The organism is Streptomyces armeniacus (assembly GCF_003355155.1).
Lineage (GTDB): Bacteria > Actinomycetota > Actinomycetes > Streptomycetales > Streptomycetaceae > Streptomyces > Streptomyces armeniacus.
This window is the reverse complement of the sequence record NZ_CP031320.1, coordinates 835,554-949,551: the sequence shown is the minus strand read 5'-3', so window position 1 is coordinate 949,551 and position 113,998 is coordinate 835,554. Positions and strand designations below refer to the sequence as shown.

General features: G+C 73.3%; 103 protein-coding genes and 2 pseudogenes (2 of these 105 only partly in view). 52 read left to right on the top strand and 53 right to left on the bottom strand.

Annotated features, from left to right (window positions below; translation table 11 throughout):
- On the top strand, positions 1–189 hold the end of the coding sequence (locus DVA86_RS04065) for a glycoside hydrolase family 2 TIM barrel-domain containing protein (protein ID WP_208875861.1). It extends 2,706 nt beyond the left edge of the window; the window shows 189 of its 2,895 coding nt (coding positions 2,707–2,895); the start codon falls outside the window, past its left edge; its stop codon occupies positions 187–189.
- Positions 190–263: 74 nt separating this feature from the next.
- On the opposite strand, the gene DVA86_RS04060 is transcribed toward DVA86_RS04065, so the two are convergent.
- The 3 genes from DVA86_RS04060 to DVA86_RS04050 are packed head-to-tail and all read right to left on the bottom strand — an operon-like array spanning position 264 to position 2,228.
- Positions 264–1,076 carry an SAM-dependent methyltransferase gene (locus DVA86_RS04060; protein WP_208875860.1) on the bottom strand — a complete coding sequence of 271 codons (813 nt, stop codon included), beginning with the start codon at positions 1,074–1,076 and terminating at the stop codon, positions 264–266.
- Positions 1,077–1,118: 42 nt separating this feature from the next.
- Entirely contained in the window at positions 1,119–1,355 is a 237-nt protein-coding gene (locus DVA86_RS04055) for a DUF397 domain-containing protein (protein ID WP_208875848.1), read from the bottom strand.
- A gap of 3 nt (positions 1,356–1,358) precedes the next feature.
- Positions 1,359–2,228, bottom strand: a complete 870-nt coding sequence (locus DVA86_RS04050) for a helix-turn-helix domain-containing protein (RefSeq protein ID WP_208875847.1) — start codon at positions 2,226–2,228, stop codon at positions 1,359–1,361.
- A 137-nt stretch (positions 2,229–2,365) separates the two neighbouring features.
- On the opposite strand from DVA86_RS04050, the gene DVA86_RS04045 reads away from it, so the two are divergent.
- The 4 genes from DVA86_RS04045 to DVA86_RS04030 all read left to right on the top strand — a co-directional run bounded on the left by DVA86_RS04045 (position 2,366) and on the right by DVA86_RS04030 (position 5,486).
- Positions 2,366–2,833 (top strand): ATP-binding protein, encoded by a 468-nt coding sequence (locus tag DVA86_RS04045; protein ID WP_208875845.1) that lies wholly within the window; start codon positions 2,366–2,368, stop codon positions 2,831–2,833.
- 240 nt (positions 2,834–3,073) lie between these two features.
- Entirely contained in the window at positions 3,074–3,835 is a 762-nt protein-coding gene (locus tag DVA86_RS04040; RefSeq protein WP_245996337.1) for an ABC transporter substrate-binding protein, read from the top strand.
- Positions 3,832–4,623 (top strand): amino acid ABC transporter permease, encoded by a 792-nt coding sequence (locus tag DVA86_RS04035; protein ID WP_245996336.1) that lies wholly within the window; start codon positions 3,832–3,834, stop codon positions 4,621–4,623. Before DVA86_RS04040 ends, DVA86_RS04035 begins: the two co-directional genes overlap by 4 nt.
- An 8-nt stretch (positions 4,624–4,631) precedes the next feature.
- Positions 4,632–5,486 carry an amino acid ABC transporter ATP-binding protein gene (locus DVA86_RS04030; RefSeq protein WP_208875842.1) on the top strand — a complete coding sequence of 285 codons (855 nt, stop codon included), beginning with the start codon at positions 4,632–4,634 and terminating at the stop codon, positions 5,484–5,486.
- Between the two features lie 60 nt (positions 5,487–5,546).
- Here DVA86_RS04030 and xylA read toward each other — a convergent pair whose 3' ends face one another.
- The gene (xylA, locus tag DVA86_RS04025; protein ID WP_208875834.1) at positions 5,547–6,719 is read right to left on the bottom strand and encodes a xylose isomerase; all 1,173 of its coding nucleotides are present in this window, start codon (positions 6,717–6,719) and stop codon (positions 5,547–5,549) included.
- A gap of 81 nt (positions 6,720–6,800) precedes the next feature.
- Between xylA and xylB the strand changes: the two genes are divergently transcribed.
- On the top strand, positions 6,801–8,276 hold the full coding sequence (xylB, locus tag DVA86_RS04020; protein WP_208884369.1) for a xylulokinase: 1,476 nt from the start codon (positions 6,801–6,803) through the stop codon (positions 8,274–8,276).
- A 60-nt stretch (positions 8,277–8,336) separates the two neighbouring features.
- Positions 8,337–9,563, top strand: coding sequence for an ROK family transcriptional regulator (locus DVA86_RS04015; RefSeq protein ID WP_208875832.1), 1,227 nt, complete (start codon positions 8,337–8,339; stop codon positions 9,561–9,563).
- A gap of 288 nt (positions 9,564–9,851) precedes the next feature.
- Here DVA86_RS04015 and DVA86_RS04010 read toward each other — a convergent pair whose 3' ends face one another.
- Positions 9,852–10,940, bottom strand: coding sequence for a glycoside hydrolase family 5 protein (locus DVA86_RS04010; RefSeq protein WP_208875831.1), 1,089 nt, complete (start codon positions 10,938–10,940; stop codon positions 9,852–9,854).
- 313 nt (positions 10,941–11,253) lie between these two features.
- Between DVA86_RS04010 and DVA86_RS04005 the strand changes: the two genes are divergently transcribed.
- Together DVA86_RS04005 and DVA86_RS04000 are read left to right on the top strand one after the other, a co-directional pair.
- Positions 11,254–12,726: an acyl-CoA synthetase gene (locus tag DVA86_RS04005; protein WP_245996335.1), complete on the top strand. Its 1,473-nt coding sequence runs from the start codon at positions 11,254–11,256 to the stop codon at positions 12,724–12,726.
- Positions 12,719–14,149: a carboxyl transferase domain-containing protein gene (locus DVA86_RS04000; RefSeq protein ID WP_208875826.1), complete on the top strand. Its 1,431-nt coding sequence runs from the start codon at positions 12,719–12,721 to the stop codon at positions 14,147–14,149. The genes DVA86_RS04005 and DVA86_RS04000 overlap by 8 nt, the downstream gene beginning before the upstream one ends.
- Here DVA86_RS04000 and DVA86_RS03995 read toward each other — a convergent pair.
- From DVA86_RS03995 to DVA86_RS03985, 3 genes are all read right to left on the bottom strand, one after another.
- Positions 14,136–15,209 (bottom strand): MsnO8 family LLM class oxidoreductase, encoded by a 1,074-nt coding sequence (locus tag DVA86_RS03995; protein WP_208875825.1) that lies wholly within the window; start codon positions 15,207–15,209, stop codon positions 14,136–14,138. The genes DVA86_RS04000 and DVA86_RS03995 overlap by 14 nt on opposite strands.
- 62 nt (positions 15,210–15,271) lie before the next feature.
- Positions 15,272–15,937, bottom strand: coding sequence for a response regulator transcription factor (locus DVA86_RS03990; protein WP_208875824.1), 666 nt, complete (start codon positions 15,935–15,937; stop codon positions 15,272–15,274).
- Entirely contained in the window at positions 15,934–17,058 is a 1,125-nt protein-coding gene (locus DVA86_RS03985) for a sensor histidine kinase (protein WP_208875823.1), read from the bottom strand. Before DVA86_RS03985 ends, DVA86_RS03990 begins: the two co-directional genes overlap by 4 nt.
- A 167-nt stretch (positions 17,059–17,225) precedes the next feature.
- On the opposite strand from DVA86_RS03985, the gene DVA86_RS03980 reads away from it, so the two are divergent.
- Both DVA86_RS03980 and DVA86_RS03975 read left to right on the top strand, forming a co-directional pair.
- A complete protein-coding gene (locus DVA86_RS03980; protein ID WP_208875822.1) occupies positions 17,226–17,438 on the top strand; it encodes a hypothetical protein in 213 nt (70 codons plus the stop codon).
- A gap of 239 nt (positions 17,439–17,677) precedes the next feature.
- Complete coding sequence (locus DVA86_RS03975) at positions 17,678–18,976, top strand: extracellular solute-binding protein (RefSeq protein WP_208875821.1); 1,299 nt, start codon at positions 17,678–17,680, stop codon at positions 18,974–18,976.
- A 45-nt stretch (positions 18,977–19,021) separates the two neighbouring features.
- On the opposite strand, the gene DVA86_RS03970 is transcribed toward DVA86_RS03975, so the two are convergent.
- A complete protein-coding gene (locus DVA86_RS03970) occupies positions 19,022–20,023 on the bottom strand; it encodes an acetylxylan esterase (RefSeq protein ID WP_208875820.1) in 1,002 nt (333 codons plus the stop codon).
- Between the two features lie 44 nt (positions 20,024–20,067).
- On the opposite strand from DVA86_RS03970, the gene DVA86_RS03965 reads away from it, so the two are divergent.
- Positions 20,068–21,501: a lipase maturation factor family protein gene (locus DVA86_RS03965; protein WP_208884367.1), complete on the top strand. Its 1,434-nt coding sequence runs from the start codon at positions 20,068–20,070 to the stop codon at positions 21,499–21,501.
- Here the strand turns inward: DVA86_RS03965 and DVA86_RS03960 are convergent.
- Complete coding sequence (locus DVA86_RS03960; protein WP_208875818.1) at positions 21,470–22,657, bottom strand: mandelate racemase/muconate lactonizing enzyme family protein; 1,188 nt, start codon at positions 22,655–22,657, stop codon at positions 21,470–21,472. The two genes, DVA86_RS03965 and DVA86_RS03960, sit on opposite strands and share 32 nt — an antisense overlap.
- A 164-nt stretch (positions 22,658–22,821) precedes the next feature.
- Positions 22,822–24,036, bottom strand: a complete 1,215-nt coding sequence (locus tag DVA86_RS03955) for a M24 family metallopeptidase (RefSeq protein ID WP_208875817.1) — start codon at positions 24,034–24,036, stop codon at positions 22,822–22,824.
- 72 nt (positions 24,037–24,108) lie between these two features.
- Here DVA86_RS03955 and DVA86_RS03950 point away from each other — a divergent pair, with 72 nt between their 5' ends.
- The 4 genes from DVA86_RS03950 to DVA86_RS03935 all read left to right on the top strand — a co-directional run bounded on the left by DVA86_RS03950 (position 24,109) and on the right by DVA86_RS03935 (position 29,608).
- Complete coding sequence (locus DVA86_RS03950; protein ID WP_208875815.1) at positions 24,109–25,035, top strand: LysR family transcriptional regulator; 927 nt, start codon at positions 24,109–24,111, stop codon at positions 25,033–25,035.
- Positions 25,036–25,162: 127 nt separating this feature from the next.
- A complete protein-coding gene (locus DVA86_RS03945; RefSeq protein WP_208875814.1) occupies positions 25,163–26,503 on the top strand; it encodes a hypothetical protein in 1,341 nt (446 codons plus the stop codon).
- 456 nt (positions 26,504–26,959) lie between these two features.
- Entirely contained in the window at positions 26,960–28,438 is a 1,479-nt protein-coding gene (locus DVA86_RS03940; protein WP_208875813.1) for a peroxidase family protein, read from the top strand.
- Between the two features lie 84 nt (positions 28,439–28,522).
- Positions 28,523–29,608 (top strand): molybdopterin-dependent oxidoreductase, encoded by a 1,086-nt coding sequence (locus tag DVA86_RS03935; protein WP_208875812.1) that lies wholly within the window; start codon positions 28,523–28,525, stop codon positions 29,606–29,608.
- Positions 29,609–29,923: 315 nt separating this feature from the next.
- On the opposite strand, the gene DVA86_RS03930 is transcribed toward DVA86_RS03935, so the two are convergent.
- Genes DVA86_RS03930 through DVA86_RS03900 form a run of 7 tightly spaced genes read right to left on the bottom strand, consistent with a single transcriptional unit; the run spans position 29,924 to position 40,153 of the window.
- A complete protein-coding gene (locus DVA86_RS03930; RefSeq protein ID WP_208875810.1) occupies positions 29,924–30,787 on the bottom strand; it encodes a family 3 encapsulin nanocompartment shell protein in 864 nt (287 codons plus the stop codon).
- 42 nt (positions 30,788–30,829) lie between these two features.
- The gene (locus DVA86_RS03925) at positions 30,830–31,549 is read right to left on the bottom strand and encodes a sulfotransferase-like domain-containing protein (RefSeq protein WP_208875809.1); all 720 of its coding nucleotides are present in this window, start codon (positions 31,547–31,549) and stop codon (positions 30,830–30,832) included.
- Between the two features lie 10 nt (positions 31,550–31,559).
- Positions 31,560–32,543, bottom strand: a complete 984-nt coding sequence (locus DVA86_RS03920; RefSeq protein WP_208875808.1) for an aldo/keto reductase — start codon at positions 32,541–32,543, stop codon at positions 31,560–31,562.
- A 24-nt stretch (positions 32,544–32,567) separates the two neighbouring features.
- The gene (locus DVA86_RS03915) at positions 32,568–35,765 is read right to left on the bottom strand and encodes a non-ribosomal peptide synthetase (protein ID WP_208875806.1); all 3,198 of its coding nucleotides are present in this window, start codon (positions 35,763–35,765) and stop codon (positions 32,568–32,570) included.
- Entirely contained in the window at positions 35,672–37,033 is a 1,362-nt protein-coding gene (locus DVA86_RS03910; RefSeq protein WP_208875804.1) for an NAD(P)/FAD-dependent oxidoreductase, read from the bottom strand. Before DVA86_RS03910 ends, DVA86_RS03915 begins: the two co-directional genes overlap by 94 nt.
- 4 nt (positions 37,034–37,037) lie before the next feature.
- The gene (locus DVA86_RS03905) at positions 37,038–38,516 is read right to left on the bottom strand and encodes an MFS transporter (protein ID WP_208875803.1); all 1,479 of its coding nucleotides are present in this window, start codon (positions 38,514–38,516) and stop codon (positions 37,038–37,040) included.
- Complete coding sequence (locus DVA86_RS03900; RefSeq protein ID WP_208875802.1) at positions 38,513–40,153, bottom strand: AMP-binding protein; 1,641 nt, start codon at positions 40,151–40,153, stop codon at positions 38,513–38,515. The genes DVA86_RS03905 and DVA86_RS03900 overlap by 4 nt, the downstream gene beginning before the upstream one ends.
- A gap of 300 nt (positions 40,154–40,453) precedes the next feature.
- Between DVA86_RS03900 and DVA86_RS03895 the strand changes: the two genes are divergently transcribed.
- Both DVA86_RS03895 and DVA86_RS03890 read left to right on the top strand, forming a co-directional pair.
- Positions 40,454–41,353 carry an ATP-grasp domain-containing protein gene (locus tag DVA86_RS03895; RefSeq protein ID WP_208875800.1) on the top strand — a complete coding sequence of 300 codons (900 nt, stop codon included), beginning with the start codon at positions 40,454–40,456 and terminating at the stop codon, positions 41,351–41,353.
- A gap of 62 nt (positions 41,354–41,415) precedes the next feature.
- Positions 41,416–42,513: an aldo/keto reductase gene (locus DVA86_RS03890; RefSeq protein ID WP_208875799.1), complete on the top strand. Its 1,098-nt coding sequence runs from the start codon at positions 41,416–41,418 to the stop codon at positions 42,511–42,513.
- Here DVA86_RS03890 and DVA86_RS03885 read toward each other — a convergent pair.
- The 9 genes from DVA86_RS03885 to DVA86_RS03845 all read right to left on the bottom strand — a co-directional run bounded on the left by DVA86_RS03885 (position 42,497) and on the right by DVA86_RS03845 (position 51,433).
- Positions 42,497–43,501 (bottom strand): GNAT family N-acetyltransferase, encoded by a 1,005-nt coding sequence (locus DVA86_RS03885; protein WP_208875798.1) that lies wholly within the window; start codon positions 43,499–43,501, stop codon positions 42,497–42,499. The genes DVA86_RS03890 and DVA86_RS03885 overlap by 17 nt on opposite strands.
- A 13-nt stretch (positions 43,502–43,514) precedes the next feature.
- On the bottom strand, positions 43,515–44,399 hold the full coding sequence (locus DVA86_RS03880; protein ID WP_208875796.1) for a DUF6202 family protein: 885 nt from the start codon (positions 44,397–44,399) through the stop codon (positions 43,515–43,517).
- Between the two features lie 18 nt (positions 44,400–44,417).
- Positions 44,418–45,530, bottom strand: a complete 1,113-nt coding sequence (locus DVA86_RS03875; RefSeq protein ID WP_208875795.1) for a DUF6421 family protein — start codon at positions 45,528–45,530, stop codon at positions 44,418–44,420.
- A gap of 174 nt (positions 45,531–45,704) precedes the next feature.
- On the bottom strand, positions 45,705–46,787 hold the full coding sequence (locus DVA86_RS03870) for a hypothetical protein (RefSeq protein ID WP_208875793.1): 1,083 nt from the start codon (positions 46,785–46,787) through the stop codon (positions 45,705–45,707).
- 92 nt (positions 46,788–46,879) lie between these two features.
- On the bottom strand, positions 46,880–48,403 hold the full coding sequence (locus DVA86_RS03865) for a cytochrome P450 (RefSeq protein WP_208875791.1): 1,524 nt from the start codon (positions 48,401–48,403) through the stop codon (positions 46,880–46,882).
- A complete protein-coding gene (locus tag DVA86_RS03860) occupies positions 48,400–49,026 on the bottom strand; it encodes a GTP-binding protein (protein ID WP_208875790.1) in 627 nt (208 codons plus the stop codon). The genes DVA86_RS03865 and DVA86_RS03860 overlap by 4 nt, the downstream gene beginning before the upstream one ends.
- Positions 49,007–49,390, bottom strand: a complete 384-nt coding sequence (locus DVA86_RS03855; RefSeq protein WP_208875789.1) for a DUF742 domain-containing protein — start codon at positions 49,388–49,390, stop codon at positions 49,007–49,009. The genes DVA86_RS03860 and DVA86_RS03855 overlap by 20 nt, the downstream gene beginning before the upstream one ends.
- Entirely contained in the window at positions 49,387–49,782 is a 396-nt protein-coding gene (locus DVA86_RS03850) for a roadblock/LC7 domain-containing protein (protein ID WP_208884366.1), read from the bottom strand. The genes DVA86_RS03855 and DVA86_RS03850 overlap by 4 nt, the downstream gene beginning before the upstream one ends.
- A gap of 25 nt (positions 49,783–49,807) precedes the next feature.
- Entirely contained in the window at positions 49,808–51,433 is a 1,626-nt protein-coding gene (locus DVA86_RS03845; RefSeq protein WP_208875787.1) for a sensor histidine kinase, read from the bottom strand.
- Positions 51,434–51,850: 417 nt separating this feature from the next.
- Between DVA86_RS03845 and lanL the strand changes: the two genes are divergently transcribed.
- From lanL to DVA86_RS03830, 3 genes are read left to right on the top strand one after another with little or no spacing between them, the layout of a single operon-like run.
- A complete protein-coding gene (lanL, locus tag DVA86_RS03840) occupies positions 51,851–54,742 on the top strand; it encodes a class IV lanthionine synthetase LanL (RefSeq protein WP_208875786.1) in 2,892 nt (963 codons plus the stop codon).
- 5 nt (positions 54,743–54,747) lie between these two features.
- Entirely contained in the window at positions 54,748–54,885 is a 138-nt protein-coding gene (locus DVA86_RS03835) for a hypothetical protein (RefSeq protein WP_222623286.1), read from the top strand.
- A gap of 60 nt (positions 54,886–54,945) precedes the next feature.
- On the top strand, positions 54,946–55,473 hold the full coding sequence (locus DVA86_RS03830; RefSeq protein ID WP_208875781.1) for a GNAT family N-acetyltransferase: 528 nt from the start codon (positions 54,946–54,948) through the stop codon (positions 55,471–55,473).
- A 43-nt stretch (positions 55,474–55,516) separates the two neighbouring features.
- Here the strand turns inward: DVA86_RS03830 and DVA86_RS03825 are convergent, their stop codons facing one another.
- Positions 55,517–56,029: a MarR family winged helix-turn-helix transcriptional regulator gene (locus DVA86_RS03825; RefSeq protein WP_222623285.1), complete on the bottom strand. Its 513-nt coding sequence runs from the start codon at positions 56,027–56,029 to the stop codon at positions 55,517–55,519.
- A gap of 61 nt (positions 56,030–56,090) precedes the next feature.
- Between DVA86_RS03825 and DVA86_RS03820 the strand changes: the two genes are divergently transcribed.
- The 6 genes from DVA86_RS03820 (at position 56,091) to DVA86_RS03795 (ending at position 60,374) form a co-directional block, all read left to right on the top strand.
- Positions 56,091–56,774: a class I SAM-dependent methyltransferase gene (locus tag DVA86_RS03820; protein WP_208875780.1), complete on the top strand. Its 684-nt coding sequence runs from the start codon at positions 56,091–56,093 to the stop codon at positions 56,772–56,774.
- Positions 56,775–56,983: 209 nt separating this feature from the next.
- Positions 56,984–57,565 carry a type 2 periplasmic-binding domain-containing protein gene (locus DVA86_RS03815; protein ID WP_222623284.1) on the top strand — a complete coding sequence of 194 codons (582 nt, stop codon included), beginning with the start codon at positions 56,984–56,986 and terminating at the stop codon, positions 57,563–57,565.
- The gene (locus DVA86_RS03810) at positions 57,562–58,848 is read left to right on the top strand and encodes a DUF6421 family protein (RefSeq protein WP_245996333.1); all 1,287 of its coding nucleotides are present in this window, start codon (positions 57,562–57,564) and stop codon (positions 58,846–58,848) included. The genes DVA86_RS03815 and DVA86_RS03810 overlap by 4 nt, the downstream gene beginning before the upstream one ends.
- Positions 58,849–58,898: 50 nt before the next feature.
- Complete coding sequence (locus tag DVA86_RS03805) at positions 58,899–59,324, top strand: nuclear transport factor 2 family protein (RefSeq protein ID WP_245997536.1); 426 nt, start codon at positions 58,899–58,901, stop codon at positions 59,322–59,324.
- 31 nt (positions 59,325–59,355) lie between these two features.
- Positions 59,356–60,063, top strand: a complete 708-nt coding sequence (locus DVA86_RS03800) for an AzlC family ABC transporter permease (protein ID WP_208875772.1) — start codon at positions 59,356–59,358, stop codon at positions 60,061–60,063.
- A complete protein-coding gene (locus DVA86_RS03795; protein WP_222623283.1) occupies positions 60,060–60,374 on the top strand; it encodes an AzlD domain-containing protein in 315 nt (104 codons plus the stop codon). Before DVA86_RS03800 ends, DVA86_RS03795 begins: the two co-directional genes overlap by 4 nt.
- A gap of 29 nt (positions 60,375–60,403) precedes the next feature.
- Here the strand turns inward: DVA86_RS03795 and DVA86_RS03790 are convergent, their stop codons facing one another.
- The 4 genes from DVA86_RS03790 to DVA86_RS03775 form a co-directional block, all read right to left on the bottom strand.
- The gene (locus tag DVA86_RS03790) at positions 60,404–63,883 is read right to left on the bottom strand and encodes an AfsR/SARP family transcriptional regulator (protein WP_208875770.1); all 3,480 of its coding nucleotides are present in this window, start codon (positions 63,881–63,883) and stop codon (positions 60,404–60,406) included.
- Positions 63,884–63,973: 90 nt separating this feature from the next.
- On the bottom strand, positions 63,974–64,288 hold the full coding sequence (locus DVA86_RS03785) for a nuclear transport factor 2 family protein (protein WP_208875769.1): 315 nt from the start codon (positions 64,286–64,288) through the stop codon (positions 63,974–63,976).
- Positions 64,289–64,376: 88 nt separating this feature from the next.
- Entirely contained in the window at positions 64,377–64,787 is a 411-nt protein-coding gene (locus DVA86_RS03780; RefSeq protein WP_208875768.1) for a nuclear transport factor 2 family protein, read from the bottom strand.
- Positions 64,788–64,926: 139 nt separating this feature from the next.
- Positions 64,927–65,721: a FadR/GntR family transcriptional regulator gene (locus DVA86_RS03775; protein WP_208875767.1), complete on the bottom strand. Its 795-nt coding sequence runs from the start codon at positions 65,719–65,721 to the stop codon at positions 64,927–64,929.
- A gap of 252 nt (positions 65,722–65,973) precedes the next feature.
- On the opposite strand from DVA86_RS03775, the gene DVA86_RS03770 reads away from it, so the two are divergent.
- The 3 genes from DVA86_RS03770 (at position 65,974) to DVA86_RS03760 (ending at position 70,224) form a co-directional block, all read left to right on the top strand.
- A complete protein-coding gene (locus DVA86_RS03770) occupies positions 65,974–67,218 on the top strand; it encodes an SLC13 family permease (RefSeq protein ID WP_208875765.1) in 1,245 nt (414 codons plus the stop codon).
- A gap of 116 nt (positions 67,219–67,334) precedes the next feature.
- Positions 67,335–68,813 (top strand): AMP-binding protein, encoded by a 1,479-nt coding sequence (locus tag DVA86_RS03765; protein ID WP_208875764.1) that lies wholly within the window; start codon positions 67,335–67,337, stop codon positions 68,811–68,813.
- Positions 68,806–70,224 (top strand): carboxyl transferase domain-containing protein, encoded by a 1,419-nt coding sequence (locus DVA86_RS03760; RefSeq protein WP_208875762.1) that lies wholly within the window; start codon positions 68,806–68,808, stop codon positions 70,222–70,224. The genes DVA86_RS03765 and DVA86_RS03760 overlap by 8 nt, the downstream gene beginning before the upstream one ends.
- An 88-nt stretch (positions 70,225–70,312) precedes the next feature.
- Here DVA86_RS03760 and DVA86_RS03755 read toward each other — a convergent pair whose 3' ends face one another.
- Entirely contained in the window at positions 70,313–72,220 is a 1,908-nt protein-coding gene (locus tag DVA86_RS03755) for a sugar-binding protein (RefSeq protein WP_245996332.1), read from the bottom strand.
- 288 nt (positions 72,221–72,508) lie between these two features.
- Between DVA86_RS03755 and DVA86_RS03750 the strand changes: the two genes are divergently transcribed.
- Both DVA86_RS03750 and DVA86_RS03745 read left to right on the top strand, forming a co-directional pair.
- A complete protein-coding gene (locus DVA86_RS03750) occupies positions 72,509–73,351 on the top strand; it encodes a hypothetical protein (RefSeq protein WP_208875761.1) in 843 nt (280 codons plus the stop codon).
- An 18-nt stretch (positions 73,352–73,369) separates the two neighbouring features.
- The gene (locus tag DVA86_RS03745) at positions 73,370–74,158 is read left to right on the top strand and encodes a hypothetical protein (RefSeq protein ID WP_222623282.1); all 789 of its coding nucleotides are present in this window, start codon (positions 73,370–73,372) and stop codon (positions 74,156–74,158) included.
- Positions 74,159–74,236: 78 nt separating this feature from the next.
- On the opposite strand, the gene DVA86_RS03740 is transcribed toward DVA86_RS03745, so the two are convergent.
- Positions 74,237–75,157 (bottom strand): phytanoyl-CoA dioxygenase family protein, encoded by a 921-nt coding sequence (locus tag DVA86_RS03740; RefSeq protein WP_208875760.1) that lies wholly within the window; start codon positions 75,155–75,157, stop codon positions 74,237–74,239.
- A 139-nt stretch (positions 75,158–75,296) separates the two neighbouring features.
- Between DVA86_RS03740 and DVA86_RS03735 the strand changes: the two genes are divergently transcribed.
- Positions 75,297–76,310 (top strand): LacI family DNA-binding transcriptional regulator, encoded by a 1,014-nt coding sequence (locus DVA86_RS03735; protein WP_208875758.1) that lies wholly within the window; start codon positions 75,297–75,299, stop codon positions 76,308–76,310.
- Positions 76,311–76,411: 101 nt separating this feature from the next.
- Here the strand turns inward: DVA86_RS03735 and DVA86_RS03730 are convergent, their stop codons facing one another.
- Positions 76,412–77,119, bottom strand: coding sequence for a cation efflux transmembrane domain-containing protein (locus DVA86_RS03730; RefSeq protein WP_208875756.1), 708 nt, complete (start codon positions 77,117–77,119; stop codon positions 76,412–76,414).
- On the bottom strand, positions 77,119–77,451 hold the full coding sequence (locus DVA86_RS03725) for an ArsR/SmtB family transcription factor (protein WP_208884359.1): 333 nt from the start codon (positions 77,449–77,451) through the stop codon (positions 77,119–77,121). Before DVA86_RS03725 ends, DVA86_RS03730 begins: the two co-directional genes overlap by 1 nt.
- 237 nt (positions 77,452–77,688) lie before the next feature.
- On the opposite strand from DVA86_RS03725, the gene DVA86_RS03720 reads away from it, so the two are divergent.
- The 3 genes and pseudogenes from DVA86_RS03720 to DVA86_RS34940 form a co-directional block, all read left to right on the top strand.
- Entirely contained in the window at positions 77,689–78,537 is an 849-nt protein-coding gene (locus DVA86_RS03720; RefSeq protein ID WP_208875754.1) for a helix-turn-helix domain-containing protein, read from the top strand.
- 277 nt (positions 78,538–78,814) lie between these two features.
- Positions 78,815–79,558: an NPP1 family protein gene (locus tag DVA86_RS34945; RefSeq protein ID WP_245997535.1), complete on the top strand. Its 744-nt coding sequence runs from the start codon at positions 78,815–78,817 to the stop codon at positions 79,556–79,558.
- A gap of 14 nt (positions 79,559–79,572) precedes the next feature.
- Positions 79,573–80,274 (top strand): annotated as a pseudogene (locus DVA86_RS34940) (BTAD domain-containing putative transcriptional regulator); the annotation flags it as partial.
- Between the two features lie 76 nt (positions 80,275–80,350).
- Here DVA86_RS34940 and DVA86_RS35140 read toward each other — a convergent pair.
- Positions 80,351–80,525: pseudogene (locus DVA86_RS35140) on the bottom strand (ABC transporter); the annotation flags it as partial.
- Positions 80,526–81,153: 628 nt separating this feature from the next.
- Here DVA86_RS35140 and DVA86_RS03710 point away from each other — a divergent pair.
- Positions 81,154–82,854 (top strand): serine/threonine-protein kinase, encoded by a 1,701-nt coding sequence (locus tag DVA86_RS03710; RefSeq protein ID WP_281279265.1) that lies wholly within the window; start codon positions 81,154–81,156, stop codon positions 82,852–82,854.
- Positions 82,855–82,954: 100 nt separating this feature from the next.
- On the opposite strand, the gene DVA86_RS03705 is transcribed toward DVA86_RS03710, so the two are convergent.
- On the bottom strand, positions 82,955–83,431 hold the full coding sequence (locus DVA86_RS03705; RefSeq protein ID WP_245996331.1) for a MarR family winged helix-turn-helix transcriptional regulator: 477 nt from the start codon (positions 83,429–83,431) through the stop codon (positions 82,955–82,957).
- Positions 83,432–83,446: 15 nt separating this feature from the next.
- On the opposite strand from DVA86_RS03705, the gene DVA86_RS03700 reads away from it, so the two are divergent.
- Complete coding sequence (locus DVA86_RS03700; RefSeq protein WP_208875750.1) at positions 83,447–83,587, top strand: hypothetical protein; 141 nt, start codon at positions 83,447–83,449, stop codon at positions 83,585–83,587.
- A 57-nt stretch (positions 83,588–83,644) separates the two neighbouring features.
- Here DVA86_RS03700 and DVA86_RS03695 read toward each other — a convergent pair whose 3' ends face one another.
- Both DVA86_RS03695 and DVA86_RS03690 read right to left on the bottom strand, forming a co-directional pair.
- Positions 83,645–84,538, bottom strand: a complete 894-nt coding sequence (locus DVA86_RS03695) for an alpha/beta fold hydrolase (RefSeq protein WP_208875748.1) — start codon at positions 84,536–84,538, stop codon at positions 83,645–83,647.
- A gap of 49 nt (positions 84,539–84,587) precedes the next feature.
- Entirely contained in the window at positions 84,588–85,007 is a 420-nt protein-coding gene (locus DVA86_RS03690; protein ID WP_208875743.1) for a nuclear transport factor 2 family protein, read from the bottom strand.
- Positions 85,008–85,106: 99 nt separating this feature from the next.
- Between DVA86_RS03690 and DVA86_RS03685 the strand changes: the two genes are divergently transcribed.
- Complete coding sequence (locus DVA86_RS03685) at positions 85,107–85,685, top strand: TetR/AcrR family transcriptional regulator (protein WP_208875742.1); 579 nt, start codon at positions 85,107–85,109, stop codon at positions 85,683–85,685.
- A 21-nt stretch (positions 85,686–85,706) separates the two neighbouring features.
- Here DVA86_RS03685 and DVA86_RS03680 read toward each other — a convergent pair whose 3' ends face one another.
- The 3 genes from DVA86_RS03680 to DVA86_RS03670 form a co-directional block, all read right to left on the bottom strand.
- Entirely contained in the window at positions 85,707–86,270 is a 564-nt protein-coding gene (locus DVA86_RS03680; RefSeq protein ID WP_208875741.1) for a heme-binding beta-barrel domain-containing protein, read from the bottom strand.
- An 84-nt stretch (positions 86,271–86,354) separates the two neighbouring features.
- On the bottom strand, positions 86,355–88,961 hold the full coding sequence (locus tag DVA86_RS03675) for a SpoIIE family protein phosphatase (RefSeq protein ID WP_208884354.1): 2,607 nt from the start codon (positions 88,959–88,961) through the stop codon (positions 86,355–86,357).
- Positions 88,962–89,142: 181 nt separating this feature from the next.
- Positions 89,143–90,162, bottom strand: coding sequence for a pectate lyase family protein (locus DVA86_RS03670; RefSeq protein ID WP_208875739.1), 1,020 nt, complete (start codon positions 90,160–90,162; stop codon positions 89,143–89,145).
- Positions 90,163–90,419: 257 nt separating this feature from the next.
- Between DVA86_RS03670 and DVA86_RS03665 the strand changes: the two genes are divergently transcribed.
- Positions 90,420–91,418, top strand: a complete 999-nt coding sequence (locus tag DVA86_RS03665; protein ID WP_208875738.1) for an inorganic phosphate transporter — start codon at positions 90,420–90,422, stop codon at positions 91,416–91,418.
- 15 nt (positions 91,419–91,433) lie between these two features.
- Positions 91,434–92,054, top strand: a complete 621-nt coding sequence (locus DVA86_RS03660) for a hypothetical protein (protein WP_208875737.1) — start codon at positions 91,434–91,436, stop codon at positions 92,052–92,054.
- A gap of 225 nt (positions 92,055–92,279) precedes the next feature.
- On the opposite strand, the gene DVA86_RS03655 is transcribed toward DVA86_RS03660, so the two are convergent.
- From DVA86_RS03655 to DVA86_RS03630, 6 genes are all read right to left on the bottom strand, one after another.
- Positions 92,280–92,846, bottom strand: coding sequence for an MSMEG_1061 family FMN-dependent PPOX-type flavoprotein (locus DVA86_RS03655; RefSeq protein WP_208875736.1), 567 nt, complete (start codon positions 92,844–92,846; stop codon positions 92,280–92,282).
- Entirely contained in the window at positions 92,846–93,730 is an 885-nt protein-coding gene (locus DVA86_RS03650) for an ABC transporter ATP-binding protein (protein ID WP_208875735.1), read from the bottom strand. The genes DVA86_RS03655 and DVA86_RS03650 overlap by 1 nt, the downstream gene beginning before the upstream one ends.
- A complete protein-coding gene (locus DVA86_RS03645; RefSeq protein WP_245996329.1) occupies positions 93,727–94,800 on the bottom strand; it encodes a FecCD family ABC transporter permease in 1,074 nt (357 codons plus the stop codon). Before DVA86_RS03645 ends, DVA86_RS03650 begins: the two co-directional genes overlap by 4 nt.
- Complete coding sequence (locus DVA86_RS03640; protein ID WP_425470757.1) at positions 94,797–95,915, bottom strand: FecCD family ABC transporter permease; 1,119 nt, start codon at positions 95,913–95,915, stop codon at positions 94,797–94,799. Before DVA86_RS03640 ends, DVA86_RS03645 begins: the two co-directional genes overlap by 4 nt.
- Positions 95,912–96,964 (bottom strand): iron-siderophore ABC transporter substrate-binding protein, encoded by a 1,053-nt coding sequence (locus DVA86_RS03635; protein ID WP_208875734.1) that lies wholly within the window; start codon positions 96,962–96,964, stop codon positions 95,912–95,914. Before DVA86_RS03635 ends, DVA86_RS03640 begins: the two co-directional genes overlap by 4 nt.
- Positions 96,965–97,207: 243 nt before the next feature.
- Positions 97,208–97,978 carry a helix-turn-helix domain-containing protein gene (locus DVA86_RS03630; protein WP_208875733.1) on the bottom strand — a complete coding sequence of 257 codons (771 nt, stop codon included), beginning with the start codon at positions 97,976–97,978 and terminating at the stop codon, positions 97,208–97,210.
- A 352-nt stretch (positions 97,979–98,330) separates the two neighbouring features.
- Between DVA86_RS03630 and DVA86_RS03625 the strand changes: the two genes are divergently transcribed.
- From DVA86_RS03625 to DVA86_RS03575, 11 genes are all read left to right on the top strand, one after another.
- Positions 98,331–98,738 (top strand): VOC family protein, encoded by a 408-nt coding sequence (locus tag DVA86_RS03625; protein WP_208875732.1) that lies wholly within the window; start codon positions 98,331–98,333, stop codon positions 98,736–98,738.
- A gap of 85 nt (positions 98,739–98,823) precedes the next feature.
- On the top strand, positions 98,824–99,273 hold the full coding sequence (locus DVA86_RS03620; protein WP_222623280.1) for a helix-turn-helix transcriptional regulator: 450 nt from the start codon (positions 98,824–98,826) through the stop codon (positions 99,271–99,273).
- A 244-nt stretch (positions 99,274–99,517) separates the two neighbouring features.
- Positions 99,518–100,441, top strand: a complete 924-nt coding sequence (locus DVA86_RS03615; protein ID WP_208875730.1) for a polysaccharide lyase — start codon at positions 99,518–99,520, stop codon at positions 100,439–100,441.
- Positions 100,438–101,475, top strand: a complete 1,038-nt coding sequence (locus tag DVA86_RS03610) for an acyltransferase domain-containing protein (protein ID WP_208875729.1) — start codon at positions 100,438–100,440, stop codon at positions 101,473–101,475. Before DVA86_RS03615 ends, DVA86_RS03610 begins: the two co-directional genes overlap by 4 nt.
- Positions 101,476–101,609: 134 nt before the next feature.
- Positions 101,610–102,461 (top strand): IclR family transcriptional regulator domain-containing protein, encoded by an 852-nt coding sequence (locus DVA86_RS03605; RefSeq protein ID WP_208875728.1) that lies wholly within the window; start codon positions 101,610–101,612, stop codon positions 102,459–102,461.
- 123 nt (positions 102,462–102,584) lie between these two features.
- Positions 102,585–103,466: a dioxygenase family protein gene (locus tag DVA86_RS03600; RefSeq protein ID WP_208875727.1), complete on the top strand. Its 882-nt coding sequence runs from the start codon at positions 102,585–102,587 to the stop codon at positions 103,464–103,466.
- Positions 103,463–103,981 carry a DoxX family protein gene (locus tag DVA86_RS03595; RefSeq protein ID WP_208875725.1) on the top strand — a complete coding sequence of 173 codons (519 nt, stop codon included), beginning with the start codon at positions 103,463–103,465 and terminating at the stop codon, positions 103,979–103,981. The genes DVA86_RS03600 and DVA86_RS03595 overlap by 4 nt, the downstream gene beginning before the upstream one ends.
- Positions 103,982–104,034: 53 nt before the next feature.
- A complete protein-coding gene (locus tag DVA86_RS03590) occupies positions 104,035–105,522 on the top strand; it encodes an amidohydrolase family protein (RefSeq protein WP_208875724.1) in 1,488 nt (495 codons plus the stop codon).
- Positions 105,523–105,525: 3 nt separating this feature from the next.
- Positions 105,526–106,758 (top strand): CaiB/BaiF CoA transferase family protein, encoded by a 1,233-nt coding sequence (locus DVA86_RS03585; protein WP_208875722.1) that lies wholly within the window; start codon positions 105,526–105,528, stop codon positions 106,756–106,758.
- Complete coding sequence (locus DVA86_RS03580) at positions 106,751–107,584, top strand: citryl-CoA lyase (RefSeq protein WP_208875721.1); 834 nt, start codon at positions 106,751–106,753, stop codon at positions 107,582–107,584. The genes DVA86_RS03585 and DVA86_RS03580 overlap by 8 nt, the downstream gene beginning before the upstream one ends.
- 86 nt (positions 107,585–107,670) lie before the next feature.
- On the top strand, positions 107,671–108,552 hold the full coding sequence (locus tag DVA86_RS03575) for an MBL fold metallo-hydrolase (protein WP_208875720.1): 882 nt from the start codon (positions 107,671–107,673) through the stop codon (positions 108,550–108,552).
- A gap of 54 nt (positions 108,553–108,606) precedes the next feature.
- On the opposite strand, the gene DVA86_RS03570 is transcribed toward DVA86_RS03575, so the two are convergent.
- The 4 genes from DVA86_RS03570 to DVA86_RS03555 all read right to left on the bottom strand — a co-directional run.
- The gene (locus DVA86_RS03570) at positions 108,607–110,856 is read right to left on the bottom strand and encodes a penicillin acylase family protein (protein ID WP_208875713.1); all 2,250 of its coding nucleotides are present in this window, start codon (positions 110,854–110,856) and stop codon (positions 108,607–108,609) included.
- A gap of 174 nt (positions 110,857–111,030) precedes the next feature.
- Positions 111,031–112,464 (bottom strand): aldehyde dehydrogenase family protein, encoded by a 1,434-nt coding sequence (locus tag DVA86_RS03565; RefSeq protein ID WP_208875712.1) that lies wholly within the window; start codon positions 112,462–112,464, stop codon positions 111,031–111,033.
- The gene (locus tag DVA86_RS03560; RefSeq protein WP_208875710.1) at positions 112,461–113,600 is read right to left on the bottom strand and encodes a mandelate racemase/muconate lactonizing enzyme family protein; all 1,140 of its coding nucleotides are present in this window, start codon (positions 113,598–113,600) and stop codon (positions 112,461–112,463) included. Before DVA86_RS03560 ends, DVA86_RS03565 begins: the two co-directional genes overlap by 4 nt.
- Positions 113,597–113,998, bottom strand: the 3' portion of a protein-coding gene (locus DVA86_RS03555; RefSeq protein WP_208875709.1) for a GntR family transcriptional regulator. It continues 252 nt past the right edge of the window; 402 of the gene's 654 nt are visible here — the last part of the coding sequence; the start codon falls outside the window, past its right edge — the gene reads right to left on this strand; its stop codon occupies positions 113,597–113,599. Before DVA86_RS03555 ends, DVA86_RS03560 begins: the two co-directional genes overlap by 4 nt.

Sequence of the window (113,998 nt, the reverse complement as noted above, 5' to 3'; positions counted from 1 at the left end):
CTGGACGCCGCCGCGCACACGACCGACCTGGTGCCGGACGACACTGTGTACGTGAACCTCGACCACGGGCAGCACGGGATCGGTTCGGCGTCCTGCGGACCGGGCGTGCTGCAGCGGCACAAGCTGATGGTCGCCCCGGCCCGCTTCGGCTTCACCTTCGCCGCCTTGACAGGTGACGGCGAAGGCTGATCCGTACGGGCGGTGAACGGCCGCGGAGGTGGCGCGGTTGGCGCGGCGGCACGGGGCCGGCGCGTACAGCAGACCTAGCGCTTGACCGCGACGCCTCCGTAGCCGACGTACTGCCGCAGCTCCTCGGGACCGGGAACCGGGCCGTCCGGGCGCCACAACGGCACCTGGACCAGGCCCGGTTCGAGCAGTTCGAAGCCCTCGAAGAAGGGCAGCACCTCGGCGTGCGAGCGGAAGGTGAGGCTGGCGGTCGCCTTGTCGTAGACGCTGCCGGCCTCGCTCAGCCCGCCGTCCTCGCTCCGGAAGTCGTCGGTGACGTGGGAGAGCACCAGGCAGCTGCCCGCCGGGAGGCGTTCGGTGAGCGCCGCGACGATCCCGGCGGGGTCCTCCGCGTCCCGCACGAAGTGCAGGACGGCGAGGAGCATCAGCGCGACCGGCCGCTCGAAGTCGACGAGTTCCCGCATCGTCGGGTGGTCCATGATCGCTTTGGGATCGCGGAGGTCGGCCAGCACGAAGCCGGCGTTGCCGTCGTTGGTCAGCTTGGCGCCGGCGTACGTGGCGACGATCGGGTCGTTGTCCACGTACACGACGCGCACCCGGTCGGACACCTCGGCGGCGACCTCGTGGGTGTTGGGCGAAGTGGGAATGCCCGTGCCGATGTCGATGATCTGGTGGACGCCGCTCTCGACGACGGTCCGCACCGCACGGTGCATGAAGTCGCGGTTGCCGCGGGCGACGACCCGGATCTCGGGGGCGAGTGCGAGGACGCGGTCGGCTGCCTCGCGGTCCACCTCGTAGTTGTCCCGCCCGCCGAGGTAGTAGTCGTACATGCGCGCGGGGTGCGCCTTGGTGGTGTCGATCTGGTCTGGGCTGAATCCTGTGTCGGACACGCCGTTTCTCCGTTCCGTGCTGCCGGTCGTTGACTTCCGGTTTCAAGCGAGCAGGAAGTCGGCCTCGCCGGCTTTCGCGCCCCGTATGAAGTTCTGGATCTCGTCGTGGGGGTAGATGAGCGCCGGGCCGTCGGGGTCCTCGGACTGGCGCAGCGCCACCCGGCCGTCCTGCAGCCGGAGCGCCTCGACGCAGCTTCCCCCGTTCCCGCCGCTCCAGGGCTTGCGCCAGCCCTCGCGGCCCAGCTGCCCGGCGGGCATGCCGTTGTATATCCGATCCATCGTTCAGATCTCCTTGCGCAGAGCACTGAGGAGAGCCTCGGTCCGGTGAACGGGTGCGGCCTGGCTGCACATCCGGTCCAGAGCCTCCAGAAACGCGGACACGTCGTCGCGTTGGTCGAAGTACACGGCACCGACCAGGCTTTCCGAGCAGGCGACGTCGGGGAGCTCGTCGATCGGGAAGCGGAAGAGGTGGAAGGGGCCGTACATGGCCGGGTGGGAACCGGCACTGAACTGCATGATCTGGAGTCTCACGTGCGGCTGCCGTACGGCCTCCAGCAGACGGTCGAGCTGCTCGGCCATCACGTCCGGACTCCCTATGGTCCGGCGCAGCACGGTCTCGTCCAGCACCGCCCACAGCAGCGGCGGCTCGTCGCGGGTGAGGATGGCCTGGCGCTCCATGCGGAGCGCGACCTGCCGCTCGATCTCCTCCTCCGGCGCGTGCGCCATGCCCGCGCGCAGTACGGCGCGGGCGTAGGCGGGTGTCTGGAGGAGTCCGGGCACATAGTGCGGCTCGTATGCACGGATAAGGTGGGATTCGCTCTCGAGGCTGACAAAGGCGCTGAACCACTCGGGCAGTACGTCGCGGTAACGGTGCCACCAGCCGGGCTGGTTCGCTTCCCGGGCGAGGGAGACGAAACCGTCGATTTCCTCCTGTTGCGTCACACCGTATGTACGCAACAGCTTCTCGACATACGGAATACGAAGGCCGACTTCGGCCTTCTCCATCCTGCGGATAGTGGCGTGCGTCACATCGAGGGCCCTGCCTGCCTCTTCGTACGAGAGGCCCGATTTCTCCCTCAATTGCTGCAATCGTTTACCCAGCACCACCCGCAGGACGGTGGGGGCACCGCCACCCGCACGCGAGTCCGCCACTATCGCCCGCCTCCAACTGCCGTCATGAAAACGCAGTTTGACACGAACGCCCCGGGCAACGACAGGCGGTTCGAACGATTCTGTAATTTGCAGCCTGTTCCTTGCCATCCGCCACCGACGGACCCCATAGTGGACCGGTGGCTTCCCCCCATGAGGCACTTCCCCGCGAGTACCGCCCCGGCAGCACCGCCGTGCGGCCACTCAGGGACGCGTTTCACCTCCCGGCGATCGACACCTCCGTCGCGGAGGCCCGGCGCCGTGTGCTGGAGCGGTTGCGCGAATGGGGCGTCACCGAGGACTCGTGCGGGAACGCACAGCTGCTGGTGTCCGAGTTGTTCACAAACGCCGTGCGGCACACGGACAGTGAGAAGGTCAGCTGCGAACTGTGGGTGATCGGCGTACGGCTGCGCCTCGAGGTCACCGACGAGGGCGGCGGACGCCCGCTGAGCCCGTACGCGGTGCCCGGCGTGGACACCGACGGCGAGAGCGGCCGCGGACTGCTCCTGGTGAGCGTCCTGGCCGACGAGTGGGGCATAAGGCCCGACGAGCGCGCCCGCGGGCACGCCGTATGGGCGGAGCTGCCCTGCGACCGTACGGTGCCGTAAGGCGTACGCACCGTCCCCCTGTCCTGACCTGGCGGCCGCGTGAGGCGTTACCCGCTCGCAACATGACAGGGCAGCGACAAGGTACGGCGGCAGTGGCAGGATGCGGCGAAGCTTGCCGATCTTGTCGGAAACTCCTTGGTCCTGCCGGGCAGTCAGCCGAGGCACCCACCCTCTGGAGGCACTGTGTCAGCCCATCGGACGTCACGTCGGTCCCTCCCCGCCCTAGCCGCAGCGTCAGCAGTGCTGCTGACCGCCACCGCCTGTACCAGTACGGAGAACAACGGCGGTGACGGCTCCGAGATCTCGCTGGTCAAGTCCGGCAAACTCACCACCTGTACGCACCTCCCGTACGAGCCGTTCCAGGTCAAGAAGGGCGGCAAGATCGTCGGCTTCGACGTCGACATCGTCGATCTCGTCGCCAAGGACCTCGACGCCGAGCAGGAGATCGTGGACACGCCCTTCGAGGGCATCCAGACCGGCGAGGACCTCAACGCCAACAAGTGCGACGTGGCGGCCGCCGGGATGACGATCACCGACGTGCGGGACGAGAACCTCGACTTCAGCAAGCCCTACTTCGAGGCCACCCAGGCCCTGATCACGAAGAAGGGCAAGGGCTACAAGACGCTCGCCGACCTCAAGGGCAAGAAGCTCGGCGTGCAGCAGTCCACCACCGGCGCGGAGTACGCCAAGGAGAAGGGCAAGGGCGTCGAGCGGGTCCAGTTCGAGGACCTCGCGCTGCTGCTGACGGCCGTCAAGACCGGCCAGGTGGACGCGGGCATCAACGACAACGGCGTGCTCTACGACTACGTCAAGGGCAACCCGGACACCGAGGTCACGGCCGAGTTCGACACCGGCGAGCAGTACGGCCTCGGCGTACGGACCGGCAACGACGCGCTGCGCAAGAAGATCAACTCGGTGCTGGCCAAGGCCAAGTCGGACGGCCGCTACGACAAGATCTACAAGAAGTGGTTCGGCAAGGCGCCCGAGGGACAGGACAAGTGACGCGGCGGCTGACGCGCCGCCAGCGCGCGCGGCTGATCCGCGCCGTCCAGTACGGGGTGCTGGTCCTCGGCCTGCTCGCGCTCGTACTGGCCGCGGACTGGGGCGAGATCCGGCGCGCGTTCTTCGACGTCGAGGTGGCGAAGGCGCAGTTCCCGGAGATCGTCAAGACGGCACTGGTCAACACCGTCGTCTACACGGTGCTCGGTTTCGCGTTCGGGCTCACGCTGGGCCTGGTCCTGGCGCTGATGCGGCTGTCGCAGGTGCCGCCGTACCGCTGGCTGGCCATCGGCTACATCGAGTTCTTCCGCGGCGTTCCCGCGCTGCTGGTCTTCATCGCGCTGGGCTTCGGCGTGCCGCTGGCGTTCCAGGTGGCGATCAACCAGTACGTGACGGTGATGCTGGCACTGGGCCTCGTCGGCGCCGCGTACATGGCGGAGACGATACGGGCGGGCATCCAGGCGGTGCCCAAGGGGCAGCTGGAGGCGGCGCGTTCGCTGGGGATGTCGCAGCAGCGGGCGATGGTCTCGATCGTCATCCCGCAGGCGTTCCGCATCGTGCTCCCGCCGCTGACCAACGAACTGATCCTGCTGACCAAGGACTCGTCCCTGGTCTATCTGCTCGGCCTGTCTCTCGGCCAGTACGAGCTGGCCAAGTTCGGCAGGGACGCGCTGAACGAGCACCGCAGCCTGACGCCGATCCTGATCGCGGGGCTGCTGTATCTGGTCATCACCCTCCCGCTGGGCCATCTGGTCCGCCGGCTGGAGGCCCGTACGGCGAAGGCCAGGTGAGAGCGGGCATGTCCGAGAAACGTTCCGACGAACCCGTGGCGGACGAACCCGTCCTGCTGGGCAAGGAGTCCGCGGCGCCGGCCGGCACCCGTACAGACGCGGACGCGGGCGAGGCGATCAGGATCGAAGGGCTGCACAAGTCCTTCGGCGAGCTGGAAGTGCTCAAGGGCATCGACCTGAACGTGCGGCGCGGCGAGGTCGTGTGCGTCATCGGCCCGTCCGGGTCCGGCAAGTCGACGCTCCTGCGCTGCGTGAACCTGCTGGAGGAGCCGACCTCCGGGAAGGTCACGGTCGCCGGGACCGAGGTGACGGACCCGGACGTGGACATCGACCGGGTGCGGCGCCGCATCGGCATGGTGTTCCAGGCGTTCAACCTGTTCCCGCACCTGACCGCACTGGAGAACCTCACGATCGCCCAACGGCGGGTGCTCGGCCGCGACCGGGAGAGCGCCGAGCGGACCGCCCGGCACAACCTCGAACGGGTCGGTCTGACCGACAAGGAGACGGCGTACCCGGCGAAGCTCTCCGGCGGCCAGCAGCAGCGCGTGGCGATCGCGCGTGCGCTGTCCATGGAGCCGGAGCTGATGCTCTTCGACGAGCCGACCTCGGCGCTCGACCCGGAGCTGGTGGGCGACGTGCTCGCGGTCATGCGCAGGCTCGCGAAGGAGGGCATGACGATGCTCGTCGTCACGCACGAGATGAGCTTCGCCCGTGAGGTCGCCGACCGGGTGGTGTTCATGGACGACGGGGCGATCGTGGAGGAGGGCACCCCGGCGCGCGTCGTCGGCGACCCGCAGCACGCGCGTACGCGGGAGTTCCTGGCCCGGGTGCTCGACCCGGCGGCGGCACCGCTCTCGGAGTAGCGCCGCGGGGTGCCGGGCTCGCCTCCGGCAGGAGCGGGAGGCGAGCCGAGCAGCGAACTGTCAGCCTCGGGCGGCCAGCAGGTGGTCCATCGCCAGCTGGTCGAGGCGTTCGAAGGCCATGCCCCGGCGGGCCGCCACGTCCGGGTCGAAGTCCTCGTACGCGCTCCGGTCCGCGAGCAGCGCCGCGGGCGTCTCGCCCGCTTCGAGGGTCGGCCGCGCCAGTTCGTCGAGCCGCGAGGAACGCAGCGCCTCCTGGACCTCCGGGTCGGCGCGGAAAGCCGCCGCCCGCTCCTTGAGGATCAGGTAGTTGCGCATGCATCCGGCGGCGGAGGCCCAGACGCCTTCGGCGTCCTCGGTGCGCGGCGGCTTGAAGTCGAAGTGGCGGGGGCCCTCGTAGCCCGCGGTCTCCAGCAGGTCGACGAGCCAGAACGCCTGCCGCAGGTCGCCGGCGCCGAAGCGGAGATCCTGGTCGTACTTGATGCCGTTCTGGCCGTTCAGGTCGATGTGGAACAGCTTGCCCGCCCACAGGGCCTGGGCGATGCCGTGCTGCACGCTGAGCCCGGCCATCTGCTCGTGGCCGACCTCGGGGTTCACGCCGTACAGCTCGGGGCGCTCCAGCCGTTCGATGAAGGCCAGGGCGTGGCCGACGGTGGGCAGGAGGATGTCGCCGCGCGGCTCGTTCGGCTTGGGCTCGACGGCGAAGCGGAGGTCGTAGCCCTGCTCGGTGACGTACGCGCCGAGCAGGTCGAACGCTTCCTTCATCCGGTCGAGGGCGGCGCGTACGTCCTTCGCCGCGCCGGACTCGGAGCCTTCGCGGCCGCCCCAGCAGACGTACGTACGGGCGCCGAGCTCGGCGGCCAGGTCGATGTTGCGGAGGGTCTTGCGGAGGGCGAAGCGGCGCACGTCGCGGTCGTTCGAGGTGAAGGCGCCGTCCTTGAACACGGGGTGCGCGAAGAGGTTCGTGGTGACCATCGGCACGGCCATGCCGGCGCCGTCGAGGGCCTGCCGGAAGCGCTTGACGTGCCGCTCGCGGTCCGTGTCGGAGGCGCCGAACGGGATCAGGTCGTCGTCGTGGAACGTCACTCCGTACGCGCCCAGCTCACCGAGCCGCCGTACGGACTCGACCGGGTCGAGCACGTCCCGGGTGGCGTCCCCGAAGGGGTCGCGCCCCTGCCAGCCCACCGTCCACAGGCCGAAGCTGAACTTGTCCTCGGGCACCGGTCGGTAACTCATTCGCCGTCCTCCATTCGTCATGGCACTTAACAAACTAGTATGCGGGCAACATCCACGAGAGGGAAGAGGGGCGTGAGGGCTGTGGCCGCACCCGAGGGACCGTTCGTCGTAGGTGTGGACAGCTCCACACAGTCCACCAAGGCCCTGGTCGTCGACGCCGCCACCGGGCAGGTCGTGGCACAGGGGCAGGCCCCGCACCGGGTGACGCCCGGCCCGGGGCACGAGTCCGACCCGGAGCAGTGGTGGGAAGCGCTGGGCGCCGCCCTCGCGCAGTGCGGCGGCGCGGCCCACCAGGCCTCCGCCGTCTCGGTCGGCGGCCAGCAGCACGGCCTCGTCACGCTGGACGCGGACGGGCGCCCCGTACGGCCGGCGCTGCTGTGGAACGACGTGCGCTCCGCACCGCAGAGGGACCGGCTGGTCGAGGAGCTGGGCGGGCCCGGCGAGTGGGCGGAGCGAATCGGCAGCGTGCCGCCGCCCGCGTTCACCGTCACGAAGTGGGCGTGGCTGCGCGAGCACGAGCCGGAGGCCGCCGCCGCGACCGCCGCCGTACGGCTGCCGCACGACTACCTCACCCAGCGGCTCACCGGCGAGGGCACCACCGACCGCGGCGACGCGTCGGGCACCGGATGGTGGTCGTCCCGTACGGAGTCGTACGACGAGGGCGTCCTGGAGCACGTCGGCCTCTCCCCCGCGCTGCTCCCCCGGGTGCTCGGGCACGGGGAGGCCGCGGGCACAGTACGGCCCGGCCTGCCGCTGCCCGCGGGCGCGCTCGTGGCGACCGGCACCGGCGACAACATGGCGGCGGCGCTGGGCCTCGGGCTGCGCCCCGGGCAGCCGGTGCTCAGCCTGGGCACGTCCGGCACGGTGTACGCCGTGTCGCCGCACCGCCCGGCGGACCCGAGCGGCACGGTGTCGGGATTCGCCGACGCGCGCACCGACTGGCTGCCGCTGGCCTGCACGCTCAACTGCACGCTGGCCGTCGACCGGATCGCCACCCTGCTGGGCCTGCACCGCGAGGCGGTCGATCCGGGCGGGACGGTGACGATGCTGCCGTTCCTGGACGGCGAACGCACGCCCCAACTGCCGTACGCCTCAGGGCTGCTGCACGGGCTGCGGCACGACAGCACGGGCGGGCAGGTGCTGCAGGCGGCGTACGACGGTGCGGTGTTCGCGCTGCTGCAGGCGCTGGACAAGGTGCTCGACGACGGACCGGGGGGCGGTTCCGGTGCCGGTTCCGGCGACCGTACGGACGCGGGCGGCGCCGGGGAACAGCCGCTGCTGCTGATCGGCGGCGGCGCGAAGGGCGCCGCGTGGCGGGACACGGTGCTGCGGCTGTCCGGCCGCCCCGTACGGGTGCCGCGCGCGCAGGAGCTGGTCGCGCTGGGCGCGGCGGCGCAGGCGGCGGCGCTGCTGCTGGGCGAGGACGCGGCGGCCGTCGCCAGGCGCTGGAACACGACGGAGGGGACGGCGTACGAGGCGGTGCCGCGCGACGACGCCGCCCTGGGCCGGCTGGAGGCCACCCTGACCGGTGCGGATACGCTCTTGCGCCGCCCCTAGAGTTCACAGCCCGACCACCGTCTGTTGACCGATTGACCACCGGCCCCACGGAGAGCCCACATGGCAGCCCCCGTCCCCAACTCGCAGCAGGAGATGCGGCGGCGCAACCTTGCGCGCGTCCTGCACGCCGTATCGGAGGGCGGACCCGCCTCGCGCGCCGCCGTCGCCGCCCGCATCGGACTGACGCGGGCGGCGGTCTCCACGCTCGTGGACGAACTGCTGCGCGCGGAACTGCTGGTGGAGCTGGGCCCGGGACGGCCCGGCGGCGTGGGCCGCCCGGGCAGCGCGCTGGCGCTCACGGACCGGGGGCCGTGCGGCGTCGGCGCGGAGATCGGCGTGGACCGGCTGGCGGTGTGCGCCGTGGACCTGCGCGGCGAGGTACGGGCCCGGGCGTCCGCGCCGTTCGGGAACCGCGGCGGCGACCCGGCCGCCGCCGCGGCGCGGCTCGGCGAACTGGTGGAGCGGGTGACCGCCGAAGTGGCCCCCGAAGGGCTGCGCCCCGCCGGGCTGGCGGTCGCCGTACCGGGCCTCATCGCGCGCGGCACGGCCACCGTCGTGCGCGCGCCCAACCTCGGCTGGCGCGGCGTCGACCTCGTGCCGCTGCTGCCCGCCGGGCTGCCGCTGACCGTCGACAACGAGGCCAACTTCGGCGCCTTGGCGGAGCTCTGGCTCGGCACGGCCGACGCGCCGCGCGACTTCATCCACGTCTCCGCCGAGATCGGCATCGGCGGCGCCGTCGTCCTCGACGGCGAACTGCTGCGCGGCGCGCGGGGCTTCGCGGGCGAGCTGGGCCACGTGCCGGTGCGTCCCGAGGGGCCCCGGTGCGCCTGCGGCGGACGGGGCTGCCTGGAGCAGTACGCGGGCGAGGAGGCCGTGCTGCGCGCGGCGGGCCTCCCGTACGGGGACGACACCGGCGCCCATGTCGCCCTGCTCGCCGACCGCGCCGCCGCAGGCGACACCGCCACCCGCCGCGCGCTGCGCGACGCGGGCACGGCGCTCGGCATCGCGCTGGCCGGCGCGGTGAACCTGCTCGACCCGCGCGCGGTGGTGCTGGGTGGCGCGCTGGCGCGTCTCGGCCCGTGGCTGCTGCCGTCGCTGGAACGGGAGCTGGCGGACCGTACGGCGGCACCGGACGCGATCCCGGAGCTGATCGTCTCGGCGGCGGGCGACAAGGGACCGCTGCTGGGCGCGGCGCACTCGGTGGTGCGCGCCGTACTGGACGATCCGCTGGCGTACGGGCCCGGCCAGGGCCCGGCCGGGCTCCGGTCCGCGGCCGCGCCGGTGTGACCCGTACGGTGCCGCCCGGGGCCCGTACGGGTGCGTGCGCGGACGCCTCTGTACGGGCTGCGTGCGGCTTCGACCGCGGCCGTGCCAGGGGCAGTTGACGGGCCGTCTTGGCAGCACAGGCCGTCTTGGCAGCGCACGGGGGCGCGTTCATCATCGAAGGGACGCGTCCGCGCGCTCCGCGGCGAGAGACGCCGAGCTCCCGGAGGGGCGTGCCCGTGCAGCGTCCCTCCGGGCCACCGGGACACCGGCCCGCGCGGTCAGCGCGGACCGGTGCCTCCGGACGGAGCGTCAGCCGCGGATGCGGTCGCGGATCCAGCTGCCGGCTTCCTTGAGGTTGCCGTCGTTGCCGAAGTCGCCGGACTCGCAGGTGCCCTGCGTGAAGACGGCGCCGGAGCGCTCGTCGTCCGAGTAGTTCCAGTTGGTCCAGGAGATGCCCTTCTCGGCCATCAGGTCGAGGTAGCGCTGCGACATCCCGAAGTCGTTCGCGCCCTCGCCGGCGGAGTTCTGCGTGCCGAACTCGGTGACGAACACGGGCAGGCTGTCGGCCGCGCGCGACAGGGTGTCCAGGTACTCGTCGTCGTGCGAGGCGGCGTAGAAGTGGAAGGTGTACATGATGTTCTCGGCGTCCACCGGGTTGTCCACGATCTCCTTCTCGTCGGCGCCGTCCGACACGCCGAGCGAGGACCAGGCGCGGGTGCCGACGAGCGCGACGCCGTCCGGGTCGCGCTCCCGGATCACCGGAATGACCTCCTCGGCATAGGACTTGATGTCCGCCCAGCTGACGCCGTTGGGCTCGTTGGCGATCTCGTAGAACACGTTCGGCTGGTCCGCGTAGCGGGACGCCATGTCGGTGAAGAACCGCTTGGCGAGGTCCGTGTTGGCGTTCGGGTCGCCCGGGGTCAGCTGGTGCCAGTCGATGACGGCGTACATGCCGCGCTCGACCGCCTTGTCGACGATCTCCTGGGCGAGCTTGGTGAAGCCCTCGGGGTCCGACTCGTAGCCGCCCTCCTGGACGTACGTGGAGACGCGCAGGACGTCCGCGCTCCAGTCGTCGGCGAGGACGTCGAGCGAGCCGTCGGTGACGCAGTTCGCGTACCACTGCGTGCCGTGCGTGCTCATGCCCCTGAGCTGTACGGCCTTGCCGTCCTCGTTGCACAGCCGCTCGCCGCAGACCTCGAGCCGGCCGTTCTCGGCCACGGCCGATCCGGCCGGTGCCGCGGCACGCGCGCCCGCTCCGTCCGTACCGCCCGTGCCGCCCGGCTCCGGGCCGGCGCTGGCCTGGAACCGGCCCTGCAGGGTGAGGATGAGCGCGAGCGTGAGGGCTGCCGCGAGGGCCAGCCACGGCAGTCTCCGTCGGTGGAGTACGCGGTGCTGCATCGGTGGTGCCTCCTTTGTGGGGGAATCCGTGGGGGGAAGGGGAGCTCGAAGTGGAGGGACACGAGGGCCCGTTGGTGCGGTGGGGGTGGCGTGAAAGCTAGGGAGGTTTCACCGCCCCGTCAAGAGTGATAGGAAAGTTTCCTTACTTTCCTTGCCGAGGCACCTGCGCCCGTCCCGGCCAGCCCGCCCGTGACCGGCGCGCGCCACTCCCCCGCCGCCGCCCCGCAACCGGCGCGCAAGCCCCGGGTGAGATGCTGGCCCCGACATGGGCAGCCGCCCGGCCGCCCGAACTCCCGAGAGCGAAGGAGCACGGGTGACCCCGCTCTTCCCCGCCGTCCGCGAGGCCGCGCCACACACGGCTCTCCGCTTCGGCGAGCGCACGCTGACGTACGCCGGACTGGCCGGTGCGGCGGCCCCGTTGGCGGCGCGCATCCGTACGGCGGGCCGCGTCGCCGTCTGGGCGACGCCCAGCCTGGAGACCGCCGTCGGGGTCGTCGCGGCGCTGCTGGCGGGCGTGCCCGCCGTCCCCGTCAACCCCCGTACGGGCGGCCGGGAACTCGCGCACATCGTGGCCGACAGCGCACCGGCCACCGTTCTCGCCGCTCCCGGCGCGGAGCTGCCCGCCGAGCTGGCGGAGGTGCCCCGTACGGACGTCGACGTGACGCCGGACGCCGCCCCGGACGCACCCGGAACCGGGCCGCACAGCGTGGAACTGCCGCCCGAGCCGGGCGAGGAGACCACCGCACTGATCATCTACACCTCCGGTACCACGGGCCCGCCCAAGGGCGTCGTCCTCCCGCGCCGCGCGCTCGCGCACACGCTGGACGGCCTCGCCGACGCCTGGCAGTGGACGGACCGCGACGTCCTCGTGCACGCGCTGCCGCTGTTCCACGTACACGGGCTCGTGCTCGGCGTGCTGGGCCCGCTGCGCCGAGGCGGCTCCGTACGGCACCTCGGCCGGTTCGGCACGGAGGCCGTCGCGGCCGAACTGGCCGACGGCGGCACGATGTTCTTCGGAGTGCCGACGATGTACCACCGCATGGCGGAGGCCGTCGGCGACGACCCCGCCCTCGGCTCCGCCCTCTCCGGCGCCCGGCTGCTCGTGTCGGGTTCGGCGGCGCTGCCGGTGAGCGACCACCAGCGGCTCACGAAGGCCACCGGACAGCGCGTCATCGAGCGCTACGGCATGACCGAGACGCTGATGAACACCAGCGTGCGCGTGGACGGCGACAGCGCCACCGGCAGCGTCGGCGTACCGCTGCCCGGCGTCGGGCTCCGGCTGGTCGACGAGTCCGGCGAACCGGCCGTTCCGGCAGACGGCGAGAGCGTGGGCGAGATCCAGGTGCGCGGCGCGAACCTGTTCACCGAGTACCTCAACCGGCCGGACGCGACACAGGAGGCGTTCGCGGACGGCGGCTGGTTCCGTACGGGCGACATGGCGGCCCGGGACCCGGACGGCTCCGTGCGCATCGTCGGACGCAAGGCCACCGACCTCATCAAGAGCGGTGGTTACAAGATCGGCGCCGGTGAGATCGAGAACGTCCTGCTGGAGCACCCGCAGGTGGCCGAGGTGGCGGTCACCGGCGAGCCCGACCCTGACCTCGGCGAACGCGTCGTCGCCTGGATCGTGCCCGCCGACGCCCTGAGCCCGCCCGACGCGCAGGCGCTGGCCGACCACGTGGCGACCCAGCTCGCGCCGCACAAGCGGCCGCGGGCGGTACGGTTCCGCGACGGGCTGCCGCGCAACGACATGGGCAAGGTGCTGAAGCGGGCCCTGCATGCCTGAGCGCGCGCCGGCCCGTACGGTGCTCGCCGCGCTCACCGACGACTTCACGGAGCTGCCGGACCCCGCGGCGGGCGGGTCCGGGGCGGAAGGGCCCGCGCAGGGCGGCGCACCGGACGCCGGTGACGGGCCCCTGGGCTGGGAGGGCTACGGCGCCGCGCGTGCCCGCGCGTCCGCGCGTACCGGCGAGTCCGAGTCGGTGGTGTGCGGCACGGCGCGGGTCGGCGGCACCGAAGCGGTACTGCTGGCCTTCGAGTTCGGCTTCCTCGGCGGCTCGCTCGGCGAACGCACCGGCGACCGCGTCGAGGCCGCGCATACGGTCGCCCGCGCGCGCCGGCTGCCCGTGGTCTCCCTGATCGCGACCGGCGGCAGCCGCATGCAGGAGGGCATGCGGGCGCTCACCCAACTCCAGCGGGTGGCCCGCCAGTCCGCGCTGACGCGTGCCGCGGGGAAGCCGCAGACGGCGGTGCTGCGCGACCCGGCGACCGGCGGGGGCTGGGCCACGCTCGGCGCGGGCGCCGACGTCGTACTGGCGCTGCCGGAGGCCCAGGTGGGCTTCGCGGGCTCCCGGGTCCGGCCGCCCGGCGCCGACCCGTACGCGTACACCGCGGAGAGCCAGCTGGCGACCGGCCACATCGACCGAATCGTGCCGTACGGGCAGCTGCGCGGCGCGCTCGGGCGCTGGCTCGCGCTGCTCACCGGCGGCACAGCCGGGGCGGGTACAGGCGGCGGCACGGGCACAGGCGGCACGAACACCGGCGCAGGCGCCGTTCCCGCCGCCGAGCCGCCGCGCGCGCTGGGCGACGCGGGCCTGCCCGCGTCGGGCTGGGACGCCGTGACGCGGGCCCGGGCGCCGCACCGGCCGCGCGCCGACGCGTACCTCGACGCGCACTGCGTGCTCCGCGAGGAGCTCAGCGGTGACCGCTGCGGCGGCACGGACGACGGCATGCGGTGCGGTTTCGGACAGCTTCCGGACGGCACGTCCGTCGCGTACGCCGCCCAATGCGGCACGCCCACCCGGCCGGCCGGGTTCCGTACGGCCGCGCGCCTGATCCGGCTCGCCGGGCGGCTGGGCATCCCGGTGCTCACCCTCGTCGACACACCGGGCGCCGCGAACGGCGCGGAGGCCGAACGGGCGGGCGCCGGGGCCGCCATCGCGGAGTGCTTCGACGCGGTGGCGACCGCGTCCGTGCCGGTCACCACGCTCGTCATCGGCGAGGGCGGCTCCGGGGGCGCGCTGGCGCTGGCCGCGCCGGGCAACACCTGGGTCACGCCGGACAGTTACTTCTCGGTGATCGCGCCCGAGCTCGCCGCCGCCATCCTCAAGCGCGGCCCGGAGGACGCCCGTACGACGGCCGGCCAGCTCCGGCTGCGCCCGCAGGACCTGGTGGAACTCGGGGTGGCGCGCGGGATCATGCCGCGCTGACGCGTACGCCCCCGGTGCGGGCGCCCTCGCCCGGGCCCGTGAGGGCGAGTTGGGCGGCGAGCCGCCGGTAGGAGTCGAGGCGGTCCGCCGGGTCGTGGGTGTTCAGGGTCAGCAGGACCTCGTCCGCGCCCGTTTCCCGTACGAAACGGGCGAGCTCCCCGGCCACCTCGCCGGCGGTGCCGTACACCTGCGAGGCACGGGCCTCGTCGTAGTACGTGCGCTCCCGTCCGGTCATCTCCCGTGCGAGCACGTCGGCGGCGGGTGCCAGCGGCGTGAAGACGCCGCGGGTGCGGGACACGGCCGTCGACCACGCCTCGGGGATCTGGAGCAGTTCCGCGCGGGCGCGGGTCGCGGCGGCCGCGGCGCTGACGGAGACGATGACGTACGGGCGGCGCCCGGCGTCGTACGCCGCGGGCCCTTCCGGGGCGCGGAACGCGGCGCGGTAGCGGTCGATCGCCGCGCGCAGCCGCCCGGTGTCCCGTCCGGGCCCGCCGATCACCAGTGGCAGTCCGTGCGCGGCGGCGATGTCCGCGCCGGCGCCGGTGGCCAGCACGAAGGCGGGCACCCGCAGGCCGTCGGCGGGGAGCGCGGTCACCCGGCCGCCGCCCTCGAAGTACCCGAGCAGCTCGGTGAGTTGCCCGCTGAAGCCGTCGGCCGCGTCCTTGCCGGCGCCCAGCGCGCGGCGTACGCCGCCGGTGAAGCCGACGGAGCGGCCCAGGCCCATGTCGACGCGCCCGGGGAACAGCGACTCCAGCACGCCGAACTGCTCGGCGACGACCAGCGGCGGGTGGTTGGGCAGCATCACGCCGCCCGTGCCGACCCTGATCCGCGAGGTGGCGGAGGCCACCGCGGCGGCGAGCACGGTGGGCGCGGATCCGGCGACGCCGGGCACGCCGTGGTGCTCGGAGACCCAGAACCGGTGGTAGCCCAGCTCCTCCGCCTGCTGCGCGAACCGTACGGTCTCGCGCAGCACCGTGTCCGGCCGGTCGCCCTCGCGGACGAGGGAGCGGTCCAGGATGGAGTAGCGGGTCGGCTGCGGGTGCTGGGCCTGGTCGTTCATGTCTCCTTCAACACGCCCGCGCGCACAGGATTCCCGTACGCCCCCCGCGGGCCCCGTACGCCCTAGGGGCCGGTCTCCAGCAGGCCCGCGTCGTGGGCCAGCAGCGCGATCTGGACCCGGTTGTTCAGGCCGAGCTTGGCGAGGATGCGGGACACGTGCGTCTTGACCGTCGGCACGCTCATGTGCAGCGCGCCCGCGATCTCCGCGTTCGACTCTCCGCGCCCCACCCCGAGCGCAACTTCGCGCTCCCGCTCCCCGAGCGAGCCGAGCACGGCGGCGGCACGGGCGCGCCGGGCGTCCAGGTCCGACCCGGCGACGTGCCGGATGAGCTGCCGGGTGACGGTCGGCGACAGCGCCGGATCGCCCGCCGCCACCTTCCGTACGGCGGCCACGATTTCGGCGGGCGGCGTGTCTTTCAGCAGGAAGCCCGCCGCTCCGGCGCGGAGTGCGCGCAGCACGTGCTCGTCCGCGTCGAAGGTGGTGAGGACGATGATCTCCGGCGAGCCGGACCGCGCGCGCAGCGTCTCGGTGGCGGTGAGCCCGTCCACCGTCGGCATGCGGATGTCCATCAGCACCACGTCCGGTGCGAGCTCGTCCACGAGGGGCAGCACCTCGGAGCCGTCGGCGGCCTCCCCCGCGGTCTCGATGTCGGGAAGGCCGCCGAGCATGAGCTTCAGCCCGGCGCGTACGAGGGGGTCGTCGTCGACGAGGAGGACGCGGATGGTCATGCCCGCCACGGTAGCCAGGCCCGGAGCCTGAAGTCAGCGCCGGTACGGCCGTGTTCCAGCTCGCCGCCGACCAGCCGGGTCCGTTCGGCCAGGCCGATGAGCCCCTGCCCGCCGCCCGGGACGGCGGCGCCGTCGTCCGGGACGGCGGGCGGCGCGGACGCCGCAACGTTGCGCACCTCAACGGTGAGGCCGTCATCGGGGGCGCCGCTCACCGTCAGGGTCACCTCGGCGTCCGGTGCGTGCTTGCGCGCGTTCGTCAGCCCTTCCTGCGCGATGCGGTACGCCGTACGGCCGGTGAGCGCCGGGGCGTCCTCCGGGCGCGCGACGCGCTGGTGCAGCGTGACGCGGGCGCCCGCCGCACGGGACTCGTCCGCGAGGCGTTCCAGGTCGGCGAGCACCGGCTGGGGCCGGCCGCCGTCGCTGTCGCCGCGGAGCACGCCGATGATCTCCCGCATGTCCTCCAGCGCCTGGTGCGCGCTGTCGCGGATCACCCCGGCGGCGCGGCGCACCTCCGCCTCGGGGGCGCCCGGGTTGAACTCCAGCGCCCCCGCGTGCACGCTCAGCAGCGACAGCCGGTGGGCGAGCACGTCGTGCATCTCGCGTGCGATGTCCTCCCGCGCCTGCCGCCGCGCCTCCTCCCCGGCGCGTTCGGCGCGCTCGCGGAGCGACCGCACGAGCTCGCGGCGGGAGCGCACGTACAGGCCCCAGCCGATGGTCGCGGCCACCAGCGCGAAGTAGGTGATGGCGGAGGCGGTCGCGGGCCGGTCCAGCTCGGGGCCCTGCGCGAGGAACACCGGGAACGGGGCGAACGCGAGCACGGCGACCCATGCCGTCGTACGCGGCGGGCGGCACGTGGCCACGGTGAACAGCGCGACCAGGACCGCCCCGGTCACGAAGTGCGACATCGTCCCCGCCACCAGCAGCACGACGGTGAGCTGCACGGGCCACCGCCGCCGCAGGAACAGCGCGGCGCACGCCAGCGCGCCCGTCAGCTGGTCGACGAACAGCACGGCGGGCGACAGGCCCTCCGGGACCACCGAGTCGAACGTGAGGACGGAGAAGCCCGCCGCGCACAGGAACAGGCTGATGTCGGCGAGCCAGTCGCGGGGTGTACGGCGCACACCGACGAATCTACGTTCCGCCGGGAGCGCTCCGGGACCGCCGCGGGGCGCGGAGCGCAGGCTTGTACTTCGGAACGACAGAGCGGGGCGCTCTCCGCGACTTTGGTCGCACCGTACGGTGCCGTCGGCCGATACCGGCCCCGCCCGGCGGCTTCTAGCCTCGCGGCATGAAGAGTCTCCTCGGCGCCCTCTGCTTCGTCCTGGTCAGCCAGGGCGTCGGCGGCCTGCTGCACACGTTCACCGACGGCTCGTTCGACCTGTGGGCGCTGACCCACCGGATCGGCTTTCTGGACGGCTACGAGGTCTACGCGAGCACCGTGCTGCTCGTCCTCGGGGTGGCGGTGGGCGCCGCCGCCGAGAAGCTCCCCAAGGACGCGTGACAGGTCCGGTCCGGCGCCGGCGCGACGGCCGGACGGACGGTGCGGGACACCCGTACGGCGCCCCGTACGGCACCCCGCACAGCGCCCCGCACGGCGGTCCAACTGCGGGCGGACAGGCGGTTTCCCGCAGGTAACCCCTTGACCGGGGGATTGGTCTATGCCAACTCTGTTCTCCCACACCCCCCACGCATGGACGTTCTCAAAGGTCTCTTGGTCAGACCTCTCGAAGGGGTGCCCGCATGCTCACTCGGACCAGTCCGCGGCTCTACGCGCGAAGCGCCGCGTCCGCCCGGCGCGCTCTCGCGTTCGCCATGGCGGCTGTGCTGCTCGTCGGGGGGTGCGGAGCGCTGTCCGACTCGGGCGGTGACGGGACGACGACCGTCGACGTGTGGCTGATGAAGGGCAGTCTCACCGACGAGTTCACGAAGGACTTCGTGAACGATTACGAGTCCCGCAACCCCGGCGTGGAGGCGAGCGTCACCGTGCACGAGTGGCCGGGGATCAACAAGAAGGTGCACAAGGCGCTCCGGTCCGGCGACGGCCCGGACGTCATCGAGGTGGGCAACACGCAGGTCGCCGAGTACGTGGAGGCGGGCGGCGTACGGAACTTCACCACCGAGGTGGTCGACCTCGGCGGCGACGACTGGATCGACGGGCTCGCCGCGTCCGGCCAGGTCGACGGCTACCAGTTCGGCGTGCCCTTCTACGCCGCCAACCGCGTCGTGATCTACCGCAAGGACCTCTTCAGGCAGGCCGGGATCGAGTCGCCGCCCAGGACCCGCGAGCAGTGGCTGTCCGCCACCGAACTCCTCGACGGGCCGCCGGGTCAGCAGGGCATCTATCTGCCCGGCCAGAACTGGTACGTGCTCGCCGGCTTCATCTGGGACGAGGGCGGCGACCTCGCCGTCGAACGCAGCGGCCGCTGGGCCGGCGAGGTGGACTCGCCGGAGGCGCTGCGCGGCATGGACTTCTACTCCCGCCTCCAGTCGTACGGCGAGGCCCGCCCCGACGCCGACGAGGCCGATCCGGACGAGCTGCAGGTCTTTGCGAAGGGCGAGATCGCACAGCTGATCGCCGTGCCCGGCTCGGCGAAGCTGATCACCGACACCAACCCCGAACTCGCGGGCAAGCTCGGTTTCTTCCCGGTCCCCGGCAAGAAGGCCGGCACGCCGGGCGCCGTCTTCACCGGCGGCTCCGTGCTGATCATGCCGGAGAAGAGCGACGCGCAGGAGGAGGGCTACGAGTTCATCAAGCAGCTCGCCTCGGACGACTGGCAGCAGCGCATGGCGAGGACGATGAGCTTCGTGCCCAACAAGTCCACGCTGACCGGCGCGCTCGAGAGCGAGCCAGGTGCCGCCGCGATGGCGAAGGCCGCGGAGAACGGCCGCGCGACCCCGGCGTCACCGCACTGGGGCGACCTGGAGGCGCGGAACCCGCTGAAGGAGTACCAGACGGCCGTCCTGCGCGGCGCGGACGCGCGCAAGGCCGCCCGTACGGCCTCGGAGAAGATCACGCGGCTGCTCAGCGGCGGCCCGTAGGCCCCGGCCCGGCTGAGGCGGGTCCCGGCACCGGCTGGGCCTCGCTCAGCCGGCCGCGGCGTCCCCCGCGCCCAGCCCCGCGCCGTCGAGCCAGCGCAGCTGCTCCTCCGGCTGCGAGCCGCGGCCGCCGCCGTGGTCGCCGAACTCCCATACGGTGATGTCCTTCCGCTCCGCCGCGTAGCGGTTGTACGCGGCGAACACCGTGGAGGGCGGGCAGCTGGGGTCCATCAGGCCGACGCTGAACAGCGCGGGCGCCGCCGCCCGCGGTGCGAAGTGGACGCCGTCGAAGTAGCCGAGGGTGCGGAACACCTGCTCCGGGTCGGTCCGGTGGTGCACGCCCAGATAGTGCACGATCTCCGGGTACGGCCCCCTGGTGGCCATCTCCGCACCGCGCCGCATGTGGCTCAGGAACGGCACGTCCACCAGCGCCGCCGCCACCGCGTCCCCGGCGAGCCCGGCCACCGCGAGGGCCAGTCCGCCGCCCTGGCTGGCGCCCTGCACGACGATCCGCTCCGGGTCGACGGCCGGGTGCGCGCGGAGCGCGTCCAGCGCGCGTACGCAGTCCGCCATCAGCCGCCGGTAGTAGTGGTGCCGCGGGTCGCCGATGCCCCGGGTCATGAACCCGCCGACGTACTGCGGGCTGGGCACGGGGTCGGGGTCGGGCGTGTCGTGGCCCTGGCCGCGGCTGTCGACGATCAGGTGGGCGTAACCGGCCGCGCTCCACAGCAGGTTCTCCGTGTGCAGTCCGCGTCCGCCGCTGTAGCCGATGTACGTGATGACCGCGGGCAGCGGCTCCGTCGCCCTGCGCGGCAGCAGCAGCCACGCCGCCACCGGCTGGCCGCCCCAGCCCGGGAAGCGCACGTCGTACGCGTCCACCGTGCGCAGCGGCGAACCGGCCACCGTACGGTACTCGGCGGGCGCGGCGGACTCCCCCGCCGTACGGGCCTCGGCGAGCGTCTTCGCCCAGAAGTCGTCGAAGTCCTCCGGTGCGGCCAGGTCCGGGCGGTAGGTGCGCAGTTCTTCGAGCGGCAGGTCGAGGAGCGGCATGTGTTCCCTTTCGGTCCGGGCTCACGGTGGTACCCATGTCCCTCATGGAGTGGTTCGCTGCACCCGAGCAATGGCTGAGCCGTTTGATCATGCAACGTGCCCTGGCGGGTGTCTATGTCGTCGCGTTCGTCTCGGCAGCACTCCAGTTCCGGGCTCTGCTGGGCTCGCGGGGCATCACTCCGGTGCCGGCCTTCGTACGCCTGGTGCCGTTCCGGGCCGCGCCGAGCCTCTTCCACTGGCGCTACTCCGACCGTCTGTTCGCCGCCGTCGCCTGGTCGGGCGCGGCGCTCGCCGCCGCCGTCGCCGCGGGGGCGGCGGACGCGGTGCCGCTGTGGGCGTCCATGCTGATGTGGGCGGTGCTGTGGCTGCTGTACCTGTCGATCGTGAACGTCGGGCAGGTCTGGTACGGCTACGGCTGGGAGTCGCTGCTGCTGGAGGCGGGCTTCCTGGCCGTCTTCCTCGGGAACGCGGAGACGGCGCCGCCGGTGCTCGTGCTGGTGCTGCTGCGCTGGCTGCTCTTCCGGGTGGAGTTCGGCGCGGGACTGATCAAGTGGCGCGGCGACCGCTGCTGGCGCGAACTGACCTGCCTGTACTACCACCACGAGACGCAGCCGATGCCGGGCCCGTTCAGCCGGCACTTCCACCGGCTGCCCGCGCGCCTGCACCGCGCCGAGGTGGCGGCCAACCACGTCACCCAGCTGCTCGTGCCGTTCGCGCTGTTCCTTCCGCAGCCCGTCGCGGGCACCGCGGCGGCGTTGATGGTGGTCACGCAGCTGTGGCTCGTCGCATCCGGCAACTTTGCATGGCTCAACTGGCTGACGATCGTTCTCGCGCTCTCCGCCCTGGACACCACACCCGTCACCGCCCCGCGTACGTACGGCGGCACCCCCGTCTGGTACGCCGTGCTGGTGTGCGCCGTCACCGCCCTGGTGGCCGTGCTGAGTTACCGCCCTGTGCGCAACCTCCTCAGCCGCAGGCAGCAGATGAACCGCTCCTTCGACAGCCTCCACCTCGTCAACACCTACGGCGCCTTCGGCAGCGTCACGCGCGTCCGGCACGAGATCGTCATCGAGGGCACCGACGACACGGAGCCGCCCGGCCCGGAGACCGTCTGGCGGGAGTACGAGTTCAAGGGCAAGCCCGGCGACGTACGGCGCCGCCCGCCCCAGTTCGCGCCCTACCACCTGCGGCTGGACTGGCAGATGTGGTTCGCCGCGCTGTCCCCCGCGAGCGCGCGCGGCTGGCTCGGCCTGTTCCTCCTGCGGCTGCTGCGCAACGACGCGCCCACGCTGCGCCTGCTGCGCGGCAACCCCTTCCCGGACGAGCCGCCCGCGTACGTGCGGGCGCTGCTGTACCGCTACCGCTTCACCACCCGGGAGGAGCGCCGCGAGACCGGCGCCTGGTGGCACCGCACGCTGGTCCGCGAACTGATCCCGCCCTTCGGCGCTAGCGCTTCGGAAGGGCCGGTGCGGCCGTGAGCGCGTCCGGGTCGTGGAACGTGAACTCGGCGGCGGAGGTGCGGTACAGCTCCGCGTACCGGTCCACCTTGTCCGGGTCCAGTCCGACGCCGAGCCCGGGGCCGTCCGGGACGTCCAGGCAGCCGTCCCGGTAGTTCTCCAGCGGGCCGCCGAACGCGCCGCGCACGATGTCGTCGGTGAGCAGCGCGCCGTAACCCTGGTTGGGCAGCAGGAAGTTGGGCGTGGCGGCGACGACGTGGACGGCGGCGGCCAGGGCGACGCCGAGCTCGCCGAGGCTGTGCTTCACCACCGGCAGGCCGGCGGCGGCGCAGATGCCCGCGGAGCGCTTCAGGTTGAGCAGTCCGCCGTCCATCTGCTGATCCACGGAGACCGCGTCGGCGGCGCCGTGCCGGATGACCGCGAGCTGGTCGGAACGGGTCCAGGACGACTCGTTGGCGAGCAGCGGCGTGCCGATACGGCCGCGCAGGTACGCCATCTCGGGCAGGTTGCGGCCGGACACGGGCTGCTCCACCAGCTCGAGGCCGTACTCCTCGAGGGCGCGTACGGCGCGCAGCGCAGCCCCCGGCGACCACGCCTCGTTGGCGTCCACGCGGATGCCCATGGCGGGCCCGGCGCCGTCCCGCAGGGCGGCCACGCGCGCGACGTCGGCGGCGAGTTCGCCGGCGCCGACCTTGAGGTAGCAGACCCGGGCGCCGGCCTCGGCGGCACGGCGGCCCTCGGCCCGTACGGCGTCCGCGCCGGCGGCCGCGACGTAGTGGAAGAACTCCACCCTGTCCCGGAAGCGGCCGCCGAAGAGGTTGACGAGCGGCTGCCCGCAGGTCTTGCCGAGCAGGTCCCAGCAGGCGGTCTCCACGGCGGCGATCGCCGGGCTGCTGGAGCCGGTGTGGTGCCACGTGCCGACCACGTCGACGCGCTGGATGAGCTGCTCGATGCGGAGCGGGTCGGCGCCGACCACGAGGGGCTCCAGGGAGCGCAGCACGCTGAGCACGATGTCGGCGGACGGATAGGCGGCGGCCTCGCCGAGCCCGGTCAGTCCTTCGTCGGTCTCGACCTCGACGAGGACGGAGACCAGTCCGGCGCGGCGCCCGAACGCCCACACCTCGTCGGTGCGGTACGGGACGGCCACGGGGGTGGCGCGGAGTGCGGTGATGCGCATGGGCGGGGTCCTCCGGACGGTGAACGGGCGGATGGCTGCGGGCGGTTGGCAGCGGGCGAATTGGCAGCGGGCGGTTGGCAGCGGGCGAATGACCGTGTGCTGATGACCGTGTGCGGTCGGCGACAGGCAGCGCCGTACGGGCCGTGCGTGGGCGCGCGGTGCGGTCAGCCGGTGACGATCAGCTCGCGGGGCGCCTCCGTGAGCAGTTCGCAGCCGTCGGCGGTGACGAGCGCCGTGTCGGAGACGACGTGCCCGGCGGGCCGCTCCACCCAGGACATGAGGTGGAAGACCATGCCCGCGCGCACCTTCGTACGGCCGCCCGCGCGGATGCCGGGCACCCTGCCGCCGCCGACCCAACTGGGCGGGAAGCCGATGCCGGTCAGATAACCGCAGTGGTGGCGCCGCGGCCGGTACCCGGTGGCCGCCGCCACAGCGCCCGCCCACGCCGCGTACACCTCGCCGGTGCGCGCGCCCGGGACAAGCGCTCCGGCCGCCGCCCGCAGCCCGGCGAGCGCCGCCGCGGCCGACTCGGCGACGCCGGGCGGCAGCGGGCCGCAGCGCAGCGTGCGGCTCATCGGCGCGTGGTAGCGGTGCACGCAGCCGGACAGCTCCACGAACAGGCCCTCGCCCGCCTCCAGCCGGTGCTCCCGCCACGTGACGTGCTCCTGCGCGAGCCGCGCCGTGGAACGGATCAGCGGCGCGAACCCCGGTTCCCGGCCGCCCGCTTCGGTCATCGCGGCGTGGACGCGGGCGGCGACCGTACGCTCGCTGACACCCGTACGGGCCGCGCCCAGTGCGGCGTGCATCGCCGTACCGGACACGTGCGCCGCTCTCCGTACGAGGGCGGATTCGGCCGGCGACTTCACCGTACGGAGCCGGGCCGGGAGCGCAGAGGCGTCGGCCCAGCGCAGCGCGGGCAGCGCGGCGCGCACCCGGGCCAGTACGGCGGGCGGCAGCCACATCGACTGCTCCTCGACGCCCACCACCCCGCCGGGCGGGGTGACTTCGGCGAGCACACGCGCGACCGTACGCGCCGGGTCGCGGCCCTCGCCGTACAGCGCGTGCCGTGCGCCGGGCACCTGCGCGGCCAGGGTGTGCCGTTCCATACGGCGCGCGACGAGGACGGGCGGGCCGTCGCGGGGCAGCACCACCATCGTGAACGCGAAGTGCCCCAGGTGGTCGAGGCCGAGGAGGTAGTGGACGTTCTCCGGGCTGGCGAGGGCGAGCGCGGCGAGCCCGCGGCGGCGCATCGCGGCGCGCAGGGCGGCGGTGCGGGCGCGGTACTCGTCCGGGAGGAACGCGGGGCCGTGTGCGGCACCGTCGGAGAGGCCCCGCACGCCACCGTACGGAGGCGCCGCGAGCAGCGGATCGGCTGTCATGCGGTCAGTGTGTGGCTGCTGTCCGCGGCACGACCAGCGACGATTTCCGATGGTGGCCGTTAGCGTGGCTACATGTTCTACGAGGTGCGGCGGCTGCGGCTGCTGCGGGAGCTGGCCGCGCACGGCACCATCGCGGCCACCGCCGAGGCCTGCCACCTCACCCCGTCCGCGGTCTCCCAGCAGCTGTCGCTGCTGGAGCGCGAGGCGGGTACCCCGCTGTTCGTACGCGACGGGCGGCGGCTGGTCCTCACGGAGGCCGCGCGGGTGCTCGTGGCGCACACCGAACGTGTCCTGGCCGAGCTGGAACGGGCCCGCGCCGAGGTGGCCGCGCTGCGGACCGGCGTACGCGGCACCGTGCGGCTCAGCGGCTTCCCGAGCGCCGCCGTGGCGCTGGCCGCGCCCGCGATCGCCGCCTGCCGGGCCGCCCATCCGGAACTGCGCGTGCTGCTCGGCGAGTCCGAGCCGGCGGAGTCCGTCGCCGCGCTGCGCGCGCAGACGTGCGACGTGGCGCTCGTCTACGAGTACGACCTGCTCCCGCGGATCAGCGACTCCGGCGTGGAGCTGCGGGAGCTGCTGCGCGAACCGCTGCTGGCGGCGCTGCCGCCGAACGCGGAGGCGCCTCCCGACGGTGGCGCCGTGGCCCTGGCCGGGCTGGCGGAGCAGCCGTGGATCGCGCCGCGGAGCGACACCGCGCTCCGTACGGTCATCGAACGGGCCTGCCAGAGCGCCGGGTTCGAGCCGCGCCTTGACTACACCAGCGACGACTACACCGTGATCATGTCGCTGGTGCAGGCGGGCCTCGGCGTCTCCGTACTGCCGCGGCTGGTGGCGGAGCCGCTCGCCTCGGACGTACGGCTGCGCGAGGTCGCCGGCCTGCGCCCGACGCGCACCGTCTCGGCGGCCGTACGCGCGGGCAGCGCCGCCGAGCCGCGCATCGCCGCGCTGACGGACGCGCTGACGGCGGCGGCCGAACGGTGGCGTGCGGAGCAGTCGCTCTGAACGGCGCCACAGGACGGCACCCGCCGCGGACGGCACCTGCCGCGGAAGGCACCGCAAGATCTGACGGCTCGGTGACGTCCTCCGGCGGAAGCCCCTGACGCGCTGGTCCGCGGCCTACGGTGACCCGGTGAGAACGACCCGCAGGGACCTCTGTGCCGCCCTCGCCGCCGTCCTGCTCTTCACCGCCGCGCTGCTCGTCGGGCGCCACCTGGAGAGCACCGACGGCTCACTGCACTTGCGCTGGCCGCCGCTGTACGCGTACTGGCTGCCCCACGTCGGCCCCGGTACGCCCGCGGCGCTCACCGTCGCCGTGCTCACGGTGGCGTACGGGCCGCCGCTCGCGCGCCGGCTGCGCTGGCGCGGCCTGCTGCTGGCGGGCTGGGCCGGTTCGACGGCGTGGCTGTGGTCGCTGGCGCTGATCGACGGCTGGCACCGGGGTGTGGCGGAGCGGCTGACGACGAAGTACGAGTACCTCCAGTCGGTCGGTGACGTGCACGATGTCGGCGCCACCCTGCGGACGTTCACCGACCACATCCCGTACGGCCCGGACCACTGGCCGGCCCATGTCGCGGGCCATCCGCCGGGCGCGCTGCTGACGTTCGTGGGCCTCGACCGGATCGGGCTGGACGGCGGCGCGTGGGCCGCCGTCTGGTGCCTCACGATCGCCTCGACCGCGGCCGTGGCGGTGCTGGTGACCGTACGGGCGCTGTGCGGAGAGGAGACGGCGCGGCGTGCGGCGCCGTTCCTTGTGCTCGCGCCGGCGGCCGTGTGGCAGGGCGTCTCCGCCGACGGCTACTTCACCGGCGTCACCGCGTGGGCGGTGGCGCTGCTCGCGCTGGCGGCGACGCGGCGGGTGCGCTTCCCCAGGGTGGCGGCGCTGGGCTCCGGGCTGCTGCTGGGACTGGCCTGCTATCTGTCGTACGGGCTGCTGCTGATGGCACCGGTGTGCCTCGGCGTGCTGGCCGCCGCCCGTACGGTGCGCCCGGTGCCGTACGTGCTGCTGGGCATCGTGCCGTGGGTGGTGGCGTTCACGGCGGCCGGATTCTGGTGGTACGACGGCTACTCCACGCTCGTCGGGCGCTACTACGACGGCGCGGCCGGCGTCCGCCCGTACGGCTACTTCCTGTGGGCCAATCCGGCCGCCAACGTCGCCGTCGTCGGCGTCGCCACGGTGGCGGCGCTGCGGCACGCGGGAGTGGCGCTGCCCGGCGCCGTGCGCGGGCTGCGGCGCGCCCCGGCGCACGGGGCCGGGGCGCTGGCCCTGCTGGTGGCGGGGGCGGCGTGCGCCGTGCTGGCCGCGGACCTGTCCGGGATGAGCAAGGCGGAGACGGAACGGATCTGGCTGCCGTTCACGCTGTGGCTGCTGCCGGCGGCGGCGCTACTGCCGGAACGGAGCTGGCGGTACTGGCTGTCGGCGCAGGCCGTCGTCGCGCTGACGGTCAACCACCTGGTCGTCACGGGCTGGTGAGCGCGCCGGCCCGTTCGGGAATGGGACCGGAATGGGACCGGAATGCTCTCTGCCATTTCATCCGCGGGCACTGACCCCTTCCCATGGCTGGAAATTCCCCAGGAATTCCGGAGTCCGCTCTCGTGCCGCTCTCCGCGTCGGCCGGATTGCTAGACTCGCGAACGTCAGAAGCGCGGCTGTCGACTCGGTCCGGCCGCGCTTACGGGGGACGTGCACTGAGGGGGTATTCCCATGACCGTTCGTCACGAGTGACGGCGCGACCGGCCGTCTGACGGCACCGCATCCGCGTTCCACCGGGACGCGCCTCCGCCCGCCGCCGGAACCGGGACCTCCCCTGCCCGGCCCGGGCAACGGCGGGCTTCCGCGCGCTCCCCCGCTTCCGCATGCCTTCTTTTTCCGGCGAGCGGGGCTGAGCGGCGCCCTTTTCTTTTTCCATGATTCGTCAGGAGGGCGATCATGACTTCCCTGCACGGCTCCTCGTCCCGCGCGCTCCACTCCGCGGCGGGAAACACCGTCAGCGGCAGCTTCGGCCGGATGTTCCCGAATCTGCCCGCACGCCGCCCCACCGGCCTCGAGACGGCGAAAGAATTCGGCCTTCCCGGCGGGACAATGGACGGCGGCGCCACCACTCCGGAACAGGAGAATCCGAAACTCGCCGCAGGCTTCACCTATTTCGGCCAGTTCATCGACCACGATCTGACGCTCGACGTCATGTCGCAGCTCGGCCGCACCGACGAGCCGTCCGAGCTCACCGACTTCCGTACGCCGCGCCTGGACATGGACACCGTCTACGGCTCCGGGCCGACGGTCAGCCCGCACCTGTACGCGCCGGACTCGCACGAGACGAAGCTGACCCTGTCCCGCGACGGCGTCGACCTCGGCCGTACGTCGCAGCAGGTCGCGCTGATCGGCGATCCGCGCAACGACGAGAACATGCTGCTGGCGCAGCTCCACCTCGCGATGATCAAGTTCCACAACGAGGTCGTCGACGCGCTGCGCTCCGGGCGGATCACCGACGTGTACGGGCAGCACCTGCCGCCGAAGCCGCCGGACGAGCCGCCCACCAGCCAGCCGGGCGTGCCCCTCGACCAGCTGCTGGACGTGGAGAACTACTACAACACCGTGTTCTCCAGCGCCCAGCGGCTCGTCCGCTGGCACTACCAGTGGCTGGTGGTGCACGACTTCCTGATGCGGGTCGCCGACCCGGAGGTGGTGCGGGACGTGGAGAAGAACGGCCCGCAGTTCTTCGTGCCGGGCGACTCCCCGTTCATCCCGGTGGAGTTCGCGGCGGCGGCGTTCCGCTTCGGCCACCCGACGGTCCGTTCCGACTACCGCGTCAACGACACGTTCGTCGGGAAGATCTTCCCGGACGACCCGGAGGCGCCCGCCATGCCGCGTACGGACCTGCGCGGCGGGCCCGTCCTGCCGGAGCACGCCGTCGACTGGGCGCGCTTCTTCCCGGTCGGCGCGGGCACGGAGCCGCAGTGCGCGCGGCGGATCATCGCGAGCCTCAACACCCAGCTCCTCGACCTGCCGGTGAGCGCCGTCCCCGGGTCGAAGGAGGGCGCGCTCGCGCGGCCGGTGGCCTCACTGGTCGTGCGCAACCTGCTGCGCAGCGAGACCCTCGGGCTGCCGTCCGGCCAGGACGTCGCGCGCAAGACCGGGGAGGCGGTGCTGAGCGACCGGGAACTCGGCACCACGGGCCCCGTCTACCTCTGGTACTACGTGCTGAAGGAGGCCGAGGTCCGCTCCGGCGGTCTGCACCTCGGGCCGGTCGGCAGCCGCATGGTGGCGGAGGTGCTCATCGGGCTCCTGGACGCCGACCCGTCCTCGTACCGGTACGCGTTCCCGCAGTGGAAGCCGACGCTGTCGGACGCGTACGGCCAGTTCACCATCGGTGACCTGCTGCGCTTCGCGGGCGCCGTACGGTCCTGACAGCTGCCTCGCAAGGGCCGACGTCCGCGATTCGTAAGCACGTGAACCCTCGGATCCGGGGCCGGCGCGCGGTGGGATGGAGGCATGAAACGCCTCTCACCGCCCCGGCTCCCCGAGGTGCCGCCCCGGCTCCGCGGGGTGCTGCCGCCCCGGTTCCGCGGACGGCTGCACGACCCCCGTACGGCCACGGCCGTCGGCCGCTGGCTGGGCGCCGCGGTGCTCGTGTGCTTCGTCACCGGGGTGGTCAGCCACGTCCTGCAGGAGCCGCCGGGCGTCCTCGCGGACCGGCTGCCGACCCGGCCGGTGTGGGGCTACCGGTTCAGCCAGGGGCTGCACGTGGCCAGCGGCATCGCGGCGGTGCCGCTGCTGCTGGCCAAGCTCTGGACGGTGTATCCGCGGCTGTTCGTGACGCCGCCGGTGCGCGGGGTACGGCACGCACTGGAGCGGCTGTCGGTGGCGCTGCTGGTGTCCTCCGGACTGCTGCAGCTGTTCCTGGGGCTGCTGAACACCGCGCAGTGGTATCCGTGGCCGTTCTCCTTCCGGCAGGTGCACTGGGCGCTGGCCTGGGTGCTGATGGGTGCGCTGCTGCTGCATCTGGCGGTCAAGGCGCCGCTGATCGCCGCGCACTGGCGGGAACGCCCGCCGGACATGCGGAAGGACGGGGCGAACACGAAGGACGCGACGAACACGAAGGACGCGACGGACCCGACGGACCCGAGGGACGAGTCCGACGCGCGGGACCGGCGGTCGCTGCTCCTCGGGGTCGGCGCCGCAGTCGGCGCGGTGACGGTGGTCACCGCCGGACAGACCTTCACGCCCCTGCGCCCCCTGGACCTGCTCGCGCCGCGCCACCCGGACCACGGCACACAGGGCCTGCCGGTCAACCGCACCGCCGCGCAGGCCCGCGTCTCCGCCACTGCCGTACGCGACTGGCGGCTCGACGTGACCGGGCCGCGCCCGTACGCGCTGGCGCTTCCCGAGCTGGCCCGACTGCCGCAGCACACGGAGGAGTTGCCGATCGCGTGCGTCGAGGGGTGGAGCGCGTCGGCGCGCTGGGAAGGCGTCCGCGTACGGGACCTCCTGGACCGCGCGGGCGCGGCCCGGTCACGTCGAGCCGCCAGTCGCGTACGGCAGTGGCGGAGACGCGGGCCTGCGCGGCGGTGCGGTTGACCGGCAGGCCCTGTGTGCCGTGGTCCGGGTGGCGCGGCGCGCGCAGGTCCAGGGGGCGCAGGGGCGTGACGGTATGTCCGGCGGGGGCCACCGTCACCGAGCTGAGCGCGGCGCCGTCCGCGCAGCGCAGCCACCGCCGGTCCCGCTCCAACGGCGCCTCTCGGGCCCGGTGGCACCACCCCCCAGGTCATCGGTTCGACAGGGGGGAACAGCCATGCCAGGCCCGGAGGCCAGCGGCCCTCTTGCAGGACCGCAGAAAACATAACGGGGGGGGTCGGGCGCCGGGGTGAAGCGGCCACCCCGGCCCCGCTCACATCAGGCCGGCACCACGTGGAAGAAGTGGGTCGGAAGGTGGACCGCGACCGACTCGTGGACCGTCGCGGAGACCGCCGTGCCCGGGGTGTCGAACGTGCCCGGCGGGGGCTCGGCGACGCGGATGACCGAGTGCGCGCCGTCCAGCAGGCGGGCCGCCATCGCGAAGTCGCCGACCAGCGCGCAGCCGGGTGCCACCTGGCGGTGGCGGCAGATCATCACCTGCTCGCGGGCGAGGTCGCCCAGCAGGCTGCCCGCGCCGACCAGTTCGCGGTAGTAGTCGCGGGGGTTGACCATCATCGCGTGGCCCGTGCCGCCGGACTGCTCGATCTCGTCGAACGCGGCCAGCACCCCCTCGACGTACGAGCCGCCGGTGTACGGGAGCCGCGCCACGTCCGGGTGGCCGGTCACGTCGTGGGTCAGGGCGCGGTTCTCGGCGGTGCCGAGGCGGACCATCAGGCGGTGGTCGATGAAGGCGGCCAGGGCGTCCTCGTGGCCGGCGAGTTCAGCGGGTATCTGCACCCAGGCGGTGATGGGCCGTACGTGGTGGGCGGCCGTGCCGAAGCGGTACGCGTCCTCGCGCAGGCCGGAGGCGGGGAGGCCGGAGGAGCCGGGCGGACGGGTCTCCGACCAGCCGTGCACGGTGTCGCCCTCGGCGAGCCGCTTCTTGAACAGGTTGCGTGCGGTCAGCCGCGGCCGGTCCTTGCCCGCCTGGAAGGCGTCGGTGAGCGTGAAGTCGAAGTGCACCTCGGCCTTCTCCGGGTCCTCCCGGAAGGCCGCGGCGAAGCGTTCGCCCTGGGTGGGAACGGTTCCGGTGCCGGTTGTGGTGCCGGTTCCAGCGGCGGTGCCGGTGGCGGTGGCGGTCATGGGCGGGCTCCCCTGTCTGGCCTGACGGACCTGTCGGACGTGTCAGATGGCGTGCTCCACCAGCCGCTCGTAGTACGGCAGGTGGTGCTCGTAGATGCGGCGCAGCCGCTCGTCGTTGTGGACGGTCACCTCGTACTCGCGCTCCGGCGCGTGGAACGCCGAGCTGGCGCTGGCGTCCAGGTGCCAGGGCCGGTTCGTGCGCCACTCGGGCCGCTCCCCCGGCTGCCAGCTGAGGGCGTCCGGGAGGTACGGGAGGCCGACCCGCGCGCAGTACGTCCCGACCTGGCCGGCGGGGTCGGCGAGCAGCCGTTCCGCGGCGAGGACGAGGGGGCGTACGCCCGTGGCGCGCCAGGCGAGTTCGTACAGCGCCCACTGGTGCTCGTAGCCCGCCTCGCGGCACTCCATCCCGGGCTTCACCGCGTGGTGGGAGGCGATGGCGCGGGCGGGGTCGCGGACGATGAAGGTGTGCGTGAAGCCCGCGATCTGCTCCGGGTGCTCGAAGAGGTGCGTGTAGTGGTACTCGAGGGTGTCCTTGAAGAACACCGGCCCGGCGGTGCCGAGTTCGGCGAGGTGGGCGAGGAGCGCGCCGGGGGTGCGGACGGTGGCGGTGCCTCCGTCCGCACCCGGCACGGTGACCTCGCCGTGGTCGGTGAGCAGCACCAGCGGCTCGTGGACGACCGTGATGTCCCCGCGCTCGATCATCATCCGCAGGAAGGCGGTCGAGACCGAGCGCGGGTGCGCCCACATGGCGATGACGGTCACTGCGGCCCCGTCACATCGACCAGGCCGTGGGCCGGCGGTCCCAGCGGTGTACGCGCAGCTCGCGGAGCAGGTCCGGGTCGAGCGGCCGCCCGTCGGACACGGCGAGGTTGGCGCGTACGTGCTCGGGCCTGCGCATGCCGGGGATCACGGTGGACACGGCGGGGTGGTGGAGGATGAACCGCAGCGACGCCTCGGGCAGGGACAGCTCCTCGGGGAGCGCCTTCCGCAGGGCCTCGGCGCGGTCGACGGTGGGGCCGAGGTTCTCGGGGCCGAAGTAGACGGCGCGCCAGTCGTCTTCGGGGAAGACGGTGTCGCGGGTGAGCTTGCCGGTGAGGCCGCCCTCGTCGAAGGGGACGCGGGCGATGATGGCGATGTCGTCCTGCCGGGCCCGTTCGAACAGCTCGTCCTCGGGGGCCTGGTCGAAGATGTTGTAGATGACCTGGACGACGTCGACGAGGCCGGTGTCGAGGGCGCGCAGGCAGTTGGCGGGCTCCCAGCGGTTGACGCTGATGCCGAAGCCGTCGATGATCCCGTCGGATTTGAGGTCCTCGACGGCGCGCTGCCAGCGCGGGTCGTCGGCCCAGCGGTCCTCCCACACATGGAACTGGAGCAGGTCCATCCGTTCCACTCCGAGGTTCTCCAGGCTGCGCTGGACGTACTCCCGTATGTGGCCGGGCGGGTAGACGTCGTCGAGGGTGTCGTTCGGGCCGGGGGGCCACTCGCGGTTCAGCGGCGGCACCTTGGTGGCGACGCGGAGCCGCTTGCCGGGGTGGCGCCGGAGGAGGTCGCCGAGCATGCGTTCGCTGACGCCGCGGCCGTAGACCCAGGCGGTGTCGAAGAACGTGCAGCCCTCCTCGACGGCAAGGTCCAGGCATTCGGGGGCGGTGCCGTAGTCCCAGCCGGTGAAGCCGCCGGGTCCGCCGCCGATGCCCCACATGCCGTAGCCGATCTCGCTGACCTGCCAGCCGAGCCGGCCCATCGTTCGGTAGTGCACGTCGTCTTCCTCGTCTTTCCGGTGTCAGTTGCGGTGTGCGGGGTCGCGGGGTGGTGTGCGGGTGGTGCGCTCCGTACGGGCGGCACGGGCCGTACGGGATGTGCTGCCGGTGAGTGTCCCCCGGTACGCGGCCAGGGCCGCCGCCAGGGGTCTCTCGCGTACGCCGTGCCGCGTGTCGAGCGCCGCGCAGCAACGGCGCGTGAACAGCGCCGGATTGTCGGCCAGCAGCCGCCGCAGGTCGGGGGTGCCGCCGGGCCCGGTGGCGGGCAGCGCGGCCAGCAGGGCCTGCAGTACGGCGGCCGAGGGGTCGGTGTCGCTGTCGGCGCCGTGCCGGAGCGCGGCCAGGAAGTCGTCGCTGGGCACGCGGCGAGGGCCGCCGCCCAGGTCGACGTCCGCGAAGTCGACGCTGCCGGGCCGGAAGACGTGGTAGACGGCGCCGGTCGGCGGCTCTCCGAGCCCGGCGACGAGGCGTGCCGCCGTCTCGTCCACCGGCGTCCAGTCCGAGTGCATGGGCACGTCGGGGCGTACGCCGAGCCGTACGAACGAGGACAGCAGCAGGTGCGTCAGCGCCTTCGGGTTGGGCAGGCCGTTGTCGGCGGCGGGCATCATCTCGCCGAGACGGTAGACGGTGACGGGTGCGCCGAGCTGCCGGGCGGCGGTGAGGAGCCGTTCCGCGGCCCACTTGGAGCGGCTGTAGCCGCTGGCCGGGAGGGTCGCCGCGGCCAGGTCGGCGTCCTCGCCGAGCCGCTGCCCGGAGTGCTCCGCGTGCCGGTCGAGGACGCCGAGGGTCGAGACGTGGTGCAGGTGCTTGGGCCGTACGGACAGCGCGAAGCGCAGCACCTCGGCGGTGCCCAGGACGTTGGCGCGGCGGTGTGCGGCGTAGCCGAGGAGGAAGTTGACGAGGGCGCCGATGTGCAGGACGGCGTCGCAGGACTTGGCGTACGCCTCCCAGACGGGCCGCCGCCAGCCGAAGTCCCGTTCGCCGACGTCGCCGCTGACGGCCTCCAGGCGCTCGGCCCAGTCCTCGTGCCACAGGCCCTGCTCGCGGAGGGTCCGCAGGAGACGGTGCCGGGCGTGGGCGTCGTCGCGGGCGCGGACGAGGCAGACGACGCGCGTGGCGGTGGCGGACAGCAGACGGTGCACGGTGCGGGCGCCGACGAAGCCGGTGGCGCCGGTGACGAGCACGGTGCGGGGCATGCCGTACGCCGGAGCGCCGTGCGGGCCGTACGGCTGTGTGCCGTACGACTGGGTGCCGTACGGCGGCGGGCCGTCGTCCGCCGTACGGGCCGCCGCCGCGAGCGCCGCCAGGTCCGCGGGCAGCACCGCGTCCCGTTCCAGCAGGGCGAGCTGGTCCTCCGCGGCCGGCGCGCCGCCCCGCTCCTGCCCGGCGGCGGGCCGGTCGCGGAGCGCGGCGGCGAGCGCCTCGGGCGTACGGTGCCGGTACAGGTCGGACATGCCGACGCTGACGCCAGTGGCCCTGCCGATCCGTATGGCCGCGGCGACGGCGGCCAGCGAGTCGCCGCCGCCGGCCAGGAAGTCGTCGCCGGTGCCGAAGCCGGGCACGTCGAGGACGGCGCCCATGGCGTGGGCGATGCGTTCGGCGGGTGAGCCGTCCGCCGGAGGCCCGGTCGGTGGTCTGGCCGCGTCCGACTCCAGCTTCTCCTCGACGATGCGGTGGAGTTCGCGCAGGTCGACCTTGCCGTTGTCGGACAGCGGCAGCGTCTCGAACACGAAGCACAGCCACGGCACCTGGATGCGCGGCAGCACGGACGCCAGATGGGCGCGGAGCGCGGCGGGCGTCAGGCCGTGTTCCGCGGCTTCGGCCGCGGCGGCGAGGACGAGCCGTGTACGCCCGCCGCGCCGCAGCGTCATCGCCTTGGCCTGCATCACGCCCGCGCAGCTCTCGGCGGTGGTCTCGATCTCGGCGAGCTCTATCCGTACGCCGTCCACCTTCGCCTGCCGGTCGCGGCGGCCGGAGAAGCGGAGCAGCCCGTCCGCGTCGTACCAGCCGAGATCGCCGGTGCGGTACAACCGTTCGCCGGGGACCCCGGGCACGGGGTTGGGCACGAAGACCTCGGCGGTGCGCTCCGGGTCGCCGAGGTAGCCGGCGCCGACGCAGGCGCCGCCGACGAGGATCTCGCCGACCGAGCCCGCGGGGAGCGGGCGGAGGCCGTCGTCGGCGATGACGGCGTAGCAGTTGTCGATCGGGCGCCCCAGCGGGATGTGGTCGCCCTCGGCGCCGGTGATGCGGTGGAAGACCATGCCGATGGCGGTCTCGGAGGGGCCGTAGCCGTTGGTGATCTCCAGCCCCGGCAGCATCGCGCGGAGCCGGTGCACGGCGTGCGGGATGATCTCCTCGCCGCCGACGACGAGGTGCCGCAGCGAACGCACCTTGTCCACGGCCGAGGGCTCGGCCTCGAGCAGCGCGACGAGCATGCCGAGGATGGCGGGCACGAAGTCGGTGACAGTGACCTGATGGCGGTCGATGGCCGCCACCGTGCGTTCCAGGTCCAGGAACTCGCCCTGTTCGGGGACGATCGTGCGGCCGCCGGTGGTGAGCGGCCAGAGCAGCTGCCAGATCGCGGAGTCGAAGGTGTGCCGGCTGTTCTGCAGGACGACCTCGTCGCCGGTGGCGCCGAAGTAGCGCGACATGAACCGGAACCGGTTGGTCAGCCCACCGTGCACGTTGACCGCGCACTTGGGCGCGCCGGTGCTGCCGGAGGTGAACACGCCGTACACCGGGTCGTACGGGCCCGGGTGCAGGCCGGGCCGTACGGTGCTCGGCCCGACCGCGGCCGCCGACACGACCAGCGCCGGGCGGTCCGTGCACAGCAGCGGGTGTGTGGTGAGGACGAGCGGCGCGGCGGCCAGCACGGAGCGCAGCCGCTCCTCGGGCCAGGCCGGGTCGCAGAGGGTGAAGACCGCGCCGGCCTTCATCAGCGCGACCATGCACAGCGGGAGTTCGACGCTGTTGCCGGCCACGATGGGCACGACGGCGCCGGGTCCGACGCCGGCGGCCGTCAGCTCGGCGGCCAGCCCGTTGGCGAGGGCGTCGAACTCGGCGTACGTCAGGGTCGTCCCGGCTTCGCCGCGCTCGCCCCGGTAGGTCAGGGCGGGCCGGTCCGGGGTCAGGTCCGTCTGCTCCTCGATGAGGGCGGCCACCGGCCGGTACGGGCCGTGGTCGACTCGGCTGCCGGCGAACTGCCAGGTCGCTTCCGACATATCTCCGAACTCTCCACTGGTGTCTGGGTGGGGCAGTGAGGCGGGAGTTCCGCGGCGCCGGGCAGGGGTGTGCGCGGTGCCAACGCGGTCAGTGCGGGGGGCGGTTCGCCCCCGGTGACGAGGACGGCGAGGAGTGCGCCGGCCGCCGGTGCGGTCTGGATGCCGTAGCCGCCGAGCCCGGCGAGCCAGCTGAAGCCGGGCACGCCGGGGTCGGGGCCGATGACGGGTGTGTCGTCGGGAGGCGACGTGCGCAGCCCGGCCCAGCGGGCGCGGAGCCCGTGGAACTTCAGGGTGGTGACGGCCTCGAAGCGCTCGACGGCGAGGGCCACGTCGAGGTCGTCGGGGCGTACGTCGCCGGGCGGCACCGGGGTGGCGTCCGCCGGGGAGAGCAGCAGCGCGCCGGACTCGGGCTTGGCGTAGAAGGTGTCGGCGACATCGGTGACCATGGGCCAGCGCGCCACGTCGGCGGCGGCGTAGCCGGGCCGGTGGCCGGTGCCGGGCCCGTGCGCCTGCCCGTTCCCCGGCGGGGGTACGGCGGCGAGCACGGCCGTACGGCGGCGTGGCACCAGCCCGGCGGGGCGGGCGCCGGCGAGCCCGGCGACCTGGTCGGCCCAGGCACCGGCGGCGTTCACGACGGCCTCGGCGGTGAACTCACGGGCGGCCTCCGGCCCTTCACGGCGGGCGGGACCGGGCCCCGCCGTCGTCGCGTGCCAGCGGCCGCCGCGCCGTGCCAGCGCGACGACGCGGGCGCCGGTGACGACCGTGCCGCCGGCGGCGCGCAGGCCGCGCAGGAAGCCCTGGTGCGCGGCGTCTACGTCGATGTCGCGGGCGCCCGGTTTGTACAGCGCGCGGCGGAACGCGTCCGGGCGCAGCGCGGGGCACAGCTCCAGCGCCCGTACGGCGTCCACCTCGACGGCGGGCTCCGGCGCGTCCGCGCCGGACTCCCTTGCCTCCTCGAACCCGGCCTCGGTGCCGGGGGTTTCGAGCGCCAGCACGCCGCGCGGGGCGAGCAGCGCGACGTCGGTGAAGCCGGGGGGCGGTGCGGCGTAGAAGTCGCGGGAGGCGCGGGTGAGGGCGCGTACGGCGGTGTTGCCGAAGTACTCGCTGAACAGCGCGGACGAACGCCCGGTGGAGTGGACGCCCGGGGTCCGCTCGGCCTCCAGCAGGGTCACCCGGTGTCCGGCGCGCGCGAGGTGCCAGCCCGCCGACGCGCCGGCGATGCCGCCGCCGACGATCAGGAACTCCCCCGTTTCCCCCGTCCGGTTCATGCGCTCACCGTTTCCCGGCGGTCGGCGCGGCGACTGCCGCGGACGCCGCCGCGGCCCGTCTTCCGGGCATGGTGGCGGCCGCGATGAGCAGCGCGAGGAGCGTGACCGCGGCGGCGGCGACCAGGCCGCGCCCGATGCCGTCGGCCAGGGCGGTCTCCGCGCCGCCGGTGTGGTCCGCCGAGTGCACGGAGGACCAGACGACGGTGCCGAGGACGGCGAGCCCGGTGGCGCCGCCGATCTGGCGGGCCATGCTGAACAGGCCGGAGGCGGCGCCGGAGTCCTCGTCACGTACGTCGGCCAGCGCGGCCAGTGTCAACGGCACGCCGGTGACGCCGAGTCCGGTGTAGATCAGGACGCTCGGCACGAGCATGCCGGTGGCCCAGCCGTCCGCGTCGCCGATGCCGGCGAGCCACAGCATCCCGGCGGCGGCGACCAGCAGTCCGGCGCAGACGAGCCGCCGGGCGCCGACGGCGGCGGCGAGCGGCGCGGCGACCTTGGCGCCGACGACGAGCAGGCAGGTCAGCGGGATGTACACGAGCGCGGTGTCCAGGGCGCTGTACTCCCAGACGCGCTGCAGGAACAGCGTAAGGAAGAAGAAGATGCCGAACATGGCGGTGCTGATCAGCGCCAGCACCGCGTACGTGCCGAAGCGCGCCCGGTGGGCGAACAGCCGCAGCGGGACCAGCGGCTGGGCGCTGCGCCGTTCGACGACGACGAACGCGGGCACCAGCACCGCCGCGCCGCCGAGGCTGCCGAGGACGGTGGGCGAGGTCCAGCTGCCGTCCTCGCCGGAGCCGTTGATGAGCCCGTAGACGAGCAGCAGCGCGGCCAGGGTGCCGGTGAGGGCGCCGGCGGTGTCGAACGCGCCGCGCTTGCGCGGGGTTTCGGGCAGCACGCGGGGCGTGGCGGCGAGCAGCAGGGCGCCGAGCGGCACGTTGACGAACATCACCCAGCGCCAGGACACGTACGCCGTGATGAGCCCGCCCGCGAGCAGCCCGACGCCGCCGCCCGCGGTGGCGACCGCCGTGTACCAGCCGACGGCCCTCTCGCGCTGCGGCCCCTCCGGGAAGGTGACGGTGATCAGGGACAGCGCCGCCGGTGACGCCGCCGCGGCGCCCACGCCCTGGGCCGTACGGCAGACGACGAGCAGCCAGGACTCCTGCGCGAAGCCGCCGAGCAGCGACGCGACGGTGAACAGCAGCAGCCCGCCGAGGAATACGCGGCGCCGGCCGAGGAGGTCGCCGAGCCGGCCGCCGAGCATCAGCAGCCCGCCGAACGCGATCGAGTACGACGCGACGACCCACTCCAGGTCCGAGCCGGACAGCTCAAGGGAGCGCTGGATGCTGGGCAGCGCCACGTTCACGATGGTCGCGTCCAGCAGGAACATCAGCTGGGCTGCGGAGAGCACGGCGAGCGCCACGGAGCGCCGCCGTCTCCCGTCCCCCTGCTCCGCGGCGCCCACCGCGGGCTGCGAAGCTGTCATGTGTGCGGCGCGCCCTCGGCGTACTCGGTCTCGAGACGCTCGCGCAGCGGCTGCCGCAGCACCTTGCCCAGCGAGTTCTTGGGCAACTGCCACATGAACTGCAGCCGGTCCGGCCAGAGGACCTCCGCCATCTTCTCCTCCGCGAGGTGCCGGCGCAGCTCCTCCAGGGTGGGCGGTTCGCCCTCGGCGACGACGACGGCGCAGACGAGCTCGGCGCTGGGGACGCGCGGGTCCGGGTAGCCGACGAGGGCGACCTCCCGTACGCCGGGGTGGCGGGTCAGCACGGACTCGACGTACAGCGTGGACACCTTCATGCCGCTGGCGCGGGTGATCTGGTCGGCCGTGCGCCCGGTGATACGGATGCCGCCGCGGCCGTCGTCGCGCGCCAGGTCGCTGGTGTCGAACCAGCCGTCCTCGTCCAGGCACGCCTCGTACACGTCGCGCTGGCCGAGGTAGCCGAGGCACTGCGACGCGCCGCGCACCAGCAGGCGGCCCTCCTCGGCGCCCGGTTCGCGGTCGATGCGGATCTCCATGGACGGCTCGGCCCGGCCGTCGCTCTGCCCGGCCCAGCCCTCCGGGTCGTCGGCGCGGGTGACGGTGACGGCGCCGTTCTCGGTCATGCCCCACAGGGCGCGCACGGGGAGGTCGAAGACCTCGCGCATCTCGGTGATGAGCCGCGGCTGGATCGGCGCGGAGCCGGACACGATCTGGCCCACGCTGGAGGTGTCGCGCGGCTCCTTGCGCTGCACCTCCAGCATGTCCACGAGGTAGGCGGGCGAGGCGTACGCCCAGGTGACGCGGTGGGTGGCGATGATGTCGAGCAGCAGCTCCATGTCCTGGTTGGCGTCCTGCACGACGTCGGTGGCGTGCAGCAGCAGCGGCATGTAGCAGGCGTACGCCAGACCGGCCATGTGGGTGTGGAAGTTGGGGATGGAGATGACGTCCTCGGCGGTGAGCCGGTGCGGCTCGCTGACCGCCAGCACAGAGGCGTACAGCGTGTTCTGGCTGTGCACCACGCCCTTCATGCGGCCGGTGGTGCCGGAGGTGTAGAGCAGCAGCGCCGGGTCGTCGGGGCCGAGCGCGGCCTCCGGGTCGACGGTGTGCCGCTCCTCCCAGGGCGTGTCGACGAAGAACTCGTCGAAGTCGATCGCGCCGCTCGCGGCGGCGTCCCCGATGACCAGCCGGTGGGCGAGCGTGTCGGGGGCGGCCTCGGCGAGCCGGGCGCCGTAGTCGGTGTCGCCGATCCGGTCGACGGTCACGCAGACCTTGGCGCCGGCGGTGCGCAGCACGTACCCGAGCTCGCGCACGTCCAGTATCGGTATCACCGGGGTGACGACGGCGCCGACGCGGTGGCAGGCGAGATAGAGCGGGGTGAGCTGCCAGCGGTTGGGCAGGTAGGCGGCGACGTCGTCGCCGGGGCCGACGCCGAGCTCGACGAGGGCGGCGGCGAAACGCGTGACGAGGCGGTCCAGTTCGGCGTACGTGAGGGTCCGTACGCACTCCCGCCCCTCGTACGCGATAACCGCCGGATGGTCGCCGCGTTCCCGTACGGCGTCGGCCAGGTCGTCAAGGAATGTTGAATTCCGCCACCAGCCTCCGGCGCGGAACTCGGCGGCCCGGTCGGGCTCCGGCCTCACCAGCGTCTCCCACATACGCACTGCAGCCTCTCGTACTTGAGCACGAATCCGGGCGGCTGAGCCTAGAGGACGACGGAGGGTCGCGGTAGTGGCCGTAAATGAATTCGGGCGGCTGCGCCCGGAATCACCGAGATGGCGCGCGGAACGCCGCAGGACAGCGCGGTGATAGCGAAGTTGGCAGCTTAATGACAGCTCAACTGATAGCGCTGTCATACCCCTTGACATCCGGAGGTCCGCAGAGCCAGGCTGCGCCTCGCGTCCGGTTCGCGCCCGGCGTGCGAGAACGTCTCTGGAGGCGCCTTGAAGATCGGTCTGCTCGGGTGGGACTACTCCGGGATCGACCCGGACGGATTCAGTCTGGTGGAACACGGCCGGGAGCGCGGCCACGAAATGTCTTTCGCCACGCTCGACGAAGTCGAGTACCAGCCGGGCCCGGACGGCCCCGAGGTTCTGTTGAAAGGCGAACGGGCCGCGTCTTTCGACGCGTTCATCAACCGCTCCCGCGTCTTCGGGCCGGACGGGCAGGAACGCATGGAGCGCATGCGGATGCTCAGCGGCATCCCCGGCGTCCAGGTCTTCTCGCCCGCCGACGCCTGGCAGACGGCGAGCAGCAAGTTCCTCACGGCGCAGCGGCTGAGCCAGGCCGGGCTGCCCACTCCCCCGGTCCGCTCCGTCTCCTCGCTGCCCGAGGTGGAGGCGGCGTGCGCCGAGTGGGGCACGGTGATCATCAAGCCGTCGCACGGCTTCGGCGGCGCCGACGTGGAGCGCATCGCGGACTTCGCGGCGGAGAAGGCCGTCGCCGAGGACCTGCTGAGCCGCACCCCGCGGCTGCTGTGCCAGCCGTACTACCCGACGTCGGGCGGCGAGTACCGCATCACCGTCGCGGGCGACGCCACCCCGATCAACATCCTCAAGCTGCCCCGGCCGGGCGCCTGGCGCTGCAAGACGCTGGAGGGCGCCACGTTCGAGTGGCTCGACGCGCCCGCCGAGCTGGTGGACCTGGCCGTACGCGCCACCCGCGCCATCGGCCTGACCCTGGCGGGCCTGGACATCCTGCCGCACGCGGGCGGCTATCTGATCCTCGAGGTCAACGAGGTGCCCGGGTTCCTCAGCATCCTCGGCCGCGACCAGCACCGGCAGGTGCTGGACGGCGTGTTCGACTGGGTGGAGGAGAAGACGGAGGCCGCGCGGGCGGGCTGAGCGCGGCGGCCCCACGGCAGACCGGCACCTCGGGACGTACGGAACAGGCAGCGGGGAGAACCATGCGGTACACGGCCTTCGGTCGGCGCACCGGACTGCGCGTGTCCGAGTTCGCGCTCGGCACCTCCAACTTCGGTACGGGCACCGGCTCCAGCCCTGACGCGGCGCGGCTGCTGTGGGGCAGGCGCGGCGACGGCGCCGCGCGCGCCGAGGCCCGCAAGGTCTTCGACCGGTTCGCGGAGGCCGGCGGGAACTTCGTGGACACCGCCGACAGCGCCCAGTTCGGCGAGGCGGAACGGCTGGTGGGCGAGTTCGTCGCGGCCGACCGGGACCACTTCGTGCTGTCCACGAAGTACACGAACAGCGCCTCCACGCGGCCCGGCGTCTCCGACACCGGAAACAGCCGGAAGAACATGATCCGGTCCGTCGAGGACAGCCTGCGGCGTCTCGGCACGGACTACATCGACCTGTACTGGGCGCACTTCCCCGACGAGCTCACCCCCACCGAGGAGATCCTCACCGGCCTCGACCACCTGGTGCGCAGCGGCAAGATCCTGCACGCGGGCCTGTCCAACTTCCCCGCCTGGCGCGTCTCCCGCGCCGTCACCATGGCCGAACTGCGCGGCTGGGCACCGCTGATCGGCGTCCAAACCGAGCACAACCTCGTCAACCGCACCGCCGAACGCGAGCTGCTGCCCATGGCCGACGCCCTCGGCCTCGGTGCCGCCCTCTGGTCACCGCTCGGCGGCGGCCTGCTGACCGGCAAGTACCGCCGTACGGAGGCGGGCTGGGTGAGCGACGAGAACCGGCGGCACCCGCGGAACGACACCGACCGCATCGCCGGCATCGTGACCGCCGTCCTCGCCGTCGCCGAGGAGTACGGCGTGCCGCCCACCCGTATCGCCCTCGCCTGGCTGCGCGCCCGCGCGGCCCGCGCCTGCACCGCGTACGTGCCGATCATCGGGCCGCGCAGCGAGGCGCAGCTGGCGGACTGCCTGGCCGCGCTGGACGTGACGCTGACCGGTGAGCAGCTGGCGCGGCTGGACGCGGCGAGCGCCGTGGAGGCGGGCAGCCCGCACGAGATCACCGCACTCGTACGGGAGTCGCTGCTGGGCGGCGACGCGGACCGGGTGGTGCTGCCGGTCACGCCGGTGTCGTGAGCACGCCGCCTTCCGCGGGCCCGCCGCCGCCCGTGCCGGTGAGCGCGGGCGCCTGGACGGTGACCGACTCCAGGAACGGCGCCGCGTACGGGGCGGGGTCGACGGCCGTACGGGAGATCAGCCGGCCCGCGAGCCGTCCGGGCGCGGCGGGGTCGCCCCCGGCGTAGCCGAGGATCAGCGCCGGGTCGCTGAGCGCGTCGAGGCGCAGCACGAGGTCCGCCTCGTCACCGGGGTGCGGATCGCCGAACTCGTGCGAGGGCACGGCGCGGAAGCCCAGTCCGGCCTTGAAGCGGAGCAGTCCGGGCCGGGTGAGATGGCCCAGCAGGTTGGGCTCGTTGCCGAGCGTCGCCCGCTCGTACCCGCGCTCGCGGCCCTCCCGCATGGCGGCGAGGTAGAGCGAGCGGGCGAGGCTCGATGTGCGCCACCGCTCGCTGACCGCGGAGAAGCGGAGGACCAGCGCACCCGCCGCTGGGCACTCCAGCACGAGGGTGCCGCCGACGAGTTCGCCGTCCGGACCGCCGTTCCCGGCCCCGTGCTCGTAGGCGAAGACGCCGAAGAACTTACGCGGCCCGTGCAGCACCGCGTCCCGGTAGTCCAGCGCGAACGGCACGCCGTAGCGCATCTCCGCCACCCGCTCCTTGTAGAGCGCCAGGAAGCGGTCGAGGGCCGCGGGTGTGACCGGGTCCTCGACCACCTCGCGCAGGCCCGCCTCCGCCGCGTGGCGGCGGGCGCGCCGCACGCTCTTGCGCGCCGTGCGGTCCAGATCCGCGAGGTACGTGTCCTCGTCCGGGCCGAGTTCGGCCACCCAGGTCAGCAGCGCGGGCTTGCGTACGAAGCCGCGCGCGGCCAGTTCGTCCCAGAGCGCCGCGGGCGGGTCCGGCAGCCGTACGACGTCCACGTGCCGGTCCGTACGGAGCCACGGCTCGTCGCCGAGCTCCGCCGGACCGATGTGCGCGACGGCGAGGCCGTACCGGTCCTCGATCTCCAAAGCCCGGCCGCCGTCAGGAGGCGGCGGGAGCGGCGGCGACCGTCTCGCCGGAGGAAGCGCCCCCGGTGCGGCCGGTGCCGGTGCCGGTGCCGGTGAGGCAGTCGGCGAAGCACTCCAGCGCGGCGGACCAGTGCCGCGCGTACTCCTCGACGAGGCGTACGAACTCCGCCGCCTGCGCCTCGTCCGTGACCAGGCCCGTCATGCCGGTCTCGTCGTCGCTGACCTGCGCGGCGTGCACCGTCTCGGCCTTGATGTGCGCGTCGATCCAGGCGAATTGGTCGTTGCTGCCGAAGACCCGCTCGCCGTCCACGAGCACCTTGCCGTACATGCGGCGGAAGCCGACGGCGATGTCGAGCGCGATGGTCTCCACGACCCGCAGCTGCACGGCGGCGCCCAGCGGGTCGGCGGCCAGCCGGTCCATGTTGGCGAGGAGCGCGCGGATGGGCTCGGGCACGGCCGCTGCGGCGTCGCGGTCGGGCTCGGGCACGTGCGCGGCGAGCGGCGCGACGATGGTGTCGTCCCACCAGACGTAATGGATGCCGGCCGGTCCCGTGGGTGCGACGGCGGAGAACTCGGGGGCGGCGTTGTCGAGGTCGTCGCCGATGACCTGGTAAACGGTCTGGAAGGCGCCCAGCAGTTCGCGGTCGGCGTCGCGGGAGGCGTAGTCGCGGGCGAGGGTGCCGAGCCCGGCGAGGGTCGTGAACATGAACGACTTCGTCATCTGCCGCCACCACACGGCGACGGTGTAGCCGGCCGCGGCGGAGACCGTCTCCGCGTTCCGGGCGGCACCGAAGAATCCGTTGTCGGCGCGGCGCAGCCGTGCCCTGTCTATCTCCCGGTCGGTCCGCTCGTCCAGTTCTCTGCGGGCGGCGGCGGAGAGGGGGGTCACTGCAGTCACGGGCATTCACTCCAGAGACTAGACGCCCAGTTTCTTCTTGACGTCGGCGAAGAAGGGGAGGTACCGGTAGTCGCGGGCCACCGGGTCGAAGTCGGTGTAGGTGTTGGTGAATTCGAGGAGCCGTTTGCGTACGGCCTCGACCGGCTCCTCGTGGATACGGCGCTCGATGCGCTGGATCTCGTCCAGGAACGCGGCGAGTACAGCGGGGATTTCCGGGGTGAGTTCGATGGTTTCGCCGCGGAGCCGTATTCCCTCGTGCCGCTCCAGATATCCGAAGAGCAGCTGCGAGGCGACGGCGTCGTAATTGGGCCGGGGAATGCCCTCCACGGCGTACCGCAGGAGGCGTTCGGCGAGCACGTACTCGTAGGCCGTACGGGCCTCCTCGCGCGGCAGCCGTTCGTCGTGCAGGAGGGCGAGCATCGCAGAGACGTCGACGCGCAGTTCCTCGAGCCCGGCGAGCGGCTTGTACTTCTTCGCCGGGAGGAACTCCGGTATGGGCATGTCGCCCTGCCGGTGGTGGTATTCGTGCAGCCGCACCCACCAGGACGACGCCTGCCGGACGCGCTCGTCGGAGGCGCCTTCGATGAGCGGGAAGCTGCCCTCCGCCATGACGGCGCCGATCATCCGGCGGGTGATGCGGTTGTGGCGCTCCACGAACTTGTCGATGAAGTAGAAGATGAGGTCGTCGGGCCGCTGGATGCCGTCGATGTGGTTCTCGGGGAAGAGCGCCACGACGACGCGGGAGCCGAAGCCCGCGGAATGGCCGGTGAGGGTGACGGGCATGGTGGGGCTGGCGTAGCGCTCCACGAGGTGGGCGTCGGCGGGCAGTTCCTCGTAGGCCAGGTAGTCCAGCGAGAGCTTCGGGAAGTAGCTCGCGTCGAAGAGGGAGAAGATGTGGCCGTCGCGGCGGCCGTTGATGTGCGCCTTCACGGCGTCGAGCCGCTTGCCCGGCTCGTACGAGCGGATGTCCTCCAGGAACGTTTCGGCGATGGGCTGCCGGCGCAGCGCGGTGGTGCCCTCGATCTGCCGCGCCAGCTCCCGCAGGGTCTCGGGGTCGCGGAACGAGGAGCGGTCGCCCAGTGTCTGCCGTACCGCGTCGACCTCGGCGAACACCGATCTCATGTCGTCCATGCAGGATGCCTCCGGTCGGGTTCGAGCTGACCGGTACAGGAGCCTAAACCCGGGTCGCACGGGTGAACAGAGGCCGGAAGCGACTATCCGTGAATATGCCACCGATATGCGAACGCCCCGCGGGGCGCGGCCCGTTCGGCCGCGGTGTCCGCGCGCCGGGCAGGCGCGGAAGGCTCAGTCCCCGGCGGAGCCCGCCAGTTCGGCCAGCAGCGCCAGCGCCTCCGCCGCCGCCGTCACGCTGTGGCGGCCCAGCCCGCACGCGGTGGCCACCGCCTCGGCCTGCCGTCCGGTGTACCGCTCCACCAGCTCCAGGGCCGTACGCGACGCCTCCGGGGCGTTCTCGTCCGCCACGCCCGCGATCAGCCGCCAGCCGGAGTCGAGCCGGGCCAGCGGCGCGTAGTGGCGCTCCTCCCCCGGCGGCGGCTGCGCCCCGTACGCGAAGGGGATGTGCACCGGCGGCAGCGCCCCGCCCTGCCGCCGCAGGCGTCCGGCGAGGGCGTTGAGGAACAGCACGGCGGGCCGGGTGCTGCTCGGCGCGATGAGTTCGGTGCGGCCCAGGCCGCCATAGCAGAGGTGGAGTACGGCGGCACCGGGCGGGATCATCGCGAGCGCGCCGGCGACCTGCCGGGCGAGCGCACGCGCGGTGGCCGGGCGCAAGGCGCGCGGCACGAGGTTCAGCGCGTACAGCACGGCGGGGGTCTCGAGCTGCCAGACGACTGGCACGTCGAGTTCCGCGGCGAGCCGCGCCGCGTCCGAGATCTCGCTCTGGGCCGTGCGGTTCAGGGTGTCCAGCTGGGTGGCCAGCAGTACGGTGCCGCGCGCCGTGCGCAGCGCGTGCCGCCACGAAGGCAGTCCCACCAGGCTCAGCAGGCCGACGTCCAGCGGGCTGGGCCGGGAGAGCTGTACGGGCAGGCCGCCCGCGTCCGTGTCCCGGTGACCCGCGATGAGTTCGCGGGCCCGCCGGACGCGGTCGGCGTCGCGCAGCGCGTCGGTGCCGGGCGGTTCGCCGCCGGTCGGCCGGTAGATGGGGACGGCGTCGTAGCCGGAGAAGTCACCGCCGCGTATGGCGCGTACGGCGCCGGTGGCGCCGAGGCCGCGCAGATAGCCGACGAGCCAGTCGGGGTCGCCGTCGAACGGCCGGGCCGTCAGCTCCGTGCCGGCGCCCACCTGCTGCCGTACCCAGTCCCAGGCCGCCTGCGGCTCCTGCCGTGTGATCTCCGGAGGGAAGCTCCCCACGAGGTGGACCTTGCGTCCCATTCCCTGCTCTCCTCCATTCGGCACGTGCGGCATCCGGCACACGCGGCATCCGGCACACGCGGTCGCGCGGCCATGCGGTACGGCTTTTCTCGTCAGCGGCGCAGCAGCCGCCGCTTCGCGGCGGGCCAGAGACCGGTGACGGCGGGCTCCGGGGCGGCGGCGGGTTCGCCGTCCGCCGGGCGTTCCGGCGTACGGGCCTGCCTCGCGGCCCCGCCTGACGCCTCCGCGCGCGGCACCGCGCCCGTGTCCGGGCCCGTACGCGTACGAGCCGCCCGTACGGGCGTGAACTCCACGGGCAGCGCCGCGAGATGGCGCGTCACCCACGCCTTGTTCCAGTGCAGCTCGTCCTCGGCCACGGACATCCGCAGGTCCGGCAGGCGCGTCAGCAGGGTGTCGATGCCGGTGTCGGCGATGGCGCGGCTGATGTCCTGGCCGGGGCACTCGTGGGCGCCGCCGCCGAACGCGAGGTGGGAGCGGTTGCCCAGCATCGGCGCGGAGCGGTCGGGCCGGATCGCCGGGTCCGCGTTTCCCGCCGCGAGCCCCAGCAGCAGCAGGTCCCCCGCCTTGATCCGCCGGCCGCCCACCTCGGTGTCGCCGGTGGCCCAGCGGCCGGGCAGGGTCAGGAACGGCGGTTCGTCCCACAGGACCTGTTCCACCGCGTCGAGCAGCGTCATGTGGCCGCCCGCGAGCGTCGCGCGGAACCTCGGGTCGGTGAGCACCATCCGCAGCACGCTCGCGATCAGGCTGGTCGTCGTCTCGTTGGTGATGACGAGGATGACCCGCAGGTGCTGCACCACTTCGAGGTTGCTGAGGCCCTCGGGGTGGCCGATGAGCCAGGACGCCAGGTCGTGGCCGGGCGCGGCGCGTTTGCGCGCGACGAGCGACTGGAGCGTCTCCACGATGTACGCGTTGCTCGCGACGGCGGTCGCCGCGCCGTTCATCACCTCGCGTGACGCGTCGACGAGGCGCGGGCCGTCCTCGTCGGGCAGGCCGATCAGCTGCGTCATCACGAGCATCGGCAGATGCTCGACGAACTCCCCCACGAGATCCGCCTCGCCCGTACCGGAGAAGCCGTCGATGAGCCGGCCGGCGTAGCGGTTGACGTGGCGGCGGATGCCGCGGCGGTTCAAGCGGGCGATGCTGTCGTTGATCGCCGAACGCACCCGGCGGTGCTCCTCGCCGTCAAAGAAGCGGCACACCGGCTTCCACTCGGTCAGCGGCAGCAGCGGCGACGTCGGCGGGACCCGGTCCTCCTTGAAGAGGGTCCAGACGCGGGAGTCGCGGGTGAACCGGGCGGGCGTACGGGCCACTTCGAGGTTCTCGCGGTAGCCGAGCACGAGCCAGGCCGGCAGGTCGTCGGCCAGCAGTACGGGCGCCACGGGGCCGTGCGCTTCCCGCAGCTTCTCGTACGTGGCCATGGGGTCGGCGACGGAGCCGGGCGCGAACAGGTTCACGAGGCGGTCGGGCGCGGCGTCCTCGCCGGTCGCGCCGTCAGGGTCGTGGGCGGGGCAGCCCGGCGGCGGGGCGGCTGCCCCGCGTACGGGATCCGGTACGGGATCGCGTACGGCGTCGGGTGCGGGTTCCGGTCCGGGTACGGCGGGAGGGGTGTCGGTCACGGTCGCTCCGTGGCGGGCGCGGTGGTCAGGGAGTGGAGGTAGCGCATCAGCGTCAGGAGGGTGTCGCGGCCGGAGGCGCGTTCGCGGGCGTCGCACGTCACCATCGGCACGTACGCGGGCAGGTCCAGCGCCGCCCGTATGTCGTCCATGGGGTGCACGGGGGCGTCGGGGAAGGCGTTGACGGCGACGACGAACGGGACGCCCCGCTCCTCGAGCCGGTTGATCACGCTGAAGCTGACCTCCAGGCGCCGCGTGTCGATCAGCACCACCGCGCCGAGCGCGCCCTCGAACAGGCCCTTCCACAGGAACCAGAAGCGCTCCTGGCCGGGCGTGCCGAAGAGGTAGAGCACCAGCCGCTCGTCGATGCTGATCCGCCCGAAGTCCATCGCCACGGTGGTCTCGGTCTTGCGTTCCGCCCCCACCAGGCTGTCCACGCCGGCCCCGGCCTGGGTCATGGTCTCCTCGGTGGTCAGCGGACGGATCTCGCTCACCGAGCCGACCAGGGTCGTCTTGCCGACCCCGAAGCCTCCGACGACGACTACCTTGACGGCGGCTCCGGCCGAGGCGGGCAGGGCGTCCTCGTCCTGAGGGCCCGCGGGCGCCTCAGAGTCTGCGAAGTCCATTCATCACCGCTTCCAGAAGTTTCGCGTCGGGTAGCTGAGCCGCCGGTACGGGCGCCCGCGTCTCCACGTGTCCCCCGTTCACCAGGTCGGTGAGGAGCACGGTGACGGTGCTGGCGGGCAGCCCCATGTACGCCGAGATCTCCGCCACGGACAGCGGGCGGGCGCACATCCGGAGGATGGCGGTGTGCTCCGGCTGCGTTGCCCGTTCGGGCCGGCCGCGCGCGACGATCAGCGTGACCAGGTCCAGCGGCACCGGGTCGGCGGATCTGCTGCGGCCCGCGGTGACCACGTACAGCCGCTCGGGGCCGCCCTCCCCGCCTTCCGCCGGCCGGCCCGGGTAACGCGTGTCGTCGCGTCCGCTCACGTGTCCTGCTCGTCGGAACGCGGTGGGGTGCTGAGGTGTTCACCGATGCGCGCCACCAGGTCCCGCATGCACTGCCCCATCAGCCCGGCGTCCACGCCGCTGTCGGCGAGGACCGCGAGGTAGGCGCCGGAGCCCGCGGCCATCAGGTAGAAGAAGCCGCCCGTGACCTCGATGACGACCAGCCGCATCTGCCCGTCGCCGTCCGGGAATTCGGTGGCGATGGCCGCCGACAGGCTCTGCAGCCCGGCACAGGCCGCCGCGAGCCGGTCGGTGGCGCCGTCGTCGCTGCCATCCGGGCTGAACTGCGCCATGCAGAGGCCGTCCGCGGACAGCACCACCACGTGCCGCGTCTGGGGGACGCTGGCCGCCAGGTCCTTGAGAAGCCAGTCCATGTTGAGTCGCTGCTGGGTCACGTCCCTACTCACCTTCACTCGACGGCTCGTCATCGCTGTGACGACTGGGATCGGCGGCAGCGGGCTCGCCCGAGACACCGCTCTGGAAGGCGGCCAGCCAGATCCCCGGCTCCGCCCGTGACTCGGAGGACGCCCCGGAGGCCCCTGAGGCCCCGGAGGCCCCGGAACCGGGAGCCCCGGCGGACGGCGCGGGCGCGGCGGGCCGCCTGGCCTGCGGCGGCACGGCGCTGGTGTGGCGGCGGCGCTGCGGGAGCCCGTTCGCGGCGCGCGGCAGGGCGCCGCCGGGCGGCTCGTCGGCGGGTGACGCGCTGGGGCCGGTGGCGGGCTTGTCCGCGCCGGGCCCCGTACGCGCGCCCGGCTCCGTAGGCGCGCCCGTGCCCGTACGCGCGCCCGCGTCCGTACGCGCGTCCGTGCCGGCCGGGCGGGGCCGCTGCCGGATCGGCGGCAGCGTGGCGGCCTTGGCGATCTGCCCGCCGGGCGTGGACGTGAGGGTGACGAGCCGCTGCGGGACGGTCAGCACGGCCCGTACGCCGCCGTACGCGGACGGACGCAGCGAGACGGTGAAGCCGTTCGCCTGGGCCAGCCGCCCGACCACGGCCAGGCCGAGCCGCGGGGTCTCGCCCAGGTCGTCGAGGTCCAGCCCGGCGGAGGCGTGGGCGAGGGCCCGTTCGGCGCGGCCGCGCGCCTCGTCGGTCAGGCCGATCCCGGCGTCCTCGACCTCGACGGCGACGCCCGACTGCGTCTCGATCGCGGTGAGATGGACGCGGGTCCGTGGCGGCGAGTAGCGGGTGGCGTTGTCGAGCAGCTCGGCCACGGCGTGGATCAGCGGCTCCACGGCGGGGCCGACGACGGCGAAGTCCGCGACCGAGTGCAGGTCGACCCGCCGGTAGTCGAGGATGCGCGACATGGCGCCGCGCAGCACGTTGAACAGCGGCACGTCCTGCTGCCACTGGCGCCCCGGACGTGCGCTGCCGAGGACGGCGATGCTGTCCGCGAGCCGCCCGATCAGCGCGGTGCCGTGGTCGAGGTGCAGCAAGTCGCCGAAGACGTCCGGGTTCTCGCCGTGCTTGTCCTCCATCTCCCGCAGGTCCTGGGACTGCTGGTGGACGATCGCCTGCACGCGGCGGGCGATGTTCACGAACGCACGCTGCGCGGAGTCCCGCAGTCCCTCCTCGGCCTCCACCGCCTCGAGCACCGAGCGCAGCACGACCTGGTGTGCCTCCTCGAGTTCGGGCGTGAGCCCGGAGCCCGTCGCGAGGCCCGACAGCGCCTCCTCGGCCGTCGCGCCCTCCTGAAGCCGCGCGACGGCGACGGGCAGCTCCGCGGCCAGCCGTACGGTCTCCGTCTCGTGGACGCGCAGGCGGCGCCGCAGTTCCGCCTCGTCCTCGGCGTGCCGGTGCCGCAGTACGTGGATCTCGCGGCCCCGGCCCACCGCCAGCCGCGCGAGCAGCGCCACGACCAGGACGGCGGCGCCCGCGCCGCCCCACGCGACGGCTTCCCGCGCGCCGCCGGGCACGAGCAGCAGGGCCGCCGCGAGGGCGCCGCCCAGCAGCACCGGAGGGACGAGCCAGGCGGGGGCGGAGGAGGAAGCCCGGAGTTCGGGTGACGTACCGGTACCGGCGGGGGCCATCGGCGTTCCTCAAATGACTGTGGGGTGAGGGCGGGTGCGGGCACGGTGCGACCGACCGCACACGGGTCACGCGCGCGCGGCGGTGCCGCGACGCGCGTCCGGCACGCATGCGGAGAGGAGTCGCCTGCAATCTCCGACGGACGACGCGTCCCCGTGCCGGGGCATGGGGGACCGCATCGCGGCCGGCAGCACCCACCAGTCGATCACTGCCTGCATGGTTTCACACAACTCCCCCTGTCCACAGGGCCGTTGCAGACCCTTCGCCAATCACTCCCCGGCCGCCGGAGCAACGCCCGACGGCGCCCCCGGACGTACGGCGGCGGGCGCGGCCGGCGGGCGGCGGTGTCGGTGATTCGACCGACACCACCCGTCGCGGATGCGCTCTAGCGTGATCGCCACCCGACACGGAGGTGCGGAATGGGTGGAGACCCCCTTGACCACGGGCGCCGGCGTACGGACTCCCTCGCGGCCCGAAACGCCCCCGGCGACGACAGCGCCTATCAGGACCTGTTCGCGCGGCTCCGCGACGAGTTGGTCCCGGCGGAAGGCTGGCGGACCGACATCCGGGACATGTGGTGCGTCGTGACTCCGCCGGGCACCGGCCTGCGCCCGCAGGGGTGGAAGATCCACCTGTCGGCGACCCCTCGCTCCGCGGAACGGGCACTGGCCGCCGCCTCCCGCGTGCTGCTGCGGGAACGCACGGCCTTCAAGTTCGCCAAAGACCCGGGCCGCCTGCGGCAACTGCTCTCCGCACGCGTGGATCGTGGCACCGGCGGCAAGTTCCTCACCGTCTATCCCGGTGACGACGCCCAGTTCGTACGGCTGCTCGACGCCCTGCACGAGGCGACATACGGCTTGGAGGGGCCGGCCGTCCTCTCCGACCGCCGGCACCGCCCGCACAGCCTCGTGCACTACCGCTACGGCGGCTTCGGCGGCCTGCCGAGCAGGCTGGACGACGAGGGCTTCTACACGCCCGTCCTCGTGGCCCCGGACGGCAGTTGGGCCCCGGACGAGCGCAACGCCTGGTTCTCGCCCCCGCCGTGGGCCGCGCTTCCCCACTTGCCCGGCGAGGCGCCGGCCGCACCGGACACGGCCCGAGCGTCCGCTGACAGTCGCGCCCCCTCCTCCGTCCTGCTGAACGGGCGCTTTCTCGTACGCGAGGCCATCCGGCAGACCAACAAGGGCGGTGTGTACCGCGCGCTGGACCGCCACGAAGGCGACCGCAGGGTGGTGGTGAAGGAGGCACGCCCGCACATCGAGGCGCAGCCTGACGGCACGGACGTGCGCGACTACCTCCGCAACGAACACCGCACACTGACCCTGCTCGAGCCGCTGGGCATCGCGGTCCGGGCGGTCGACCTCTTCGAGTACCAGGGGCATGTGTTCCTGGCCGAAGAGGAGGTGCCCGGCATGACCCTTTCCGCCTGGGCGCGGGAACAGGTTCAGGAGGAACCCCGGCGGTCGCTGACCCCCTGCCGGGTACTGCCGACAGCCCGGCGACTGGTGGAACTGGTCGCCGCCGTGCACGACAAGGGCCTGATCATCCGGGACTTCGCCCCCGGCAACGTGATGGTGACCCCGCAGGAGACACCGCTGCTCATCGACACCGAGTTCGTGGCGGCGGCCGACGAGCAGGTGATTCCCGTGGGCACGCCCGGTTTCAGGGCTCCGGAGGTGCGCGCCGAACCGGGCCGGGTCCCCTCGCCCAGTGCGGCCCTCGACCTCTACGGGCTCGGCGCGACGCTCTTCTACCTCTGCACCGGCAGCACTCCTCATCTGCCCGACGACCAGCCCGGCACCGACCGGGCCGTGCCACCGGACACGCACGACACCCGTATCCGGAATCTGGTGCGGGCCGTCTCCGCCGACAGTCCGGCGCTCGCCGCTCTCGCCCCGGTCATCACCGGGCTCATGCGCGAACAGCCGGAGCGACGAACCCCGCTGACCGAAGTGGCGGAGCGGTTGGAGGCGCTGTCCGCGGAGCCGCCGGCCGCGGAGGCACAGGCGGCGGAGGCACAGGCGGCGGAGACGCGGATCGCAGAGGCGTCGGAACCTGCACCGGCTGAAGCCGAACGGCTGCTCACTGACGGCTGGAAAGAGCTCGCCGCCGCGCTCACCCCCGACTCCGGGCACGCCCCCTGGCCCTGCCCTCCGGTCAGTGAGCAGCGCCTCGATCCCTTCGCCGTACAAGCCGGTGTCGGCGGGACGCTGGAGGTCGTCCGCCGCGGGGCGCTGACCGGGCAGGAGGGCGCACAGACACTGCTGGACACCCTGCGCGCCGCGCTGGGCTGGCTGGACAGGCGGGCCGACCGGGAGCCGCGACAGCTCCCGGGCCTGTACTTCGGCCGTGCGGGCACGTACTGGGCGATGTACGAGGCCGCCGACACCCTCGGCGAGGAAGACATCCGGCAGCGGAGTGTCGAACGCGCCAAGCGGCTGCCCGTGCTGTGGCACGAGGCCGACATCACCCACGGACTCGCGGGGAACGGGCTCGCCCTACTGCACCTGTGGCGCCGTACGGAAGACGAGGAGTTCCGGGAACGGGCGGAACGGTGTGTCACCTCCGTGCTCAACGCCCCTACGGGGCAGGGCAGTAGGTGGGTGGAGCCGGAGAAGGTGCTCGCGACCACCAACCCGAGTAACACGGGTTTCGCGCACGGGCTCGCCGGAATCGCCACCTTTCTGCTGTCCGCCGCAAGGGACTTGGGCCGCGAGGACCTCCTCGACGCGGCGGTACGGATCGGCACATCGCTGCTCGCGTCGGCCGAGGACGACGGCGAGGGCATCTACTGGCCGGTGGCGGACCCGGACGGGGACGCGGCCACGCGAGCCCGCATCTCCACCTGGTGGTGCAACGGCGCTCCGGGAATCGGCACCTTCCTGATCCGGCTGTGGCGGGCCACCGGGGACGACCGGCTGCGGGCAGCAGCGCACCGGGCCGCCGTCAGCACTCGTCGTCAGAAATGGCTGCTGGGCCACTCGCACTGCCACGGGCTGGCCGGAAACGGGGAATTCCTGCTCGACATGGCGGCCCTGACCGGAGAAGACCGTTACCGGGACTGGGCCGCGGAACACGTTACGGCGCTCCGTCGGTTCTGTGCGCTGCGTGAGGACCGGCTGATCGTCGTGACGGAATCCGACGCCGACCTGAACTACAGCTACAACCTGGGGATGGCCGGACCAATCGGATTCCTGCACCGCTTCCGCCACGGTGGAGAGCGGTGGTGGATGACGGACGACTTCTCGCTGCCGGCACCGGGCCGCGCACGTGACGTCCGTACGACGCGAGAACCGACAACAGAGAGGTGACCACCTTGTCGAACGACATCAGTGATCTGCAACTGCTCCAGCCCACCGAGCTGATGGATGCGGACCGTCTGCACAACTTGGGATGCTGCTGCGGCGGCACCACCAACATCGGCACGGAGTGGTGCTGGACCACCCGCTACTGACAACGACCGGTCCCGCCCCGCTGAATTCAGTTCAGCGGGGCGGGCCCCACAGGAGGAGAGTTGGGACGCATCGCCGTCGAGCCGATCCACACCGACCGGCTCGTGCTCTCGCCGCTGCGGACGGAGCACGCGCACGAGATGTCCGGTGTGCTGGCGGACCCGGGCCTCTACGCGTTCTGGCCCGGCGAGCCGCCCACGCCGGAATTCCTGTTGCCACGCTACGAGTTGCTGGTCGCCGGCCCTTCTGATCCCGCGGTCTCATGGTGCAACTGGGTCATCCGGCTGCGTGCGGCCGAACGCCTCACGGGCTTCGTGCAGGCGGTCGTCGAACCCTCCGACGACGGCCTGACCGCCCGTCTCGCCTACGTGGTGGGAGCGCCCTGGCAGGGTCAGGGCATCGCCACGGAGACGGTCCGGGGACTCGTCGACTGGCTACGGGGCCGGTCCGTCGACACCGTGATCGCCGACATACATTCGGGCAACCGCGCCAGTTCGGCCCTTGCCCGCAGCACCGGGTTCACGGCCACGGGCCGGCGGCACGGCGACGAGCTCCGGTGGCGGCTGCGGCCGGCGCGACAGGCGCCGTGAGAGGGCCAGAGACCGACGGGTCGTAGTGCGAGCCCCGGCGCGGTCAGTCCGACCGGCCGTGCGGGCGGGCGGGTTCCGAGGGTGACCGCGGGGGTGTGGCGCCCGCGGCGCGCAGCCGCTCGAGCACCGTCTCCAGTTCCGTGTGGAACGCCTCCAGGCGCGGGCCCGGTATGTCGCCGAACAGGGCGACGGCCAGCTCGTCCCGCCCGCCGCGCAGCGCCGTCGTGAGCGCGCGGCCCCGCTCGGTGAGGGAGACCAGGAGCGCGCGCCGGTCGGTCGGATGCGGACCGCGTACGACCAACTCGTCGGCCTCCAGGGCGTCCAGCAGCCCCGTCACGTTGCGCGGTGTGACCCGCAGTCGCGTGGCGAGGGCGCGCTGGGTCATCGGGCCCCCGTGGAACAGCACCCACAGCAGTCCGGCGCGGGCCGTGGTGAGGCCGCGTTCCGCGACGCCGCGCCGCATCATCGCGCCGAGCACCTCGGTGAGTTCGAAGAGCCGGTCCAGCGAGGTGCTGGCGGGCGGGACGGATTCCGGACTATTGTGAAGTGACTTCACTGTGCAGCACCTCCACGATCAGCGTACCGCCCCGCGGCCGCAGAGGAAGCCGAGGCCCGTCATGGCTCCGCCGACCGTCCGCCATCCCGTCTTCGCCCGCTTCTACTCCAAGGTCGCGGGCCCCGCCCTGAACAAGGCGGGCATCGCCGAGCACCGCAAGCGCCTGCTGGAGGGCCTGCACGGGCAGGTCATCGAGGTCGGCGCGGGCAACGGCCTGAACTTCCCGCACTATCCGCCGGGGGTGGCGCGGGTCGTGGCCGTCGAGCCGGAGCCGCGGCTGCGGGCGCTCGCCGCGGAGGCGGCCCGTACCGCCGGCGTGGCGGCAGAGGTGGAGGTCGTGGACGGGCGCGCCGAACAACTGCCGGCCGCCGACGCCTCGTTCGACGCCGCCGTCGCGTGTCTGACCCTGTGCTCGGTGGCCGACCAGGCCGCGGCGCTCGCCGAGCTGCACCGCGTTCTGCGGCCCGGCGGCCGGCTGCGCTTCTTCGAGCACGTACGGGCCGACTCGCCCGGCATGCGCCGCGTGCAGCGCGCCCTGGACGCCACGGTCTGGCCGCTGCTGTGCGGCGGCTGCCACACGGGACGCGACACGCAGTCGGCGATCAGCGCGGCCGGGTTCACCGTGACGCGGGTGGAGAAGTTCGCCTTCCCCGAGACGCGCTTCCCCGCGCCGGCCGCCACCCACATCCTCGGCACGGCCGAACGGGCCGCCGCGGACCCGCCGTTGCCCGCCCCCGCTGAATAAAAGCCAGGTGGAGATTGTCGTCCACTAACCTTATCCGGCTGTTCCCAGCCGACCGACCGGAGAAAAGAAGTCAAGTTGCGGACGGGTGCCCGCCCGCACCGTAATCCGGTGGTGGGAGACAGAGCGGGCCGCCTAGTATCGCCGCCGCAGGCGAGTCGTGCCGCGGCGGGACGCCGCGCTGACACGCCGGAGACATTCCGGAGGGGGAAATGTCGGTGGAACTGGCACACGAACTGGCACGCAAGGAAATCTCCACGGTCGGCACAATCCGCAGTCTGCACACACTGGGGCCGACCGGAACCAATCTCGAGTCGGCGGCCCATATGTGGCTGGACCGCCAAGGGCTGACCGGGGACGGGGCGGTGACGCTGCACCCGTCGCTGGAATCCGCGCTGGAGACCGTTCCCCGTACGGGTGAACACGCCCTGGTCGCCTGCGCCGTCTATCCGTTTCTGCACACGCTCGTCTTCGAGAATCTCCTCGTCTGCCGGATGGTCGACAGCTTTCTGGCGCCCACCCACGACATGGTGCTGGCCGCCGGACCGCACGCGCCGGACAAGCCCCGCACGGTCGCCACACATCCGGCGCCGGCCAGCCTCGTGCCGCCGGACAGCGAGCGGCACGTGGTGAACAGCAACGCGCAGGCGGCGATCGACTGCGCCGCCGGGAAGACCGAGGGCTGCATCACCACCCTCGTCGCGGCACGGGCCCACGGGCTGCGCGTCGTCCGCAGCTTCGGCCGCGTGCCGATGGTGTACACCGTCCATCAGGTGACGGAGCCCGCCCGGTGAGCGGCGCCCCGGAGACGGCGGCCCGCGGCGCCTCGGCCCCGCTCGCGGACGGCATGCTGCCGACGGCGCGGCATCTCGGCCGTACGCTCGTTCCGCTGGTCGACGCGTTCCGCTTCCGCCAGGAGAACGACGGGACCGTCGGACGGCCGACGGACGAGGACGTACGGCTGCTGCGTGCCGTACGAGACGAGGGCGCGCGCTGGTTCACCGCGTACGGCCGGACCGCGCAGGCCGGCGCCCTCACCGCCGACATCGACGGCTGGCTGGCCGAAGGGCTGGACACGGCGCCGCACTTCGCGCGCTCCCGTGACGCGCTGAGGGCGCCCGCGGACGGCGCGTGGGCGGCGTTCCTCGCGCCCGTGCTGACCACGAACAGCACGCCGCCGGTCGGAAAACGGCTGGAATTCTATCTCGTCCGCAGGAAAGAGCCCGCCGAACTGGCCGCGCTGGCCGACCGTTATCCGCATCCCAAAAACAACTGCCAGGCCACGGTGCTGCTCGCGGGCAGCGCCGGAATCGCGCGCGGCAACAGCATCGTCTTCTTCCCGGAGAATGTCGCGGCGCACGACAAGGTGACGGAACAGCCCTACGCCGTCTTCTTCTTCAGCAAGTTCCGCAGGATTCACGAGACTTTCGCGGTGCCGGCCGCACGGGCCGTTCTCACGGAGGACTCCGTTCCGCGCGCGTCCACCGGAATGGACCCGGAGCGCTGCTATCAGGCCCGCTCCGTGTGGGGTTATCTGCACGACTACTTCCACCACCAGGGCCGGTGGCCGCTCGACCGACACATCAAGCTCAAGATGAACTGGTTCGTCGGCCTGCTGGAGGAGCTGAAGGTCGACGCCCAGACAGCGCTCGCCTGCCATGACGACGCCGTCGCCTACGCCGAGGAGCAGATCGACATGATCCTGCTGGAGCGGATGTTCCGCTATCCGCTCGACGCACACGCCGTCCGCAACTTCGACGCCGGCACCGGGGTCTTCCTGTTCTCCTGGCTGCGCGGGCTGGGCGCCCTCACCGGCGAGAACGGCCGGTTCCGGCTGCACCGCGACCGGGTGCTCGCGGGGCTGCGGGAGCTGGTCGCGGCCGTCGAGGCCATGGAGGCCCAGGTCGCCACGCCCGCGGAGTACCGGGCGGCGGCGAAGGCCTTCGTACGGGAGTACCTTCCCGAAGGCGAGGAGGGCGACCGCTACGCGTTCACCGGCGAGCAGCGCGCCCTCCTGCGGGCGCGGGAGAGCCTCGACGCGGTTCCCCCGCTCGTCTTCGCCCCGGCGGAGCTGTGAACGCCGGGCACCCACACACCACCGACCCCGAGGGGACACGCGTGAAGCCCATGGACCGGGACGCGCTGGAGGCGGCCGTACGGCTGTACTTCGAGGCGTGCAACAAAGTCGACGCCGAGCTGTTCGCCCGGTGCCTCTCCGAACGCGTCGTGCACTACCTCGCGAAGGGCATGTCCGGGCCGATCCACGGCATCCCGCCGGTGGTGGAGCGCTGGGGCGCCGACGTGCGCGCCAACTCCTCGTACTGGGTGGTCGACGCCGTCTACGCCGACGAGGCCACCCGCACGGCCGTCTGCGAGTGGACGGGGGTCAAGCCGGGCCTGGGCCGGGTGCTGCGCGGCGCGGAGGTCTACCGCTTCGACGACGACGGCCTCATCGACGAGATCCGCATCTACTACGCGTCCCGGCGCGACGACGGCTTCGACGCCAACGAGCTGGAGGGCTTCCCGTACGGCGAGCGGGGGTTCGCGCAGTGACGGGCGCCGTCCGCGTGCCGGGCGGGCCCGTATGACCGCTGCCGAGTCCGGCGGCGTGCCGTACGGCTGGCCGCCACCGGGGCGGCGTACGGCGTGGACCGCGGGGGCGAGGGCGGCCGTTCCGTTCACGGTGGCGATCTTCGCCTTCGGCATCTCCTTCGGGGTGCTGGCGCAGGGCGCGGGCTTCTCCGCGCTCGCGGCGGCGTCCATGTCGGGGCTGGTGTTCGTGGGCTCGTCGCAGTTCGCCGCGGTCTCCGTGCTCGTCAACGGCGGCGGCTGGGCCGCGGCGGCCGTCGCCGGGACCCTCCTGAACCTGCGCTACCTGGTGATGGGCTTCGCCATCCTGCCCGCGCTGCGCGGCGGCAGGGCCCGCCGCGCCGTCGAGTCCCAGCTGGTCATCGAGGAGTCCTGGGCGATCGCGAGCGACGCGGACGGGCGCTTCGACCGCGTACGGCTGCTGTCGTCCGGGGTGGTGCTGTGGCTCGGCTGGGTGGCGGGCACGCTGCTGGGCGCGCTCGGGCCGTTCACGGCGGTGGACGTCCTCAACTACGGCCTGGACGCGGTCTCCCCGGTGCTGTTCTTCCTGCTGCTCGCGCCGCATCTGGGCACCGTGCGCAAGCGGTCGGCGGCGGCCGCGGCGGGTCTCGGCGCCGTCGTCCTCACCGCCGTCGCGGTGCCGGACACCGCCATCGCCGCGGCCTGCGTGCTCGCGGCCGTGTGGACCTGGAGGGCACGGTGAGCGCGGCGTGGATCGTCGTCGGCGCCCTGGTGGTGAGCACGTTCCTGATCAAGGGCGCCGGCTCGCTGGTCATGGGGGACCGCGAACTGCCGCCGTGGTTCCCGCGCTTCGTGGAGTATCTGACGCCCGCGCTGCTGGCGGTGCTCGTGGTCACCCAGCTGCTGGGCTCGGCGGGCTCGCGCGGCATGGTCTTCGACGCCCGGCTCGCGGGCTTCGCCGCGGCGCTGGTGGCGTGGCGGCTGAAGGCGCCCGTGCCGGTGGTGGTGCTGGTGGCGGCGGCGGTCACCGCGGGCGTACGCGCGCTGGGTTGAGCGCCCGTACGCTCGTCCCGCCGAAGCCGCTACGGCCGTTCCGCCTCCGCCGGGAAGCGCGCGCCCGGCTGCCGCGGCACGCCCATCCGCGCGCACAGCTCGGCGCTCTCGCTCGCGTGCCGCTCCGCCGCCTCCGCGTCCCCGCGAGCGCCGTGCACCTCCGCGGCGGTCTCGAGCGCGCGCGTCAGACCAGGCCGGTAGCCGGAGTCCCGGTGCAGCCGCAGGGCCCGTTCGACGGTCTCCGCGGCCTTGTGGTGCTGGCCGAGCGCCAGGTGTACGGCGGCGAGTTCGGCCAGCGCCTCGCCCTCCGCCAGCCCCAGCCCCGTCTGCCGCGCGCGGGACAGCGCCAGCCGGCCGTGCGAGAGGGCCTCGCGGTGCTCGCCGAGGCTGCGGTGTACGGCCGCCAGCCCCAGCCCGGCCGCGGCCTCCGCGCGGCGGCAGCCCGCCGTACGGGCCAGCTCGCGTGCGCGGTGGTGGTGGTCCAGCGCCCCGGGCAGGTCGTCGAGGCGCAGCAGGACGGTGCCGATGGTGTTGAGCGCCTCGGCCTCGACGAGGCGGCGGTGCGTGCGGTGGGTGGTGCTGAGCACGTCGAGCCCGTGCTTGAGCGCCAGCCGCGGGTCGCCGCTGTCGCGGTACACCAGTGCCAGCGAGTTGAGGGCGCCCTCGGCGGCGTACGTGGTCAGCAGCCGGTCGTCCGCGGCCAGCACCTCGGTGAGGCAGCGCAGGGCCTCGCCGAACTCGCCGAGCGCGTGGTGCGTGGCGCCGAGCCCCCACAGCGCGAGCAGCGCGGAGTGCTCGTCCTGGGAGCGCCGCCCGGCCTCCCCCGCCCGGCGGAACTCCTCGCGCGCGGCGGTCAGCCGGCCCTGGTCGAACAGGACCGAGCCGAGGAAGAACAGCGCCCACGCCGAACCGGCCGGCTGCGCCCCTTCCTCGTAGAGCCGCAGCGAACGGCGGGCGTGCCGGGCCGCCGCGTCGAGGTCGCCCTGCTCCCGGTGGGAGGCGGCGAGGCCGAGCAGCGCGCCGGCCCGCTCCACGCCGAGGTCCAGCCGCTCGTAGAGGGAGTCGGCGCGGTTGCTGTGCCTCAACGCCTCGTCGTGGCGGCCGAGTTCCCACAGGACGTAGCCGAGGCTCCAGCACATCACCGCCTGCCCGTAGTCGTCCTCGTCCGCCTCGGCGGCGCGCAGCCCGGCGTGTGCGGCGCGCAGCCAGTCGGCGCGCTGGCCGTGCGCCATCAGATGGCCGTGCAGCGTCAGCGCGATCTGCCACGCGAAGGGGTACGGGCCGTGCTCGGCGGCGTGCCCGACGCAGGCCAGCAGCACGGGCCGTTCGGCGTCCAGCCAGGCCAGCGCGGCGGCGGCGCTGTCGAAGGCGAGCGGGGCGGTGGGGGACGCTCCGGGCTCGGGGGGCTTCTCGGCGTACCAGTAGTAGAAGGTGCCGTAGAGGGCCGCGGCGGCGCTCTCGGTGGTCGCGGAGTACCACGTGAACAGGCGCCGTACGGCCTCCTCCCGCGCCTCCGCGGCGTCCTCCTCCCCGGCCCGTTCGCGCGCGAACAGCCGTACGAGCTCGTGCAGATGGAAACGTTCGGTCCGGTGCATCTCCAGCAGGCTGCGGGACACCAGCCGGTCCAGCAGCCGTACGGTGTCGGCCTCCGGCAGCTCGGCCAGCGCGGCGGCGGCCCGTGCCGGCACGTCGGGTCCGGGGGTGAGGCTCAGCAGCCGCAGCAGGCGCCGTTCGTCCTCGGGCAGCGTCTGGTACGAGAGGTCGAGGACTGTGCGTACGGCCGTCCGCGGCTCCGCTTCCAGGGCCAGTTCGCCGAGCCGGTCGCCCTCGCGCAGGTCCCGTACGACCTCGGCGAGCGGCCGGCGGCGGTCGCCCATGAGGTGGGCGGCGATGATCCGTACGGCCAGCGGCAGGCAGCCGCACAGCCGTACCACCTCGGACGCGGCGTCGGCCTCCTCTCGTACGCGGTCGGTGCCGATGACGCGGGACAGCAGCGCCAGCGCCTCCTCCTCGCTGAACAGGGCCAGGCTGACGCGGCGCGCGTCGTGGAACGCGGTCAGGCCGCGCAGGTCGTTCCGGCTGGTGACGACGACGAAGCAGGTCGGGGAGCCGGGCAGCAGCGGGCGTACGTGTTCCAGCCCGGCGGCGTCGTCCAGCAGCACCAGCACGCGCTTGTCGGCGAGCAGGGAGCGGTAGAGGGCGGCCTTCTCGTCGGTGCTCTCCGGCAGATGCTCCGCCGCCACGCCGAGGGCCCGCAGCAGCTGGCCCAGGGCCTCGTCGGCCTGCATCGGGGGCTCGGGCGCGTGGCCGCGCAGGTTCACGTGCAGCTGGCCGTCGGGGAACCTGTCGGCCACCCGGTGCGCCCAGTGCACGGCGAGGGTGGTCTTGCCGACGCCGGCCATGCCGGAGAGCGAGGAGATGACGAGCGTCTGCCCGGCTCCGGGCGCGGACCCGGGCCCCGGGCCGTCCGCGTGCGCGTCGCGAGGCAGCAGGGCGTCCATCTCCCGCAGATACGCGCCGCGCCCGGTGAAGCTGGCGACGTCGGGCGGCAGCTGCCGCGGCACCGGCCGGTGCACGGCCCCGGCCCCCGCGCCGGACGGGGCCGTGCGCGGCTGCTCGGGGTCGAGCACGGGATCGGCGTTCAGCACCTGCTGGTGCAGCCGCTGGAGCGGGCGGCCGGGCTCGAGCCCCAGGTTGTCGCGCAGGTGCTGGTGGATGTCGCGGTACTCCGCGAGGGCGTCCGCCTGCCGGCCCGAGCGGTACAGCGCCAGGATGAGCTGGGAGCGCAGCCGCTCGCGCAGCGGGAAGTCCCGTACGAGCGTGGAGAGTTCGGCGACGACCTCCTCGTAGCGGCCCAGTCCGATCAGCGCGTCGACCCGGTCCTCCCGGGTCACCAGCCGCAGCTCCTCCAGGCGGCTGGCCTCGGCGAGGGCGAAGCTCCGCCCGCTGACCCCCTCCAGGGCGGGCCCGGCCCACAGCCCGAGCGCCTCGTCCAGCAGGGCGAGGGCGGCGGCCGGGTCGGCGTCGGCGGTGGCCCGGCGCGCCTCCTCGGTGAGCCGGACGAAGCGGAGGGCGTCGACCTGTTCGTCGGCGACGCGCAGCGTGTAGCTGGTGTTGGACCGGCCGCCGGAGCTGACCAGCACCTTGAAACCGGACCTGGCCCGCCGTCCGGGCTCCAGGACGCGGCGCAGGTGCAGGACGTGGGTGCGCAGCGTGGTGATGACGCCGTCCGGGGTGGCGCCCTCCCACATCAGGTCGGCCAGCCGCGAGGTGCTGACCGGCCGGCCCCGGGCGAGCGCCAGCGCCGCCAGCAGCGCCTGCTGCTGCGGGCCCAGGCTGACGCGGCGGCCCTCTATGCGCACGCCCACGGGGCCGAGCAGCCGGATCGTCGGCAACGGCTCCTGGTCCGCGCCGTACTCCCCCGCCCCCGCCCCCGCGTGCTGCCGCGGAATCTCCCGCGGGCGGGCCGCGTCTCCCGGTCCGGCCGCCTCACCGGATCGGTCCCTCACCACTGCCAGGCCCCGTCAGCAGGAGTCATCTCGACCTCAGCATACGGACTCGCCGGCCGCCGGCCCGCTCGTCCGCACCGCCGCACCCCCTCAACCGGGCCCGGTCTCGAAGCGGCGGATCTTCCCGTCGGTGACCGTGAAGGTCCACGCGGTGTCGATGTCGCCCCAGTTGTCGTTGTGGTAGCGGGCGGTCACGGACAGGCCGTCGGGTGACTGGGAATCGACCTCCATACGGGCGTGGGAGGAGAAGATCTCCAGCTCCACCCAGTCCCGGAGGACCCGTTCGGTCCCGACGTCCGTCATGGTGGCGTCCTCGGCCAGGACGTCCCAGAGTGCCTTGCGGTCCCCCGCGTTGACCGCCTCGACAAAGGCGCGTACCGCCGGATGGGACGGCGTCACGGTCATCTCTCCCGCCTTCCTCCGCTGAAGCCCGGTCGTCTGCTGAAGCGCTCGCCCGATGGAGCCCGTCCGCCCGGCTCCTGTCCGGTTCGGGTCAGGCACCGGCCACGGCCCGGTCCAGGGCGTAGGTGTCCTCGAAGAGGTGGTAGCGCGTGAACTGCCCGTCCTCGACGGTGACATGGGCGGCGAACGGCGTGACCAGCGTCCCGCCGGTGGCCTTCACGGTGTCCCGCAGACGTCCGATGATCACGGCCTGTTCGCCGTCCACGACCATGTGGGTGACGGTGAACTCCTCCGGCTGCAGGTGCTCGTGGAGCGTGGTGAAGAAGTCCCTGACCCCTTCACGCGAGGACCTGCGGCCCGACCACGGCACGTCCGGCGATCCCGGGGCGTCCCAGTCCACGGTGTCGGAGAACAGGTCGACGGCGCCGTTCAGGTCCCGTTCGGCGAGCCTGGCCAGATAGGCGTCGCACACTTCCCGGGTCGTCTTGGGCTCTGCGGGCATTCCCACTCCTCGTCCGTCGCGGAGACTGAGTATCGGGCCGACTCTCCCTACCAAGCCGGTCGTACCACATCCCACCGGTGACGCGAGGTTCTGCACCTCCCGTTTCCGGCCTTTCTGCGGCGGGCAGTTGAGGCCTCACTCAATCTGCTGAATCCGACGGACGGGTGGACCGCGGCTGACGCCCGCGCGCCTCTACGCGTCCACGTCCACGTCCACGTCGTCCCCCGTCACCCTCCCCGTCCGGGGTCCAGTCCAGCAGGCGCACCTTCGCCACCGTGTGTACGTGCCTGCGCATCGCCGCGGCCGCCGCCTTGGGGCGGCCGGCCTCGATCGCGTCCAGGATCGCGCGGTGCTGGGCCAGCGAGCGGGCCGGGCGGCCCGGCTGGCGCAGCGACTCGTGGCGGCTCTCCGCGATCTGCTCGGCGATGGAGCGCATGAACTCCGCGAGCAGCGCGCTGTGCGCGGCCGCGGTCACCGCGGCGTGGAACCGGCGGTCGCCCTCCGGGCCGTGGCCGCCGTCCGCGATCTCCCGCTCCATGTGGGCGAGGGCCGCGCGGAGGGCGGCGAGATCGTCGTCCGTGCGCCGCGCGGCGGCGAGTTCGGCGAGCTTCGTCTCCAGGGCCTCACGGGCATCGAGGACGTCGGGCAGACGACGGCGGCGTTCCGCAAGCTGCTCCACGGGTTCGACGTCGAGGCTGTTCTTGAGGAGATACGTGCCGCCCCCGTGCCGTGCCTCCACCAGCCCCTGCACCTCGAGGACGACGACGGCCTGCTTGACCGAGGCCCTGGACACGCCCAGGCGCTGGGCGAGTTCGCGTTCGGCGGGCAGCCGGTCGCCCGCGTGCAGACCGCCTTCGGCGACGTACGCGCGCAGGCGGTCGATCACCTGCTCGTGCAGTCTCGTACGGCCCATCGGCCGCAGTGCGTCGCTCATCCTCAACCCCCATGGCCTCGTGACCCGGTGTCCCCGCGGCCCCGGCGGGGCCCTCCGGGGTCCGTAGGGTAGCAACCGGATTGGCCGAGTGGCTGAGACAATTTTGTCAGTTCCCTTGACGGCCGGAATCCCACCCCTGAGTCTGTTGGGCGCTGGATCGCATCAGTGGCTGAGCCACTCGGCCACTCAACTCGCCGCCGCTCAGCGCTCAGCCGCCTTCCGCTCGACCGGTCCCAGGGACGGGAGCCCGCCGTGTCCGCAGAACTCATCTCGATCCTCGTGCTCGTGGTGGTCTTCCTGATCGCCACCACGCGCTCCATCAACATGGGAGCCCTGGCCTTCGCCGCCGCCTTCGGCGTCGGCGAACTCGTCGCCGACATGGACGCGGACGGCATCTTCGCCGGCTTCCCCGGCGACCTGTTCGTGGTCCTGGTCGGCGTGACGTACCTGTTCGCCATCGCCCGCGCCAACGGCACCACCGACTGGCTGGTGCACGCGGCGATACGGCTCGTACGTGGCCGGATCGCGCTCATCCCCTGGGTGATGTTCGTGATCACCTGTGCGCTCACGGCCATCGGGGCGGTGAGCCCGGCAGCCGTCGCGATCGTCGCGCCGATCGCGCTGAGCTTCGCGGCACAGCACGGGATCAGCCCGCTGCTCATGGGCGGGATGGTGGTGCACGGCGCGCAGGGCGGCGGGTTCTCACCGATCAGCATCTACGGCTCGATCGTCAACGGCATCGTGGAGCGCGAACAGCTGCCCGGCAACGAGGTGTTCCTCTTCCTCGCCTCCCTCGTCGTCAACCTGGTGATCGCGGGGATCCTCTTCGTGCTGCTCGGCGGGCTGCGGCTGCACGGACAGGACACGGCAGCCACGGAGGAGAGCGGCGACGCGGCACGGCTCACCCCCGCCCGTACGGCCACCCTCGTCGCGCTCGTCGCCCTCGTCGTCGCCGTGCTCGCCTTCGACCTCGACGTCGGCCTGTGCGCGATCACCCTCGCCGTCCTGCTCAGCGCCTGCTGGCCGGAGGACAGCAGGCTGGCGGTCGGCGCCATCGCCTGGCCCACCGTGCTGCTCATCTGCGGTGTGCTGACCTACGTCGGCGTGCTGGAGGAGATGGGCACGATCGCGTGGGCGGGCGAACGGGTCGGGGACATCGGAGTGCCGCTGCTCGCGGCCGTGCTGCTCTGCTACATCGGCGCGCTGATCTCCGCGTTCGCGTCCTCCGTCGGCATCATGGGCGCGCTGATCCCGCTGGCGGTTCCGTTCCTCGCACAGGGCGAGATCGGCGCGGTGGGCATGGTGGCGGCGCTGGCGGTGTCCGCGACGGTCGTCGACGTGAGCCCCTTCTCCACCAACGGCGCGCTCGTCCTCGCGGCGGCCACGGACGTGGACCGGGACCGCTTCTTCCGGCAGTTGATGGTGTACGGCGGGATCGTGGTGGCCGCCGTACCGGCCGCGGTGTGGCTCGTACTGGTGGCACCGGGGTGGGGGTAACGGCCTCGCCAGGCCGTTACCCGGGCCGTCCCCGGGCCGTGGCCCACGACCGGCCCCCGCGGCGCCCGCGTGCGCGCCCTTCCCGCCGTTTCCCCGTCGACCAGGAGTGACGACGCGTGAGTCCGACCACCGCCCCCGCCCTGTTCCCGGCGCTCGCCGCGCGCCCCGGCCGTACGGCCCTGCGCTTCGGGGAGCGCGCCCTGACCTACGGCCGACTCGCCGCCGCCGCGGGCACGTTGGCCGCCCGGCTGCCCGCCGGGCGGCGCGTCGCCTGCTGGGCGACCCCGACGCTGGAGACCGCCGTCGGCGTGGTCGCCGGGCTGCTCGCGGGGGTCCCCGTCGTACCGCTCAACCCGAGGACCGGCGAACGGGAGCTGGCGCACATCCTCGGCGACGCCGCGCCCGCCGCCGTCCTCGCCGCCCCCGGTGAACGGCTGCCGGACGCGCTCGGCGCACTCCCCCGTACGGACGTCGACGTCACGGCCACCGGGCCCGCCCCCGTACCGGCGCCCGAGCCGCCCCCGGAGTCGCCCGCCCTGATCGTCTACACCTCCGGCACCACCGGCCCGCCCAAGGGCGCCGTCCTGCCCCGCCGGGCACTCGCCGCGAACCTCGACGCGCTCCGGGACGCGTGGCAGTGGACCGCCGACGACGTACTCGCCCACGCCCTCCCCCTGTTCCACGTCCACGGCCTGATCCTCGGCGTGCTCGGGCCGCTGCGCCGGGGCGGCGCCGTACGGCACTTGGGCCGGTTCTCCGCCGAAGGCGTCGCGCGGGAACTGTCGTCGGGGGCGACGATGCTGTTCGCGGTGCCGACCATGTACCACCGCCTCGCCGAGGCCGTCGGCACCGACCCCGCGCTCGCCAGGGCGCTGGCGGGCGCGCGGCTGCTGGTGTCCGGCTCGGCCGCGCTGCCCGTCCACGACCACGAGCGCATCCTGGCGGCGACGGGGCGCCGGGTGGTCGAGCGGTACGGCATGACGGAGACGCTGATGAACACCAGCGTGCGCGCGGACGACACCGACACCGGTCCCGGCACGGTGGGTGTGCCGCTCGCGGGCGTCGAACTCCGGCTCGTGGACGAGGAGGAGGCGGAGCTGACCGGCGCCGGGGAGGTCGGCGAGATCCGGGTACGGGGACCGCACCTGTTCAGCGGCTACCTCAACCGGCCCGACGCGACCGCCGCCGCCTTCACCGCCGACGGCTGGTTCCGTACGGGCGACATGGCCGTACGCGCCCCGGGCGGCGCCCTCCGGATCGTGGGACGGCAGGCCACCGACCTCATCAAGAGCGGCGGCTACAAGATCGGCGCCGGCGAGATCGAGAACGTCCTCCTCGAACACCCCGCCGTCGCCGAGGCCGCCGTCACCGGCGAGCCCGACACGGACCTGGGCGAACGCGTCGTCGCCTGGATCGTCCCCGCCGACCCCGGGGAGCCGCCCGCCGCAGGCGAGTTGGCCGGCCACGTGTCCGCTCAGCTGGCCCCTCACAAGCGGCCCCGGACCGTACACCTGCTGGCGGCGCTGCCGCGCAACGACATGGGCAAGGTGATGAAGCGGGCGCTCGCCGCACCGGAGACGGGACGCGATGGCTGAACCGTGGAGCGCGCGGGAGGCCGTACGGCAGGTCGCGGACGAGTGCACCTTCGAGGAACTGCCGTACGGGGCCGTGGCGTACGGAGACCTGCCGTACGAGACCGTGCCGTACGGGGACCCGCCACCGGAGCCCCCTGACAGCGATGGCCCGCTCCCCTGGCCCGGCTACGCCGCCGCCCGTGCGCGCGCCGAACAGCGCACCGGCGAGCGCGAGTCCGTGGTGTGCGGCACCGCTGCCGTCGGTGGCCGCACGGTGGTCGTCGTCTCGTTCGAGTTCGGCTATCTCGGCGGCTCCCTCGGGGCGCGTACGGGCCGCCGGATCGAGGCGGCGCACGCGTACGCACGCGCGCACCGCCTCCCCGTCGTCTCGCTGATCGCCACGGGCGGCAGCCGCATGCAGGAGGGCCTGGTCGCCCTCGGGCAACTCCAGCGTGTGGCCGCCCAGTCGGCGCTCACCCGCGCCGCCGGGCTCGCCCAGCTCGCGGTCCTGCGCGACCCGGCGACCGGCGGCGGCTGGGCCACGCTCGGCGCGGGCGCCGACGTGATCCTCGCCGTCGAGGGCGCGCAGATCGGCTTCGCGGGCTCGCGCGTACGCCCCACGGACGCCGACCCGGCCGCGTACACGGCGGAGGGCCAGCGGGCGGCGGGCGCGGTGGACGCGGTCGTACGCGCGGGCGAGCTGCGGCCCGTACTGCGCCTGTGGGTACGGCTGCTGGCCGGGCCGCCCGCGCCGGCCGCGGTCCCGCCGCCGTACGCGCTGGGCCGGACCGACGCGCCGCCGACCGGGCGGGAGGCCGTACGCCGTGCGCGCTCGCCGCACCGGCCCCGCGCCGCCGCGTACCTGGACGCGCACCTGCGGGAACGCGCCGAGGTAAGCGGCGACCGCGCCGGCGGCACCGACCCGGGCGTGCTGTGCGGCTTCGGCCTGTACGAGGGCCGCACCGTCGCGTACGCGGCCCAGACCGGCACCGCGACCCGGCCCGCCGGCTACCGCACCGCGGCCCGGCTGATCCGCCTCGCCGGGCGGCTCGGCACGCCGGTGCTCACCCTCGTCGACACCCCGGGCGCGGCGAACGACGCGGCGGCCGAACGGGCGGGTGCGGGCGGCGCGATCGCCGAGGTGTTCGCCGCCGTGGCCGAGTCCCCGGTGCCGGTCACGACCCTCGTCATCGGCGAGGGCGGCTCCGGCGGCGCCCTCGCCCTGGCGGCGCCGGGCAACACCTGGGTCACTCCGGACAGCTACTTCTCCGTCATCGCCCCGGAGCTCGCGGTGGCGATCCTGAAGCGCCCGCCCGACGAGGCGGACGCGACGGCGGACGCCCTGCGGCTGCGCCCGCAGGACATGGCGGAACTGGGCCTGGCCCGCGGCCTCGTACGCGCGGGACCGGCCCGTACGGACAGACCGGCCTGAGCGGCCCGTACGGACAGACCGGCCCGAGCGCCGCGTACGGACAGACCGGCCTGAGCGCCGCGTACGGAGAGACCGGCCCGAGCCCGCCTTACCGCCGTTCGCGCGGGCCGACCGCCAGCGGAACGCCCGTACGGCGGGACTGCTCCACCGATGCCGGCGAGTCCTCGCTGCGGGCCGCCTCCTGCGGGATGTCCGGCTCGGCCGGGGTGGTGGGCCGGTCCGGCGGCGGGGTGTAGCCCTCCAGCCGGGCGGTGCCCCACACGTACGGGTCGGCCTGTGCGCTGCCGAACGGCGACCAGGCCAGCCGGGTCTGCCCGGTCTTGTCGTCGGTGTCGGAGTCGTAGACGAGCACGTTGACGGCGAACGCCTCCGGGTCGGCCGCCGCGGGCAGTTCGCCGAGCGGGATCTTCGCCTCGACGACGTAGCCCTCGTACGGCTCGCTGACGGTCGCGGCGACCCGCATGCCGGGCGCGGTGTCCTCCGCCGGGCCCTGCCGGTTGTCGCCGTCGCGCTCCGCCGCGGGGCCGCCGTCGGCCGTGAACGGGAAGATGCCGGTCTTGAACGTGACCGAGGTGTCGTCGGCCGTGCCGCGCGGGTCGAGGGCGATCTCCACGGCGTCCGTACGCCAGTGCCGCTTGAGGTCGTCGCCGCCCAGCGCGCTGCCCTTCCGCTCGTCGACGACCTTGACCAGGACGTACAGGTCGTCGCCGTGCCGCGCCAGCTTCGCCGTGCCCGACACGTCGTCCGCGCCCGCCTCGTCGCCCTCCCAGTGCCGCAGCGGCAGCGCGGGGCCGGGGTACTCGCCGTCGCGCTCCACCCCGTCCAGCACCGGCGCGGTGGCCACTTCGGGGATGGCGGCAGTGGGGCTCGCGGGGTAGTCGGGCTGCGCGTTGTTCGCGAGCCAGGGCAGGCCGGCGCGTTCGGCCCAGTCGCGGAACTCGGCGTACAGCGGCCGCAGTCCGGACTGCGGCCGCACCTCGGCCCGTACGGCGCGCCCGTCCGCGGCCAGCACCGTGAACCAGTCGGAGCCCAGCTCCGCCGGGTCCGTCGGCACCTTCGGCGGCAGCGCGGCGAAGCCCTGGCTGCGGTACAGGCGGGCGGCGTCCCGCTCCACCTGCGCCCAGCTCGTACCGTGCTCCTCGGACTTGGTGCCGGACCAGACGCCGAACACCGGCAGCCCGCTGTCCGGGTCGGTACGGGGCCGCTTCGGCGCGTCCGGGCCGAGCAGGTCGCGGAAGGCGCCGTTCTGGGCGAGCAGCAGCCGTGGGCGCCACGGCCGGTACCCCTCGCGGGTGAGCTGGTCCGGGAACGCGCCGGGGTCGCCCGCCAGGAAGAACGCCTCGATCGCCAGCCGCGCCGACAGCTGGTGGCCGCCGTGCTGGTTGAACGGGCGCGGGTCCATCGTGACCACCGTGTACGGGGTCGTGGCACGGATCAGCCGTACGGTCCGCTCCAGGGTGTCCCGCTCGTCCCAGATGTCCGCGGTGAGGGGCGCGGAGAGCGTGTACCAGAAGTCGGCCTTGTCGAGGTAGAAGACGTGGTCGATGCCGGCGGGTGCGGTCGCCGCCCGCTCCTCGTCCTCCCGGATCAGCCCGAGCTTCGAACCCTCCTCGAGCCCGACCGCGTTCCCGCCGCCCTCGCCGCGGGTCACGGTGAGCACGCCGGTGCTGACCCCGTACCGCTCACGCCACTGCCCGAACGTGGAGAAGTTGCCGTGCTCGTCGTCGGGATGGGCGCCGACGAACAGCACGTCGTTGTGCGCCGGGTCGTTGCGCCCGCGGCCGCCGCGCCGCGGACGCGGGGCGCTCCAGCCGTCGGCCCACGCCGACGGCGTGGACGCGGCCAGCACCGTGCCGACCAGGCCCGACACCAGCGCGGCCGAGACGGCGCGGCGCCGTGGCCCGGCGCCCGCCGGGCCACCGCCCGCGGGCAATCCGCAGCCCGCCGGGCCGCTCCCCGGTTCCCTGCCGCCGTCACCCTGCGTCGAGTCCGCCACCGCGTCCCTCCCCGTAGCCGTGCACCGTTCACTGCATGCGTGGTGAGCCCCGGTTCTTCCGAACGGGGCTCATGGGCAGCCGTTCTACTGCCGCGACGCATGTTCGGCAAGGGGTTTGTCAGGACATCTTGTCCAACACCCCGTCAGCGGGCGGCGATCGCGGCAGTCGCCCCGGCACCGTATGTCCCCGAACGTACCTCTCCGTAACATGGCCGAAACACATCTCCTCGCACCGGCGACGCGGTGTACGGTCGATCGCTCATGACGGAGTGTCACAGGGGGAGCGCGATGGGAAGTGCCGTCCGGTACTGGGCCGAACGGATCGTGCTGATCTTCATGGCCACGGCGGGCATCCTCGTGCTGGTCGTGGACCTCTTCGGATGGCTCGACGAACTCGCCCCGGGCGTCACGCTCCAGAAGATGACGCTGCTCATCCTGAGCACCGTGACCCTCTTCCTCCTGCTCGAGCTCGACCGTCTGCGGATGCTCGACAACGTCGACACCCAGCTGTCCAAGCTCGACATCGACAAGGAGGCGGGCAGGCTCAGGAGGGAGCACTACGCCGGCGTGGTCCGCGTGCACCCGCGCTTTCCCGAGGACGTGTTCACGGAGTTCGTGAGGGACGGCGCCAGCCGCGAGGTGACCGTCCTCCAGACCTGGATCCCCGATCTGCAGCGACTCAGACCCGAGTTGAGGGACGCCATCGCGGACCGGCGTACCGAGGTGCGCATCCTGCTGCTCCACCCGGCCTCACCCGTGGCGCAGCTGCGCGGCGACGCGCTGCGCACCGTACGGGATCCGGCGCAGGACGAGGACGTCAAGGCGAACGTCGAACGGTGCCTGTCCCACCTCGAAGCGCTCTATCACGACATCCCCGTGCACCGGTCGCTGCTCCAGGTGCGGGTGTACAACTCCCTGCCGTCCATCGCCGTGTACAAGGCCGGGGAGCACTATCTGGTCAGTTCGTTCCTGCACGGCCAACTCGCCGTCGACTCCACCCAGATCGAGCTCGACGGCTGCGACAGCGTGATGGGCCGGGAGGTCCAGCAGGAGCTGGACACGCTGTGGATGGTCGGCCGGGACGTGGACCTCAGCGACTGGCGCGCATCGATCAGCACGATCAATCTGTGACGCGGAGAGGCGGCAGCCATGCGGGACCCGGACATGCGGGACGACATGCGGGATCTGGTCATACGGGAGCTGGACGAGAACGAGGACGGGCTGATCGAACGGTTCCGGACGCACCCGGTGCTCGCGGACATCGCGCTGCTCCCGGACGACGACTTCGCCGCGCTGCTGCTGCAGCGGCGCTTCGTGTCGCTCGCGTTCACCCCCTCCTACGACCTGGCGATCGACCTGCTGGGCGACGAGGCGGGGCTGCGGATCGCCCGGATCATCCTGCGCGAGGAGTACCCGGACGGGCAGGGCCGCACCCGCTCGCACCGCGAGGACATGAAGGAGGACCTGCTCCGGCTCGGCGTGCCCCGGCGGACCCTGGTCGCGTCGAGGCCGTCGGAGGCGACGGCGCGGGCCATCCGTGACACGTTCGAGCTGATCGCCGACGCGGGCGGCCACGACGACGCGGACCTGCGCCTGCTGACGATCCTGCGCTTCTGGGGCGAGGTGCTGGTCTCCGTCGAGTACGAGCGGCTGTGGCCGCGGATGGAGCCGCTGCTGACCGAGGACGGGCGGAACCGCTCCCGCTTCTACTACCCGCATCTCGTGCACGACGCGAAGGCACACCCGCTGACCACCGTGTCGCTGCTGTCCGCCACCCACTCCGACCGCCTGGCCACGCGCATCAGCGAGCTCCTCACCCGCGAGGAGTCGGCCGGCCGCTTCCGGGAGACGGAGGAGCGCGCCCTGGACATCAAGACGGGCTTCTACGACCAGTTCCTGCCCGCGCTCGAACGCGCGAGGGCCGGGACCGGGGCCTGAGGCCGACCCGGGGCCGGGACCGGAGCGGGAGCCTGGCCCGGAGCCGGAGGCTGAGCTGAGCCGTCGGCTGCCGGCGCGTCAGGCGTCGCCCATGACGAGGCCCTCGATGGTGTGCTTCTGCACGATGGGCGCGAGTTCGTCCACGACGGGGCAGTGCAGGTGGGCGCGGACGCGTTCCGGCAGGGCGTCCCGGTACGCGCGCGTCACCGCCATGTCGTGGTGCGCGTCGTTGCCCGCGCCGGGGGCGTCGACGCCCAGGACCAGTACGGGCCGGGCGGTCGCCGAGTGGTTGGTGGTGCCGCGATGCAGGGTCAGGGCCGAGCGGGCGGAGATGTCGCCGCGGCACGGGTACTTCCGTACGGCCAGGGACTCGTAGCGGGGGAACTCGCCGCGCGGCGGGAACATCCCGTGCTCGAAGCCGTCGCCGTGCTCCCACTGGGTGCCGGGGGCGATCTCGAACGGCCCCATGTCCTCCTCGGTGTCGACGGCGGTGACGTTGAACGCGAGTGAGGTGAGGCGCCGTTCGGTCCTGGTGAGTTCCGGGCTGGGGAAGTCACGGTGCCAGGGCTGGTTGACGGCCCCGGCGAACGGGATGTCGAAGCCGAGCTCGACGATCGCGTACTCGGGGCCGAGCACGGCCTCGCAGACGCCGCGCACCCAGGGGTGGTCCGCGAGTTCGGCGAAGCCGCGCATCTGCTCGGGGTGTATCTCCACGTAGTAGCGGTGCGGTCCGCGGCCGACGGCGCCGCCGGGGCGCCGCCGCGCCTCGTCGAAGGCGGCCTCGATGTCCTCGCGGAGGCGGTCGGCCCACTCCGCGCCGAAGGCGCCGCGGCAGGCCGTGATCCCGTCGGTGTACAGGTCGTGGCGTGCCGCGGCGACGGCCTCGGGCGTGACGGGAGCGGGCTCCCGTACGGCATCGGGCGCGGCGCTGGGTGCGGCGTCGGGCACGAGGTCGGGTACGGCGTCGGCGTGGGCTCCTGCGGCGCGGGCAGCGGTCATCGGCCCTCTCCTTCCGGTTCGCGGCTACGGTCACTCTGCAACGTTGCATTCCTCGTGGCAAGATGAGTGCGGCAACTTTTCCGCACCACGCCCGCCGAGCGTGCGATGATCCGGGCGCGAGCACCGAGGGAGGGCGAGCGTGGCGGCGAAACTCAAGGACGTGGCGGCACGGGCCGGCGTCTCCGTACGCACCGTGTCCAACGTCGTCAGCAACGCCGCCCCCGTGGCTCCGGCCACCCGCGCACGCGTGCTCAAGGCCGTCGAGGAGCTGCGCTACCGCCCCAACCTCGCCGCCAGGAACCTGCGTCAGGGCCGTACGGGCCTGATCGGCCTCGCCATACCGGAGATCCACTCGCCCTACTTCGGCGAGATCGCCGAACTCCTCATCGACGCCGCCCAGGAGCGCGGCTGGACCGTGCTCATCGACCGTACGGGCGGCCTCGCCGACCGCGAACGGAGCCTGCTCGCCGACGGCCCCGACGCGCACTCCGTGGACGGCATGATCCTCAGCCCGTGGGCGCTGACGGCCGGTGAACTCGGCCGCCACAGCGCCACCACTCCCCTCGTGGTCCTCGGCGAACGCGACCCGCAGGGCACCGCCGACCACGTCGTGGTGGACAACGTGACGGCGGCCCGCGAGGCCACCGCGCACCTCGTCGGGCTGGGCCGCCGGCGTATCGCCGCCATCGGGCTCCAGCCCCATCTGAGCAACGGCACGGCCGAGTTGCGGGCCCAGGGGTACCGCGCCGCGCTCGCCGCCGCCGGGCTCGAACACCCGCCGGAGCTCACCCGTACGGTCTCCACGCTGCACCGCGCGGAGGGCCACCGGGCCATGCGGGAGCTGCTGGCGGCGCCCGCGGCACCGGACGCGGTGTTCTGCTTCAGCGACGAACTCGCCCTGGGCGCGCTGCGCGCCGCCCACGAGCAGGGGCTGGCCGTCCCGGAAGACCTCGCGCTGGTCGGCTTCGACGATATCGAGGACGGCCGGTACGCCACCCCCAGCCTCACCACCATCGCCCCGGACAAGGCGCAGATCGCCGAACGCACCCTGCAGTGCCTGGCCGACCGGATCTACGGGCGCCTCGGCCACCTGCCCGCCCGCCATGTGACGGCCGCGCACCGGCTCGTCGTACGGGAGAGCAGCACGCCGTGACGGCCAACGGGCCCGTCACCCCGGGCCGTTGACGGACTTGGTTGTTGACGGAACGGAGCAGGGGACAGGGCCCGGAGCAGGGCACGGAAGGGGCCCGGCGCTCAGGCGCAGCACCCGCAGGCGTCCGCCTCCCGCACACCGGGAACACCCGCACCCGTCGGCGCCGCGCAGCACCCCTTGCCGCGCCACGCGTCGCGGCCCTCCTTCACCGCGACGGCCGCGATGACGAGGGCGGCACCCGGGTCGGCCCACGACCAGCCGAGGGTGGCGTTGAGGAGCAGGCCCGCCAGCAGTACGCCCGACAGGTAGGTGCACAGCAGCGTCTGCCTGGAGTCCGCGACGGCCGAGGCCGAGCCGAGTGCGCGGCCGGTCCTGCGCTGGGCGGCGGACAGGAACGGCATCACCGCGAGCGACAGGGCGGCGAGCACGATGCCGGTGAGGGAGCGTTCGGCAGCACCGGAGCCGGTCAGGGCGCGCAGCGCGTCGAGGCTCACATAGGCGGCGAGCACGAAGAAGGAGACCGCGATGACGCGCAGCGCGGTCCGCTCCCGCGCCTCGCGCACCGCGTGCTCACGCGCGGAGAACTGCCAGGCGACCGCCGCCGCGGAGGACACCTCGACGACGGAGTCCAGCCCGAAGCCGACGAGCGCGGTGGAGGAGGCGACGGTGCCCGCGGTCAGGGCGACGACCGCCTCGACCACGTTGTACGCGATGGTGGCGGCGACCAGCAGCCGTATCCGGCGGGCCAGCACGTCGCGCCGGTCCGCGCCCGCGGACGGGCGGGCGCCCAGGGGCAGTTGGGCGGCCATCAGCAGCAGCCCTCGGCGTCCGCGTCGGGGCAGTTGCGGTCCGCGTCGACGGCCACCACGGCCGTACGCAGGTCGTCCAGCGCGTGCCCGAGCCGCTCGTCGGCCAGCTCGTAGCGCGTACGGCGGCCGACCGGCACGGCGACCACCAGTCCGCAGTCGCGCAGGCAGGCCAGGTGGTTGGACAGCCGTGTACGGGAGATCCCCAGGGCGTCGGCGAGGTCGGAGGGGTGGGCCGGGGCGTCGCGCAGGGCGAGCAGCAGCCTGCAGCGGATCGGGTCGGCGAGCGCGCGGCCGAACCGCGCCAGCACCTCGATGTCGGGAGCGAGAGTCAGCGCACGTCGGACGATACACGGGATCCTGAATTCAGCAATACGTGGATCACCGGGAGGCGTACGCTCCCCCGGCCCGGCGCATTCCGCACCGAACGGGCACACGGGGCGTACAGCCAGCTGTACCGCGAACCGGCCAGGGTGCGGGATCCCCTCAACGGCCCCCCGTTCCTAGGCTCGTGGGAGCCCATCGGGCCGCCGAGGGGGGATTCGGCCGGTCCTCCGACAGGGAGACATGCCGTGACGACTCCGCACCTCAGCCCGTTCTGGCGCTCGCTGACGGTGGAGCGGCACCCGACGCCGGAGAACGGCAGCGCCGCCGAACACCGGGCGCCGGACGGGTGGTTCGGCATCGTCACGCCCGTGCGGGGTTCGTGCCGGATCGAGGGCCACGACGGCGGCGGCCTGCGCCGTACCACCCTCGTGCCCGGCGAGATATGCCGCCTCGCACCCGGGAACCTCGTACGGCTGAGCCGGAAGCCGCCGCGCCACCAGCCGTTCGCCGTCGCCTCCGTCGGGCTGTCCGCGGCGGTCCTCCGCTACTCGGCCGAGGCGCACCCGGCCACGGCCGGCCGCGACCGCGACCTCGCGTCGCTGCACACCCTGCGCGCCTTCGACCCGCACGTCGCGTCGATGGCGTCCGTACTGCTGCGTGCCCGCGCCGCCGGAGCGGGCGACGACTACGCGGACGGCGCGGCGCGGTACCTGGCCGCGCACCTGCTGCACGCGTACGGGGAGGCCACCCCCTCCGCCCACGGCCTCAACGCGGAGCAACTGCGCGCGGTCACCTCGTACATGCGGGAGAACCTGGCGGCCGACATCACCCTCGACCACCTGGCGAAGCAGGCCCGGATGAGCCGCTACCACTTCATCCGCCGGTTCACCGCCACCACCGGGCAGACGCCCCTGCGGTATCTCACGCAGCGGCGCATCGAAACCGCGCGCCACCTCCTCGTACTGGACGCCGACCCCATCGCCGACATCGCGCGGCGCTGCGGCTACCCGCGCCGGGAGAGCTTCGCGCGGGCGTTCCGTACGCACACCGGCTGTTCGCCGTCCCAGTACCGGAAGCGCGTCGGCCGGGGCTGACACCGCGCACTCCCCCGGCGGACGGCGGGCGGGTAACCTCGGGCAGTCGCCCGGGAGTTGGGCACTTCAGCGGCCCTTGAGGCGCAGCCAAGGGTCTGTTGACGGCGACCGGCCCTACGTTGGGTGCGAACCACCCCCCGGGCCGACGGAGCCCTCCAACTCCCCGGCCATGAAGGAGATCACGGTGCCGACCCCCCACACCCGTGCAGAGAAGCGCCGCCCGCCGAGAGCGGCGGGCGGCGCGCCGCGGCACTCCAGGAAGCGGCGCTCCAGGAGACTGCTGCTCGCCGGCGGCACGCTGGCCGGCTCCGCCGTGCTGGCGTTCGTCCTCCCCACCGCCTGGGCGGATCCGCCCGGCGCGCTGCCGCCCAGCGTCGAGGAGCCGGACGGCAAGTGGCAGCCGTCGTTCGACTACGACAAGGACGGCTGCTACCCCACACCCGCCATCTCCGCCGACGGCACGCTCAACCCCGGCCTGGACCTCGGCGGGGACGTCAACGGCAACTGCCGCGACGCGCACGACCTCGACAACACCAACTCGTACGCGCGCTCCAAGTGCGACAACGGCTGGTGCGCGTACATGTACGCGCTCTACTTCGAGAAGGACCAGGCCGCCCTGGGCCCTGGTTCCGCGGGCCACAAGCACGACCTGGAGCACGTCGTGGTCTGGGTCAACGAGGACCAGGCCAAGTACGTGTCCGTGTCGCAGCACAAGGGCTACGAGAAGAAGGCCGCCGCCGACATCGCCTGGGAGGACAGCCACCCGAAGATCGTCTACCACAAGGACGGCGTCAGCACCCACGCGTTCCGCTTCGCCTCCGCGGACGAGCAGCCGGAGAACCACAAGGGGGCGTGGCAGCGCCCGGCGCTGGTGAGCTGGAACAAGTTCCCCGACGGCATCCGCGACAAGCTGACGGCCGCCGACTTCGGTGCGGCCAAACTGGCGCTCGCGGACGAGCGGTTCGCGGACAACCTCGCCAAGGCCAAGCCCGACGAGGTGCCGTTCGACCCGCACGCCTGAGGGCCGCGGACGGCCCGGTCGCGGCGCTCCGGGCGGAACGGGCGGTGGCGTACCGGCAGTTGGTACGCCACCGCGCCCTCGCCCTGGCCCGGCTCGGCAGGCACGCGGAGGCGGCCGGGCCGCTGGCGGAGCTGGCCGTCGGGCACCCGCGGGACGAGGAGCTGGTGACGGAGCTGCTGCGCTGCGAGGCCGTGACGGTGGGCACGGGAGCGGCGCTGGCGCGGTATGACACGTACCGGCGCGGTCTGCGCGACGGGCTGGGCACCGACCCGGGCGCCGGACTGCGGGCCGTGCACCAGGAGTTGCTCCGCGGTGCGGCCGTACGGGATGAGGTGCCCGTACGGGAGGGGGTGCCGCACGAGCCGAACCCGCTGCTCGGCAGGGACGGCGACGTCGCCGCCGTGGCGGAGCTGCTGCGTACGTCCCGGGTCGCCACCGTCGTCGGACCCGGCGGCCTGGGCAAGACGCGGCTGGCACACGTCGTGGCGCGCGAGGCGGAGCAGCGCGTGGTGCACTTCGTGCCGCTCGCGGGCGTCACCGCGGACGGCGACGTGGCCGGTGAGGTGGCCGGTGAGGTGGCCTGGGCGCTCGGCGCCGGCGAGGGCCGGACCGGCTCGGGCGTCCCCACGGGGCAGGTGGGGCAGGGGGGTTCGGCGGGGCAGCCCGGGCACCGGTCCGGGCCCGCGGACGGCATCGCCGCCGCGCTCGGCTCGGGCCTCGGCGACTGGTCCGACTCCGTCGGCATCCGCTGGGGGCTCGTGCTCGCCGCCCTCCAGCGCGGCGCCGTCGACGAGGCCGACCGGTGGCCCTCGCGCCGGGGCAGGCGGTGCAGGTCCGCCATGAGCCACATGTTCTCCTCGCCGGTGATCAGGTTGTCCACCGCGGAGAACTGCCCGGTGACGCCGATCGCCGCCCGTACGGCGTCGGGTTCCGCGGCCAGGTCGTGGCCGCCGACCCGCAGCTCGCCGCCCTACGCCTTCCGCAGCCCGGTGGCCGCGATCGCGAGCGGCTTTGCTGTCGCTGTCGTCGTATCCATGCCGTGGAGCGTGCGGGCGGCCGGTTTCAGCACGGCTTCAGCCGGTTTCACGGCGGCTTCGGGACACGCCGGCGCACCACATCAGTCGCACAGATGTTCGAACACATGGCATCATCGTGCCATGACGACGACGCACGCCTTCCCCGCCGAACTCGTACAGGCCCAGCGCGACTGGTACACCACCTACCGCCGCCTCGCGGACGCCCACGGCACGCAGACCGCCGTCCTGCGGCGCGAGCTGCTGCGGCTGTCCGTACGGATCACCACGCACCCGTACTGGACGACCCTCCCCGACGCGCCCGCCGCCCGGATGGAGCTGAAGCAGACCGCGTGGAGCGACGCCAGGTGAACGGCGGCTCGCCCGGGCACCGTTCCGGGTGAACTCCGCCCCCGGACGAACTCCGCCCCGTCTCACCTGCGTTGAACAGGGCCGTACCCACGGCCCGGCACGCGGCGGGCACCCCGGCCCCCTGCGTGAGACATGATCCCGGCAAGTATCGTGTCAAGGCCACGACACAGAAGCCATGTTCGGGCGCAGGCGCAGCGTGAGGAGCGCGGAGTGTGGGACGGCACGGGGGTCGACGAGCCCGGACGACTCGTCGCGGGACGGTACCGCCTGCTGCGGCGGATCGGGCGCGGCGGCATGGGCACCGTCTGGCAGGCCGAGGACGAGGTGCTGGGACGCCATGTGGCCGTCAAGAAGTTGCACTTGCCGCCGCATCTGGCGGACGGCGAACGCGCCACCCTCTTCGAACGCACGCGCCGTGAGGCCCGTAGCGCCGCCCGCATCACCCACCCGAACGTCGTGGTGGTGCACGACGTCGTCGACGACATGGTGCACGACACCGCCGTGCCCTGCATCGTCATGGAGCACGTGCCGTCGCGCGCGCTCGACGAAGTCCTGAAGCAGGACGGCCCGGTGGCACCCGGTGAGGCGGCTCGGATCGGCGCCGGCATGATCGCCGCGCTGCGGGCCGCGCACGCCGCCGGCGTGCTGCACCGCGACGTGAAGCCCGGCAATGTGCTGCTGGGCGCCGAAGGGCGCGTCGTGCTCACGGACTTCGGCATCGCCGTCCTCGCCGACGCCTCCACCCTCACACGTACGGGCGAACTCATCGGCTCCATCGACTTCTGCGCCCCGGAGCGCGTCAAGGGCACCACTCCGGGCCCCGCTTCGGACCTGTGGGCACTGGGAGCCACGCTGTACCAGGCCGTGGAGGGACTCCCGCCGTTCCGCCGGAACACGCCACTGGAGACCACGTACGCGATAGCCGTCGACCCGCTCGAACGGCCCGTCTCCGCGGGGGCGTTGACTCCGCTGATCGAGGAGCTGCTGGCCAAGGAGCCGGAGGCACGGCCCTCCGGGGAGGAGGTGGAGCGGCGGCTGCGGGTGGTCGCGGACACCCAGGTCGACGCGCACATGCACACCGTCCGGCCCCCGGAGCGCACGGACCCCGCGCCCGCGCCCGCGGCGCCCGCGACTCCACCGGCCGCCGCAACGCCCGCCGCTCAGGCCTCTCCCGTTGCTCCCGCCGCTCCCGCCGCTCCCGCCGCTCACGCGACCGGCAGCGGGACGACACCCGGCGCACCGCCGCCGCCACCGCCGCCAGGCGGACGTGGCGGGCGCCGTACGGGCGCGTGGGCGGCGGTCGCCGCCGTCGTGGCGGTGCTCGCGCTCAGCGGCGCGTACCTCGGGCTGCGCGACGACGACAAGGGCGGCCAGGCGGTCCCGGGCGAGAAGATCTCCCCGAGCGAGGTCACGACCCAGGAGCCGAGGCCCGCCTCCCCCAAGCCCGTACCCGAGGGCTACCGCCTCGCGCGGGAGGAGGGGTTCGGCGTCTCCTTCCCCGTCCCCGAGGACTGGACCCGCAAGGATCTGGAGGACGAGGCGGAAGGCGTCGCGTACATCGACCCGACCGGCATGGTCAGCCTCCGCGTCGCCGTGCTCGACTTCGCGAGCACGGACCCGCTGCAGCGCTGGAAGAACGACGAGGAGAAGTCCGTCGAGGAGGGGAAGCTGCCCGGCTACCGCCAGGTGCGCATGCAGAGCACGACGTACCGGGGCATGCCGGCCGCGATCTGGGAGTTCACCTGGCAGGGCAGGGCCCGCCAGTTCCACGCCCAGGACCTCGGGTTCGGGGAGCCGGGCGAGAAGGAGTACGCGATCTACCTCTCGGCGCCGAGCACGGACTGGGACCGCCACAAGGTGGTCTTCAACCACGTACGCGAAGGGTTCCGGTTCGACGTCAGGACCGGCTGACCGCCGGTGATCCGGCGGCCCCGCCGGTCCTGTACGGGAGTGGCCCGTACGGGACTGGCCCGTACGAGAGCGGCCACGGGAACGGCCCGTACGGGAGCGGTCAGCGCGCGGGCTGCCGTTCCTCTTCGTCGAGGCGCGCGAGCACCTTGGCGACGACCGCACCCAGCGCGGCCAGTTCGTCCGCGCCCACGGAGTCGAAGATCAGGCTGCGCACACGCCGCGCGTGGGCCGGAGCGGCCCGCTCTATCGCGGTACGGCCCTCGGGCGTGAGGACCACGTAGGCGCCGCGGCCGTCGCCGGGCACGTCCTCGCGCCGCACCAGGCCGCGGCCCTCCATGCGTTTGATGTGGTGCGAGAGCCGGCTGCGTTCCCAGCGCAGGGCGCGCGCGAGGTCCAGCACCCGTACGCGGCCCTCGGGGGTGTCGGTGAGCTGGACGAGGACGTCGTAGTCCGGCAGGGACAGCTCGGAGTCGGCCTGCAGCTGGCGGTGCAGGGCGGCGGGCAGTTCGGTGTTCATGCGCAGCCAGTTGCGCCAGACGCGCTGCTGCTCGGTCAGCCAGGGGGTGTCAGGGTCCACGCGGCCGTTAGGACAGTGCGAGCGACCGCCGCGGCCGCCGACGTGGAGGCCTTCCTGCACTGGACCGAGCACATGGTGCCCCCAGGCATGGAGGGCGAGCTCCTCGACCTCGACGGGCTCATCCGCCAACTGCTGGGCCACGGCCCGGAGGTGTGAACCGAGCCCCGCGCCGGGCGTGACCGCGCGGCGCCGGGCGCGACGGGAACCCCGGCGTCAGGCGGGCGTGACCGCGCGGCGCAGGAAGTCGCGGATCAGCGCGGCGATTTCCGTGCCGTGCGTCTCGAGGGCGAAGTGCCCGGTGTCCAGCAGGTGCAGTTCCGCGTCGGGCAGGTCGCGCAGGAACGCCTCGGCACCGGCCGCCGCGAAGATCTCGTCGTGCCGGCCCCAGGTGAGCAGCGTCGGCGGCCGGTGCTCCCGGAAGTACCGGTGCGCGACCGGGTAGAGGTCGAGGTTGAACTGGTAGTCCCAGAACAGCTGGAGCTGGATCGCGTCGTTGCCCGGCCGGTCGAGGCCCGCCTGGTCGAGCCGCCAGTTCTCCGGTGCGACGCGGTTCAGCCGGTCGGCGGGCACGCCGTGGGTGTACTGCCAGTGCGTGGCCTCGGGCGTGAGGAAGCCGCGTACCTCCTCCTCGTGCGCCGCCCGGTCCTTGGCGTGCGCGAACAGCACGTCCCAGAACGGGGTGAAGCCCTCCTCGTAGGCGTTGCCGTTCTGGCTGATCAGGGCGGTGACGCGGTCCGGGTGGCGGGTCGCGATCCGCAGGCCGACGGGGGCGCCGTAGTCCTGCACGCAGAGGGCGAAGCGGTCCAGCCCGAGCGTGTCCAGCAGGGCGAGGGTGACGGTGGTGAGGTTCTCGAAGCTGTAGTCGAACGCGTCCACCGCGGGCATCGCGGACTGGCCGAAGCCGATGTGGTCGGGAGCGACCAGATGGAACTCGTCGGCGAGCGAGCCGAGCAGCCCGCGGTACATGTGCGAACTGGTCGGGAATCCGTGCAGCAGCACCAGCGTGGGCCGCGCCGGGTCGCCCGCCTCCCGGTAGAAGACGTCGAGGCCGTGGACGGTGGCCGTCCGGTAGCGCACGCCGAAGTCCGTCGCTTCTGTTGTCGTCATGTCGTACTCCCTTGGCTGAGGCTCGTGTTCGTGTGGACCGGACTCCGGTTCACGCCGTGGCGATACGGCGTTCCGCCGGGGTGATGCGCAGGTCGTTGATCGAGGCGTAACGGCGGCTCATCAGGCCGCTGTCGGCGAACTCCCACTGCTCGTTGCCGTACGACCGCCACCACTGGCCGCCGGCGTCGTGCCACTCGTACTCGAAGCGCACCGAGATCCGCGCGCCGGTGTGGGACCACAGTTCCTTGCGCAGCCGGTAGCCGAGCTCGCGGTCCCACTTGGCGCGCAGGAAGGCGATGACCTCGACGCGGCCGTGCAGGAAGACGTCCCGGTTCCGCCACTCGGTGTCCTCGGTGTAGGCGAGCGCGACCCGCTCGGGGTCCCGCGTGTTCCACGCGTCCTCGGCGGCCTGCACCTTCGCCGCGGCGGTTTCGCCGGTGAACGGAGGCACGGGTGGGCGCACGGTCATGACCTGCTCCTTCCTCGCGAGAACGCTCGTTCTCACGCTGGCTCGGGTAGCATACGAAAACGATGGTTCTCACGCAAGCGCGGAGAGGCGGAGGAGAACGTGGCACACCCGTCCCGTACCGGCGCGGACACGGCGGAGGACAGGGCGCGCATCCTGTCGGCGGCACGGACGCTCTTCAACGAGAGGGGCGTTCAGGCGGTGGGCATGGACGCCATCCGGACCGCCTCGGGCGTGCCGCTCAAGCGGCTCTACCGCGCCTTCCCCGCCAAGGACGAGCTGGTCCAGGCCGTGCTGCGGGAAGCGGACCGGACCGTACGGGAGGAGCTCACCGCGTACGTCGACAAGCACGCCGACAGTCCGCGCGACCGCGTCCTCGCGGTCTTCGACTACCTCCACGACTGGTTCGGCCAACCCGGCTTCCGCGGCTGCCTGTTCCTCAACACCGTCGGCGAACTGGGCACCGTCTCACCGCGGGTCACCGACCTCGCCCGCGTGCACAAGCAGGCGTTCCGCGACCACCTCGGCGAACTCGCCGCCGCGGCCGGCCTGCCGCCCGAACGCGCCGACCAGCTCTCCGTGCTGGCCAACGGCGCCATGGCCACCGCCGGGGTGCTCGGCACCCCGGCGCCGGCGCGGCAGGCCCGCGAGATCGCCGCGACCCTCCTCGACGCGTCCTGAATCCGGCAGCAGACGGCGACGTCAGGATTCGGCGCGGTGCAGCCGTGCCGAGAGGTGGTGCTGCAGCGGCTGGCCGACCGCCGCGAGGTCGTGTACGAAGTCAAGCGCGCCGTCACCGGTCAGGGTGTAGCGGCGGCGGGTGGCGTTGACCTCCTTGGCGGTCGGGGCGAGCGCCACCTGGTGGCTGGTGAGTTCGGCCGCGCCCTCGTCCGCCTGGCCGACCAGGATCTCCGCGACGCCGGTCGGCTGGGTGATCAGCGCCTCCACGCGCCCCTCAGGCTGCAGCCGCCACCAGCCGCTCTCCCGTGCCGACGGGCGCAGCGGCGCGCCGTCCGCGTCGAGCAGCCAGGCGCGCGTCTCGTAGTGCAGGAAGGGCCGCCCGTCGTGGCTGAACGTGACCTCCTGCGCGTACGTGAACTCCTCGGCGAGCGTGGGGTATTCGCCCCGGCCCCGCCCGGTCCAGGTGCCCAGGAAGCCGGTCAGCGGCGCGAGCAGCGGGTGCGGGGCGGGCGCCTCGTACGGGCGGAAGGCGTCCGGGTACGGGTGCCTCGTGGCGGTCTGGTGCTGCTGAACGGGGTCGGACATGATGCGCGCTCCTGGGTTCAGGGCCGGTGCCTGGTTCCGATGCCGGTCCCTGGTGCCGGTACCGGTGCGGTGCCGGGTGGCAGCCTAGGGCGTCGGGGGCGGCGGGTCCGGCGCCGCCTGGGGTGCGCCCCCGAGCAGGGGCTGTTCGGCCCAGATGACCTTGCCGCCGGGGGTGTAGCGGGTGCCCCAGCGCTGGGTCGTCTGCGTGACGAGGAAGAGGCCGCGGCCGCCCTCGTCGTCGCTCGCGGCGTGCCGCAGATGGGGCGAGGTGTGCCCGGTGTCGGACACCTCGCAGATGAGGGTGCGGTCGCGGATGAGCCGGAGCTGGATGGGCCCTCCGGCGTACCGGATGGCGTTGGTGACCAGCTCGCTGACGATGAGTTCGGTCGTGAACGCCAGCTCGCCGAGCCCCCACTTGTCGAGCTGGCGGGTGGCGCGGGTGCGGGCGTACGAGACCACCGCGGGGTCGGCGTCCATCTCCCACACCGCGACCTGGCCGGTGCTCAGGGCCCGGGTGCGTACGAGCAGGAGGGCCGCGTCGTCGGTGGCCGCGCCCGACGGGAGCACGGACATGATCCGGTCGCAGAGCGACTCCAGCGGCTGCCGGTGGTGGGCGAGGATGCCGCCGAGGGTGTCGAGGCCGGCGTCGATGTCGAGGTCGCGGGCCTCGACGAGGCCGTCGGTGAACAGCGCGAGCAGGCTGTCCTGCGGCAGTTCGAGCTCGGCGCTCTCGAACGGCAGCCCGCCGGTGCCCAGGGGCGGGCCGGACGGCAGTTCGGGGAAGGTGACCCGGCCGCCGGGTGAGACGACGGCGGGCAGCGGGTGCCCGGCGCGGGCCAGGACGCAGCGCTGGGACACCGGGTCGTAGACGGCGTACAGGCAGGTCACGCCGAGGGTCTCCTCGCCGCCGTCCGCGGGGACCTCGTCGCCGCCGTCGGCCGGGACGCGTTCCTCCTCCGCCTGTGTGACCAGGTCGTCGAGGTGGGCCAGGAGTTCGTCGGGGGTGAGGTCGAGCCGCGCCAGGGCCCGTACGGTCGACCGCAGCCGCCCCATCGTGGCGGCGGCGCGCAGCCCGTGCCCGACGACGTCGCCGATGACGAGGCCGACGCGGGCGCCGGAGAGCGGGATGATGTCGAACCAGTCGCCGCCGACGCCGATCCGGTTGTCCGCCGGGAGGTAGCGGTACGCGGTGTCGACGGCGGTCTGCGGCGGCAGGCGCTGCGGCAGCAGGCTGCGCTGGAGGGTGAGGGCGGCGGTGTGCTCGCTGGTGTAGCGGCGGGCGTTGTCGACGGCGAAGGCGGCGCGGCGGACCAGTTCGTCGGCGAGCGCGAGGTCGTCGCTGCCGAACGGGTCCGGGTTGGTGCTGCGCAGGAACGTGACGACGCCCATGGTGGGCCCGCGGGCCCGCAGCGGCACGACGAGGGTGCGCAGGGTCTGCCGGCCGGGCGCGGGGTGGCCGTCGGTGCCGTTGTCGAGCACCGCGCGGCCCGAGGCGAGGCTGCGGCGCTGCAGCGCGAGCACGATGGAGTCGGGGTGCCCTGCGGTCTCTGCCGTTTCCGCCGCCTCCGCCGCCTCCGCCGTACCGGCCGCGTCGCCCGCGTCGCCCGCGTCGTCCGCCTCCGCCGTGCCTGCCTGCGGGCCGAGCTCCGGTACGGCGACGCCGCCCGGTGCCGTACGGGACTCCACCCGCACCGTCCGCGGCGCCTCGGGGCTCCGTACGGGTGAGGTCGCGGGCTCCTGTCCCTGCAGCACCTCCCGCAGCAGATCGATCACCACGGAGTCCGCCACCTCGGGAATGACGACGTCGGCCAGCTCCCGTGCCGTACGGGTGATGTCCAGCGTGGTGCCGACGTGCTCCCCGGCCCGTACGAGCAGTTGCAGCCGCCGCTGTGCGCGGTAGCGCTCCGTGATGTCGAAGGACTCCTCGCACACGCCCAGCGGCTCCTGACCCGGGCCGAGCAGCCGGTAGTAGGAGTACGACCAGATGCGCTCGTGCGCGGGGTCCTCCTGCGGCAGGCCCCGGTAGTGCAGGTCCACGACGGGGTCGCCGGTTTCGAGCACCTCCTCCACCAGCTCGCGCAGGTCCGACGACTTCTCGCCGGAGAGGATCTCGCCGCCCGGCACGAGCTCGTCCGGGGGCAGCCCGACGTACGCCTCCGGGGGGCCGGCGAGCTCGCGCTTGCAGGTGGCGTTGGCCCACATCACGCGGAGGCTGGTGTCGTAGATCGTCAGCCCGATCGGGGACTGGCTGACCAGCGCGCTGAGCAGGGCCTGGCGGGTCTCCCACCGGCGCAGCTCCGCCGCCTCGGCGGCGAGCAGCACGGTGGCCGGGCCGTGGCCGCCGCCCGCTGCCGCCCCGGGAGGGCCCGCCGCCGTGCCGCCGGGGAGCGGGAAGGCGCGTACGGCGACGCGTACGGCCTGGCCGTTCCGGCGCCGTGCGGTGAGCTCCCCGGTGTGTTCGGCCTCCAGCGTGCCGCCGTGGAGCAGCCGGGCGTCGCCCGCGTCGGCGCCGCGGTCGCCGGGCACCGCCAGCAGCTCGGCCGCGTACTTCCCGACCGCCTCGTGCTGCGGGTGGCCGAAAAGCTCCTCGGCGCGCGGGCTCCAGCCGAGAATCCGCCCACGGGCGTCCAGCACGGCGGTCGCCGCGCGCGTGGGATCGAGGGGGCCGCGGAACTCGACACCCTCCGCCATATCCGGGATAGCCAACGTGCATCGCCCCGCAGGGACCAGGGATATTCCGTACGCAAATGCGTAATGATCCTCCCCCCGTATCTCCGCGGTGCGCAAGGTGAGCGCCGGATGCCCGTGCCGCCCCGGCGCGCCGGGGGGCGCCGGGGCGGCACGGAGTCAGCCGGTCGTGCGCTCCGTCACGTCACAGCCTGCCCACGCCCGCACCCTCGGTGACGAGCGACTTCACGTCGGCCGCTGCGTCCGGCGTGTACGCGTACGGGATCTCCGCCACCTCACCGCCGGTCTCGCCCTCGCCGGAGCCGACCATGTGGTTGTCCTTCGCGGCCAGCGCGCCCGGCTCGGAGGAGCCCTCGCCGAGGTGGAAGGGGTCCTCGACGTTCTCGAAGGAGTTGCCCTCGACGAGCACGCCGGCGTTCGTCGTGGAGGCGACGCCGTACGAACCGATGTCGCTGTAGTAGTTGTTCAGCACGTGCACCGGGTTGCCGAAGCGAACCCGCGGGTGCCGCTGGCCGGTGCCGTCGAACCAGTTGTGGTCGTACGTGACGCGCAGCTTGCCGGTGTCGGCGTCGCCGTTGTCGTCGCTGTGCCCGAGCAGCATCGACTTGTCGTGGTCGTGCAGGTGGTTCCAGGAGACGGTGATCTCGTCGGAGCCGTTCTTGATGTCGACGAGGCCGTCGTACGCGTTGGACAGGTCGTTGTGGTCGATCCACACGTGGGTGGAGCCGTCGACGCTGACGGCGTCGTCGCCCGACCCGCTGAACGTCAGGTTCTGCACGATGACGTTCTCGACGCCGCTGATGTTCAGCCCGCCGCCGGTGATGCCGCCGTCGGTGCCGACGCCCACGACGGTCTTGTCCGCGGCCACGTCCGTCATCCCGTCCAGCTCGACGGCGCCCTCGACCTGGACGGTCAGCGGTCCTTCGCTCTGCACCGCCTCGGTGAACTCCTGCGCGCCGGAGACCGTCACCGTCTCGCCGCCCGCGCCGCCGGTGGTACCGGCGCCGAAGCCGACCGGTTCGGCCGCTGCCGCGGACCCGTCGCCGGCGCCCCGCTCGGACGCGGCGGGGCTGTCGGCCCCGGTGGACTCGGCGGCGTTGCCGCTCCAGGCCAGCCCGCCGATCACCGCGCCGACGGCCACGGCCGCCACGCCGACACGTACGGATCTCGCGCGCGCTCTGTGCCCGCTGCCTGTGCTGTGCATCGAGGGTTCCTCCGTTCGGAAGGGGGCGGGGAGGTCCCGTCCCCTGTGTTGTCGCCACGGAGGGCGCGAAGGTTGCCGCCGCCCGCCTCCTCGTTACCGCCGCGGGCGCGGCGGGTACGCGTACGCGCCGGAGCGCGCGGGCGCCGAGGCGCGCGGTGCGCCCGTACGAGTGCGACTGCCGTACGGGCCGCGGGCCGCGCCGCGCGCCTCGCACCCGGGGCGGTGGCGCCCGCCATCCTGGAGCGGAGGAGGCGTGGATGGAGCTCACACTTGTCCTGCTCATCATCGCGGTGGGCCTGACGTTCGACTTCACCAACGGCTTCCACGACGCGGCCAACGCGATCGCCACCTCGATCTCCACCCGGGCCCTCACCCCGCGCATCGCGCTGGCGCTGGCCGCCGTCATGAACTTCGTCGGCGCGTTCCTCGGCACGGAGGTCGCGGAGACCGTCGGAAGCGGCATCATCGGCGCCCCCACCGGGAACACGGGGCTGCTCCTCGTGCTCGGCGCGCTCATCGGCGCCATCGCGTGGAACCTCCTCACCTGGTGGCTGGGCCTGCCCAGTTCCTCCTCGCACGCGCTGATCGGCGGGCTGATCGGGGCCGCCCTCGCCGCCGCCGGAACCGTGCACTGGCAGGGGGTGCTGGACAAGGTCGTCGTGCCGATGCTGCTGTCGCCGCTGATCGGCGGGCTGCTGGCGTACGGGCTGCACGCCGCGATCCTGTGGGCGTTCCGGCGCGCCAACCCGCACCGGGCCGGCCGGGGGTTCCGTATCGCCCAGAGCGTCTCCGCGGCCGCCATGGGGCTCGGGCACGGGCTCCAGGACGCGCAGAAGACCATGGGCGTGATCGTCCTGGCGATGGTGACCGCGGGCTGGCAGGACTCGTTCCACGTCCCGCTCTGGGTGATCGCCGTGGTGGCGCTGACGATGGCGGCGGGCACGTACAGCGGCGGGCGCCGCATCATCACCACCCTGGGGCGGCGCATCGTGCACCTCGACCCGCCGCGCGGCTTCGCCGCCGAGGTCGTCGCCGCCGGGGTCCTCTACTCCACCGCGTTCCTCTTCAAGGCCCCCATCTCCACCACCCACACCATCACCTCAGCCGTCATGGGCGCGGGCGCCACCCGCCGCCTGTCCGCCGTACGCTGGGGAGTGGCCAGGACCATCGTCACCGCCTGGGTGCTCACCATCCCGGGGGCGGGGCTGACCGCCGCGGCGGCCTACGTGATCCTGCGAGCCCTCCCCGGGGTCTGACCGCCGGAGGCCGCCATGCGCTCCACCCGCCACATCCCTTACGCAGGTTCCACCGCCGCCGACTGCGGCGGCGTGCCGGACGGCCTGCCGGGGCCGCGCCCGTACGCCCACCTCCATCCCGGCGACGGCGCCTGTCTGATGGAGGCCGCCTCGCTGCTGGCGGGCGGGCCCTTCACCGACACGCCACGCGGCACCCACCCCGCGCTCGCGGCCCTGGCCCGCGTCGTCAACGACGCGGTCGACGAGGACACCCGCCGCGCGCTGTGGCCCCTCTCCGCGACGCTGGCGCACGCGTACCCGGCGGACCGCGCCTTCGCACCGGCGCTCGTCGCCGACGCGGTACGGGAGGCCCGCTGCGTACGCCCGTACTCACGCGTGCTGGCCGTGCGCTGGGCGGTGTGCGCGCGGCGGGTGCGGAAGGTGCGTACGGGCGCGGCCCGTACGGACGCGCCCGCGGCGCGGCTCTCGGACACCCTGTGGTGGCGGGGCCCGGGACGGCACCACCTCGAACACGCCGTCCGCGTACTGCTACGGGCCCCCGACGGCACGGAACGCCTCACCGCCCTGCTCCGGCGCGCACTCGCCGCCGCAGGCGGCCCGGCCGCTGCGGCCCCGGAACCGTCGGTGTGCCAGTAGGCCGTGGCCCCACGCACCGCCGCCGGGGCCCAGGACCGTCCTCAAACGCCGGACGGCTGGAAGGTGGCCGATCGGCCAGCCCACTCCAGCCCGTCCGGCGCTTGAGGACAAACCCCCGGCGCCACCGGGGCGCGGTGGGCCGCCCGCCCGGGAAGACGTGGAGGGCGTTCGTCACGGGGCAGGTGGGGCTGCCGCGGGCCGGGGCGGTGCGTCCCTGAGGCGGGCCTACGCCGGGTCCCACAGCCGGGAGCGGTGCAGGGACTGGGCGCAGTGCCGGTAGATCTGCTCGATCTCGACGAGCAGGGCGAGTGCCGGGCGCCTGCCCGCGTCGGCCATCGCGTCGAAGAAGGGGGCGTCGGTGAGGATGCGGGCCCTGCCGTTGATCCGCAGGACGTCGCGGCTGCCGGGAACGAGGTAGAGCAGTCCGGCGTGCGGGTTGTCGAGGATGTTGTGCAGGCTGTCGCCGCGCCGGTTGCCGGGCCGGTCGGGCAGCGCCAGCGTGCCCGCGTCCACGACATGGGTGAAGCCGGGGGCGTCTCCGCGGGGGGAGACGTCGCAGGTGCCGCCCGTGCCGGAGGTGGCGAGGAGGCAGAACGGGGAGCGGGCGAGGATGTCCGTGTCCTCACCGGTGAGGCGGTCGTGCACTTTGTCGATCACGATGGGGTGCGGTTCGCCGAGGAGTTCCCGCAGTTCGGTGCGTGAGCGCAGCTCGCTGAGGCCGCCGGCGGAGGCGGCATCGGAGGCGGACACGGGCTCGGCCCCCGACGCGGAGGCGGACGCGGGCGCGGCCATCAGCCGGCCTCCCGCGCCGCCGGGCCCGCCACCGGGCCCGCCACCGGGCCCGCCGCCGGGCGGCCCGCCGACGCGTCCTGGAGCGGTCTGACGTGGTGGCGGCCGATCGGCAGCATCAGCGGCCGGCCCGACACCGGGTCCTCGATGATGCGGCTGTCGAGACCGAACACCGCGCGCACCGTCTCCTCGGTCAGCACTTCCTCCGGCGAACCGGCCGCGTGCAGCCGGCCGTCCGCGAGCGCGAGGATGTGGTCCGCGTACCGCGCGGCGAGGTTCAGGTCGTGCAGGACCATGACGACGGTGGTGCCGCGAGCCTGGTTCAGGTCGGTCAGGAGGTCGAGTACCTCGACCTGGTGGCTGGCGTCGAGGAAGGTGGTGGGCTCGTCGAGCAGGAGGATGTCCGTGTGCTGGGCGAGCGCCATCGCGATCCACACCCGCTGCCGCTGCCCGCCGGACAGTTCGTCCACGGGGCGGTCGGCGAGCGCGGTGGTGCCCGTCGTGTCGAGGGCCGCCGCCACGGCCGCGTCGTCCTCGGCGCTCCAGCGGGAGAACATCCCCTGGTGCGGGTGGCGGCCCCGCCCTACGAGGTCGCCGACGACGATGCCCTCGGGCGCCACCGGCGACTGCGGCAGCAGGCCGAGCGTGCGCGCCAGTTGTCTGGCGGGCATCCGGTGCACCTCCTTGCCGTCCAGCACGACGCGGCCCGTACGGGGGGCCAGCAGCCGGGACATCGACCGCAGCAGCGTCGACTTGCCGCAGGCGTTGGCGCCGACGATCGCGGTGACGCGGCCGGGCGGGACAGCCAGGTCGAGGGAGTCGATGACGGTCCGGTCGCCGTAGCCGAGGCTGAGCCCCTCGGCGGCCAGAGTGTGATGCGTGGTCACAGGGAGCCTCCCGTCCGGTTGGTGCGGATGATCAGGTAGACGAGGTACGGGGCGCCGAGCACGCCGGTGACGACGCCCACGGGCAGACGGGTGCCGAAGGCGTGCTGGCCGGTGAAGTCGGCGAGGAGGACGAGCAGGGAGCCGACGAGCCCCGCGGGCAGCAGCGGTGAACCGCCGGGCCCGACGAGCCGCGCCGCGATGGGCCCGGACAGGAACGCGACGAACGCGATCGGCCCCGTCGCCGCGGTGGCGACGGCGATCAGCCCGACGGCGGCGACGATGACCGTGATCCGGGTGCGCTCCGTGCGTACGCCGAGCGCGGCCGCGGTGTCGTCGCCGAGCTGCATCGCGGAGAGGCTCCGTCCCCGCCCCAGCAGGACCGGGCCGAGCACGGCCAGTGCGGCGAGTACGGGCAGGGTCTCCTGCCAGGCCGCGCTGTTGAGGCTGCCGGTCAGCCACCGCGTCGCCTCCTGGAGGTCCCACTCGGCGGCCTGCGACAGGACGTACGAGATGACGCTGTCGAGCATCGCGGCGATCCCGATGCCGATCAGGATGAGCCGCGTGCCGGCCACGCCGTCCTTGAACGCGAGGACGTACACGAGCAGGGCCACCGCGAGGGCGGCGGCGACCGCGAGGGCCGACACCCGCGTCTCGTCGAGCGACAGCGTGACGATCGCCAGTACGGCGGCGGCGCTGGCGCCCGAGCTGATGCCGATGACGTCCGGGCTGGCGAGCGGATTCCGCAGCAGGGTCTGGAAGGTGACGCCGGCCAGGCCGAAGCTGAAGCCCGCCGCGACGGCGAGCACCGCCCGCGGCAGCCGCAGCCGCCCGACGGTGAAGGACGCCCCCGGAACGCGCTCGCCGAGCACCACCCGGAACACGTCGTCGAACGGGTAGAAGGTGTCGCCGGCCATCAGGTACACGGTGAACGTGGCGGCCAGGAGGAGGGCCAGCACCGCCGTGACCGTACGCCGCCGCAGCGCGCGCCGTACGCGGCCGCGGGCCACGGCCCGTACGGAAGAGGGCGCCCGTTCAAGGGTGTCGGCTTCAAGGGTGTCGGCGGCGCTCACAGGGCTCGTACTTTCTGCCGGCGGACGATCCAGATGAAGAAGGGGGCGCCGATCAGGGCGGTGATGATGCCCACGTCGATTTCCGCCGGACGTGCCACGACGCGTCCGGTCACGTCGGCCGCGGTGAGCAGCGCCGCGCCCAGCAGCGCGGCGAACGGCAGCAGCCACCGGTGGTCCACGCCGACGAGCAGCCGGCAGGTGTGCGGAACGACGAGGCCGACGAAGCCGATCGGCCCGGCCACCGCCGTCGCCGCCCCGCACAGCACGACCGCGCCGAGCGCGGCCACGGCACGGGCCACGGCGACGCGCTCTCCGATGCCTGCGGCGAGTTCGTCGCCGAGGGCGAGGGAGTTGAGGGAACGGGCCGACAGCAGGCAGATCACGAACCCCGCCCCGAGGAACGGCAGCACCTGTCCGGTGCGTTCGAACGAGGCCCCGCCCACGCCGCCGATCTGCCAGAGCCGGAAGCCGCCGGCGATGTCGTTGCGGGGCAGTACGACGGCGGTGACGAGCGAGGCGAACGCGGCGGAGCTGGCCGCTCCGGCGAGCGCGAGCTTCAGCGGGGTGGCGCCGCCACGGCCGAGGGTGCCGACCGTGTAGACGAACACGGCCGCGAGGGCCGCGCCCGCCATCGCGGTCCAGATGTAGCCGGTGGGCGAGGAGAGCCCGAAGTACGCGACGGCCGTGACGACCGCGAGCGAGGCGCCCATGTTGACGCCGAGGATGCCGGGGTCGGCCAGCGGGTTGCGCGTGACGCCCTGCATGACGGCGCCCGCGAGGCCGAGCGCCGCGCCGATCAGCACCGCGAGCACCGTACGGGGGATGCGTTTGCTCGCCGCCGCCTCTCCCAGGGTGCCGTCGGCGCCGCCGAGCGCGGACCAGACGTCGGACCAGGGGACGTCCCGGGTGCCGAAGGCCAGGGAGGCCAGCATCAGCGCGGCGAGCACCAGGACGGCGGCGAGCAGCCACAGCAGCCGTACCCGCCCCCGTACGCGCGCCGGAGGCCGCCGCGGCACGGCGGCGTCCGGCGCGTGGTGCGGACGCGGACGGGGACGCGGGTGCGGGTGCGGGTACGGCTGCGGGTCCGGGGTGCCCGCGCGGCCGACCGCCGTCACTTGACCTTGTCCGCGGCCTTGGCGAGCGCCGCGGCGTAGTCGTCGAGGACCCACGAGATGGACAGCGGCGTCGGGTTGGCGGCGGTGGCGAGCGGCGAGGAGCTGCCGGGCAGCAGGTAGGCGGAGCCCCGTTCGATGGCGGGCATCTTGGACAGCAGCGGGTCCTCGCGGAGCGTCTCGAGCAGCTTGCCGCTCTCGTCGCCGTATCCGGTGACGATGTCCACGTCGTCGAACGTGTCGATCTTCTCCGCGCTCTGCGACAGCGCGAACTTCTTCGTGCCCTGCGACGCCTTCGCGATGCTGCCCGGGGTCTTCAGGCCGAGGTCGTTGAGAAACTGCACGCGGGTGTCGTGCGCCGTGTAGTAGCCGACCTTGCTCACGTCCCCCGCGTCGACGTGCGTCATGAACATCGCCGACTTCCCCTTCAGCTGCGGGTACTTGGCGACGGTCTTGTCGATGTCGGCGTCCAGGTCGGCGACCAGTTCGTCGCCCTTGGCGGCGAGGCCGAGTGCCTTGCTGTTCATCCGGATGACGTCGCGCCACGGCGTCGACCAGGGCGCGTCCGGATAGGCCACGACGGGGGCTATCTCGCTGAGCGTGTCGTAGTCCTTCTTCGTGAGCCCGGAGTAGGCGGCCAGGATGACGTCGGGCCTGGTGTCGGCGACGGCCTCGAAGTCGATGCCGTCGGTCTCGTCGAACAGGGCCGGGGTCTTCGCGTCCAGTTCGCCGAGCCGCTTCTCGACCCAGGGCAGGACGCCGTCACCGTCGTCGTCGCCGAAGTCGGCGGCGGCCATGCCGACCGGGACCACGCCGAGGGCGAGCGGGACCTCCTGGTTGGCCCAGTTCACCGTGGCGACGCGCGCCGGCTTCTCCTCGACGGTCGTCGTGCCCAGGGCGTGCTTGACGGTGACCGGGAACCCGGTCGCGTCGTTCCCCGGGCCCTTGCCGCCGCCCTTGGCGTCCTCGTCGGAGGAGGATTCGCCGCCGCATGCCGCGAGCGTCAGGAGGGCGGCTGCCGCGGCGGCCAGCCGTAGACGGTGTGAACGCATGACTTCGTAACCCCACTTGTCCGGATGCCGGAGGTGCCGGTTCTCGCACGCCTGGGTCCCGGGAATGCCGCCGTGGAGTGTGCACCGTACTGCGCAAGCACTTAGGTAAGGCTTGCCTTGGCATCTTAAGTACGGAGCGGGGGTGTCGCAATCAGCCCATTGAGACAGCCGATATGGCGATCGGGACACGGAGCCCGGAATACGGTGGCGGGGCGGGACGCGCGAGCGGCCGGAAAGCGAGGGTCAGGACGCCCGGAACGCGCCCGGGGTGAGTCCGGTCGTACGGCGGAAGGCGGCCCCGAAGGCGCTCGCGGACCGGTAGCCGACCTGTTCCGCCACGGACTCCACGTCCCAGCCGTGCGCCAGGAGCGCCACCGCGTGCTGGGCACGTACGGACGCGACCCAGCGCGCGAAGCTGGTGCCGGTCTCCGCGTTGAAGGCCCGCGTGACCGTACGGGTGCTCACTCCCAGCTCCGCCGCCCAGTCGGCGAGCGTGCGCTGGTCACCGGGGTTCTCCCGGAGCGCCTCGGCGACGGGCCGGAGGAACGCCGACGTGGGCGCCTGCACGAGCAGTTCGCGGGGCGACGGTTCGAGCGCGTCGAGGATCATCGCCTCGGTGGTGGCCCGGGAGCCGGCGGACAGCCCCGGTTCACCGAGCCGTTCGAGCAGCAGCCGCAGCAGCGGGGTGATCTCGACGGTCACCGGTACGTCCGAGATGGACGGCGTCGTGTGGAACCCGAAGAAGCCGGCCCGGAACCAGGTCCCGGCCACCGCCGAACCGGAGTGAAGCGTGCCGGCGGGCATCCACAGCCCCAGGGACGGCGTGATCGTCCAGACGCGCGCCCCGACCACAGCCGTGGACGCTCCGCGCTCGTTCCAGAGCAACTCGTGGAAGGCGTGGGAGTGTTCGCCCCAGGTGGTGTCGCACGCGACGACCTCGTCGTACCCGAGGATGCCGGACGGCAGCTCCACCGCGCCCGCGGCGACGACCGGCAGCGTACGGACCTCCCTCATCGCGCCCGCCCTCCGTGCACCCGCGGCCTCCGTGTGACGGGACGATTATGCCCCTCGGCTCCTCCCCCCGCCTCCACCCGGACTGCCCGGCGAGCGAGCCGCAGCGACATCGTGCGGCTCCGCCGCGTGAGCGCGCCGGTGTCGAAAGCGATGAGACCAAGTGAGCGAGGCACGAGCGAGTGCATGGGGCCTCCCCGCCGAAGGCAGGGGAAGTCGAAGAGTGTCGACATGGGGCCTCCCCAGGGCGAAGCCCGAGGGGACGGGTACGCCCGGAGGTGAGCCGAGCATCAATCAGCACGATCGGTCAGGATTCGAGAAGCGCGCGGCCACGGGCGCTTCTAGCGTGAGACCCATGGACATCACCATTCACTACGCATTCCTCCCGCACACGGACGCGGACGCCGCACTCGGCTTCTACCGCGACATCCTCGGCTTCGAGGTACGCAAGGACGTCGGCTACGAGAACATGCGCTGGATCACGGTGGGCCCGGCCAATCAGCCCGGCACCTCCATCGTCCTGCACCCGCCGGCCGTCGACCCCGGCATCACCGACGAAGAGCGGAACACGGTCCTCGAGCTGATCGCCAAGGGTGCCTACGCCGCCGTCACGCTCGCCACCGACGACCTCGACGGACTCTTCGAGCGGCTGGAGGGCGCGGGTGCCGATGTCGTCCAGGAGCCGATCGACCAGGACTACGGAGTGCGCGACTGCGCCTTCCGCGACCCCGCGGGCAATCTGCTCCGCGTCAACCAGTTGTAAGGAGCCGCGGGCACCCCTCCGATGCCGTCGTCGGAGGGGAACCACGCCGCGTGGACCCCGGACGCGACGTGGGACGATGGTGCGCATGGCCCCTGCACGCCCCCAGGCGCACCGGTTGCGCGACCTGACGGTCATGCGCCGCGTCCGCGACCGGATCGACCGGGAGTACGCGAAGCCGCTGGACGTGGAGTCGCTCGCACGGGGCGCGCACATGTCGGCCGGGCATCTGAGCCGGGAGTTCCGGCGGGTCTACGGCGAGTCCCCGTACGCGTATCTGATGACGCGGCGTATCGAGCGCGCGATGACGCTGCTCCGCCGCGGCGACCTGAGCGTCACCGAGGTCTGCTTCGCGGTGGGATGCTCCTCGCTGGGCACTTTCAGCACCCGTTTCACCGAGCTCGTCGGCGTCCCGCCCAGCGTCTACCGCCGGGATCACGGAAACGCGGCGGCGGGCATCCCGCCGTGTCTGGCGAAGCAGGTGACCAGGCCGGTCAGGAACCGGGAAGCGCGCCGCCCCGGGCCGCGTACGCCGTAACCGGCGCGGATACAGCGGGCGTAACGGGCGCGGGACCCGGGGCCACACGGGCCGCCGAGGAATGATTCCTTTTCTTCCGTCGATTTCATGCCGCGGAAATTGCAGTAAACAATCCCTTGCGCCACACCGCCGGCGGTGCTTTCGTAACCCCAGCCGCCAGAATTCCCGGAATTCATCCCATTGTGGGAATGAATTCCTCGGCGCGAGTTTCGGCAGTCCCCCACCGATCCGGAACGAGGAACGCATGAAGTCGAAGAAGAGGCTGACGCTCGGCACCCTCGCCGCCGCCACGCTGCTCGCACCCGCGGTGCTGTACCCGCAGTTCGCGTCCGGCTCGCCCGCGGAGAGCGACCGGGCGGCGGCGTACCGGGAGAACACCTTCGAGCGCCCCGCCGCCGGCAACCCGTACCCGCTCGGCGAGTGGGCCGAGGACGGCTGGACCGCGCCCTGGTCCCTCGGCATGGAGGAGCGGACCCTGGTCGACGGCTCCACGCCGGCGCACAGCGGCGCCAAGTCGCTGCGGGTGCTCTACCCGGAGGGCAGGATCGGCCCCGAGGAGTCCGGTGCGCAGGCGCCCTTCGAGCTGGACAAGGCGCGCGAGTACCACGTCTCCATGTGGATCAGATTCGACGAGAACTTCAGCTGGGGGACCACCCAGTACGCCGGCAAGGTCGGCATCGGGCTCGCGGGCGGCAAGTCGTGCTCCGGCGGGCAGACCTGTGACGGCACCAACGGCTTCAGCTCCCGCTTCATCTGGCGGCGCGCGGGCGGCGAAGCGGCGCTGTACTACTACCACATGGACAAGAAGGACAAGTACGGCGACTACGTCTCGCTCGAGAAGAACGGCTCCGTCATCAACTGGCCCAAGGGCGAGTGGGTCAACGTCGTCCAGCGGGTCAAGGTCAACACCGTCACCGGCGGCCAGGCGAACCGCGACGGCGAGATCGAGGTCTTCTACAACGGCGAGTCCGCCGCCAAGGTGACCGGCCTGCGCTTCGTCACCAACGACGACCAGGTGGACAAGGCCTACTTCGACAGCTTCGCAGGCGGTGCCACCGAGGACTTCGCCCCGGAGCACGACAGCTACATCTGGTACGACGACATCAAGGTCTCCACCGACCCCGCGGACATCTGCGAGCTCGACGGATGCCGAAGCCGTACGCGATGACCGCCCCCGCATACGGCCCCGCGCACGGTCCCGCCGGTGACCGCGCGCACGGCGGGCTGCCGCACTCCCCCGATGTGGACCGGTGGCTGGCCACCCCCGGCACCCAGCCCGCGGCCGAAGGCATCCCCGACCCCCGCGTGCCGGCCCTCCCCGACGCCCGCAGCCGGCTGCGCCTGCTCGCCGTACCGGAGGAAGACCTCGAGGGCGTACTCACGACCCTGCCCGACCCGGCGCGCACCCCCGAGCCGTGGCAGGCGCTGCTGCACTGCCACCGCGCGCTGTTCACCGATGCCCCCGTCGGCTGGCCGGCCGCACCCGGACTGCTGGGCCCGGCCGGCCGCTACTTCTACGTGCACGTCTTCCTGCTGGCGCTGCCGCTCGCCCTGGAGCGGCAGCGCGAGTACGGCATCCCCGCGGACGTGGTCCGGGCGACCTTCGCCGACCTGGGCGCGAAGGTCGCCGCGTACCGGCGGGCGTACGGGACCGGCGGCTTCGACCGCCAGACCTGGATCGTCCGCCACTTCCGCGGCACCCTGCACCGGCTCGGCCGGCTGCAGTTCGAGCGGACCACGCTCGACGCGGCGGCGTGCGGCGGCCCGCGCGGCGACGGCCCGCGGGACGGCGAGCCTGTCCTGAACGTGCACATCCCCGGCGACGGCCCCATGAAGCCGGCCCTGTGCGACGCCTCGTTCGCCGCGGCCCGCGACTTCGCCGCCCGGCACTTCCCCGCCACCCCGTACACGTACGCGACCTGCCACTCCTGGCTCCTCGACGGGCAACTCGCCGCGTCCCTGCCCGCGGACGCGAACATCGTCCGCTTCCAGCGGCGCTTCCGGCTCTTCGGCAGCCGGCCCGTGTGCGACGACGACGTCCTGGAGTTCGTCTTCCACGTGCCGCCCGGCACGGCCGGCCCGGACCTGGACCAGTTGCCGCGGGACACCGCGTTGCAGCGGGCGATCCTCGACCGGCTGCGGTCCGGCGGCCACTGGCGGCTGGGCCACGGCTGGACGCCCCTGCGGGAGGACCCGCGGTAATCCCCCGGCAAGCACGCCGGGCCCGCGGCGGCGGACAGGCGTCCGCCTGGCGAACCGCGAGGGCCGCGGCGTCACTTAGGCTGGGCGGAAACCGCAGCGGGACCAGAGCCCGGGGACCACAGCCGAGGAGCCACGTGCCACGCCAGGGAGCAGGACCGGACTTCATCGAGGCGCTGGCACGGGGCCTGGAGGTCATCGCCGCGTTCCGGCCCGGGCAGCCGCGGATGTCGCTGTCCCAGGTCGCCGGCGCGACCGGGCTGGCCAGGCCGACCGCCCGCCGGATTCTGCTCACGCTGGAGGAGCTGGGCTATGTCCGCTCCGGCGAGGCCGGGTTCGAGCTGACGCCGAGCGTGCTCGAACTCGGCGTCGCGTACGTGCAGTCCATGGGCCTGTGGGACATCGCGCGGCCCCACATGGAACGGCTGGTGGGGCGTACGAACGAGTCGTCGTCCGTCGCCCAGCTCGACGGGTCGGACGTCATCTACGTCGCCCGCGTGGCCGTCCCCAAGCTCGTGACCCTCTCGGTGCGGATCGGCACGCGCTTCCCCGCGTTGCAGACGTCCCTGGGGAAGGTGCTGCTCGCCGGTCTCCCGGAGGACGAGCTGGCGCGGGTGCTCGCCGTGCCGTCGCGTTCGGGTGTGACGCCGCGCTGGCAGCCCGTACGGGAGGAACGGGACGCGGCGCTGCGGGAGGTGCGGGCACGTGGATGGGCGCTGACCGACGAGCAGTTGGCTCCCGGCATCCGGTCGGTCGCTGCGCCGCTGCGTGACGGCTCCGGACGGGTCGTCGCGGCGCTCAACGTCAACTGCCACGCGGCCGAGACGTCCGTAGAGCGGCTGCTCGACGCCCATCTGCCCCTGCTGCTCCAGACCGCGGGTGACATCAGCGCGGACATGGCGCGGGTCGCCGCGGTGCCGTGCCCCACCGTGCCGTGCCCGACGGCACCGGGACCGACGGTGCCGGGGCCGAGCGCCCGCCAGGGCTGAGCCCGGCGTCAACAGGCGGCCTCCGCAGGGGTCTTGATTTACTCCTCAACCATCCGTCAGTGTGACCGCTCTACGGACCCTTGTCCGTAGAGCGGTCGAGTCGGCTCGGATCAAGGAGGATTCATGGCCGTCGTGACGGAGGGCACCATCACCGACCTCGCGGTGCAGCGCTGGTCCACCGCTCACTCGCCCCGGCAGGCCGAGCTGATGACGGCGCTGGTGCGGCACCTCCACGCGTACGCCCGCGAGGTCGGGCTCACCGAGGAGGAGTGGGCGGCGGCCGTCGAATGGCTCACCGCTACCGGCCGCGTCAGCGACGACAAGCGCCAGGAGTTCATCCTGGCCTCCGACGTCCTCGGGCTGAGCATGCTCGTCGTCCAGCTCAACCACCGCTTCGCGGCGGACGCGACACCGGCGACGGTGCTCGGACCGTTCCACATCGACGGCTCCCCCGCGGCGCCGTTCGGCCACGACATGTCCGACGGAGTCGCCGGCACCCCGCTGTTCGTCACCGGCCGCGTGCTGGACCTCGACGGCACGCCGCTCCCCGACGTCGTCCTGGACGTCTGGCAGGCCGACGCCGACGGCACGTACGAGGCGCAGCTCCCGCAGACCGACGAGGCGCGGCTGCGCGCGAAGTACCGGACCAGGGCCGACGGTACGTACTGCGTGCGCACCATCGCGCCGCGCGGCTACGCGATCCCGATGGACGGCCCCGTCGGCGACCTGATCAGGACGACGGACATCAGCTACTACCGGCCCGCGCACATCCACTTCCTGATCGACCACCCCGGCCACGAGAAGCTGATCACCCACCTGTTCCGGCAGGGCTCCGAATTCCTGGACAGCGACGTCGTGTTCGGCACGAAGGGCGAGCTGATCGTGCCCTTCGCCGAGGAACCGGCCGGCGCCTCCCCGGACGGCGGGACGCTCGACGAGCCGTATCTGCACGCCGAGTTCGACTTCGTGCTCCAGCCCGGGGCCGCGGACGGTGAGCGGTCGTGAACCTGGGGCTGCTCCTGCTGCGGCTGCTCCTCGCCGCGCTGCTGTTCGGCCACGGCACCCAGAAGCTGTTCGGCTGGTTCGGCGGCGCCGGGCGCGCCGGGACCGCCGCCGTCTTCGACAAGTGGGGCTTCGTACCCGGCCGCCGGATGGTGCTCGTCGCCGGGTTCGCCGAGCTCGCCGGAGCGGCCTCGGTGGCGGCCGGCCTGCTGACGCCCGGCGGCTGCGCGGTGCTGGTCGGCACCATGGCGGTCGCCGCGGCGGCCACCGCGCCGAACGGCTTCTGGGCGCAGCAGGGTGGCTGCGAAGTCCCCTTCTGGTACGGGGCGGTGGCCGCGGTCCTCGCCTTCACCGGTCCCGGTGCCTGGTCCCTGGACCACGCCGCGGGACTCCGTCGGCTGGACGGCTACGCCTGGGGGTTCGCGGCCCTGGCCGTCGGACTGGCCGCCGCGGCCGTGCCGCTGACCGCCCGTGCCCGGGTGCTGCGCGCCCGGGCCGGGACCTCCTCGACGAGCTGACCGGCCCCGGGCCGGCCAGGCCCGTACAGGCCCGAGCAGGAAGGCAGGACGGCATGACGCCCGAAGAACCACGCCCCGGAGACCTGACCCCCGGCCGCCCGCTTCTCTTCCGCGACGCGACCGTCCTGTCCATGGATCCCGCGATCGGCCTGCTCGACCGTGGCGATGTCCTCGTACGCGGTGAACTGATCGAGCAGGTCGGGCGCGGCCTGCGGGCCCCGGACGACGCGGCGGTGGTGGACTGCGCGGGCGGCCTCCTCATGCCCGGCATGGTCGACACGCACCGGCACATGTGGCAGACGGCGCTGCGCGGCCTCGGCGCGGACTGGACCCTGGCCCAGTACTTCGTCTTCTACTATCTCAACTGGGGCAAGATCTTCCGCCCCGAGGACATCCACGCCGGCAACCTGCTGTCCGGCATCGAAGCGCTCGACGCGGGCGTGACCACCACGGTGGACTGGTCGCACGGCCTGCAGACACCCGAGCACGGCGACGCCGCCGTCGAAGCGCTGCGCGAGGTGCCCGGCCGCTACGTGCTCGCGTACGGCAATCTGCTCGGCGCGCCCTGGGAGTGGGCCGCCTCGGCGGAGTTCCGGTCCTTCGCCGACCGCCACTTCGCCTCCCGCGACGACGACATGCTCGGCCTGCAGCTCGCGTTCGACGTCACCGGCGACGCCGCCTTCCCCGAGAAGGCGGCGTTCGAGGCCGCCCGCGAACTCGGGCTGCCCGTCACCACCCACGCCGGGGTGTGGGGCGCGACCGACGACCGGAGCATCCGGCTGATGTGGGACCACGGGTTCATGACGCCGGACGTCACCTACGTGCACTCGGCGACGCTCAGCGAGGACTCGTACCACCGGATCGCCGCCTCGGGCGGCACGGTCTCGGTGTCGGCGGAGAGCGAGCACAACGCCGGCCAGGGCTACCCGCCCACCTGGCGGCTGCGGCGGCACGGCATCCCCGTTTCGCTGTCGATGGACACCAGCGTGTGGTTCAGCGCCGACCTGTTCTCGGCCATGCGCGCCACGCTGTCGGCCGACCGCACGCGGGAGCACATGGAGGCGCACGCGGCCGGGGAGACGGTCGTGCACCACAGGCTGCGGGCGCGGGACGTCGTGGAGTGGGCCACGATCGGCGGCGCGAGGGTGCTCGGACTCGACGACCGCATCGGCTCGCTGACGCCCGGCAAGAAGGCCGACCTCGTCCTGGTCAAGAACGACCGGGACCCGGCGATGCACCCGGTGCTGCACCCGTACGGGCACGTGGTCTACCAGGCCGGCCGCGCCGACGTGCACACCGTGCTGGTCAACGGGACCGTGGTGAAGTACGCGCACGAGCTGACCGGCACGGCCGCGGGCGGCCTGGAGCGGGCGCGTACCGCCGTCGCCGCGACCGTGGAGTACGCGCGGGCCACGATGGGCGAGGACGCGTGGCGCGAGGCCGTGGAGCCGGAGATCCCGACGGCCGAGCCGCTCCCGAACCCGTACACCTACAGCGAGTACCGCGGCGAGGGCGTCGCCGTGCGGCGCGGGGAGGCGTAGCCCATGAACGCTGGTTCAGCTGCGGTACGGCCCGTGGGCGGCGGTGCGGACGGCTCGCGGGGACCGCTCGGCGGACTGCTGGTGGCGGACTTCTCCCGCGTACTGGCGGGACCGTACGCGACCATGCTGCTGGCCGACCTCGGCGCCGACGTGGTGAAGGTCGAGGGCCCACAGGGCGACGACACGCGCGGCTGGATGCCGCCCGCGCGCGGCGACGTGTCGACCTACTACCTGGGGATCAACCGCGGGAAGCGGTCCATCGCCCTCGACTTCCGCGACGCGGCGGACGCGCGGCTGGCCAGGGAGCTGGCACGGCGCGCGGACGTCGTCATCGAGAACTTCCGGCCGGGCGGCCTGGCCAGATACGGCCTGGACCACCCGACGGTCAGCGCCGGGAACCCCGGTGTGGTGTACGCGTCGATCACCGGTTTCGGGTCCGGGCCCGGCCGGCACGTGCCGGGCTACGACCTGATGGTGCAGGCCGTATCCGGGCTGATGAGCCTGACCGGCGATCCGGAAGGGCCGCCGTACCGAGCGGGCATCTCGGTCTTCGACGTGATGGCGGGCAACCACGCCGCGATCGGCATCCTCGCCGCGCTGCGGCACCGGGACGCCACCGGGCAGGGCCAGTTGGTCGAGGTGAACCTGCTGTCGTCGGCGCTGACCGGGCTGGTGAACCACAGTTCCGGCTACGTCGCGGGCGGCTCCGTGCCGTACCGCATGGGCAACGCGCACCCCAGCGTCTTCCCGTACGAGCCGCTGCCGGCGGCCGACCGGGAGCTGATCGTGACGGCCGCCAACGACGGGCAGTTCCGCAGGCTGTGCGAGGTGCTCGGCATCCCCGGGGTCGCCGACGACACCCGCTTCCGGCACAACTCCGACCGTACGGAGCGCCGCGAGGAGCTGCGGCCGCTGCTGGTGGAGCGGCTGCGGACGAGGACGGCGCTGGAGTGGTTCGACCTGCTCGTGGAGGCGGGTGTGCCCTGCGGGCCTGTCAACACCATCGACGGCGGCTTCGCGCTGGCCGAACGCTTCGGGCTGGACCCGGTGGTGGAGGTCGGCGAGGGTGACCGGGCGGTGCCCACGACGCGGCACCCGATCCGCTTCTCCGAGACCCCCGCCGCGTACCGGCTGCCGCCCCCCGAGCTGGACGAGCACGGAACGGAGCTGCGCGAGTGGCTGGAGGACGGGCCGGACTGCCCTCCGTACGGCACTCCGGAGGACAGCGATGACTGACGGCCGGCCGCCCGCGTACCCGACCGCGCTCGGCGCGTCCTCCCCGGACCGCATCACCCTGCTCGGGGCGGACCTCGCGGCGGACGTGATGGGCGAAGTGGGGTTCGGCGAGCTGGCGTTCTGGCTGGCGGCACAGCGCCGCCCCACCTCCGGCGAGACCCGGGTCTTCGAGGCCGTGCTCGCCGCCCTCGCCGACCACGGCTTCACGCCGACCGCGATCACGACGCGGCTGACGTACCTGTCGGCGCCCGATTCGGTCCAGGGCGCCCTGGCCGCCGGCCTCCTCGGCGGCGGCTCGCGCTTCCTCGGCGTGACGGAGGACTGCGGACGGTTCCTGCACGACGCGCTGCCGCCCCTCGCGGACGGCCGGCCGGCCGACGAGGCGGGCTGGGACGAACTCGCGCTGGCGACCGTACGCGCCGCCCGCGAGGACCGCCGCCTCATCCCCGGCCTCGGGCACCACGTACACAAGGAGGGCGACCCGCGTACGCCGCGGCTGTTCGAACTCGCCGCCGAAGAAGGGGTGTACGGGCCGCACCTGGCACTGTTCGCGGCCATCGGCCGGGTCCACCCGCGGGTGTTGGGCCGGACGCTGCCGCTCAACGGCGCCGGGGTGTGCGGCGCGGCGCTCGCGGACCTCGGACTGCCGCTGGAACTGCTCCGCGCCTTCGCCCTGCTCGCCCGCACGGCAGGCCTCATCGGCCAGCTCGCCGAGGAGATCCGCACCCCGGTCGCCCGCGACATCTTCCTGTCGGTGGACCTCAACAACCGCCCCGTCCCGCCGCGTCCGCACGACGACGGCCCGCACTCCGCGGGGCAGACCTGACCCCGTCCCGGTGACCGGGAACGCGGCATCGTCGTCGCGGAGCCCGTCCCGGCGGGCGTGGATCCGGGCATGGCAGGATCCACGCCATGCCCCTCGACGTTCCCCGCCTCCGGATCGGCTCGACCGAGATCATCGCGCTCGCCGACGGCGAGGGCCCGTTCTTCTCCCCGCGCGCCGAGGCCTTCCCCGGGGCCACGGCCGCCCAGTGGGCCGAGGCCGACCGCTTCGACCCGGGCGCGGTCGACGCCGAGGGCCGCTGGCGGCTGCAGTTTCGCGCGTACGCGATCCGCGGCGACAAGGGGCTCACCGTCGTGGACGCCGGGATCGGTCCGGCGGACAGCCCGGCCGGCTCGTGGGCGCCCGTGCCCGGCGCGCTCCCCGAGTCGCTCGCCGCCGCGGGCATCGACCGGGCCGAGGTCGACACCGTGGTGCTCACGCATCTGCACACCGACCACGTCGGGTGGGCGGTCGTCACCGAGGCCGCCGTCCCGTCAGGGGGCGGCGCGGCGGAAGGCGCCCCGTCGCCCGGCAGCGCGACCGGCGGAACGGCGGGCGGCCGGCGGCCTTATTTCCCCAACGCCGAATACCTCCTCCAGCGGGCCGAGTTCGAGGCCGTCGACGCGCTCAACCCGCAGCTCCGCGAGACCCTCACCGACCCGCTCGCGGCGGCCGGCCGGCTCCGGCTCCTCGACGGAGACACGCGGCTTCGCGCCGGGCGTACGGTCGCCACACCCGGTCACACGCCCGGCCACCAGAGCGTGCTGGTCGCCGACGGGCGCGAGCTGGCGCTCGTCACCGGCGACCTCCTGGTGCACGCGCTCCAGCTGCTCCACCACGAGATCGCCTACGCGCACGAGAACGATCCCGAGGCGGCCCGGCGTTCCAGGGAGCGCATGCTCGGCCGCGACGCCGCCACCACGCTGCACCTGGCGACGCCGCATCTGACGGAGCCGTTCATCCCGGCGTGACCTCGGTCTGGTCCCGGCCTGATCGCGGCCTGGTCCCGGTCTGGTCCCGGCAGGTCAGGCGCCGGGGCGGTATGTGCGTTCGACGTGGCCCTCGAGTTCGTCGGGGTGGAAGTAGACGGCCCGCAGGTCGCCCTTCGCGTAGCGCTCGGCCTGGTCGTCGAAGTGCGGGGAGTCGGGGTCGCCGCTCACCCCGCCCGCCGTGACCGCCCAGGCGCGCAGCCGCGGTCCGAACTCCACGACCGCCACGAAGCTGTTGCCGCTGGTGCCGTAGTAGCGCTTCGTGCCCGGGTATGCCTTGGCGCCGAACGAGGCCAGGGAGCCCCAGCGCGCCGAGGTAAAGGGCACGGGGATGCTCGGCTTGGCGTCGCTGAACTCCTGGACGATCGCGCCGTCGTTGCGCTGGTAACGGTTGATCTCGCCCCACGGCACCCGCCAGCCGCCGAAGTCCCGCCGCAGCCGCCGTACCGCCGTGTCGAGCGCGCCGAGCCGCTGCTCGTCCGTGGCGCGGTCGGCGATGTAGTCCCAGACCGACATCCCGGCCTCCTCCGCAGCCTCGGACGTGAGCGCCCACATGTCCTCGCCCCAGAACACGGCCACCGACGTCGCGGGCGACTCCGCCGACCACCGGTGGTCCCAGCCGCGCAGCAGGCGGACCGGGCCGGCGAGCCGCACCTTCTGCCTGTCGTGGCCCGGCAGCCGGTCCCAGGCGTCGACGAGCCCCGGCAGCAGCCGGGCGAAGGCGGTGAGATACGGGTCGAACGCGGCATCGATCAGCGTCTGCGGCGTGAAGTCGTCGCGCGCGGTCAGCACCCGTATCGCCTGCGGCCCGCGCGGGTTCTCGCCGAAGCGGTCGAAGTAGCGCGGGTAGTCGTCCTGGTCAGGGCTGTCCGGGCCGGCGGCGGTCCAGGGCCAGTTGTTGGTGTTGAACGCCCAGCCGCTCTCCGGGTTCACCGCCCGCGGCATGCTGTCCAGGCTGTGCAGTCCGTGCCAGTCGGTCGCCGGGTCGCTGCCGTCGACGGGCTCGAGGTAGTCGAACCGGTCGTCTCGCTTGGGCATGAACTGCGGCATCAGGAAGGCGATGTCGCCCTTCGAGTCCGCGAAGAGCGTGTTGTTCGAGCTGTTCGCCTTCAGCCCCGCTACCTTCACGTACTGCTTGTAGTCACGCGTAGTCGTACGCAGGAAGCTCTGCTTGAGCGCCTCGACGGGCCTGTTCATCAGCGCGCACGCGATCCACTTGCCGTCCGCCTCGCGTACGACCGGGCCGTGGTGGGTGGCGTACGTGGTGAAGACGCGCTCCTCCTGCCCGCCCTCCGCCGTACGGACGGACAGCGCGACCTTCCTGGCGGTGACGGGGCGCAGCGCGTCGCCGTAGCGGTACGAGCGGGCGCCGCCGGCGCCCGGCACGATCGTCTCGGCGAACTCGTCGATGTTGTCGACGCCGCTCGTCGTGTGCATCCAGCCCGTGTGCGCGTTGAAGCCCTGGTAGATGAAGAACTGCCCCCAGGTGGCGGCGCCGTAGGCGTTGAGCCCCTCGCGGCTCGTCACGTGCTGCTCGGCGCGGAAGAAGAAGCTGGTGTGCGGGTTGATGAGCAGCAGCGCGTGGCCGTCCCGCGTGTGGCTCGGCGCGATGGCGATGCCGTTCGACCCGGTGGGTTCGCGCAGCGTGGACTTGCGCGCCGCCGGGGCGCGCTCCCCGCCGGCCGCGGGCGCGTCCCGCTCGCCGTAGAAGGCCTCGAGCTCGCCGAGCTGCACCGACTCGATGTCGCCGCCGATGCTGCCCTCGGAGAAGCTCAGCGGCATCCACGGCTCGAACCGGTCGAGTACGCGGGGACGCACCTCGGGGTGTGTCGCGAGGTAGTGGTTGAGACCGTCCGCCCAGGCCCGCATCAGCGTACGCAGCCACGCCGGGCACTTCGCGTACTCCCGCTTCAGCTCCTCGTGGTCCAGGAACAGCCGCTGCCGCAGGTCCTGCCAGATCGCGCTCTCGCCCTCCGCCTCGGCGAGACGGCCGAGGGCGATGAGGTAGTTCTGCTCGATCCGGTTGAAGTCGTCCTCGGCCTGGGCGTACATCATCCCGAACACCGCGTCGGCATCGGTCTCGCCCACGATGTGCGGCACGCCCCAGTCGTCCCGCGTGATCGTCACGCGGGCGGCGTGCCGGCTCCGGCGGGCCTCCTCGGCCGCGCTCGGCGCGGTCGCCGCGTACGCGGTGCCGTACGGCAGCCCCGCCGCGGCGACGGCCAGCCCGGCCGCTCCGCCCAGGACATGACGCCGGCTCGGCCGGGAGTTCTGCGCGTCGCTCATGAGCGGCTTCCTTCTTCCTGCGAGCAAGGATCAGGGGACCGTGCGGCACTGCGTGATCTCGGCTGCGAACTCGCGGATGACGCACGCGAGTTCGATGATCACCCACAACGGACAGTCCTACTCAGGAAGCGCCACCGTGACAAGCCCCCGGGCCGGGGCCGCCGCCCGCCGCCGTCAGCCGTCCGCGACGGCCACCGTCTGCGGTGCCAGGAACGCCTCCAGCCCCAGGTGCGAGCCCTCGACGCCGGTCCCGCTGTCCTTCAGGCCCGCGAACGGCACCTGCGGCGTGTTCGGGCTCCCGGTGTTGACACCGACGATCCCGACGTCCAGCGCCCGTGCCACCTCGGCGGCGCGCCGCGGGGCGCCGACCACGTACCCGCCCAGGCCGTACGGGCCGGCCGCCACGGCTTCGAGGACCTCGTCGAGCGCGTCGTACTCGAGCACGGACACGGCGGGCCCGAAGATCTCCTCGCGCACCAGCTCGCTGTCGCGCAACGGCCGTACGCTCACCGCGGGCCTGGTGAAGTTCCCGGCCTCCGGCACCGGGGTGGCGGCGCGCCAGACGTCGCCGCCGGCGGAGTCCACCAGCGATTCGACGCGGGCGGGGTCCGTGGGGAGCGCCAGGGGGCCGAGCGTGGTCGCCTCGTCGGCGGGGTCGCCGAGCACCAGCCGGTCCGAGGCCCGGCTGAACCGGGCGGCGAGCTCGTCGGCCGACCGCCGTGGCGCCCACACCTGGTTCGCGGCGATGCACGACTGCCCGTTGTTGCGGTACTTCGCGACCATCAGCGTCTCCACCGCGAGGTCGAGGTCGGCGTCTTCGAGGACGACGAACGGGGCGTTGCCGCCGAGTTCGAACACCGACCGCGTGAAGCGCGGGGCGACGGCCGCGGCCAGCAGGCGCCCCACACGGGTGGAGCCGGTGAAGGTCAGCCCGCGCACCCTGCGGTCGGCCAGCCACACGTCGGAGATGGCCGCGGGCTCCCCCACCACCGTCGACACCACGCCGCTCGGCACGTGCCGTTCGACGACCTCGGCCAGGCACAGCGCCGAGGCCGGGGCCACCTCGGACGGCTTGAACAGCACGGGGCAGCCCGCCGCCAGGGCGGGCGCGATCTTGCGTGCCGGGATCGACACCGGGAAGTTCCACGGGGTGAGTACGGCGACGACGCCCAGCGCCCGTTCGCCCACCTCGTGCCGGAGCCCGGGTACGTGGCTCCAGGCCCGCTCGGCGCGCCCGCTGACCGCGTCGGCGAACCACTCGAAGAACGCGGCCGACAGGCCGACTTCGGCGCGCGCCTCGGCGATCCGCTTCCCGGTCTCACGGGTGATCAGGCCGGCCAGGCGCGCCGTGAGTCCGTCCTCGCGGAGGTCGGCGGCGATGGCTCGCAGCGCCGCCGCCCGGCGCCCCGCCGGCAGCGCGGCCCAGGCCGGCAGCACGCGGGCGGCGCTGTCCAGGGCGCGGCGCGCCTCCGCTTCGCCGCCGTACACGACGGTCGCCCACGCGGCGCCCGTCGCGGGGTCGACCAGCTCGTGCGGCGCCGGACTCTGGGGCTCCGGCGTCCCGTTGTCGATGCGTACGCCGCTGAGGGTCCGGGTCACGGTCGTCATGAAAGCTCCAAGGTCTCGTCGTGGTCGGTCGCCCGCTCCAGCGCTGCGGCGTCGAACCGGACCCCCAGGCCGGGGAGGTCGGGCAGGTCGAGGCGCCCGCCCTCGGGGGTCGGCGGTGACACCAGGAGCGGATCGCGCAGGGGGTTGTCGCGTATGTCGTACTCGAGGGCGCTCACCATCCGGGAGCCCGCGGCCACCTGGAGCGTCGCCGCGAAGGCCGCGGCCCCGCCGTAGAGGTGGGGCATGACGGCGGTGCCGTGCTTCTCGGCCAGGTCGCACACGGCGAACGCCTCGGTGATCCCGCCGGCCTTGGCGACGTCGGGCTGCAGGATCGCGACGGCCGGCGAGGCGGCGTACGCCTGGAACTTCCCACGGCCGTAGAGGTTCTCGCCGGTGGCGATCACCAGGCCCGTACGGCGGTGCAGTTCCTCCAGGTCGGCCAGCTCGTCTCCGCGGACCGGTTCCTCGATCCAGCCGACGCCGGCGTCGCGGAGGACCGGCGCCATCGCCACGGCCTCGTCGAGGCCCCAGCCCTGGTTCGCGTCGGCGTAGAGGGACACGTCCGCGCCGAGGGCCTCCCGCGCCGCGGCGAGGTTGCGGGTGTCGGTCTCCCGTCCGAAGCCGAGCTTGACCTTCACCGCGGCATGTCCGGCGGCGCGGCAGTCCGCCGCCTGCTCCGCCACGGACTCCGGGCCCAGGCTGCTCGCGTACACCTCGACGCGGTCGCGTACGCGGTCCGCGGCCACGCGCGCGATCGCGGCGCCGGCCCGGCGGGCACGGAGGTCCCACAGCGCCACGTCCACGGCGCTGACCGCCTGCCGGACGGGCCCGAGCGCGCCCCACTGGCGGCCCAACGGGTCGAGCCGGTCGCACAGTTCGGCGTGGACCGCCGGCACGTCGTCCACGCGGCGGCCGGCCAGGAGCGGCAGGACACCCTCCCGCAAGGTGGCCGTGCGCTCCGCGGTGGCCCAGGGCGGGTAGTTGACCCAGCTCTCCCCGTGGCCGGTCCGCCCGTCCTCGTCGGTGAGCGAGACCAGGACCATCGTGCGCTGCCGCAGCGGCGAGAACGACATGGCGATGCCGTCGCGGACCGGCGCGCGCAGCACCCGTACGCGGGCGTGGGCGACGCGCGTCACCGCGGCCCCTCTGCCTGCTCGGCCAGTACGGTCCGCAGCCGGGCGATGTGCGCCCGTGCGGCGTTCTCGGCCGCCGCGGGGTCGCCCGCCTCCATGGCCGTGAGGATCGCGCGGTGGTCGGCCACCGCCAGCTTGGGCCCGCCGGTGACCTGGGTGGTGCGCATCGCCAGCCGCACCTGGGTCTGCACGTCGTCGAGCATGCGGACCACCTCCGCGTTGTCGGCGGCCTCGCGGATCAGCCGGTGGAAGGTCATGTCGGCCTCCGAGGCCGTCGCGAGGTCCACCGCCGACACGGCGTGCTCGTGCTCCCGCAGGACGTCCACGAGGGTACGGATCAGCCGCTGCCCGGCGTTCTCGACCGCGAGCCGGGTGGCGAGGCCCTCCAGGACCTCCCGCAC

Excerpts from the sequence above, each read along its gene's own strand:
- DVA86_RS03665 (WP_208875738.1), top strand. The coding sequence starts at position 90,420 with ATGGAGCTCACACTTGTCCTGCTCATCATCGCGGTGGGCCTGACGTTC.
- DVA86_RS03615 (WP_208875730.1), top strand. The coding sequence starts at position 99,518 with ATGAAGTCGAAGAAGAGGCTGACGCTCGGCACCCTCGCCGCCGCCACG.
- DVA86_RS04010 (WP_208875831.1), bottom strand. The coding sequence starts at position 10,940 with ATGCAGCACCGCGTACTCCACCGACGGAGACTGCCGTGGCTGGCCCTC.
- DVA86_RS03620 (WP_222623280.1), top strand. The coding sequence starts at position 98,824 with ATGGCCCCTGCACGCCCCCAGGCGCACCGGTTGCGCGACCTGACGGTC.
- DVA86_RS03970 (WP_208875820.1), bottom strand. The coding sequence starts at position 20,023 with ATGCCGCTCCTCGACCTGCCGCTCGAAGAACTGCGCACCTACCGCCCG.
- DVA86_RS03800 (WP_208875772.1), top strand. The coding sequence starts at position 59,356 with ATGACCGCTGCCGAGTCCGGCGGCGTGCCGTACGGCTGGCCGCCACCG.
- DVA86_RS04055 (WP_208875848.1), bottom strand. The coding sequence starts at position 1,355 with ATGGATCGGATATACAACGGCATGCCCGCCGGGCAGCTGGGCCGCGAG.
- xylA (WP_208875834.1), bottom strand. The coding sequence starts at position 6,719 with ATGAGTTACCGACCGGTGCCCGAGGACAAGTTCAGCTTCGGCCTGTGG.
- DVA86_RS03935 (WP_208875812.1), top strand. The coding sequence starts at position 28,523 with ATGAAACGCCTCTCACCGCCCCGGCTCCCCGAGGTGCCGCCCCGGCTC.
- DVA86_RS03890 (WP_208875799.1), top strand. The coding sequence starts at position 41,416 with ATGCGGTACACGGCCTTCGGTCGGCGCACCGGACTGCGCGTGTCCGAG.
- DVA86_RS03870 (WP_208875793.1), bottom strand. The coding sequence starts at position 46,787 with ATGGGACGCAAGGTCCACCTCGTGGGGAGCTTCCCTCCGGAGATCACA.
- DVA86_RS03905 (WP_208875803.1), bottom strand. The coding sequence starts at position 38,516 with ATGACAGCTTCGCAGCCCGCGGTGGGCGCCGCGGAGCAGGGGGACGGG.
- DVA86_RS03630 (WP_208875733.1), bottom strand. The coding sequence starts at position 97,978 with ATGAGGGAGGTCCGTACGCTGCCGGTCGTCGCCGCGGGCGCGGTGGAG.
- lanL (WP_208875786.1), top strand. The coding sequence starts at position 51,851 with ATGGGTGGAGACCCCCTTGACCACGGGCGCCGGCGTACGGACTCCCTC.
- DVA86_RS03915 (WP_208875806.1), bottom strand. The coding sequence starts at position 35,765 with ATGTCGGAAGCGACCTGGCAGTTCGCCGGCAGCCGAGTCGACCACGGC.
- DVA86_RS03930 (WP_208875810.1), bottom strand. The coding sequence starts at position 30,787 with ATGACCGCCACCGCCACCGGCACCGCCGCTGGAACCGGCACCACAACC.
- DVA86_RS03845 (WP_208875787.1), bottom strand. The coding sequence starts at position 51,433 with ATGGCCCCCGCCGGTACCGGTACGTCACCCGAACTCCGGGCTTCCTCC.
- DVA86_RS03955 (WP_208875817.1), bottom strand. The coding sequence starts at position 24,036 with ATGACAGCCGATCCGCTGCTCGCGGCGCCTCCGTACGGTGGCGTGCGG.
- DVA86_RS03750 (WP_208875761.1), top strand. The coding sequence starts at position 72,509 with ATGGGAAGTGCCGTCCGGTACTGGGCCGAACGGATCGTGCTGATCTTC.
- DVA86_RS03760 (WP_208875762.1), top strand. The coding sequence starts at position 68,806 with ATGGCTGAACCGTGGAGCGCGCGGGAGGCCGTACGGCAGGTCGCGGAC.
- DVA86_RS03745 (WP_222623282.1), top strand. The coding sequence starts at position 73,370 with ATGCGGGACCCGGACATGCGGGACGACATGCGGGATCTGGTCATACGG.
- DVA86_RS03815 (WP_222623284.1), top strand. The coding sequence starts at position 56,984 with ATGTCGGTGGAACTGGCACACGAACTGGCACGCAAGGAAATCTCCACG.
- DVA86_RS03610 (WP_208875729.1), top strand. The coding sequence starts at position 100,438 with ATGACCGCCCCCGCATACGGCCCCGCGCACGGTCCCGCCGGTGACCGC.
- DVA86_RS03785 (WP_208875769.1), bottom strand. The coding sequence starts at position 64,288 with ATGACCGTGACGCCGTCCCATCCGGCGGTACGCGCCTTTGTCGAGGCG.
- DVA86_RS03580 (WP_208875721.1), top strand. The coding sequence starts at position 106,751 with ATGACTGACGGCCGGCCGCCCGCGTACCCGACCGCGCTCGGCGCGTCC.
- DVA86_RS03780 (WP_208875768.1), bottom strand. The coding sequence starts at position 64,787 with ATGCCCGCAGAGCCCAAGACGACCCGGGAAGTGTGCGACGCCTATCTG.
- DVA86_RS03730 (WP_208875756.1), bottom strand. The coding sequence starts at position 77,119 with ATGGCCGCCCAACTGCCCCTGGGCGCCCGCCCGTCCGCGGGCGCGGAC.
- DVA86_RS03995 (WP_208875825.1), bottom strand. The coding sequence starts at position 15,209 with ATGAACGACCAGGCCCAGCACCCGCAGCCGACCCGCTACTCCATCCTG.
- DVA86_RS03980 (WP_208875822.1), top strand. The coding sequence starts at position 17,226 with ATGAAGAGTCTCCTCGGCGCCCTCTGCTTCGTCCTGGTCAGCCAGGGC.
- DVA86_RS03635 (WP_208875734.1), bottom strand. The coding sequence starts at position 96,964 with ATGCGTTCACACCGTCTACGGCTGGCCGCCGCGGCAGCCGCCCTCCTG.
- DVA86_RS03875 (WP_208875795.1), bottom strand. The coding sequence starts at position 45,530 with ATGGACGACATGAGATCGGTGTTCGCCGAGGTCGACGCGGTACGGCAG.
- DVA86_RS04015 (WP_208875832.1), top strand. The coding sequence starts at position 8,337 with ATGGCAGCCCCCGTCCCCAACTCGCAGCAGGAGATGCGGCGGCGCAAC.
- DVA86_RS04030 (WP_208875842.1), top strand. The coding sequence starts at position 4,632 with ATGTCCGAGAAACGTTCCGACGAACCCGTGGCGGACGAACCCGTCCTG.
- DVA86_RS03600 (WP_208875727.1), top strand. The coding sequence starts at position 102,585 with ATGGCCGTCGTGACGGAGGGCACCATCACCGACCTCGCGGTGCAGCGC.
- DVA86_RS03975 (WP_208875821.1), top strand. The coding sequence starts at position 17,678 with ATGCTCACTCGGACCAGTCCGCGGCTCTACGCGCGAAGCGCCGCGTCC.
- DVA86_RS03965 (WP_208884367.1), top strand. The coding sequence starts at position 20,068 with ATGGAGTGGTTCGCTGCACCCGAGCAATGGCTGAGCCGTTTGATCATG.
- DVA86_RS03680 (WP_208875741.1), bottom strand. The coding sequence starts at position 86,270 with ATGTCCGACCCCGTTCAGCAGCACCAGACCGCCACGAGGCACCCGTAC.
- DVA86_RS03860 (WP_208875790.1), bottom strand. The coding sequence starts at position 49,026 with ATGGACTTCGCAGACTCTGAGGCGCCCGCGGGCCCTCAGGACGAGGAC.
- DVA86_RS03805 (WP_245997536.1), top strand. The coding sequence starts at position 58,899 with ATGGACCGGGACGCGCTGGAGGCGGCCGTACGGCTGTACTTCGAGGCG.
- DVA86_RS03690 (WP_208875743.1), bottom strand. The coding sequence starts at position 85,007 with ATGACCGTGCGCCCACCCGTGCCTCCGTTCACCGGCGAAACCGCCGCG.
- DVA86_RS03660 (WP_208875737.1), top strand. The coding sequence starts at position 91,434 with ATGCGCTCCACCCGCCACATCCCTTACGCAGGTTCCACCGCCGCCGAC.
- DVA86_RS03820 (WP_208875780.1), top strand. The coding sequence starts at position 56,091 with ATGGCTCCGCCGACCGTCCGCCATCCCGTCTTCGCCCGCTTCTACTCC.
- DVA86_RS03675 (WP_208884354.1), bottom strand. The coding sequence starts at position 88,961 with ATGGCGGAGGGTGTCGAGTTCCGCGGCCCCCTCGATCCCACGCGCGCG.
- DVA86_RS03575 (WP_208875720.1), top strand. The coding sequence starts at position 107,671 with ATGCCCCTCGACGTTCCCCGCCTCCGGATCGGCTCGACCGAGATCATC.
- DVA86_RS04000 (WP_208875826.1), top strand. The coding sequence starts at position 12,719 with ATGCCTGAGCGCGCGCCGGCCCGTACGGTGCTCGCCGCGCTCACCGAC.
- DVA86_RS03960 (WP_208875818.1), bottom strand. The coding sequence starts at position 22,657 with ATGCGCATCACCGCACTCCGCGCCACCCCCGTGGCCGTCCCGTACCGC.
- DVA86_RS03950 (WP_208875815.1), top strand. The coding sequence starts at position 24,109 with ATGTTCTACGAGGTGCGGCGGCTGCGGCTGCTGCGGGAGCTGGCCGCG.
- DVA86_RS03625 (WP_208875732.1), top strand. The coding sequence starts at position 98,331 with ATGGACATCACCATTCACTACGCATTCCTCCCGCACACGGACGCGGAC.
- DVA86_RS03565 (WP_208875712.1), bottom strand. The coding sequence starts at position 112,464 with ATGACGACCGTGACCCGGACCCTCAGCGGCGTACGCATCGACAACGGG.
- DVA86_RS03695 (WP_208875748.1), bottom strand. The coding sequence starts at position 84,538 with ATGACGACAACAGAAGCGACGGACTTCGGCGTGCGCTACCGGACGGCC.
- DVA86_RS03910 (WP_208875804.1), bottom strand. The coding sequence starts at position 37,033 with ATGAACCGGACGGGGGAAACGGGGGAGTTCCTGATCGTCGGCGGCGGC.
- DVA86_RS03990 (WP_208875824.1), bottom strand. The coding sequence starts at position 15,937 with ATGACCATCCGCGTCCTCCTCGTCGACGACGACCCCCTCGTACGCGCC.
- DVA86_RS03655 (WP_208875736.1), bottom strand. The coding sequence starts at position 92,846 with ATGGCCGCGCCCGCGTCCGCCTCCGCGTCGGGGGCCGAGCCCGTGTCC.
- DVA86_RS03740 (WP_208875760.1), bottom strand. The coding sequence starts at position 75,157 with ATGACCGCTGCCCGCGCCGCAGGAGCCCACGCCGACGCCGTACCCGAC.
- DVA86_RS03940 (WP_208875813.1), top strand. The coding sequence starts at position 26,960 with ATGACTTCCCTGCACGGCTCCTCGTCCCGCGCGCTCCACTCCGCGGCG.
- DVA86_RS03670 (WP_208875739.1), bottom strand. The coding sequence starts at position 90,162 with ATGCACAGCACAGGCAGCGGGCACAGAGCGCGCGCGAGATCCGTACGT.
- DVA86_RS03570 (WP_208875713.1), bottom strand. The coding sequence starts at position 110,856 with ATGAGCGACGCGCAGAACTCCCGGCCGAGCCGGCGTCATGTCCTGGGC.
- DVA86_RS03850 (WP_208884366.1), bottom strand. The coding sequence starts at position 49,782 with ATGGACTGGCTTCTCAAGGACCTGGCGGCCAGCGTCCCCCAGACGCGG.
- DVA86_RS03590 (WP_208875724.1), top strand. The coding sequence starts at position 104,035 with ATGACGCCCGAAGAACCACGCCCCGGAGACCTGACCCCCGGCCGCCCG.
- DVA86_RS03775 (WP_208875767.1), bottom strand. The coding sequence starts at position 65,721 with ATGAGCGACGCACTGCGGCCGATGGGCCGTACGAGACTGCACGAGCAG.
- DVA86_RS03585 (WP_208875722.1), top strand. The coding sequence starts at position 105,526 with ATGAACGCTGGTTCAGCTGCGGTACGGCCCGTGGGCGGCGGTGCGGAC.